Source organism: Planktothrix mougeotii LEGE 06226 (genome assembly GCF_015207485.1).
Classification (GTDB): Bacteria; Cyanobacteriota; Cyanobacteriia; order Cyanobacteriales; family Microcoleaceae; genus Planktothrix.
In genome coordinates this window covers 1-98,265 of the sequence record NZ_JADEWU010000011.1, presented here as the reverse complement: position 1 = coordinate 98,265, position 98,265 = coordinate 1, and the positions used below count along the sequence as shown (strand labels likewise).

Annotated in this window: 88 protein-coding genes and 3 riboswitches; of the genes, 41 read left to right on the top strand and 47 right to left on the bottom strand. The window is 39.7% G+C overall.

Annotated elements, in window-relative coordinates:
- The first annotated feature begins 163 nt into the window (after window positions 1-163).
- On the top strand, window positions 164-1,894 hold the full coding sequence (gene ltrA, locus IQ236_RS07580) for a group II intron reverse transcriptase/maturase (RefSeq protein WP_193868695.1): 1,731 nt from the start codon (window positions 164-166) through the stop codon (window positions 1,892-1,894).
- A gap of 399 nt (window positions 1,895-2,293) precedes the next feature.
- Window positions 2,294-3,406: a hypothetical protein gene (locus IQ236_RS07575; RefSeq protein ID WP_193868694.1), complete on the top strand. Its 1,113-nt coding sequence runs from the start codon at window positions 2,294-2,296 to the stop codon at window positions 3,404-3,406.
- Window positions 3,407-3,478: 72 nt separating this feature from the next.
- Here IQ236_RS07575 and IQ236_RS07570 read toward each other — a convergent pair whose 3' ends face one another.
- The 7 genes from IQ236_RS07570 to IQ236_RS07540 form a co-directional block, all read right to left on the bottom strand.
- On the bottom strand, window positions 3,479-4,471 hold the full coding sequence (locus IQ236_RS07570; RefSeq protein WP_193868693.1) for a permease: 993 nt from the start codon (window positions 4,469-4,471) through the stop codon (window positions 3,479-3,481).
- A 17-nt stretch (window positions 4,472-4,488) separates the two neighbouring features.
- A complete protein-coding gene (locus tag IQ236_RS07565) occupies window positions 4,489-4,731 on the bottom strand; it encodes a thioredoxin family protein (RefSeq protein WP_193868692.1) in 243 nt (80 codons plus the stop codon).
- Window positions 4,732-4,825: 94 nt separating this feature from the next.
- On the bottom strand, window positions 4,826-5,224 hold the full coding sequence (locus IQ236_RS07560; RefSeq protein WP_193868691.1) for a heavy metal-responsive transcriptional regulator: 399 nt from the start codon (window positions 5,222-5,224) through the stop codon (window positions 4,826-4,828).
- An 18-nt stretch (window positions 5,225-5,242) separates the two neighbouring features.
- Window positions 5,243-6,340 carry a patatin-like phospholipase family protein gene (locus IQ236_RS07555; RefSeq protein WP_193868690.1) on the bottom strand — a complete coding sequence of 366 codons (1,098 nt, stop codon included), beginning with the start codon at window positions 6,338-6,340 and terminating at the stop codon, window positions 5,243-5,245.
- 653 nt (window positions 6,341-6,993) lie between these two features.
- Window positions 6,994-8,169, bottom strand: coding sequence for a homocysteine biosynthesis protein (locus IQ236_RS07550; protein WP_193868689.1), 1,176 nt, complete (start codon window positions 8,167-8,169; stop codon window positions 6,994-6,996).
- Between the two features lie 60 nt (window positions 8,170-8,229).
- Window positions 8,230-9,276, bottom strand: coding sequence for an AI-2E family transporter (locus tag IQ236_RS07545; RefSeq protein ID WP_193868688.1), 1,047 nt, complete (start codon window positions 9,274-9,276; stop codon window positions 8,230-8,232).
- Between the two features lie 188 nt (window positions 9,277-9,464).
- Window positions 9,465-9,602, bottom strand: coding sequence for a hypothetical protein (locus IQ236_RS07540; RefSeq protein WP_228041475.1), 138 nt, complete (start codon window positions 9,600-9,602; stop codon window positions 9,465-9,467).
- Window positions 9,603-9,739: 137 nt separating this feature from the next.
- On the opposite strand from IQ236_RS07540, the gene IQ236_RS07535 reads away from it, so the two are divergent.
- From IQ236_RS07535 to IQ236_RS07525, 3 genes are all read left to right on the top strand, one after another.
- Entirely contained in the window at window positions 9,740-11,068 is a 1,329-nt protein-coding gene (locus IQ236_RS07535) for a class I SAM-dependent methyltransferase (RefSeq protein ID WP_193868687.1), read from the top strand.
- A 99-nt stretch (window positions 11,069-11,167) separates the two neighbouring features.
- A complete protein-coding gene (locus IQ236_RS07530) occupies window positions 11,168-11,668 on the top strand; it encodes a type IV pilin-like G/H family protein (protein ID WP_193868686.1) in 501 nt (166 codons plus the stop codon).
- Between the two features lie 132 nt (window positions 11,669-11,800).
- Window positions 11,801-14,029 carry an O-linked N-acetylglucosamine transferase, SPINDLY family protein gene (locus IQ236_RS07525; RefSeq protein WP_193868685.1) on the top strand — a complete coding sequence of 743 codons (2,229 nt, stop codon included), beginning with the start codon at window positions 11,801-11,803 and terminating at the stop codon, window positions 14,027-14,029.
- Between the two features lie 40 nt (window positions 14,030-14,069).
- Here the strand turns inward: IQ236_RS07525 and IQ236_RS07520 are convergent, their stop codons facing one another.
- The 7 genes from IQ236_RS07520 to IQ236_RS07490 form a co-directional block, all read right to left on the bottom strand.
- Window positions 14,070-15,644: a hypothetical protein gene (locus IQ236_RS07520; RefSeq protein ID WP_193868684.1), complete on the bottom strand. Its 1,575-nt coding sequence runs from the start codon at window positions 15,642-15,644 to the stop codon at window positions 14,070-14,072.
- Window positions 15,645-15,682: 38 nt separating this feature from the next.
- Window positions 15,683-19,489, bottom strand: coding sequence for an FkbM family methyltransferase (locus IQ236_RS07515; RefSeq protein WP_193868683.1), 3,807 nt, complete (start codon window positions 19,487-19,489; stop codon window positions 15,683-15,685).
- A 305-nt stretch (window positions 19,490-19,794) separates the two neighbouring features.
- Window positions 19,795-20,220, bottom strand: a complete 426-nt coding sequence (locus tag IQ236_RS07510) for a tetratricopeptide repeat protein (RefSeq protein ID WP_190520451.1) — start codon at window positions 20,218-20,220, stop codon at window positions 19,795-19,797.
- 72 nt (window positions 20,221-20,292) lie between these two features.
- Window positions 20,293-21,048, bottom strand: a complete 756-nt coding sequence (locus IQ236_RS07505) for a Uma2 family endonuclease (protein WP_193868682.1) — start codon at window positions 21,046-21,048, stop codon at window positions 20,293-20,295.
- A 99-nt stretch (window positions 21,049-21,147) separates the two neighbouring features.
- Window positions 21,148-21,561 (bottom strand): acyl-CoA dehydrogenase family protein, encoded by a 414-nt coding sequence (locus IQ236_RS07500; protein ID WP_322744100.1) that lies wholly within the window; start codon window positions 21,559-21,561, stop codon window positions 21,148-21,150.
- A gap of 444 nt (window positions 21,562-22,005) precedes the next feature.
- Window positions 22,006-23,124 carry an AbrB family transcriptional regulator gene (locus IQ236_RS07495; protein WP_193868681.1) on the bottom strand — a complete coding sequence of 373 codons (1,119 nt, stop codon included), beginning with the start codon at window positions 23,122-23,124 and terminating at the stop codon, window positions 22,006-22,008.
- 34 nt (window positions 23,125-23,158) lie between these two features.
- Window positions 23,159-23,620 carry a peroxiredoxin gene (locus IQ236_RS07490; RefSeq protein WP_190520458.1) on the bottom strand — a complete coding sequence of 154 codons (462 nt, stop codon included), beginning with the start codon at window positions 23,618-23,620 and terminating at the stop codon, window positions 23,159-23,161.
- A 154-nt stretch (window positions 23,621-23,774) separates the two neighbouring features.
- Between IQ236_RS07490 and IQ236_RS07485 the strand changes: the two genes are divergently transcribed.
- Complete coding sequence (locus IQ236_RS07485; RefSeq protein WP_193868680.1) at window positions 23,775-25,337, top strand: B12-binding domain-containing radical SAM protein; 1,563 nt, start codon at window positions 23,775-23,777, stop codon at window positions 25,335-25,337.
- A 272-nt stretch (window positions 25,338-25,609) separates the two neighbouring features.
- Window positions 25,610-26,356 (top strand): aquaporin Z, encoded by a 747-nt coding sequence (gene aqpZ, locus IQ236_RS07480; protein WP_193868679.1) that lies wholly within the window; start codon window positions 25,610-25,612, stop codon window positions 26,354-26,356.
- Between the two features lie 182 nt (window positions 26,357-26,538).
- Here the strand turns inward: aqpZ and IQ236_RS07475 are convergent, their stop codons facing one another.
- On the bottom strand, window positions 26,539-28,176 hold the full coding sequence (locus tag IQ236_RS07475; RefSeq protein WP_193868678.1) for a peptide chain release factor 3: 1,638 nt from the start codon (window positions 28,174-28,176) through the stop codon (window positions 26,539-26,541).
- A gap of 185 nt (window positions 28,177-28,361) precedes the next feature.
- Between IQ236_RS07475 and IQ236_RS07470 the strand changes: the two genes are divergently transcribed.
- Entirely contained in the window at window positions 28,362-31,094 is a 2,733-nt protein-coding gene (locus IQ236_RS07470; protein WP_193868677.1) for a PAS domain S-box protein, read from the top strand.
- Here the strand turns inward: IQ236_RS07470 and IQ236_RS07465 are convergent.
- The 5 genes from IQ236_RS07465 to IQ236_RS07445 form a co-directional block, all read right to left on the bottom strand.
- Window positions 31,075-31,650 (bottom strand): Uma2 family endonuclease, encoded by a 576-nt coding sequence (locus IQ236_RS07465; RefSeq protein WP_193868676.1) that lies wholly within the window; start codon window positions 31,648-31,650, stop codon window positions 31,075-31,077. The genes IQ236_RS07470 and IQ236_RS07465 overlap by 20 nt on opposite strands.
- A gap of 106 nt (window positions 31,651-31,756) precedes the next feature.
- Entirely contained in the window at window positions 31,757-32,473 is a 717-nt protein-coding gene (locus IQ236_RS07460) for a 4'-phosphopantetheinyl transferase family protein (protein WP_193868675.1), read from the bottom strand.
- The gene (locus tag IQ236_RS07455; protein WP_193868674.1) at window positions 32,466-34,835 is read right to left on the bottom strand and encodes a response regulator; all 2,370 of its coding nucleotides are present in this window, start codon (window positions 34,833-34,835) and stop codon (window positions 32,466-32,468) included. Before IQ236_RS07455 ends, IQ236_RS07460 begins: the two co-directional genes overlap by 8 nt.
- A gap of 209 nt (window positions 34,836-35,044) precedes the next feature.
- Entirely contained in the window at window positions 35,045-35,821 is a 777-nt protein-coding gene (locus IQ236_RS07450) for a CorA family divalent cation transporter (protein WP_193868673.1), read from the bottom strand.
- A gap of 170 nt (window positions 35,822-35,991) precedes the next feature.
- Entirely contained in the window at window positions 35,992-36,513 is a 522-nt protein-coding gene (locus IQ236_RS07445; protein ID WP_193868672.1) for a hypothetical protein, read from the bottom strand.
- A 161-nt stretch (window positions 36,514-36,674) separates the two neighbouring features.
- Here IQ236_RS07445 and IQ236_RS07440 point away from each other — a divergent pair, with 161 nt between their 5' ends.
- Window positions 36,675-36,932, top strand: coding sequence for a hypothetical protein (locus tag IQ236_RS07440; RefSeq protein ID WP_072719321.1), 258 nt, complete (start codon window positions 36,675-36,677; stop codon window positions 36,930-36,932).
- 229 nt (window positions 36,933-37,161) lie between these two features.
- Here the strand turns inward: IQ236_RS07440 and gatB are convergent, their stop codons facing one another.
- On the bottom strand, window positions 37,162-38,646 hold the full coding sequence (gatB, locus tag IQ236_RS07435) for an Asp-tRNA(Asn)/Glu-tRNA(Gln) amidotransferase subunit GatB (RefSeq protein WP_193868671.1): 1,485 nt from the start codon (window positions 38,644-38,646) through the stop codon (window positions 37,162-37,164).
- Between the two features lie 164 nt (window positions 38,647-38,810).
- Here gatB and egtD point away from each other — a divergent pair, with 164 nt between their 5' ends.
- Complete coding sequence (egtD, locus tag IQ236_RS07430) at window positions 38,811-39,833, top strand: L-histidine N(alpha)-methyltransferase (protein WP_193868670.1); 1,023 nt, start codon at window positions 38,811-38,813, stop codon at window positions 39,831-39,833.
- Window positions 39,834-39,964: 131 nt separating this feature from the next.
- Here egtD and IQ236_RS07425 read toward each other — a convergent pair whose 3' ends face one another.
- The 3 genes from IQ236_RS07425 to IQ236_RS07415 form a co-directional block, all read right to left on the bottom strand.
- Window positions 39,965-41,275 (bottom strand): LCP family protein, encoded by a 1,311-nt coding sequence (locus IQ236_RS07425; RefSeq protein ID WP_193868669.1) that lies wholly within the window; start codon window positions 41,273-41,275, stop codon window positions 39,965-39,967.
- Between the two features lie 234 nt (window positions 41,276-41,509).
- Window positions 41,510-42,193 (bottom strand): HEAT repeat domain-containing protein, encoded by a 684-nt coding sequence (locus IQ236_RS07420; RefSeq protein ID WP_193868668.1) that lies wholly within the window; start codon window positions 42,191-42,193, stop codon window positions 41,510-41,512.
- 153 nt (window positions 42,194-42,346) lie between these two features.
- Window positions 42,347-42,997, bottom strand: a complete 651-nt coding sequence (locus IQ236_RS07415; protein WP_193868667.1) for a methyltransferase domain-containing protein — start codon at window positions 42,995-42,997, stop codon at window positions 42,347-42,349.
- Window positions 42,998-43,128: 131 nt separating this feature from the next.
- Here IQ236_RS07415 and IQ236_RS07410 point away from each other — a divergent pair, with 131 nt between their 5' ends.
- The gene (locus IQ236_RS07410) at window positions 43,129-45,537 is read left to right on the top strand and encodes a CBS domain-containing protein (protein ID WP_193868666.1); all 2,409 of its coding nucleotides are present in this window, start codon (window positions 43,129-43,131) and stop codon (window positions 45,535-45,537) included.
- Window positions 45,538-45,576: 39 nt separating this feature from the next.
- Here IQ236_RS07410 and IQ236_RS07405 read toward each other — a convergent pair whose 3' ends face one another.
- The gene (locus tag IQ236_RS07405) at window positions 45,577-46,344 is read right to left on the bottom strand and encodes a class I SAM-dependent methyltransferase (protein WP_193868665.1); all 768 of its coding nucleotides are present in this window, start codon (window positions 46,342-46,344) and stop codon (window positions 45,577-45,579) included.
- A gap of 87 nt (window positions 46,345-46,431) precedes the next feature.
- On the opposite strand from IQ236_RS07405, the gene IQ236_RS07400 reads away from it, so the two are divergent.
- From IQ236_RS07400 to IQ236_RS07390, 3 genes are all read left to right on the top strand, one after another.
- Window positions 46,432-47,229: a cobalt-precorrin-6A reductase gene (locus tag IQ236_RS07400; protein ID WP_407676144.1), complete on the top strand. Its 798-nt coding sequence runs from the start codon at window positions 46,432-46,434 to the stop codon at window positions 47,227-47,229.
- Window positions 47,230-47,407: 178 nt separating this feature from the next.
- Window positions 47,408-47,683 (top strand): BrnT family toxin, encoded by a 276-nt coding sequence (locus IQ236_RS07395; protein ID WP_193868664.1) that lies wholly within the window; start codon window positions 47,408-47,410, stop codon window positions 47,681-47,683.
- On the top strand, window positions 47,667-47,912 hold the full coding sequence (locus IQ236_RS07390; RefSeq protein WP_193868663.1) for a hypothetical protein: 246 nt from the start codon (window positions 47,667-47,669) through the stop codon (window positions 47,910-47,912). Before IQ236_RS07395 ends, IQ236_RS07390 begins: the two co-directional genes overlap by 17 nt.
- A 239-nt stretch (window positions 47,913-48,151) precedes the next feature.
- On the opposite strand, the gene cbiE is transcribed toward IQ236_RS07390, so the two are convergent.
- The gene (cbiE, locus tag IQ236_RS07385; protein ID WP_193868662.1) at window positions 48,152-49,375 is read right to left on the bottom strand and encodes a precorrin-6y C5,15-methyltransferase (decarboxylating) subunit CbiE; all 1,224 of its coding nucleotides are present in this window, start codon (window positions 49,373-49,375) and stop codon (window positions 48,152-48,154) included.
- A 1-nt stretch (window position 49,376) separates the two neighbouring features.
- Window positions 49,377-49,549, top strand: a riboswitch (cobalamin riboswitch).
- A gap of 56 nt (window positions 49,550-49,605) precedes the next feature.
- Between cbiE and cobG the strand changes: the two genes are divergently transcribed.
- Genes cobG through cobJ form a run of 5 tightly spaced genes read left to right on the top strand, consistent with a single transcriptional unit; the run spans window position 49,606 to window position 54,566 of the window.
- Window positions 49,606-51,006: a precorrin-3B synthase gene (gene cobG / locus IQ236_RS07380; RefSeq protein WP_193868661.1), complete on the top strand. Its 1,401-nt coding sequence runs from the start codon at window positions 49,606-49,608 to the stop codon at window positions 51,004-51,006.
- On the top strand, window positions 51,003-51,638 hold the full coding sequence (locus IQ236_RS07375) for a precorrin-8X methylmutase (protein ID WP_193868660.1): 636 nt from the start codon (window positions 51,003-51,005) through the stop codon (window positions 51,636-51,638). Before cobG ends, IQ236_RS07375 begins: the two co-directional genes overlap by 4 nt.
- On the top strand, window positions 51,635-52,339 hold the full coding sequence (gene cobI / locus IQ236_RS07370) for a precorrin-2 C(20)-methyltransferase (protein ID WP_193868659.1): 705 nt from the start codon (window positions 51,635-51,637) through the stop codon (window positions 52,337-52,339). Before IQ236_RS07375 ends, cobI begins: the two co-directional genes overlap by 4 nt.
- 56 nt (window positions 52,340-52,395) lie before the next feature.
- Window positions 52,396-53,124, top strand: coding sequence for a Uma2 family endonuclease (locus tag IQ236_RS07365; protein ID WP_193868701.1), 729 nt, complete (start codon window positions 52,396-52,398; stop codon window positions 53,122-53,124).
- Window positions 53,121-54,566: a precorrin-3B C(17)-methyltransferase gene (gene cobJ / locus IQ236_RS07360; protein ID WP_193868658.1), complete on the top strand. Its 1,446-nt coding sequence runs from the start codon at window positions 53,121-53,123 to the stop codon at window positions 54,564-54,566. The genes IQ236_RS07365 and cobJ overlap by 4 nt, the downstream gene beginning before the upstream one ends.
- 128 nt (window positions 54,567-54,694) lie before the next feature.
- Here cobJ and IQ236_RS07355 read toward each other — a convergent pair whose 3' ends face one another.
- The gene (locus IQ236_RS07355; RefSeq protein WP_228041474.1) at window positions 54,695-55,483 is read right to left on the bottom strand and encodes an Rpn family recombination-promoting nuclease/putative transposase; all 789 of its coding nucleotides are present in this window, start codon (window positions 55,481-55,483) and stop codon (window positions 54,695-54,697) included.
- 49 nt (window positions 55,484-55,532) lie between these two features.
- Window positions 55,533-56,606 (bottom strand): cobalt-precorrin-5B (C(1))-methyltransferase CbiD, encoded by a 1,074-nt coding sequence (gene cbiD, locus IQ236_RS07350; RefSeq protein WP_193868657.1) that lies wholly within the window; start codon window positions 56,604-56,606, stop codon window positions 55,533-55,535.
- A gap of 123 nt (window positions 56,607-56,729) precedes the next feature.
- Window positions 56,730-56,874: riboswitch (cobalamin riboswitch) on the top strand.
- A 333-nt stretch (window positions 56,875-57,207) separates the two neighbouring features.
- On the opposite strand from cbiD, the gene IQ236_RS07345 reads away from it, so the two are divergent.
- From IQ236_RS07345 to IQ236_RS07325, 5 genes are all read left to right on the top strand, one after another.
- A complete protein-coding gene (locus tag IQ236_RS07345; protein ID WP_228041478.1) occupies window positions 57,208-57,930 on the top strand; it encodes an energy-coupling factor ABC transporter permease in 723 nt (240 codons plus the stop codon).
- 3 nt (window positions 57,931-57,933) lie between these two features.
- The gene (locus IQ236_RS07340; RefSeq protein ID WP_193868656.1) at window positions 57,934-58,248 is read left to right on the top strand and encodes an energy-coupling factor ABC transporter substrate-binding protein; all 315 of its coding nucleotides are present in this window, start codon (window positions 57,934-57,936) and stop codon (window positions 58,246-58,248) included.
- Between the two features lie 46 nt (window positions 58,249-58,294).
- Window positions 58,295-59,110 carry a cobalt ECF transporter T component CbiQ gene (gene cbiQ / locus IQ236_RS07335; RefSeq protein WP_193868655.1) on the top strand — a complete coding sequence of 272 codons (816 nt, stop codon included), beginning with the start codon at window positions 58,295-58,297 and terminating at the stop codon, window positions 59,108-59,110.
- Entirely contained in the window at window positions 59,107-59,967 is an 861-nt protein-coding gene (locus IQ236_RS07330) for an energy-coupling factor ABC transporter ATP-binding protein (RefSeq protein WP_322744099.1), read from the top strand. Before cbiQ ends, IQ236_RS07330 begins: the two co-directional genes overlap by 4 nt.
- Before the next feature lie 283 nt (window positions 59,968-60,250).
- Entirely contained in the window at window positions 60,251-60,586 is a 336-nt protein-coding gene (locus IQ236_RS07325; RefSeq protein WP_228041473.1) for a DUF5132 domain-containing protein, read from the top strand.
- A 27-nt stretch (window positions 60,587-60,613) separates the two neighbouring features.
- Here IQ236_RS07325 and IQ236_RS07320 read toward each other — a convergent pair whose 3' ends face one another.
- From IQ236_RS07320 to IQ236_RS07265, 12 genes are all read right to left on the bottom strand, one after another.
- The gene (locus IQ236_RS07320) at window positions 60,614-60,907 is read right to left on the bottom strand and encodes a hypothetical protein (RefSeq protein ID WP_193868654.1); all 294 of its coding nucleotides are present in this window, start codon (window positions 60,905-60,907) and stop codon (window positions 60,614-60,616) included.
- A gap of 160 nt (window positions 60,908-61,067) precedes the next feature.
- Window positions 61,068-63,221, bottom strand: a complete 2,154-nt coding sequence (locus IQ236_RS07315) for a heavy metal translocating P-type ATPase (protein ID WP_193868653.1) — start codon at window positions 63,219-63,221, stop codon at window positions 61,068-61,070.
- Complete coding sequence (locus IQ236_RS07310) at window positions 63,221-63,796, bottom strand: HMA2 domain-containing protein (RefSeq protein ID WP_193868652.1); 576 nt, start codon at window positions 63,794-63,796, stop codon at window positions 63,221-63,223. The genes IQ236_RS07315 and IQ236_RS07310 overlap by 1 nt, the downstream gene beginning before the upstream one ends.
- A gap of 50 nt (window positions 63,797-63,846) precedes the next feature.
- Window positions 63,847-64,347, bottom strand: a complete 501-nt coding sequence (locus IQ236_RS07305) for a ferritin-like domain-containing protein (RefSeq protein ID WP_193868651.1) — start codon at window positions 64,345-64,347, stop codon at window positions 63,847-63,849.
- Between the two features lie 24 nt (window positions 64,348-64,371).
- Window positions 64,372-64,911: a non-heme ferritin gene (ftnA, locus tag IQ236_RS07300; RefSeq protein ID WP_193868650.1), complete on the bottom strand. Its 540-nt coding sequence runs from the start codon at window positions 64,909-64,911 to the stop codon at window positions 64,372-64,374.
- A gap of 20 nt (window positions 64,912-64,931) precedes the next feature.
- Entirely contained in the window at window positions 64,932-65,150 is a 219-nt protein-coding gene (locus tag IQ236_RS07295; protein ID WP_193868649.1) for a FeoC-like transcriptional regulator, read from the bottom strand.
- 60 nt (window positions 65,151-65,210) lie between these two features.
- Window positions 65,211-67,595: a Fe(2+) transporter permease subunit FeoB gene (gene feoB, locus IQ236_RS07290; protein ID WP_193868648.1), complete on the bottom strand. Its 2,385-nt coding sequence runs from the start codon at window positions 67,593-67,595 to the stop codon at window positions 65,211-65,213.
- 13 nt (window positions 67,596-67,608) lie between these two features.
- Entirely contained in the window at window positions 67,609-68,136 is a 528-nt protein-coding gene (locus IQ236_RS07285; RefSeq protein ID WP_407676145.1) for a FeoA family protein, read from the bottom strand.
- Window positions 68,137-68,319: 183 nt separating this feature from the next.
- Window positions 68,320-68,898, bottom strand: a complete 579-nt coding sequence (locus IQ236_RS07280; RefSeq protein WP_193868647.1) for a Crp/Fnr family transcriptional regulator — start codon at window positions 68,896-68,898, stop codon at window positions 68,320-68,322.
- Window positions 68,899-68,926: 28 nt separating this feature from the next.
- Entirely contained in the window at window positions 68,927-69,679 is a 753-nt protein-coding gene (locus IQ236_RS07275; protein ID WP_193868646.1) for an alpha/beta fold hydrolase, read from the bottom strand.
- A 96-nt stretch (window positions 69,680-69,775) separates the two neighbouring features.
- Window positions 69,776-70,288 carry a flavodoxin FldA gene (gene fldA / locus IQ236_RS07270; protein WP_193868645.1) on the bottom strand — a complete coding sequence of 171 codons (513 nt, stop codon included), beginning with the start codon at window positions 70,286-70,288 and terminating at the stop codon, window positions 69,776-69,778.
- 365 nt (window positions 70,289-70,653) lie between these two features.
- Window positions 70,654-71,682 (bottom strand): chlorophyll a/b binding light-harvesting protein, encoded by a 1,029-nt coding sequence (locus IQ236_RS07265; RefSeq protein ID WP_193868644.1) that lies wholly within the window; start codon window positions 71,680-71,682, stop codon window positions 70,654-70,656.
- A 519-nt stretch (window positions 71,683-72,201) separates the two neighbouring features.
- Between IQ236_RS07265 and IQ236_RS07260 the strand changes: the two genes are divergently transcribed.
- From IQ236_RS07260 to IQ236_RS07245, 4 genes are all read left to right on the top strand, one after another.
- Window positions 72,202-72,603, top strand: a complete 402-nt coding sequence (locus IQ236_RS07260) for a 6-pyruvoyl trahydropterin synthase family protein (RefSeq protein WP_190520503.1) — start codon at window positions 72,202-72,204, stop codon at window positions 72,601-72,603.
- 78 nt (window positions 72,604-72,681) lie between these two features.
- Entirely contained in the window at window positions 72,682-73,410 is a 729-nt protein-coding gene (locus tag IQ236_RS07255) for an HAD family hydrolase (protein WP_193868643.1), read from the top strand.
- Window positions 73,411-73,501: 91 nt separating this feature from the next.
- Window positions 73,502-74,509, top strand: coding sequence for a S66 peptidase family protein (locus tag IQ236_RS07250; RefSeq protein ID WP_193868642.1), 1,008 nt, complete (start codon window positions 73,502-73,504; stop codon window positions 74,507-74,509).
- A gap of 483 nt (window positions 74,510-74,992) precedes the next feature.
- The gene (locus IQ236_RS07245; RefSeq protein ID WP_193868641.1) at window positions 74,993-76,033 is read left to right on the top strand and encodes a hypothetical protein; all 1,041 of its coding nucleotides are present in this window, start codon (window positions 74,993-74,995) and stop codon (window positions 76,031-76,033) included.
- 61 nt (window positions 76,034-76,094) lie between these two features.
- Here the strand turns inward: IQ236_RS07245 and IQ236_RS07240 are convergent, their stop codons facing one another.
- Both IQ236_RS07240 and pheA read right to left on the bottom strand, forming a co-directional pair.
- The gene (locus IQ236_RS07240) at window positions 76,095-77,483 is read right to left on the bottom strand and encodes a hypothetical protein (protein WP_193868640.1); all 1,389 of its coding nucleotides are present in this window, start codon (window positions 77,481-77,483) and stop codon (window positions 76,095-76,097) included.
- A 110-nt stretch (window positions 77,484-77,593) separates the two neighbouring features.
- Window positions 77,594-78,436: a prephenate dehydratase gene (gene pheA / locus IQ236_RS07235; RefSeq protein ID WP_193868639.1), complete on the bottom strand. Its 843-nt coding sequence runs from the start codon at window positions 78,434-78,436 to the stop codon at window positions 77,594-77,596.
- A gap of 332 nt (window positions 78,437-78,768) precedes the next feature.
- On the opposite strand from pheA, the gene IQ236_RS07230 reads away from it, so the two are divergent.
- The 3 genes from IQ236_RS07230 to IQ236_RS07220 all read left to right on the top strand — a co-directional run bounded on the left by IQ236_RS07230 (window position 78,769) and on the right by IQ236_RS07220 (window position 80,715).
- Window positions 78,769-79,353 carry a DUF1997 domain-containing protein gene (locus IQ236_RS07230; protein WP_193868638.1) on the top strand — a complete coding sequence of 195 codons (585 nt, stop codon included), beginning with the start codon at window positions 78,769-78,771 and terminating at the stop codon, window positions 79,351-79,353.
- A 176-nt stretch (window positions 79,354-79,529) separates the two neighbouring features.
- Window positions 79,530-79,742 carry a hypothetical protein gene (locus IQ236_RS07225; protein WP_193868637.1) on the top strand — a complete coding sequence of 71 codons (213 nt, stop codon included), beginning with the start codon at window positions 79,530-79,532 and terminating at the stop codon, window positions 79,740-79,742.
- Between the two features lie 538 nt (window positions 79,743-80,280).
- Window positions 80,281-80,715 carry a hypothetical protein gene (locus IQ236_RS07220; protein ID WP_193868636.1) on the top strand — a complete coding sequence of 145 codons (435 nt, stop codon included), beginning with the start codon at window positions 80,281-80,283 and terminating at the stop codon, window positions 80,713-80,715.
- A 17-nt stretch (window positions 80,716-80,732) separates the two neighbouring features.
- Here IQ236_RS07220 and IQ236_RS07215 read toward each other — a convergent pair whose 3' ends face one another.
- Window positions 80,733-81,536: a DUF928 domain-containing protein gene (locus IQ236_RS07215; protein ID WP_193868635.1), complete on the bottom strand. Its 804-nt coding sequence runs from the start codon at window positions 81,534-81,536 to the stop codon at window positions 80,733-80,735.
- A gap of 175 nt (window positions 81,537-81,711) precedes the next feature.
- On the opposite strand from IQ236_RS07215, the gene IQ236_RS07210 reads away from it, so the two are divergent.
- From IQ236_RS07210 to IQ236_RS07200, 3 genes are all read left to right on the top strand, one after another.
- A complete protein-coding gene (locus IQ236_RS07210) occupies window positions 81,712-83,586 on the top strand; it encodes a sensor domain-containing protein (RefSeq protein ID WP_193868634.1) in 1,875 nt (624 codons plus the stop codon).
- Between the two features lie 80 nt (window positions 83,587-83,666).
- Window positions 83,667-84,191, top strand: a complete 525-nt coding sequence (locus tag IQ236_RS07205) for a DUF937 domain-containing protein (RefSeq protein ID WP_193868633.1) — start codon at window positions 83,667-83,669, stop codon at window positions 84,189-84,191.
- A gap of 54 nt (window positions 84,192-84,245) precedes the next feature.
- Complete coding sequence (locus IQ236_RS07200; protein WP_193868632.1) at window positions 84,246-84,539, top strand: TIGR03792 family protein; 294 nt, start codon at window positions 84,246-84,248, stop codon at window positions 84,537-84,539.
- 7 nt (window positions 84,540-84,546) lie between these two features.
- Here the strand turns inward: IQ236_RS07200 and IQ236_RS07195 are convergent, their stop codons facing one another.
- Window positions 84,547-84,690, bottom strand: coding sequence for a hypothetical protein (locus IQ236_RS07195; protein WP_193868631.1), 144 nt, complete (start codon window positions 84,688-84,690; stop codon window positions 84,547-84,549).
- A gap of 288 nt (window positions 84,691-84,978) precedes the next feature.
- Between IQ236_RS07195 and IQ236_RS07190 the strand changes: the two genes are divergently transcribed.
- From IQ236_RS07190 to IQ236_RS07165, 6 genes are all read left to right on the top strand, one after another.
- Complete coding sequence (locus tag IQ236_RS07190) at window positions 84,979-85,881, top strand: hypothetical protein (protein WP_193868630.1); 903 nt, start codon at window positions 84,979-84,981, stop codon at window positions 85,879-85,881.
- A gap of 107 nt (window positions 85,882-85,988) precedes the next feature.
- A complete protein-coding gene (gene cynS / locus IQ236_RS07185) occupies window positions 85,989-86,432 on the top strand; it encodes a cyanase (RefSeq protein ID WP_193868629.1) in 444 nt (147 codons plus the stop codon).
- A 77-nt stretch (window positions 86,433-86,509) separates the two neighbouring features.
- Window positions 86,510-86,651: riboswitch (cobalamin riboswitch) on the top strand.
- Window positions 86,609-86,875: a hypothetical protein gene (locus IQ236_RS07180; protein ID WP_193868628.1), complete on the top strand. Its 267-nt coding sequence runs from the start codon at window positions 86,609-86,611 to the stop codon at window positions 86,873-86,875. It overlaps the preceding riboswitch by 43 nt.
- Window positions 86,876-86,963: 88 nt before the next feature.
- Window positions 86,964-88,001 carry a cobalamin biosynthesis protein CobW gene (gene cobW, locus IQ236_RS07175; protein WP_193868627.1) on the top strand — a complete coding sequence of 346 codons (1,038 nt, stop codon included), beginning with the start codon at window positions 86,964-86,966 and terminating at the stop codon, window positions 87,999-88,001.
- 169 nt (window positions 88,002-88,170) lie between these two features.
- Window positions 88,171-90,198 (top strand): molecular chaperone DnaK, encoded by a 2,028-nt coding sequence (gene dnaK, locus IQ236_RS07170; RefSeq protein WP_193868626.1) that lies wholly within the window; start codon window positions 88,171-88,173, stop codon window positions 90,196-90,198.
- A gap of 76 nt (window positions 90,199-90,274) precedes the next feature.
- Window positions 90,275-91,267, top strand: coding sequence for a DnaJ C-terminal domain-containing protein (locus tag IQ236_RS07165; RefSeq protein ID WP_193868625.1), 993 nt, complete (start codon window positions 90,275-90,277; stop codon window positions 91,265-91,267).
- A 795-nt stretch (window positions 91,268-92,062) separates the two neighbouring features.
- Here IQ236_RS07165 and IQ236_RS07160 read toward each other — a convergent pair.
- From IQ236_RS07160 to polA, 3 genes are all read right to left on the bottom strand, one after another.
- Entirely contained in the window at window positions 92,063-94,441 is a 2,379-nt protein-coding gene (locus tag IQ236_RS07160) for a GH116 family glycosyl hydrolase (RefSeq protein WP_193868624.1), read from the bottom strand.
- 95 nt (window positions 94,442-94,536) lie between these two features.
- A complete protein-coding gene (locus tag IQ236_RS07155; protein WP_193868623.1) occupies window positions 94,537-94,935 on the bottom strand; it encodes a hypothetical protein in 399 nt (132 codons plus the stop codon).
- 102 nt (window positions 94,936-95,037) lie between these two features.
- The gene (gene polA, locus IQ236_RS07150) at window positions 95,038-97,923 is read right to left on the bottom strand and encodes a DNA polymerase I (RefSeq protein WP_322744098.1); all 2,886 of its coding nucleotides are present in this window, start codon (window positions 97,921-97,923) and stop codon (window positions 95,038-95,040) included.
- Between the two features lie 92 nt (window positions 97,924-98,015).
- Between polA and IQ236_RS07145 the strand changes: the two genes are divergently transcribed.
- Window positions 98,016-98,265, top strand: a 250-nt coding sequence (locus IQ236_RS07145; protein ID WP_193868621.1) for a J domain-containing protein, incomplete at its 3' end; no start/stop codon positions are given.

Below are 98,265 nucleotides of genomic sequence, written 5' to 3'. Positions count from 1 at the left end.
TGACAATGAACCGTTTTGAATCGTACCTATAACAAAGGTGGAATTATCAAGGAGCCGTGTGAAGCGAAAGTTTCATGCACGGTTTTGAAGGAGAGGTAGGAGTGGTAACGCTCCTATCGACTCTAACGGTTGTTAGGTAAGGTTGTTATTAGCAGTACAAACGGTGAAAACGAGTTTTAAGACTACGGAAGCATGGAATACTGTAAATTGGGCGAAAGTCCAAATAAAAGTATTTAAGCTGCAAAAGCGAATTTACCAGGCATCATTATCGGGACAAAATGCGAAAGCTCGGAAGCTCCAAAAACTTCTAGTTAAGTCATACTACGCCAAACTCTTAGCAGTTAGAAGGGTAACTCAAGACAATCAAGGCAAGAAAACAGCCGGGGTAGATGGGGTTAAATCCATCACACCCAAACAACGACTAGAACTTGCCCAAAACCTGAGTAAATACCAAAAGGCAAAACCACTCCGTAGGAAATGGATACCCAAACCCAACGGTGAGGAAAGACCTTTAGGAATCCCAACTATAAACGATAGGGTTAGGCAAGCCTTGGTTAAATCTGCATTAGAACCCCAATGGGAAGCCAGATTCGAGGGTGAAAGCTACGGGTTTAGACCCGGACGGTCAGCCCATGACGCAATGTCACGAATTTTCCATAGCATCAAACAAGGTGAATATTACATCCTAGATGCTGACATCTCGAAATGCTTTGACCAGATTAACCATGAATACCTACTGTCCAAAATTGATTGTCCATCAACTATAAAAGCACAAATCAGACAATGGTTAAAAGCTGGAGTGATGGATAACGGCATATTTGAAGCAACAGAGGCAGGCACTCCGCAACGAGGAGTCATCAGTCCTTTACTTGCAAACATCACACTGGATGGAATGATTAGGTCTGTTGAACAGAAATTCCCTAAAAAGAAAAGCACTGTTCAAGCCAAAGTTATTAGATATGCCGATGATTTCATTGTGGTAAGCCCACAATTAGAAGTCATTCAACAATGCCAAATTGCCATAGAAGAATGGCTAAAACCCATCGGGTTAGAACTGAAACCAGCTAAAACTCGGATATGTCATACATTAAGAGAAATCGAAATAAATGATGAAAAGGTAAAACCAGGATTCGACTTTCTGGGTTGGAACTTTCGACAATATCCAGTTGGCAAACACCATTCTGGTAAATCAAGTGGAGGAAGAAAATTATTAGGATTCAAAACCTTAATAAAACCCAGCAAGAAGGCAATCAAAGCTCACGCGGACAAGGTGAAGGAAGTGATTAAAACACACAAAACTGCACCTCAATACGCACTAATCAAAAACCTAAATCCTGTTATAAGAGGATGGTGTAATTATCACTCCAAAGTTGTTTCCAAAGAAACATTCTCCTCTTTAGACCACATCACATGGCAAAGATTAAGAGCATGGACAGTCAGCAGATGCGGTAAAGCAAGTTACGGGAAACTGAAAAATTACTTCAGAAATAATGGTAAGAAAACATGGAGTTTTGAAACCAAAGATGGTTTTAAATTATTAACCCATGCAGAAACACCTATTACCCGTCATGTAACCGTAAAACCTGAAGCATCACCTTATGACGGAAACTGGACTTACTGGAGTACAAGAAAAGGAACCTCTTACGATGTTCCCAAACGAGTAGCAACTTTGCTCAAAAAGCAAAAAGGTAAATGTAACTTCTGTGGACAATATTTCACTTTAGAAGATATTGCAGAAATCGACCATATTCTTCCCACAAGTTTAGGTGGGAAAGACGAATATAAGAACCTGCAATTATTACATCGCCATTGTCACGATATTAAAACGGCAACAGATGGGTCTTATAACCCAAAAGAAACCGGATGCTCTGATGATAACAGTCAACTAGACTAGGAGCCGTGTGCGGTGAAAGTCGCACGCACGGTTCTGAATGGGAGTCGGGGGTTGTAAAGCCCCCCTCGACCCCTAATACTCAAGATCAATTGTGATGGCAGCCTTCAAGCACTTAACTTGAGATGACAACATTTTCTGACAGGATAAACAATAGGCTACGGCTTTAGGGTAGGCACAAATCAACCTCGGTTGTTTGTTAACAACAACGATCTAGGTCAAAGTATCTTTACTGCTTCCTATTCCTCAAGAAGGGGTGCAAATGTTGAAATGTCCTGATAGTGTTGATCCGTGACTTAAGTTTAGTGTCAAACTTTTACCTTTCCTCAAATCATTAGGGAAGATAGGTTGGTTTGCCATGTCCTCGATCCCACAAGGGATGTGTCTCCGCTAAGAGGTTTTATGAGTCCTTCTCCCAATCGCTCCTCTCAATCTAAACGTTCTTCCCGCTCAAGTCCAGTTAATGAGCCAGCCGTGAATATGTCTAAAGATATCCATTTGGATGCACCTCATGAGAGTGAACGTGTCATCCCCGAACCGTTAAAAGAAACACCACCAGAACCAGAAAGTGCTGATCCAACACCCCAAGAGGGTGCATTGGATCAGCCTGAAATGATGGAATCCGAAGAAGAAACAGAGGAGGAATCTTCTGAATTTTCTGAGTCTTCTGAATCTGTAGAACGTCTCTGGCAACATCCAATTCCACCACCTAGCGAAGCTCGCCAGTATCGGGCTATTGGATTAGTTCATGGCCGATATATTGCTTCTGCGGATCAGTTTACCCAAGGAACTTTACTCACCAGTGAAGGAAAACTTCTGGATGCGGTGTTATTAGGTCGAGTTATGAGTTTAGTGAAAAAACATATTGACTTAGATCAAGATCATCTTTGGGTGGTTTATCCTCGGACACGTCAACAAGAAGGAAATTTACACGTTCAAATTATGGGGGTTTGGGAACCTGAAACCCTCCGATCTGATGAATCTGAAATTTCCGATGAATCTTCACCTGAAATCAAAGATTCTGCACCGATTTCTGAGGGATCAAAATTAGCAGAATCCGATCACAAAACTGAAACCTTACCAGAAGTAGAACAGGGCTATTTTTCCATTCGAGGTGAGGTTGTTTATCAATCTCAAGAAGTCGAGAAATATGTCATTGTTAAAATTCGCCAAGCTCCTCGTAAAGATAATGATAAACCCAAGTTTTTTAAACTGAAACTGATGGGAATTGCAGGAATGAGAGCCGTTGGTCATTTCTGGGATTTACACGTTCAGTTACAGGAAGATTATTTGGTGATCCAAGAAAGTCATGATATCGGCTTTCTTCCCACTAAAAAGCGCAAACCTCCCTTTCAAAAAGGTGGCCCCAGAAGACAACCAGGTCAGGGTTACTCTAGTGCGGGATCTCGTCCTCCCTATAAGCCTAAATTTCAATCGGATGCGCCTCCGCCTCCTCCCCGTCGAGAACCCCTGGCTAAACCGTTAAAACGGAAAGCGTCATCAGACGAAAGTTAAAGCTATTAGTCGTTTTTTTAACAATTAATATTAATTGAAATTCCCCAAAACCAAAAGCTAGGGGAATTTCAATTAAACCAACAGAGCATTGAATAAATAACCGATACTGATAATTCCAAACGTCACCAAACTAATAAAAACTGTTAAAAGTTGAGGACGAAGAACTTTTCTGAGAATGACAATTTCAGGAAGGGAAAGGGCGGTTACAGCCATTGTAAACGCTAATACTGTTCCCAGAGGCATTCCTTTATTCACTAGCGCTTCTGTAATGGGCATTACCCCTGCAATATTCGCATAGAGGGGAACACCCAAAATCACAGCAACGGGAACCGCTAAGGGATTCTCAACCCCTGCTATTTGCGTGATTAAAGTTGTGGGAAGATAGCCATGAATCATCGCACCAATCGCAATTCCTACGATAACATAAAGCCAAACGGATTGGACAATTTGGCTCGACTGAAACCATCCCTGTTGAAAGCGTTGTTTCCAGGTTAAATATTCTGACTCAATATTATCTTCTGAATATAATCCTTGTCGAGATTTCTGAAGTTCCCAAACAAAAGATTCAACCCATTTTTCTAATTTGAGTTCTCCGATAATATATCCGGCTGCGATCGCTAATCCCACACCAAAACCAATATACAATAGTGTCACCTTCAACCCAAATAATCCCCACAGCAACACTACAGCGACTTCATTAACCATCGGTGCGGAAATTAGATAGGAAAATGTCACCCCCAGGGGAACACCCGCTTCTAAAAACCCAATAAATAAAGGAACCGCAGAACAGGAACAAAAAGGCGTAATAATCCCGACTGTAGCCGCTAATATATTTCCCCCTAATGTCCGTTTTCCTTCTAAAATTCGCCGCACTTTCTCTGGTTCTAAAAAGCTTTGAAATGTCCCAACGATAAAGCTAATAACTATTAGCAACGTTAATATTTTAGGGACATCATAGAGGAAGAAATGTAAGCTGGCTCCGAGATGAGATTCTATTGATAAACCTAACAGTCGCGTTACGATCTGGGTAGCCAACCAGTCAAAAAGATAAAAGGGATCGAACATAATTTATCCTTCTATTTTTAAACTGATAGTAGCGGTTGAATTTCTGCGGGTGTGAGCACTTTTCCTTTACTGACAACTTTGCCATTAACAACTAATGCAGGGGTAGACATTACCCCACGTTTCGCAATTTCGATGGGGTCAGTAATATGGATCACTTCTGCATTGAGGTTGAGGGAGGCGAGTGCTTCCTGAGTATTGGCTTCTAACTGCTGACATTTTTTACAACCTGTTCCTAAAACTTCAATCTTGATAATAGTCATGACTTAACTCCTTTTCTTTATAGAGGGTTAGGTGGTTAAGTCCTAGAATAATCCTTATACTTATGTATAAGGTCAAGGGTTTTTAGAAATTTTTTCAATCTTTTTCCAAAACGATACATTGATGAGTCGGATCAGGATGGTCAAAATTTTGATGACATTGTTCTAATAAGGGTAATAATTCATCGTGTAAGGTCTGCAATTTTTGAATATTTTCTTGAATATCTTGAATTTTTTGGCTGAGTCGGTCATAAACGGCTTGACAGGTGAGTTCTCCCCCATCTTTTAACACTAAAATATCTTTAATTTCATCTAAACTTAACCCCAAAGATTTAGCGCGAGTAATAAAAGCAATCCGCTCTATATCTTCCTGACTGTAAAGCCGATACCCTGCAACCGTGCGTTGGGGAGAGGGAATTAATCTAATCCGCTCGTAAAAATATAGGGTTTGGGGATTAAGTCCTAAACGACGAGATACTTCACCGACTTGGAACATTGCATTTGCTCCCGATTGTCACTTCAAACCCATCTGTTTTAATCGAGTTTCAATAAACTTTTTCCCTTGTTTTTCCCCATCTTGAATCAAGCGATTAATCATTTCTGGAGAGCGATCTAATTTACTTTCATAATTCAATAGTTTGGCTAAATCTTCAGACATTTCAATCATCGGAATATGGTAATCTTGGTCAGGATCATCAGGAAAAGATTTAGGAATTTTCATCGGTTCTTTAACATCTATTTTAGCCAGAAATTCCTCATTAAATGCTCCCCTTAAAAAGAGATTATTCAGGTTTTCGATTTCACCAAGGCTTTGAAATAAAGACAGGTTTCCCTCTAATTCATTACGACGATCAGCAATATCATCGGCCTCCGTAGGAATCTTATCCCTAGTTGTGGGATTGATTTTAATCACCCAAATTTCTTGGGGAAGATTAGCAATTCCCACAAAATTGCTTTTAATCAAAGAATCAATCGGTGGATTATCAGAAAAAAGTCCGTCCCAATAAGCCATTTCTTCAATAGAAACAGCCGGGAAAAGGTTCGGTATGCAAGCAGAAGCCAAGATATGTTCGAGTTTAATCGCTTCGCGATAGGAGTTGAATTTATGTAATCTCCCTGTGAGGATATTACAAGCGCCGATCAGTAAAATTGGAGGTTCGGGTTGCATACCCCAAGTCGCTAATTCTGAGAAATCAATATGAGATCCTAGTAATTCTTCAAAATCAGTAAATCGACGGCGTAAACCTTGGGTCGCAAAGGAAAACCAAGCTTTAACAATCGGTGAATAAGGACTTAAATTGTACTGAGGAATTTTCCCTTTGCTGACCCATTCCAGAGTTTTAATTGCAGAATCGTTAAAAAACTTTTCTTGAGCGGTTTGGGCTGTATTATCTTCCCAAAAGTCAATCAGTCTTTTCCAAACAATATCATCTCCTTTTTTCAGGGCGTACCAGATGAGAAAAGCACAGATCGCGCCTCCAGAAGTTCCACTTAAGCTGACAATATTAAAATAATCTTGAATCTTATTTTCAAATAGGGCTTTAAAGACACCCGCCGTGAAAGCGGTTTGGCTTCCTCCTCCCTGACAAGCGATCGCAATTTTGGGCTTCATAATAGAATTTATTCTAAAGGTTTTCGGACTAATGGGTGCAAGGCTGGATCAGTTTAACTGGATCAAAACAAGTATATCTTATTCACTACAATTAAAACGTTTTGTCAACACGGATGATCTACTTGTCCTATCCCATAAACCTATTTGATCCTTGCTCAACCATTTCTTTAATTTATACAAGATTAGCGATCGCAATTTAACAAAAACTTAACTTAAAATCGGGTTAAATGCTGAATGGCTTAACTTGTTAAACCTTAATTTAATTCATCTTGGGATTATTGTTAAGATATTCTAATCATTTTTCTCAAATTCTTTTATTTTTTAAAAGATTGTCAGGGAATCTTGATATTTTATTAAAAATGATTCTCAAATAGTTGACGGCAGCATGGGGGTTCTGGTATATTTAGAAAATACCGCTCAAGGGGTTAGTGTGTCTATTTGCGAAAACAGAGGCTAAAACCCTTATTCTTTCGTAAAATATCTGGATTTCCTGACTCAATTTCTGCTTTACGATCCATCAATTTTGGGGATAAATCCTTCAGCGACTGAGAGGGGGATTGACAAAATTACCAATTTATGCAATTAGACGGGAAGAGAAGAGGTGATTTTAAAATAACTGGGTGTTTTCGTCTCTAACTCTAATTAAGTCTGACTTAATCTAAACTAATTTGAGAACCCCAAATATTTTGAGGAAGAAATGCTCGATCTAGGGGAATAGAAGCAACGGGTTCTGTGAGGGTAAAGGTTCCTGATTCAATCCATTTTTTTAACTCTTGGGCAATTTCACGAGAACGGGAAATACTGGCTACAGGTGCAGTTCTGACCATTTTTCCATCAATAGAAATTTTGCCTTTTTTCAGTTGACTATAGGAAACTAAACCAAAGGTGGGACGAACCCGTCGAGGAATGGCAAAATCTACTACAGGTGCAACAATATTTTGATCAGAAACTGCACAACGAGCAATCACATCTTCATTCAAAACGGGTAAAGGTATCCCCACCCCCAACATTAATGAAGGGCCATAATTTTTAAAATAGCAACCTCTGACCCAATAAGGATTCATTTGTTTTGCATCTCCAATTAACGCTAACGTTGCAGCAGGGCCGATGGGGGTGCGATTGTCTAGGCGTTTTTGCAGGGGAAAATGTTGAGTTCCTTCCCAAGTAATATAGCCAATTCCGCCTCCTAAAAAAATCCGAGTCCCAATTCCAATCAGTTGTAAATCAGGATCATTAATTAAGGGAGAAATTGCACCCGGATTAGAATAAACCGCATTTCCTAAATAGGGTTGCAGGGGGCCTAAATAAGTATAAAGCGGGCGATCGCCACCATTAACTCCGACAATAAAATTTTGATAGAGATTGCGAGGATTGAATAAATAAAATTGGTTAATCGTATCACGGGTAATTGTAGTTTCAAAAGAACTGCGGGGATAACAATCAGAAACCACTCCTGATGCTTTGAGATGCACCGATTTTCCCGCAATTAAATCTTCAATCACATGACCCCCCCCTTGTTCATTTCCCTCTTCCCCATCTTCCATCATTTGACTCGCGCCCAGGTATAAATCAACGGAGCCAAAGCCACTATAGGCAAGAACCCCATTTAACCAACAGGTTTTAATATTAATCGGGGGATCGGTATGACCTAAATTAATCACCGCCCCAGAGGCTTCCATCGGTTCAAAAGTTCCTGTGGTAATGACATCCACCTCTTGAGCAATTTGGGGAATAGTATCGGGGGTAACTTTGGCTTTGAGTTCTTCCACAGTCCAAACAACGGCACGATTCTGAAGAATTTTATCGTTAATTTCAGCAATAGTTTTCATTAAATTTTGACACCCCTATAATCTCATTGTCGGTATTTCATATTTTCAAATTGTCGGAAATTATTGTTTCCACTGATCCAGAATATCTCGAATTAGGATTTCTTTGACTAAAACTTGTCCGACAACGGTTAACGGTAAGGCTAAAAGTAAACCCAGAAAGCCAAAAAACGTGAGAAAAAAGCCTTGGGAGAGTAAGGTAATTGCAGGTAAGAGGGAAACTTGTTGCGCCATGAGATAGGGCATTAAAAAATTGCTTTCCGCTTGTTGAATCAGAAAATATAAAATAAAAACAAACCCAGCCTTCCAAGGATCTTCTAATAAAGCAATCGCCATCGGAGGAATCACACTCAAAGTTGGCCCAATATTGGGAATTAAGTTGAGTAATCCTGCTAATATAGCATTGGCAAAGGCTAACGGAACTTGTAAGACTAAAAGCCCTGCTAAACTACAAACCGCCACAACACTCATATCAATTAAAGCTCCAACAACCCATAGTCCTAACGCTATTTCACATTGATCTAAAATCCCATTCATTCGTTGACGGTAAAAGGAAGGGATGAGTTGAATAAATGCTCGGCGATAAGCTATAGGATCAGCTAATAGCATGATTGTTAAAACTAGAATTAATAAAAAGCCGAGAAGTCCTCCTAATGTATTTCCTACAAAAGCCCCAACCCCACCAATTAAAGGATTTCCGATGCGTTGTAACTGTTGAATTAGGGCATTAATTTGTAAATCTACCTGAAATAAATTTTGCCAAAAATCGCCAGGGAGTTGCGTTTTTAAGTAATTAATCCAAAGATTTAGCCGTTGTAATCCTCGTTCTAACCCTCTCGGAACTCGTGTAGCGAGTTCTTGTAATTGGTCAAATAAAGGCGGAACAACTAACAAGAATATCGTTACAAATCCTAAAATCAGTAAACTAATGGAGAACAATACCGCCCAAGAGCGTTTAATTCCAAAGCGTTGTATCCATCGAGCTAATTTATTCAGGGCGGTTGCTAAAACAATCGCAGCAAAAACAAGTAATAAAGCTTGTCGAACTTGCCAAAGGATATAGATGGCACAGAGAATTGCGCTAAAACCGAACCATTGCCCTAGTGTCACAGGATAAACACCGATGAGATGAAATTCTGATCTATTATGATCGATTTCAGTCTTAAGAATATCAATTATCTGTTAAACTTAAGCGATCGCATCCTTTAAAATTAAAGATGCGATTGCTCATTCTGAAGCGAACAGTCAGTAAATTTTCAATCCGTTTCCCGACGTTCCCTTTTGCGATTCTTTACCTTCTATTCCGGTTGTTGAGAATGTTGTCTCATTCGCCAACTGAAGAGAAGGGCTAGAATAACCGAAGGTAAGCAAACCGCAATAGCGGCAAGAATTGAGGATTCAGGAATCGAAAGCAAGGGGCCAACGAACTTGATCACAACCGATAGTCCTAGGGACAAAAGTAGAACTTTGAGTAGAAATGTAATTTTGTTATCCATAAAGGGCATTTTATAAAAGGTGATGGTGCGATCGCCATTTAATAGTTTACCATTTATCGATCCATTTAAACACAATCATGCAAAACCAAAACCCTGAATTATTAGAAAAAATTCGTCAACAGTTTGACTCAGCCCCCTATCCTAGAATTCCCTTAGAACAATCACCTAAAACCGAATATGAATTGCTATTTATCCATAATTTAGTCACTTCCTATTATTTAAGATATCAGAAAGTTATTAATACAGAAGGTAAAATAATTTTAGATGCAGGTTGTGGAACTGGATATAAATCCTTAGTATTAGCAGAAGCGAATCCAGGGGCTAAAATTGTGGGGATTGATATTTCTGAACAATCGATTGAACTAGCCAAGCAGCGTTTAAAATATCAGGGTTTTGACAATGCCGAATTTTATGTATTGTCGATAGAAGATTTACCTCAACTGGGGTATGAGTTTGATTATATTAATGCAGATGAGGTGCTTTATCTATGCCCAAATTTATTTAATGCGATGCAAGGCATAAAACAAGTTTTAAAACCCCAGGGTATTATTCGAGCCAATTTGCATAGTTTATATCAAAGGATCGGTTATTTTAGGGCCCAATCTCTGTTTAAACTTATGGGAGTTATGGATGAATCTTCTCAGGAATTGAAGGCAGAAATAGCTAGAGCAACAATAGAATCCATCAAAGATGAAGTGGTACTTAAGACACAAACTTGGAATAGTCCAGATTATAAAAATGACGAATGGTTGCTAGTTAATTATTTACTTCAAGGGGATAAAGGCTATACAATCCCAGAGGTTTTTGCAGTTTTGAAGGCAACTGATTTACAATTGATCAGTATGGTGAAATGGCGACAATGGCAGCTACTCGATTTATTTAAAGAACCTGATAACTTACCTGCCTTTCTAGCCTTCAGTTTATCCGAAATCTCTATCGAGGAACAGCTACATTTATTTGAGTTGATTAACCCTGTCCATCGGTTATTAGATTTTTGGTGTGGTCATTCTGATCAGACGTGCATTCTTCCGGTGTCTGAATGGACTGAAGCTGATTGGCAAACGGCACGGGTTCATTTACATCCCCAACTGAGAACAAATCAAGCTAAAGCCGACTTAATTCAATGTATTCAGACCCATAGACCTTATGAAATTAGCCAATATGTGAAGTTACCCACTCGCATACCGATCACCCTTGAGAGTGGTCGGGCAGCCGGTTTACTGCCGTTATGGGATGGAGAACAAACGGTGATCTCTCTGGCAGAACGGTGGCAACACATCTATCCTATTGATCCCATTACCCTAGAACCCCTGACTGTCCAGAGGGCACTGCAACAGATCCAAGAACTCCTCGTCACCCTGGATGCCTTTCTGTATGTGCTTCTGGAGCGTTCAGGAGAAAATTGAAAAAAATTTTTTGCAGGGGTGATATGAAGCTGTCAGAAGATGGGTAAGTTAGAACTACCAGATAAAAAGTTAAACATCCCCCCAAGAGGAGAAAAACCTATGAAGACCGAATTTAAAGCGAAATTCCTGCAATACGTTGCTAATAGAAAAAAAGAAGAAGGTTTCACCTTAATTGAATTGTTAGTCGTTATTATCATTATCGGTATTTTGGCTGCGATCGCCTTACCTTCTTTCCTCAGCCAAGCCAACAAAGCTAAACAATCTGAAGGAAAACAATACATTTCTTCGATTAACAAAGGCCAGCAAGCTGTTTATGCAGAGAATAGCCAGTTTGGAACCAGTGTTGATCAATTAGGTTTAGGTTTAAAAACTGCAACTAATAATTACACTTACACTGTTAGTAACTCTACTGCTGCCCCTGCAACGGCTCAAGCCACTCCTGTTAGCGGTCTTAAAGCCTATGCTGGTTCAGTATTCTTGATTTCTGCTGGTGAAGCGAATACAACTAGCACGGTCTTGTGTGAAAGTAAAACAACCACTATTACTGCCTTTGGTGCTGCATCAGTTTGTGATGGTACGAACTGGACATTTGTTAAGTAGTTAAAAACTCTAACATGGTTTGAAAATTGGTGTCTAGTACCATTATATTCGTGAACTCAGATTAGGTAGCGTCAAAAACGCTACCTATTTTGTTCCTCAATCTTTTTGAAATTTTCGCATTACAATGGGCTTATGTTAGAAGACTACAACGTGGAAAGTTTCAGGGTTAAAAATTTAGGCTATGAATCTCTGCTCAAGGGAGATTATAGTAAAGCTGCTAATTTTTATGAACAGAAGATTACTACAGAACCTCACATTAAAACTAACTATTGGTATCTAGGTTTAATTTTTCTGTTACAGGGACAAGAAACCGAAGCTCAAACCACTTGGTTGATCGGGATGGGAGATGGAGAAGCAGAAGATATAGAAATTTGGACAGTTGAATTAAATCAAGTTTTAGAGAATGAAGCGCAACGAAGAGAAACCTTAGAAGACTATTCTGTAGCTTGGGCAATTCGGCAACATATTCGAGAGCTTAACCCTTGCGATATTATCAATCTCTTTCATCTGATTGAACTTTCGATCCATTTGAAGATGGATGTTGGGGAAGAACTAACTTCTTTAGGGTTGATTGATCTTTTAAATGAAGAACCACCCAGTGAAGTAGATACTAAGCAGTTACTCGAACTATTGCCTAAAATTCTCGATTATATTCCTCTACATCCTGCAACATTAACATTTACTGAGGCTTGTTTAGCCCATATCCCCAACCCTAATGATTTAATTCCGATTTTGCTCAAATTTGTTTATGATACAGCCTATCTTAGGGGTCAACAAAGATGGGCAATTAAATTTATTGAGTTAGGATTACGCATTGCTCCCTTAGAACCTGAACTTTTACGAGCTATTTCTTCATTCTATGCAGAGATTAGTGAACATACTAAAGCAATTGAATCCGCTAAATTAGCTTATTCCTTAGTTACACATTTGCCCGAAAAAATCTTTGATAATCACATGATTTTACGGGGCTTGATGAGTGCAGGTGGCTATTGGGAGGAAGCAGCCTTAAGAATTAAAGAGCATAAACATCTCATTGAAAAGTTACTCGAAGAATATCCAACTAATCTGGGTTCAGGAGCTCACATTCTTCGTTTATATAATGCAACATTCTTTTTCAATTATATTCAGGATAAGCCCAAAGAAAATGCCCAGCTTCGTAACCGTTTGTCACGATTCTGCCAAACTAATATTGAAATTGATTGTGCGGAAGAAGTGGAGCGATATCGCCAGCGAGCCAGATCAACTTCTCGACAACACTCATCTAAAAAGCTAAAAATTGGATATATTTCCCATTGCCTCAGAAAACATTCTGTTGGCTGGTTAGCACGAGGATTATTTCAATATCATAATCGAGAAAATTTTGAGCTTTATGCTTATATTATTGGGCCAAAAGAAACATCTGATTCCTTAGAAGGTTGGTACATTAATCAGGTTTCAAAGGCTTATAAAGTAGGACTAGGAGGTTTAGAAGTTGCAGAACAAATCTATAAAGATGAGATTGATATTTTAGTTGATCTTGATAGTATCACCTTGAATAGCACTTGTGGATTTATGTCTCTCAAGCCGGCTCCCATTCAAGTCACTTGGCTGGGTTGGGACGCATCAGGAATACCTGCTATAGATTATTTTATTGCTGATCCTTATGTTTTACCAGAGTCTGCACAGGAATACTATCAAGAAACAATTTGGCGTCTTCCTCAAACCTATATTGCTATTGATGGATTTGATGTGGGAGTTCCTACTCTGAGACGGGATCAATTAAATATTCCAACGGATGCAGTAGTCTTTTATAGTGGTCAACGGGGTTTTAAGCATAATCCTCAAACCGCACATTTACACATGAAAATTATTAAGGAAGTACCCAATAGCTACTTTATTATTAAAGGTTGGGGTTCTGAGGAATCCTTAAACAGATTCTTCATTGATATTGCAGAACAAGAAGGAGTGAATCCAGATCGCTTGCGATTTTTACCCGGAGTGGCAACAGAAGAAATCCATCGTGCTAATTTAGGCATTGTCGATGTTGTCTTGGATACTTATCCTTATAATGGTGCAACAACAACAATGGAAACCTTGTGGATGGGAATTCCTTTGGTTGCACGGGTGGGTGAACAGTTTTCGAGTCGCAATAGCTACGGAATGATGATCAATGCCGGGATTACCGAAGGGATTGCCTGGACAGATGAAGAATATTTAGATTGGGGTATTAAGTTAGGAACTGATGAACATTTGCGGCAAAACATTTCCTGGAAATTGAAAAAAAATCGGCAAACCGCACCTCTGTGGAATGCTAAACAATTTACACTGGAAATGGAAAAAGCTTATGAACAAATGTGGCAACGATATTTAGACAGCCATTAGTGGATCAAAAACCCTGCTATGCTTAGATGTATTCATTCATCTAAAATTGCCAGTTTAAACAATCCAAGGAATAGCAGGGGAGTTGGTCAGCTTTACTTTCTGCGATCGCTGCTTTGTCTTCATTTTCTAATTGAATCCGACCCAAAAGTCTAGGCAGTAAAACTGACCATTGGTTAGAATTTTCTTGACCAATTAACGTAATTTCTAAGTGTTCATATCCAAGAGCAACTTCCCCCTCGATTAGAAGATCCATCACTACACCAGATAAAATTAAATTAGCTTCTTCATCAGTTTTATTTCGATTATCCAGTAATAATGTGATGTCCAGAGCATCCGGGTGATTTGCAAGGTTTTGAAGTATCTGTTTTAGCTCTAAACTTAAAGAGAGTTCAGGTTGAGACCAATCAGGGAAAATAACAAGATTAATTTTCCTTAAGGGTAAATTAATTGTTTGATCTAAGGACTGCTGAGAAGTTTCAAAAAAACCATTTTTGGCGTTTTGATATGCAGAAATCGTTTCTAAAAATCGTAATGCTGTCGGAACTGGACTATAATGATTGATAGCCCACTGGCGTCCCTCAGTAGAAATTTGCTCTAAAATATTGGGTTCACTGATAATTCGATCAATCGTGTCTTGTGGATGTTCTAAATCAAGCCCAATATAATGTCGCCAATTTTCGGGCATAACAGGCAGATCAATACCATATTTATCAAAGTCTACATGGAAAGTAACACATCCAGCAGCTAAAGATTCCCAAAATCTCCAACTATCCCACCATTCTACTAAGAATTCTCCTGAGTTATTATAGGGAATTACACAGCCTGCAAAACCAGCACAAGCAACTGATTCTTTTAATCGCTTGTAATATTGAGGATGATGCCTTTTTCCGGTTTGTTCCCACTGCAAGGCATGGTAGATATCAGAAGGCGGTTGATCAAATTGATCAATCCGATCATCAATATTAAGAACTCCTTGAAAGAGAGGAAGAATCTGTTGTTTTGAGATCCGTCGAACAGGATTTTCAAAGGCCAATAATCCGCTATTTAAAAATGAAAACCCAGCTTCAAATTTGAACCAACTTCTCGTTACTATTATCTGATCTTGCTCTACTCTAAAGTTAAAGATGATAGAAGATTGTCGATCTTTAAATTTAGGGCAGTCTTGAGTTTGCTCTAGGATACGATTCGACAAACCAAAAACCCAAGAAACGCAGTTGTCAGGATGTTTAGCTTTTTTATTATAGTGAGTTCTAAATCGTAGGTCAAACTGTTCTAATGGTGGATTCCAAATGGTTAAACCATCCATCTCATCCAGGTAAACTGTGATGTATTGTCTATTAGGATGGAAAAAGTTTTCAGGAAAATCACCTTTATGATTTAACCATTTTGTATCTAAGACAACAATAGAGCAGTCATCAGGAGTGATCTCAGGGTTATGCTCAAACAAATATTCATCAGGATGCTCAGAAAGCTTCCAATAATTAATATTGGAATAAAAATGTACCCCTAGTTCTTTAAAACCTTCTGCCAAACAAATACTTAAATGGGAAAAACTGTCTTCATAAAGGTAAAAAAATACAGGCTGCTTTACAATCAAGTGTTGATTGATGTTCATCAGAAAACTCCTCATTGATGAATAAATTTTAAGGCTGATTATGATAAATCATCAGTTTTCAATGGCAAGGATAAATTTCTGACTTGGGTTAAAGAATAAGAACTGAGCTTTTCTCCCTGAACTTGGAGCAAGACATCTTGATTTTCATGCTCTAAGATAATTCTACCTTGCAGACGAGAATGTAAAGCTGACCACTGGACTGAACTAATGTTCCCGATGAAAGCAATGGTTAAACTTTCATCAAGCTCTACATTTTCTTCCATCAGTAGATTCATAATCACACTAGATAAAGTTAAATCCGCCTCTTCATCTGTTAGAGGGTGATGAGCAATCAGTAATGTAATCTGATGCTTGTTTGGATGAGACGCAATTTCTCGAATCACATCTGCTAATTCAGCATATAGTATTTCTTCGGGCTGATTCCAATCTGGAAAAATAATGAGATTTGTTGTTTTTAAGGGTAAACGCAGCAACGTTGCATTAATTAACGCCTGACTGACAACATTCCCCATATTTGACCAGGAAAACTTTTTCGATTGTTGTAGCCCAGCCTGAATTAATTTCTGACGAACTTGGGGTTTTTGCACCTCACAAAGCGCATTAGCGAGTCCATTAACATCATCGTCATTGACGTAAATTGCAGCTTCTCCAGCGACTTCTGGAAGTGACGCATTGGGACAAGTAATAACTGGACAACCGCAAGCTAAAGCTTCTGCTACAGGCATTCCAAACCCTTCGTATTGGGAGGGGTAAACCAGTGCCGTTGCTCCTGAATACGCGAGTCTGAGTTCATCATCGGAGAGTTGTAGGGGATGAACAACACAACCTGAAGTAAAAGCTCGGTACTGTTCAGCTAGTAGATAGCCACTGCCTGTCGTTACAATTTCAAAGCCGTGTTTACTTTGGAGTTGGGAAAAAGCCTGAAAAAATAAAATGGCGTTTTTATAGTTACTGCCTGCTCCCACTAGGAGAAAGTAAGGTTTTTGAATTCCATACTTAATTTTAAATTGATGAATTTCTTCGGCCGTTGCTGGAGAAAAAATACTTGAAATACCGCAGTGAGCAACAGTTACAGGTGCATTAATTTCTGGAAAATATTTGACTAAATCAGTTGCTGTATTTTCTGAAATGGCTATATAAGCTGACCCATGACGAATGCCATAATGTTTTTCTCGCCACATCGGTTCGTTCAGATTCCCACCCAAAACTTCAGGAATCATGTCATAAGCCATAAATACTGAGGGGGTTGAAATAGGAGTCGTGTAGTAAGTTGAAATAAATAAATCTGCTCCTTCTTCATCACAAACCTGCTGAAGAATTTGCCGATCATGAGCGGTGTTTGCATAGTCATAAGCCGGGATTGTTCGATACCAAAGCCCAGGTATTTTGGGGATAGTTCCGTTGCGATCTAAAATCACGAGATGACGACCAAAACCGTTATTGGCCCATTCCTCAAATAAGGATCGCCAAACCCGGGCAATCCCGGTATTATACATTTGGAAAAACACACCATCAATCAAGATTTTAGGTGATAATTGTTTGGAATGTGAAGGCAAAGTTTTTGAATCTTCAAGCTCCCGAAATTTCCAAGTTTCTGTCTGACTGTCTCGATAAACAATCGGAGTTATACCATAGGCTGTTGCAGTATTGACTTGAGTTTGATCTTGTACCCAAGCAAAATACTCCCGCAGAAATACAGGAAATTGAGTGGCGGACTGTAAATGCTGCCATTGTGCGAGTGCATTTTGATAGCCATAATATTCTTCTTTAAATTGCAATTGTTCTGGCATAATATAGGCAAAATGTTGAAAGACTAAGCCTTTCTCTTCAGTTTCATGATGTAAAAAGGGATTAATACCTGCTACATTTTGCTGTTGACCATCGGGTAAGGTTTCTACTAAAATCGGCGGTTCATGGGCTGCCCAAACCATGCCCGGTTTAAATCGCCAAGTTCTTAACCAATCTTGTCGAGGATTTTGTGTATAGCAGTTACGAGTGCTGATCAGTAAATTTTCTCCCACAAAATACCAACACCAGTAAAACGCTGCGGTTTTTTCAGGATGATTAACAAAGGTTTGACGAGCGGTATGGATTTGTTCTACTGTCCAGAGTTCATCAACATCAATTTGCCATAACAAACATTCTTCTTGGATATTAGGGAGAGGAGCATTTACCATTTCTTTTTTCCCATCCCAAAAAATACCTTCTGGTTTGCGGTAAATTGTAATATTGTCTGGATATTGTTGAGCCAGTTGATCTAAATACTCTGACGTTCCATCTTTACTTCGTCCCTGTTTATGAAACTGATCCGTTAGTTTCCCTCCCAGTTGTAAGCTCCAAGAAGTATCATGTTTTAAGTCAGCAACTCCTTCAACAATATGCCAGTGCCATTTAAAACTTAACTTGTTAAAAACATCAATATGGTAGTGAATAAACGGTTCGCCATTTAAAACAATGGTAAAGAAATGAATCGGTAGTTGTGGAAAAGCAATATAATTTTCATAGAAAGAGTTAGAACCCGTAACCTGTTCACCGATTTCTCCGTTTCCTTGAATACGATGACACTCATAGGCGTTTTGAATTAACAGATCAAACACAGTTTGAGCATTACGGTTTAATCCTTCTAGCATTTTTTGAGAAATTTCAAATTGGATAAATCGAATAGATTGATTTCTCAATAAATCAGTAGCACCTAGCAGAACATCACTTTCTGCACCTTCTACATCAACTTTTAAATAATCTATGAATTGGATATTATTTTCTTGGCAAAATGAGTCAAGAGTAATGGATTCTAAAATTTCTGTTCTTACAATAGGAACATATTCTGTACTGTTATTCGGGTCAGGCATTCGAGGAATACCAATGCTATTCCACACAGAATATTCATCAGAAAATTCATTAAATTCAATCGATTGATTGGCGGAAAAGACTACTTTTTGATAAGCATAAACATTATGACATTTATTTTCTTCTAATCGGCTTACTAAATTTTGAAAGGTGTTAGAAGTTGGTTCAAAGGAATATACTTTTCCTGAATTGCCTACCTGTTGACTGAATAATATAGAATAATCTCCAATATTAGCTCCGACATCAAAAACAGTCATTCCTGAATTGACGATTTTTTGAATCAGTAATTGTTCGGATTTTTCAGTCTCAAAAGAAAACATTTTTTTTCTAAAAATAGCATATCCATTGCGAAGATCATGATTTTTTGCAACAAGTGTATATTGAGGATCGTCTATGAGTTGATGATAGTTATTATAATTTTTAAAAGTGTTAATATCATCTAATAAAATAATTTTTGCACCGTATACTTCTCTTAATTCACTGGTTCCTGTAAATTCCGAACCATCGATCAAAACAATATCAAAATAATCTATCTTATATTCTTGTTTGATTTTTTCTATCCCATTAGTTTCAACCTGAGACGCTTTGACATATTCAATATCTTGTTTAAGCCAGTCCAAAACTTGGACTAGAGGATAATAATTTAATCCAGTTTCTTGTTGATTATAAAAATTAATAACCTCGGTTTCATCGGGAAATTTTTCTAAAGAAACAGAGGAGACATTATAACATTTAACAAACTCGTCTTTTTCATATCTCTTTTTTAATTGCTCAAACCGTATTTGAGAAACTTCCATACAAAATAAATTGGGTCGGTTCGGATTATTCCGAATTCCGGTGACAAAAGCTTCTGTACTACCTTCCCCTGATGATGAACCGATCTCTAAAATAAATTTTATATTTTCTTCCTGAGCAATTCTTTGAATATAATCATAAAAATCATCATTTTTAATTTCAGGAGAAATTATAGAGTTTAAACTTGAATTTTGATCAGACATTATTTAATCCTCCAAATCAATATGTCAGCTATATTTTCCATTTTCAATATCCGTCACCTGTTCCTGCACTTGGCTGGCTGATAGTTGCTTCATAAACACATTCTCCTGTTGCTAAAACCCGTTGTTTAAAGTGAGACTCTAAATCTTTTAACGGTTTAAAATCAACCCAGTGAGATGTTACAGGTTAACTAATATCTGAATAATCGCTTGAATTTCATTTTGGGCTTGTTTTTTGCTAATTTGCTCTTCCAACTGTTGCAGTTTTTGCTTGCTTTTCCAGTATTCTAAATGTTTCATAACTGGATTTATTTTTGATTTCCTTGTTTTAATTGAGTTAATAACTGTTGATAATCTTGTCGATCAGGATATAATTTTATTAAATTATTTAAGGGTTCAATTGCTCCTTGAATGTTATTTTGTTCTAGTCTAACCTTTACTAAACCTTCCAAAGCTGTTGGGTTATTGGGTTCCCGTTTTAATACCGTTTCATAACCTTTTTCTTGCTTCTGTAATAAAGCGGTTGCAGATTGTTCTTCTGTGGGTTGAGTCGTTTGGGGTTCAGGTTCAAATACCCCTTTAAACACTTTTCCTAATCCAAATATGGTAGAACCAAAAAAAGCAAGCATTGATAAGATCATAATGACTTTTTGTACCTGCTTAGAGCGTTCCATTCGGCGCATACGATCTGCCCCATATTGCCTTTCTAAGGATTCCTTCTCAACGGGATTCATGGCTAATACCTTCCTCAGATTCTTGATTAGTTGGCTTGAATAGCACCTATTTTGAGAATACCCTGTTTGTTCTCAAAAGTGATCAGAACTAGATTCGGGTAATTCGCCGAACTGTTGACGGTAACGGTTTAGCAACGTTTCTAACTCTTGGGAACGCTGTTGAGCTTCTTCGGTTTGGCGTTGAGCTTCTTCGGCTTTTTGTGCAGATAATTCATCAACGGTGGGTAGAATTTCACCCTCTGAAGTTGCCCATCTTAACCAGATCGTTTCAACGGTTTTATAACTTCCTGACCATCGCACTAATGATAAGCCTAATTGTTGACTGACTAATCGATTAAATTGATCAGGAAAAATCGGTTCATAACTGCCATTAATTAAGGTAAATCCTGCCCAATCATTAGGGTTAAAGGGATCATACCAAAAATATTCAGGAACCCGAACTTGATTTTGATAGATGAGTTTTTTGTTGGTTTTATCTTCTGATGCCGTACTTTGTGATAATAATTCAATAATCACATCAGGGGCTTTTCCTTCTTCCCAAACGACCCAACTTTTTCGTTCTTTTTTGGGAACGCCTAATACGGCAAAAAAATCAGGGCCTTTGAAGTCTTGGTTCCGCACTTGGGCTAAACTAAAATAGAGGAACATATTCCCCCCAACATAACCCTCTTCTCGTTGTTCCAACCAAGGAATTAACTGATCAATCAGTAAATCCATTTGCAGTTTATGGCGTTGAGTTTCCATCGGGACTCCATCGTCACAAGGTAGTTCATCTTGCGTGGGCGGTAATATTATCCCATTTAGGAGTGTTTCTTGGGGTGGTGACATAGCTCTCAATTAATCAATAGATTAATGATTTTAGAGATATTCTATCATAGCAATCTACCATAATGGTAAGTGGACTAACCATTCAAGTTACAACACAGATTATAAAACCCTACAATGCTTAATTTTTTCTAGGGTGGCTTTCATTAATTCTGTTGTTTGACCGGATACCGTAAAAACTAACGCTTCTCGATAGATTCTTTGGGCAGAATTGCTGTTTAAATTTGCCGCACCACTGGAAACTGTTATCGCAGCGTGGGCGCAACGCACGGCTAATTCTATCGCCCAGGCGCGGAGTTTATATTTTTCTGAAGTATTCAGAGTTTGAGGATGATTTTGAGCCGAAAATATTTGAGAGCGACATTGATTGAGTTCTTGATTTAAAGAATTAAAGGCATCTTCTCCTAATTCCTTAAAGGCTTGATTCAGGGCTTTTGAACATTCATCTATTTGATTAGCCTGGGGGTAAATCTTTTGTTTTAAATAGGATTCTGTTTGTTGTAGCAGTTCAGACACAATATATTGAGTTTAGGGTAAAATTATAACGGTTTTTAATAAGAGTGAACTGTTCGAGGTGGAAACCGGGTTTTTGGGAAAAAGCCCATGCCTTGTTCCTCAATGCACAAATTTTGCTTTTTGTCAATCCCCCTGTTTCTCAGGCAATCATTTTTGTCCAAAATTCGCGCATCGCAGGGTAGCAATTGGCAGCGAAACTCAAAAGATTTTACGAAAGAATCGGGGTTTCGGACTTAGTTTTGGGCAATAGACACAATAAACCCTTGGGGGGTGTTTTTCACACTATACCAGAACCCCGATCATCTCGTCAACTTTTTGAGAAATATTTTTAATAAAATATCAGGATTTCCTGACAAACTTTTAAAAAACAAAACCATTTTTAGAAAACTATTAGATAAACTTAACACAAAAAACCCAAAACCCGGTTTTTTCCAGGGAGTGAAGTTAGATAAGCTTTGAATTTTTAATTAATAGATTTCCAAACCAAGGACTAATTAATAAGATCAATAACATTCGGGTCATTTGCATCGCTAAGACTATTCCAGAGTCTCCCCCCAGTTGAATTACGGTTGCAATCATAGCTGTAATTCCTCCCGGTGTGGAACCTAATATAGCCGTCATGGTATCGACTTGGGTAATTTCATGGAAGATATAACCCGCGCCTAAACAAAATAAAATTAATATTAGAACTAAAACGATTTCAATTAAAACCGCTTTCCAAAGAGTTTTAGCATTGTTCCAGTCAAACTTTAACCCTATAGAAAACCCCACAAACAATAGCCCAACGGTAAATAGTAAGGAGGGCATTTTAATCGAGTGGGGGATTGTCCAAAAGACAATTAAACTAACGATAAACGGCCCAAAAAATAAGGATGACGGTAAATGAAATTTTTCCCCTAATACAATTCCTAACAGGCCACAACCTCCCAGAATTGCTAGGTTGAAAACCGGAGGTAAAGAAGGTAAAGTTTGAAGGGGAATCGAGATCACAGAAGGGATAGTCGTATCCCCTGCAAACCAGTAACCGACGAGGGTAGGAACAATAACAGCAACTAATAAAATTCGGAGATATTGTAACAGGGCAACGGCGATCGCATCGGCCCCCATTGCCTCACTCATAGCAATTAAACTGTAACTCGCCCCAGGAACACAACTGAGGAACCCCGTCGCCCGATCAAGATTACCCCAACGTCCTAATAAATAGCCATTTAAGACACTCATTCCCCCAGTGATCACAATACAGATCATCAAGGGTAAAGCGTAAGTTTTCATTAATCCTAGGGTATGCAAGGAAAACCCTGTAGCCGTAGCGATCGCAACAATCGCTTGACCCACGATAAAAAAGATTGGGGGTAGGGGCTGGGGTTTTCCTCGAAACACCGCATAAAGAATGCCCGCCACCATCGGGCCAATCAGCCATCCCACAGGAACGTGCAACCCGTTGAATAAATAGCCGACCCCCACAGCCAGCATCAACTGAGGTAAAAGCTGGACAAATTGGGGCAAAGTTCGAGAGAATTCTTGCCTCAAGTGCGTCAGGGTATTTTGATAGTCTATATTCATCGACGAGAACCGATCACTCGGATTGGGATTTAGGCTAAGAAACCGCAATAGTCTTGAGAGTCGTTAAGGCTTCCTCAACGTGACGCTGAAACTCTAGCATCGAATCAAACAGATGTCGCACCACACCGTCTTTATCAATAATGTAGGTCACACGGCCGGGGAGAATCCACAGTGCAGCTGGAACACCATAGAGTTGACGAACTTTATTGCCAGTATCACTTAACAAAATAAACGGAAGATTGTATTTTTTGACAAACTGTTGATGGGATTGGGTGCTGTCCGAACTAATCCCAATCACTTCTGCACCCGCATCTTTAAAGACTTGATAGCTATCTCGAAAGCCACAGGCTTCAGCCGTACAGCCCGGAGTATCATCTTTGGGATAAAAGTAGAGGACAACGGATTTTTTTCCTTGGAAGTCCTTAAGACTAACTGATTCGCCCGTTTGCGAAGTTAAGGTGAAATCAGGAGCCATATCTCCGACTTTAACGGCCATAGTGGTGATAACCCTGTATGATTTGATGAAATGTTAACCTTTGTTATGATAGCGCGGACAGGCTAACTCGGCTACCCAAGGAGGATTTTTCAGGGAGAATTTAACAAATTGAGATTCTACGTTAACATTTTAGCTCACAATTACCCGTTTTTCCATGAAAACATTATTAATTTATCCCGAATTTCCTCCTACTTTTTGGTCCTATGAAAAAATCCTGGAATTAGTCAATCGCAAAGTCTTATTACCGCCTTTAGGATTAATTACAGTGGCGGCAATTTTGCCCCAAACTTGGGAATTTAAACTGGTTGATCGCAATATTACCTCTGTGAGTGAAGCGGATTGGGATTGGGCAGAATTAGTCATTCTTTCAGGAATGATTGTGCAGAAATCCGATTTTATCGCCCAAATTCAAGAAGCGAAAAGACGAGGAAAATTAGTGGCTGTTGGTGGCCCCTACCCCACGTCTGTTCCCCATGAAATTGAAACCGCCGGAGCAGATTTTTTGATTTTAGATGAAGGGGAAATCACCCTTCCGATGTTTGTTGAAGCGATTGAACGGGGGGAAACATCCGGGGTATTTCGTACCCCAGAAAAACCCGATGTGACCTCAACTCCAATTCCCCGTTACGACTTATTAGAATTGGATGCTTATGATTCCATGTCGGTACAGTTTTCACGGGGATGTCCGTTTCAATGTGAATTTTGTGACATTATTGTGCTTTATGGCCGTAAACCCCGCACCAAAACCCCCGAACAATTATTAAAGGAATTAGATTATCTCTATAAACTGGGATGGCGACGGGGCGTGTTCATGGTGGATGATAATTTTATTGGCAATAAACGCAATGTCAAATTATTGTTAAAAGCCTTAAAAATTTGGCAAGCCGAACATCAATATCCTTTCCGGTTTAATACAGAAGCTTCCGTAGACTTAGCGGATGATGCAGAATTAATGGATTTGATGGTGGAGTGTAATTTTGATGCGGTATTTTTAGGGATTGAAACCCCCGATACCAGTAGCTTAGAACTGACTAAAAAATATCAAAATAACCGCAGTCCCCTCTTAGAAGCCGTTGATAAAATTATCCGGGCTGGTTTACGACCAATGGCGGGATTTATTCTAGGGTTTGATGGCGAAAAACCCGGTGCGGGTTCTCGAATTATTGACTTTGTGGAACAAGCTGCCATTCCAGCGGCTTTATTTAGTATGTTACAAGCCTTACCGAATACGGCGCTATGGACTCGTTTAGAAAAAGAAGGACGGTTAATTAATCCCAAAAAGTTTGATATTAACCAAACCACTTTAATTAACTTTATTCCCACTCGTCCCGTTGAAGAAATTGCTGAAGAATATATTGAAACCTTTTGGCAACTTTATGATCCTGAACGGTATTTAGAACGCACCTATCGCTGTTTCTTAAAGTTAGGTGCACCGAAATGTCATCCTCCGGGTAAAATACCGAGTTTTATTGATTTAAAAGCCTTAGCCACTGTAATTTGGCGACAAGGATTTAAACGCAAAACCCGGTGGAAATTTTGGCAATATTTGTTCAGTATTATCAAACATAATCCCGCCGTTTGGGATCATTATTTAACCTTATGCGCCCATAATGAGCATTTCTTAGAATATCGGCAAATTGTCAAAACAGAAATTGAACAACAGTTAGCTGAATATAAAGCTCAAAAAGCCCAACTGCAAACTCAAGTTCCAGCGTAGGAGATTCGGGAAAATTTAGCTCTAATTTTATTAGGGGTGTGTAAGCTAGACTTATGCACTCCTTCAAAGATAAAACGGATAATAATAACCGCTTTTTTGAAAAATAAGAATTTTTTTATATTTTCTTTAAAATTTATTTATTGTTTTATTAATTTTTTCTGAATTTGCTACATATAGCACCCAAATTTTTCAATCTTATGGTAGGTTGCAGGGGAAAGTTATCTGCCTTTAGACAGAACTTTTAACTAGGTTGTATTCTAAGAGGTTTAATAATGCCGATCACTAAGCGATGTCTTGCCGAGTTTATGGGAACATTTTGGCTCGTTTTTGGAGGATGTGGATCTGCTGTTTTTGCGGCTCAATTTCCAGACGTCAATAATCCGCTTGGTATTGGATTTACTGGGGTTGCATTTGCCTTTGGGTTAACCGTTTTAACGATGGCCTATGCCATTGGTCATATTTCCGGTTGCCATCTCAACCCTGCGGTTTCCTTTGGATTATGGGCGGGTAAACGCTTCTCTGGAGGCAAAGATTTAGCACTTTATATTGGATCTCAAGTTGCAGGAGCAATTGTCGCTTCTTTAGTGCTTTATCTAATCGTCAGTGGCAAAGCGGGATTTGATGCAGCCGCCTTTAAGAGTGGCTCTAACCCCTTTGCCACCAATGGATATGGAGACCATTCTCCCGGCGGTTACGGGTTATTTTCAGCCCTGCTCCATGAATTTGTGTTGACATTTATGTTCTTGATGGTGATTATGGGATCAACGGATCGTCGTGCACCTCAAGGCTTTGCCCCCATTGCCATTGGTTTAGGATTAACCTTAATTCACCTAATCGGAATTCCCGTTACCAATGTATCTGTAAATCCTGCCCGTAGCACCGGCCCTGCATTGTTTATTGGCGGTTGGGCAATCCAACAATTATGGTTATTTTGGGTTGCTCCTATTTTAGGAGGAATTGCCGCAGCGTTTACCTATAATAGTTTATTTGGTGAATCGCCCTCTGAACCCAATTCTTAATCAATCAAAGTTTTACGTTTATCCTCGTTTTGTGTTTAATAACTGAGTTATAATAACCAGATCTTCAGGGATTAAAATCAAGAGTAAATTGGCTTATACCCAGTCGGTTTGGTTTTTTTCCCTCTATCCCTAACGCCCTCTCCTGTCCAGAAGAGGGCGTTATGACTTGAATTTTAATGCTTTTATTCCTCCTCCCCAGATGAAGAATTTTGAACCGAAACAACCGGAGCAATCGAACTGAGTTTTAACTCAGGATGATCCCCTTCCGCTTGACGACAATTCCAGTCATTTTTAAACAGTAAAACGGGACGATTCCAACTATCTTTAACTACGGCTGCATTAAAAATTCGTCCGACTTGATTTAACGCATCCCAACCCCCTGTTACCCAACGAGCTACACTATAAGGTAAGGGATCTAATAAAGTTTCAGCGCCATATTCATTTTGTAATCGAAACTGAACCACTTCAAATTGCAGTTGACCTACGGCGGCTAAAATCGGGTCACGTTTCGATTCATCGGCGGAAAACATAATTTGTACCGCTCCTTCTTCTCGCAATTCTAAAACCCCTTTATGGAATTGTTTAAACTTAGAAGGATTCGGATTTTTTAAATAGGCAAATAATTCCGGGCTGAAACAGGGAATTCCCTCATATTCTAATTTTCTGCCCATATAAATTGTATCTCCAATGGCAAAAACCCCTGGATTATTTAATCCAATCACATCCCCCGGATAAGCAATTTCAATCGATTGTCGTTCTTGAGCAAATAATTTTTGGGGGCGAGAAAGCCGGATCACTTTTCCCGTGCGAGCATGATTAACCGTCATATCTTTTTCAAATTTTCCGGTACAAACGCGCACAAAAGCCACCCGATCTCGGTGCTTGGCATCCATATTCGCTTGGAGTTTAAACACAAAGCCTGTAAACTCAGGATATTCCGGTGGCATATCCCCCAAGGTACTCAGGTGAGAACCGGGTTTTAAGGCATAGTCTAAGAAGGAATCTAAGAATAATTTAACCCCAAAATTCGTCATAGCACTTCCGAAGAAAACCGGGGTCATTTTACCCGAATGAATTTCATCAAAATTCAATTCTGACCCGACTTCTTCCAAGAGTTCTAACTCTTCTTTCAACTGATAATATAGATCCTGATCTAAGTAATTCTCAATCCGGGGATCACCTAAATCTAAAACCGTATCCAACGCTTCTCGACTTCCGTGGGCACTGCGTTCAAATAAATGAATTTGTTGTTTACGTCGATCATACACTCCTTTAAAGCGATCGCCCATGCCAATCGGCCAATTAACCGGATAGGTTTTTAACCCTAATTCTTTTTCAATTTCATCCAGTAATTCTAAGGGTTCTCGACCCGGACGATCCATTTTATTAATAAATGTAAAAATTGGCAGACTTCGCATTTTACAAACTTCAAAAAGTTTGCGAGTTTGCGGTTCTAATCCCTTGGCGGCATCTTCTAACATAACCGCATTATCGGCGGCTGCTAAAGTCCGATAGGTATCTTCACTAAAATCTTGGTGTCCGGGTGTATCTAGCAGATTAATCTGACAATTGTTATACTCGAACTGCAAAACTGTTGAGGTAATCGAAATTCCCCGTTGTTGCTCCATTGCCATCCAGTCTGATGTTGCATGACGTTGAGCCTTCCGTACTTTAACAGCACCTGCTTCATGAATTGCACCTCCGTAGAGGAGTAATTTTTCAGTCAGGGTCGTTTTTCCAGCATCAGGGTGAGAAATAATCGCAAAGTTACGACGTCGCTCAACCTCCGCTTGAATTTCAGTTTGGAGTTCTGTAGTCATACTCAAGCCTAAATCGGGGTTTTCTATCAAACTTATAATTATAGAGGCTAAAGAGGATTTTTGCTCTGTGCAGTATAATCTGCGTGTACTGTTGAGGTTATTATCAATTATTAAGGGACGTTTTTTTGAGGTTATTATCGCTATTTTATTGTGTCTTTCTCCTTAAATAAATTTTTAAAACCGTCATGAACTTGACCTGGATGATTTCACAAAAACTGGTGGCAATGGCTTCAGGGATGTCTCAGGGTTCCTGCTACCTTTGGCAATCTCAATTAATGAAGCTTCATCTTGTTTCCGATTTGTTCATTGCCTTGGCTTATTTTTCGATCCCCATTGCATTAATTTATTTTGTTCGTCAGCGTCAAGATTTACCCTACCCTGAAGTTTTTATCCTATTTAGTGCCTTTATTTTTGCTTGTGGACTCAACCATTTAATGGCGATTTTTACCCTTTGGTATCCTCTATATTGGTTCTCAGGAGGATTAAAGGCAATCACGGCTTTAATTTCAATTTTTACATCTTATACAATTATTCCTTTAGTTCCCAAATTATTACAACTTCGCACACCTAAAGAACTTGAAGCCATCAACCAAGCGTTAACGACAACCCAACAGCGTTATCAATCTTTAATGCAAGCTTGTCCAGTGGGTTTATTTGAAACGGATGTAACGGGACGCTGTTTATATGTGAATGAATATGGATGTCGAATTACCGGACAGCAACCTTCAGATGCGTTAAATAGAGGTTGGGTTGATGGCATTTATCCTGATGATCGAGAACGGTTAATTGAGGAATGGTTAAATGCGATTCAAAATCAACAATCCTTTTCTTCAGAATATCGTTTAAAATCAGTAGATCAAAGCGGGGTTTGGGTCTTAGGTCAAGCGGTTCCCATCAAAGATCCGTTTGGAAAAGTAACGGGATATATTGGCACAATTACTGATATTAATGATCGCAAAAAAGTAGAGGAAGCACTACAACAATCCCAACAAATGCTCCAGTTAATTATGAATACGATCCCGCAACGGATTTTTTGGAAAGATCGAAATTCAGTTTACCAAGGATGTAATTTACAGGTTGCTTTAGATGCAGGATTTAAGTCTCCTGAAGAGTTAATTGGAAAAACGGATTATGATTTACCTTGGACTTTAGCTGAAGTTGAATATTATCGCAAAATTGATCAAGAAGTCATGGCAGCCGATACCCCCCGTTATCGGATTGTAGAAACTTTATTGAATGCCGAGGGCAAACAATTTTGGATAGAAACGAATAAAATTCCTTTGCATGATCCAGAGGGAAATGTGGTGGGAATTTTAGGAACTTATGAAGATATTACAGAACGAAAAGTTGCGGAAGAATTATTAGCACAATCGGAAGTTCGGTTCCGACAATTGGCTCAACAGGAAAAATTAATTAATCATTTAGCCAACCAAATTCGGAATTCTTTAGATTTGAAAACAATTTTAGAAACAACCGTTTTACAAGTTTGGGAGTTAATGAAGGTTGATCGCTGCTATTTCTGTTGGTATCGCCGGGAAGAAATGAATTTTAATTCTGTTTATTCTAATCCGTCTCAACCGTATTTTACTCCGGCTTATTGGGAAATAGTCACAGAAGCTAAAGATCCGGCTTTTGCCAATATTGTTGGTCGCTATTCTTTAGAAGAAGTTGGGGTTTGGTCACAGCAATATTTAGATTTAAACATAGGACGAATTAATCATGTTGTTAATCTTCCTGATTCTCAAGAAAAATCCTGTTTACTTCAGTTTGGATTTGTGTCTGTTCTGTCTCTTCCTATTCAAACCCAAATGGGAGAAATTGGGGTTTTAGTTTGTGCTAATCATCAGGAACCTCGATGCTGGACTGATTCAGAAGTGGAATTATTACAGGCGGTGACGGCGCAAGTGGCGATCGCAATTAATCAAGCCCAACTTTATAGCCAAACCCGTGAAGCAGCGGCGTTAGCAAAAGCTCAAACCTTAGAATTAGAAACAACGTTAAAGAAATTACAACAAACTCAAGCCCATTTAATTCAAACGGAAAAGATGTCTTCTTTGGGTCAGTTGGTGGCGGGTGTCGCCCATGAAATTAATAATCCGATTAATTTTATTTACGGAAATGTGGATTATGCCACCCAATATATGGAGGATTTATTAAGTTTAATTGAACTGTATCAACAGCATTATTCTGAACCTGTTTCTGTTATTCAAGAGGAAATAGAAACGGTTGATTTAGAATTTTTAAAACGGGATTTACCTAAACTCTTAAGTTCGATGAAAGCGGGAGCAAGTCGCATTCAACAAATTGTTTTATCCTTACGCAATTTTTCTCGTTTAGATGAATCTTCTGTGAAAAAGGTGAATTTACATGAAGGTTTAGAAAATACCTTATTAATTCTCCAAAATCGCTTGTCAGAAGCTGGGGGACAAGAAGTGATTCAGGTGATTAAAAATTATGGTAATTTACCCTTGATTGAATGTTATGCTGGTCAAATCAATCAAGTTTTTATGAATTTACTAACGAATGCGATTGATGCGGTTCAGGAGCGAAGATTGGAACGGGATGAGGCTCTTTTTTCTCAATCTTCTGAGGAAGAGATTGATTTTAATTCATTAAATTCTTGGCAACCTAGGATTACTATTACCACTGAAATTAGTCAAAATGAACAGGTTATTATCCGTATTACTGATAATGGGATGGGAATGACGGAAGCCGTTAAAACTAAATTATTTGATCCCTTCTTTACAACAAAACCTGTCGGAAAAGGGACGGGTTTAGGATTAGCTATTAGCTATCAAATTGTTGTGGAAAGACATCAGGGTCAATTGAAGTGTTCGTCTCAAGTCAGAGAAGGCTCAGAGTTTATGATTGAGATTCCAATTCGACAATACAAAAATTTTATGCTTGATCAAAATTAATTCCTTCATATAGAAGTTCCATTGGACACTCAAACTCTATGCTTTTTAATGCGATTACATCCCCATTTTCATACCCATAATAATACCACATTTTCCCTTCTGCTCGATGATAAACTTCAACAGAAATGGATTCTGAATCAATTAACATATATTCTTGTAAACTCGAAATTTGGCGATAATATTTGAGTTTTTTTGTACAATCATAACTAGCGGTACTAGGAGAAAGAACTTCAACAATAACTTTAGGGTTTTGAATAAACTTACGAGATTTTAAGTCTTCAGGATCACAAGTTATAACTAAATCTGGATAAAAATAGCGACTGTTTTGATGAGTCTGAACTTTCACATCTGAGACATTAACTCGACAGCCTCTTTGACGCAAATGAGGTCTAAGGGCAGTATATAAGTTGAGAGCAATGTCATTATGAGGAATACTACCCCCTGTCATCGCTAAAATTTCGCCATCAACATATTCATGACGAAGTTGCTGTGTGGCTTCCCATTCTAGGTATGCTTCCGCCGTCATTTTTTGGGGATATTGGGGTTCAGAAATCATAATTTTTTACTCTCTCAATCTAGGCTATTGAATGACTATATCCTGATCATATTAACATGGCTTAATTCAATTTTAATCAATATTTTGGTATCGTATTATTAAGTCATTATTCCTCTATCCAATGCCAAAATTTAAACTGATAATTGATGCCTTCAATGGCTAAAGTTGCTCTATAATTTTCTGCGGTTTCAATGGTTTTTAATGTCCAATTTTTGGCAATTTCTGAATTTTGGGAAATCTTCAAAATTTGTAAGCATGAACTTAAAGGCGTTTTAATTTCAATATCCTGTAACCCCACTAAGCCTTCTCCCGTTGCTTTTAAATAAGCTTCTTTACACGTCCAAAGTTGAAAAAATGCAGCATCTTGTTCTTCTAACTGTAAAGAATTTAACCATTGATATTCCGAATTACAAAAAAAGCGTTTAGCTAAAGATAAGATTTCAATTTTACGAATATATTCAATATCTACACCGATATTTTTTTCCAAGGCGATCGCATAAATAGCTTTTCCATAAGAATGAGATAAATTAAAGTGTAGCGGTAAGGAATTTTGATCTAAACAGGGTTTTCCTTTGGAACTATACTTAAATTTAATCTCTGCTGGTGATAAAGTTAAATACTGACTTAGAATCCTTCTTAGGGTTCCCCGTGCGATGATAAATGCTTGTTGATCTTTTTCAAACTTAAAGCGTTCAGCCCGTTTTTTTTCATCAGCCGAAAGAATCGTTTGGTAAAATTGAAGAGATGAAAGCGATCGCTTCAGGTTTGTTTGCCAAACATGAATACTTTGAGAAGATAACTGAAAATGTAAATGACTATCCATTACGATGATGAACCTGTTGATATAACTGTTGTAATGTTTGTCCCTGGGTAGGAAATTCTGTAATTTTTACCTCACAAACAACCTGAAATCGTTGTCCTTCCAAGGTGGTAAACACCTGCTGTCGGAGAGAAATCAAGACATCAGATAGGTGTTCCTGAGCTTCTGCTTGAGTTAACCCCGGCATTCCAACGACAAATTCCCCATTTCCCCAATATCCAATGGTTTCAACTCCAACCGTAGTCATTCCTTGAAATAAACGCCCCCACCGTTGCAAAACTTGATAGCCAATCAAATGCCCATATTCAAGATTAATATCATGGAGTTGACTAAAACTTAATACTCCCAAAGAAAACGGTTGTTCTAATTGTTGACATTTCTGGATTTGTTGTTGTAATTCTTGACTAGACTGGAGATAATTTGCTAACCCTGTGATCGGATCTTTTGTAGACAATGTTTGTAATAATCGAGTCCGTTCTAAACGGTTAGTAATGCGAGTTAAAAGTTCTGGCCCCATAACCGGTTTGCTCACATAATCATCCGCCCCCGCCGCAAATACCTGTTGAATGGTTTTACTATCACAATGGGCCGTGAGAAACACAATTGGTAATCCTTGCCAATGGGGATCAGCCCGAACCGTTTGGCACAGTTCTATTCCACTAACCGGAGACATTTCCACATCTAAAATTAATAAATCCGGTGAAACAGAGTTCAAAACCTCCCAAAACCGCAGGGGGTCACTGAGTCCCGTCATTCTTATCCTCCAAGGCTCTAAAACGGGCCGCAAGGTGGCTAAAAATAACGGGTCATCATCGACGACCAAAACGTTGACTTTGGAGTGCGGAGAGGCTTGTAACAGTTGGCTGGTGGCTTCCCAGATTTGGGTTGGGGTCACAGGTTTAACGAAGATTCTGCGACCGCCTGCACGAGCGACCGTGACTCGATCCATTAAACCTTCTGTGGAGGTTAGGACTAAGACGGGAATGGGAGGAGTACGTTTGGCTAAATCTATAATCAGTTGGGATCGGTCTTCGGCTTTAATATTGGGATAGTCATTGAAGACAACAACCTCTGGAGTATTGATATTTAACCAAGTTTTTGCCTCTACTAAGGTGGGAATTTGTTGCCAAGCTAACCCCATAGAATCTGCTAAAGATTGCAAAGCTTTTCCGAATTCAAGATCGGAATCAATTAATAATAGGCGAGGGGAAATCTCGGAAACTGAATATTCAGGTAAGGAACTCACATTGGGGGAGAGATTGATTTCTAAATTCGCGGGGGTTGAGGTCGGGAAAGACAGAGGAGATTGATCGGTTTCAGACATTGAGTGAGGCAGTAACTTTTCTAATTCGTGAATGTAGGAGTGTAAGAGTTGGATTTGCTCAAAGGTTAGGGGCTGATCTCCTTCTAAATTCTGTTCAATTTTTTGAGCAATTTCTGTCCCTTGTTCTAGGTCAAACATTCCTAGGACTCCGGCTAATTTATGGGCGGCTTGTTCGGCGGCGTTACGGAGGGAAGAAAGCAGGGTGTTTGTGGTTAAGGCGATCGCTAAATGTTGCAAAATCGCTAACCGTTCTATTAATAAATCTTGATATTGATTCCAGAGTTTTTCTTTGGCTTGGTTAAACTGTTGTTCTAGGGAAATCTCAATTGCAGGCTGAGGAGAATCAACAGAAACAGAGGGCGTTGTTTGGAGTTTTGCACTGAGACGATAACCCAACCCATAAACATTTTCAATCCACTCCGCCGCACCAACCGCTTTTAATTTTTGTCTCAGTCCTTTAATATGAGCTTTAACGCTTTCTTCTTGGGGCGGATCATCAAAACTCCATAAATATTCTATCAGTTCAGCCCGACTAAAAACCCGTGCGGGGTTTCGCATTAATAATTCTAATAAACTATATTCTTTGGGGGTCAAGGTAATGGGTTGATGGGCATAATGAACTTGACAAGTTACCGGATTCAGTTGTAAATTTCCAATTTCTAAGATGGAAGAATGGGAAACTTCACCCCGTCGTAATAAAGCCCGAACTCTTGCTTGAAATTCGGCAATATCAATCGGTTTAATCAAATAATCATCAGCACCCGCATCTAAACCTCGGATGCGCTCGCTTGTTCCGTCTTTAGCAGTTATTAATAAAATCGGGATGGTACTGCCTTGATAACGTAATTTTTGACACAGCGTAATGCCGTCTAATTTCGGTAATCCTACATCAATGACAATTAAGTTATAAGTGGTACTTTGAGCATATTCCCACCCCATTTGACCATCTTCAGCTTGATCGACAATATAACGCTGGTTGGTTAAAGATTGTACCAACATGGATGCAAAAATTGGATCATCTTCGATCAACAAAATTTTCATGGTGAGTTTAATCTTTCCCTTGAAATGCGATACCTTCCCGACTTTTTCCCGATCCTACCTTAACTTTAGATTTGAGAATTCCTTCTGACTCCAACTCAAACGGTTTTTCTCGGTTTATTCTCCAGTGTAACGTACCTGTAGATAGGCGTTATCTTGGGTTCTACATTGAGAAGAAGCAAGGAAATTAATTCCTCACTTCTTCTCAATTCCTATCTTATCTTAACGGAATCTTCCTCTAACCCTTGTTTTAAATCCATTGCTAATTTATTAAAGTTTAATTGGGAAAAGGTTCCTGTAAAAACCCATTGTCTAACGACTAATCCTAACCAAATTCCGGCTAAAAACATCAGCCAAAACATCAGGGGAGATTGAAGTTCTAAACCGCTTTTTAAGTTCATCCCAAATACACAGGAAATAGCCGTAAGCGGAAAGAAAATCGCAGCTAAAGTATTGAGTCGATTTCCAGCTTTAGCAGCGGCTTCTGTTTCAGTTGCAATTTTAAAATCCAGGGCATTTTTTGTGTTAATATAAAGAATATCTAACGTGCGTTCAATTTCATAAGCCCAATCTCTTAAATCCACAATATCTCGATCTTGAGGAATGGCTTCTCTGGCTGTTTGTAACGTGGCGTGTAAGTTTTCTGTCGCTAACTGTAGAGGGGTAATAGCCTCTAAAAGGTTAAAATAATCCTCTGCGGTTTTAGCAATATTATAAAATTGATTTAAGTCTGCTTCGGCGGAATGATATTCTTTAATATGATTGGTTAATTGTTGAAACGGGACACCCCCTTTACTGCATTCCCAACGACCATCCGGTCTACGCCAAAATAAGACCCCTTCTCGATGACGCTCGCCCGGTTTGGGTGCTTTATGTAATACTAATAACAGATGTTCATCGGCTATCATCGCCCGTTGTTTACCAAAACTTTTTTGACCAAAGCGATCGCAAATCGCTGACGGAAGATTCCAAGTTGGGGGTAATTTCATAGGATAGCAGGAAACAGGGAACGGCGAACAGGGAACAGGGAATAGGGAATAGGGAATAGAAAAAAAGTTTACCTTGTATTTACAGAACTGCTTAACTTCAGGGTTATCTATTGACAGTTGAAGGTTAAAAACCCATATTCAACTGTCAACAGATAATAGCCTCCTAAAACCTATTTTTTATCTTTTTTTCCGGGAGCATTTTCGGGTTTGGCTTCAGGATCAGAAGACTTTAAAGCTTCATCTAAAATCGCTTTCGCTTCTTCAGCTTTTGCTCTCGCTTCTCGATATCGAAGATTAGAAACCGCGAAATTTTTTAACACCTTAAACCCATCTTTTAATTCGGTTACTTCTTCTACCGTTACAGGTTGATCTGTAAACAAAATATCAATGGCTTCTCGCACTTTTAGAGCTTCTTCCCGTGATTCCATTACTTTCAATTTCAACGAAGCCAAATTACTCAAAATCTGCACAGCTTCAGAAATGGCATCTTCTTCTTCAACGGGGGTATCATCGGGCTCTTTGACTTCGATAAACTGTTGAGGACTAAAGCCTTCATCTAATTCCGTTGGCAGTTTACCTGCATCCATCAATTCCATGAGTTTGTCCATCGCTTTCTCACGGGCTTGGGATGAATCTTTGCCTCGGACGGTGAGAACGATTTCTGGACTTTGAGCAAGGGTGTAGCGAACCATATTGACACAGACTGCCTATGATAACTCTTGACTTCTATTGTAGCAAAGGTTCGGTTCAGATTAGGTTAAGCTTATCTACAATTTGGGTTTTAACCGTTAGGAGCGACTGATAAAGGTTTAAGATTAAATCAGTTAATCTAATTTTGAGTTGAGTTGGGACGATGAAAGAACAATTGATCAAATGGTTAAATCGAATTTTAGTGGCGGATGTCTTTTTAGTATTATTCAGTTTTTTTTGGTTAGTGATTGCGGTTTTAGGACATTCTTTTAAAGTCAATCTCGGCTTAGATTTATGGTACAAACTTTGGGAACCTGTGTTTACTCCCGCCATTGGCATTTTAATGGGAGGGGCGATTCTTAGTTGGGCGATTAGTAAAGTTAACCAATTATTTTTTAGCCCCAAATCCGATGAATTCTGAAGAATAGGTTGGGTTTAGCAATTGTGAAACCCAACCTATTAAACAATTTCTGATTTCTTGAAGATTAAGGAATAATCAAGAAAATTCCCCAAGCGAGAAGAGACAAAATAAACAAAAAACTAACTCGCCAGTACAATCGATCCCGTTCATAGTTTGACATGGGTTGAAATCTCCTTAAAATCTAAGGGAAGTTAGGGGATTTGACCTCAACCTAACTGCCCAAAATTTCTTATTTTTTCAACTTTTCTCCTAAGAGTTGATTGGTCAGTTTAGGGTCAGCCCGTCCGCCCGTTTTCTTCATAATTTGCCCCACAAAAAACCCTTGAAGTTTGGTTTTGCCAGCATGATATTGTTCGAGTTCTTTGGGATTTTCGGCTAACACTTGATCGATAATTTCTTCTAAAGCTTTGGGATCGGATAATTGAATTAATCCTTTTGCTTCAACTAAAGCTTTAGGAGAACCTCCTTTTGCCAATAATTCTGGTAATAAATCTTTGGCAATTTTACCACTAATCGTTCCCGCTTCAATTAAAGCAATTAACTCTGCTAATTCTTGGGGTTTGAGGGCAATTTCAGTGATACTGCATTTTTCGTTTTTCAGATAGGCGGTAATATCCCCCATAATCCAGTTTACCGCTTGTTTAATATTAGCACCTGCGGCAATAGTTGCTTCAAAATATTCAGAAACCGGACGATCATCCGTTAAAACACGAGTATCATAGGGGGATAATCCTAATTCTGTTTCATAGCGATGACGTTTGGCAGCCGGAAGTTCAGGTAATTGGGATTGCCAAGTTTTTAATTGTTCAACAGACACTTCAATCGGGGGAAGATCGGGCTCAGGAAAATAGCGATAATCGCTTGATCCTTCCTTCGTTCGCATACTAATCGTTCGTTGACTTCCTTCTTCCCATAAGCGAGTTTCTTGAATAATTTTTTCTCCCGCTTCTATGGCGGCAATTTGCCGTTCTATTTCATGATCAATCGCCCGTTGAATGGCACTAAAAGAGTTCATATTTTTAATTTCAACTTTGGTTCCAAACTCTTTTTGACCCACAGGACGCACGGAAATATTAACATCACAACGCAGAGAACCTTCCTGCATATTCCCATCACTCACGCCTAAATACCGCATAATTCGACGCAATTCTTGGGCGTATTCCGCCGCTTCTTGTCCAGAACGGATATCCGGTTCAGACACAATTTCTACTAAAGCAATTCCCGCCCGATTATAATCAACCATAGAATAGGTTGAACCGGAAAGGCGATCGCTTCCACCATGAACTAATTTCCCCGCATCTTCCTCCATGTGTAAGCGAGTAATGCCGATGATTTTGCGCCTTGAACTGCCATCTTCCTCAACAATTTCAATTTCTAATTGACCCTTTGCGGCAATCGGTAAATCATATTGAGAAATTTGATAATTTTTAGGCAAATCAGGATAAAAATATTGTTTGCGATCAAATTTACTGTAAGCAGCAATTTCACAATTAAGGGCTAACCCAGCTTTTACGGCATATTCTAAGACTTTTTCATTTAAGACCGGGAGGACACCGGGTAATCCCATACAAATGGGATCAATATTCATATTGGGATCAGCCCCAAATTTCGTGGAAGAATTGGAGAAAATCTTAGTTTCCGTACTCAGTTGACAATGGGTTTCTAACCCAATAATCGCTTCATACTTCGTTGTAACAGGTGCAGTAGCGGTCATAGACATTCATCAGACTTTTGTTAACAGCTATTCCCTATTGTATATTTTTTTTGTTGCTCTGAGTCTCTCAGACGATGGATCATGGCTTAATTTTATCTAAAAATAGGTTTTAATCAACAAAACAGGGTAAAATCTTATTCTTAAGCTGAGTTTTATCTTTTATAATGCCAATTTCAAATTCTTCCCTTGTATCATCAGAGGAGTACATCCGGGTTAACCCTCGCTTAACAATTGAAACTTTTCGGGAAAAATGCCCGGTTACGGCTGGAGAGGACGTGATCAAAGGGCTAACTCAAACCCCGAAAACCTTACCGCCTAAATATTTTTATGATGATCAGGGATCATTATTGTTTGAAAAAATTTGTGAGTTACCTGAATATTATTTAACGCGGACAGAAACTAAAATTTTACAAGATTATGCCTCGGAAATTGCCCATTTAACAGGCTCTTGTGAAGTTGTAGAATTAGGAAGTGGGAGTTCTACAAAAACTCGGATTCTATTAGACGCTTATCAAGAGTTAGGTCATCCCTTACATTATTTACCCATTGATATTAGTGGGGGAATTTTAGAACAAAGTGCCTATTCTCTCCTGGAAGATTATCCCACGCTGCATATTCATGGAATTGTTAGTACCTATGAAACAGCCTTAAAACATCTCAATTCTTCTCCTTTACCATCACGAATGATCGGTTTTATTGGGAGTACATTAGGCAATTTAAAACCCGAAGAATGCCATGTTTTTTTTGCCCATGTTGTTGAAGCGTTGCAGCCCGGAGATTATTTTTTATTAGGGGTAGATTTACATAAATCTAAGTCGATTTTAGAACCTGCTTATGATGATAGTCAAGGCGTGACGGCTGCTTTTAACTTAAATATGTTGCGACATTTAAACCGTTTGTTTGAAGGAAATTTTAAGATTGATCAATTTGAACATTTAGCCTTTTACAATGACACGAAGCATCAAATTGAAATGCACTTAAAAAGTTTGCGATCGCAAATCGTTGAACTGAAAACCCTAAATTTAACGATTGAATTTGCAGAAGGCGAAACGATTCATACTGAAATTTCTCGTAAGTTTCAATTTGAACAAATTCAAGAGGAATTACAAACCCTAGGATTAGTTTCATTAAAGCATTGGACAGATGAAAATCAATATTTGGGTTTAATCTTGTATCAATTGCAATAGACAGTTATCAGTAGAGACGTGCCATGGCACGTCTGTACCAGTTATCAGTAGAGACGTGCCATGGCACGTCTCTACCAGTTATCAGTTCATGGTCAATTGTTATTTGCTAAAGTTTTAAAATAAGTTGCTGATCACTTGTTTTTGATCCAATCTTCGCCGACTCGAATGGTTAAATCTGAACCCAATTCTCCTGTGGCAGAGGCTTTAATTTCCCCTAATCCAAGGGCTTTTTGCATCAATTTTGCCGCCCCTAAATCTCCGCCTTGAACAATAATTTGGGTTTGCAATTGTGGAGTTGATTCTATTGGGGCTAAATAAACTTGATTAAATCCTTGATTGGATAAAAAGTTAAGCATTTTTTCAGACCCAATCGGATGACCAGAGGCATTTTGAATCGCAATTTTTAAATCTTTGGATAAACTTTCATAAGCCGAAGGTTCATAGGAACTTTTTAAAGTGTATCCTGTTGAATCTAAACGGAAATATTGATACATCACTCGATCCCGTCCCTGTTCATCCAGGAACCAATAACTACTATTAGAATCTTCCTGAGAACTAGAACGACCGGGTAACATCACCATTTTAAAATTCTGGGGGTCAAGATTCAAACCAAAATTAACTAAGGTTAAAATTTCTTCAAAACTCAAATTAGTATCAATATATTTTTGCATAATCCGAATAATTTCAGGAACACGCGGTAAAACTGTCGGATCTTTGAGTCGAACTAAAATCGCTTCCATTAACGCTTGTTGACGCTGAACACGACCTAAATCTCCATAACCATCACCCCGAAAGCGCACAAATTGATCCGCTTGTTCTCCATTAATGGTTTGCCAACCGGGTGCTAAATCAATTTTTAATTGCTGAGTTTTATCTTGATAGGACATCGGTTGAGGAATATAAACTTCTACTCCTCCTAAAAAATCCACTAATTCTCGAAATGCACCGCTACTTACACGAACATAACGGTTAACTTCAATTTTATTTAAAGTATTTTCAATTACCTGTTGCGCTAATTGAGCACCCCCCCAATAATTCGCCTCATTAATTTTTCCAGTTCCATAACCCGGAATTTCAACTTGAGTATCACGGGGAATAGATAATAAACTCACGGATTTATCTTGGGGTTCAAAACCCACTACTAACACCGTATCACTGCGACCTTTAAAAACATCAGGGGACGCTGAATCTTGATTATGATTACCATCAATTCCCAACACCAAAATATTAACCGAACGAGATAAATTATATTTAAACCGATGTCGCCATAGCCCATCTAAAATATTTAATTCGGGTTCATTAAAATCAAATTTTTCAGGAGCAAGTAAAGCTGTCATTGCTCCTAAAATAGCTGAAATACTAGCCAGCAATAAGACAATAAAACTAAAAAATATTAATTGGAGAATTTTAGGTTTTTGACGGTAAGGGAACGGAGAAGTCATAAGCTGATTTAAGGATAGCTTTTCAGGGAAATTAGGACTTACGCAAAAACCCGGTTTCTGAAGCCAAAATTAAGTTTATAGCTCTTAGCCTTCAGGAGAAACCGGGTTTTTTATCCCCTTGTGCGTAAGTTCTGGAAATATAAAAACTGAAAATCTATCGTCTAATAGTCAGGTTCATTTGTCAAGATAGATTAAATCATCCTTTGTGTTCTCCATTCCCCTGTGATCAAATTCTTAAGATTTTAATCCGGCTTCTTGTAGGCGTTCTAGGGAAATTTTAGCAGCTTCAGCCACTTGAGGATGACTATCTTTGACTAAATAGTTCAACGCCGAAAGACTTTTGGGCGTCATCAAATGACCTAATGCTTCAGCTAATCGTTGCCGAACTAACCAATCTTCAGCTTGAGCAAAGCGAAGAATATGCTCAACAGATTCAACATCTTTAATTTCTCCGATCGCCGCGATCGCAGCTTGATGTAAAATCACTTCATTACTGTTTAATGCGGCTAATAAAACATCACGGGCGCGAATATCTTTTAGGTTGCCTAAAGAAACTGCTGCACTAAATCGAACCAGCCAATCTGTATCTTCATAAAAAGCTCTAACTAAAGGTTCAAATGCTCGAATATCTTCTAAATAACCCAAAGCCCCTGCTGCATCAGCCCTGACTCCATAATCAGGATCAGTTTCTAATAGATTCACCAACAGGGGATAGCATTCTGCTGTGGGTTTAATTCCTAGGGCAAAAACCGCCATTGATCGCACTTGTAAACTGGGATCATTGAGAACTTTTTTAATTAAAGGAACAGCATCTTCTGGGGGAACTTCCCGCAAAGAAACTAACGCCAATAACCGATCGCGTAAGTTGGCACTCTCTAACTGATTTGAAATATTTTCTAAGTTCAACGGTTGACTCATTCGTAAATCAGGTTCAATTTAATCTTTATGTATTATAGTAAAAAAAACTCAAATTTGTAGAACACAAAGTTGCCTAAACGTAACTAAATTCTGCATTTCCCGATCAGGGGGAGTTAGGCGGATCAACTTCAGCCTAACTCCCCTAAATTTCTCTTATTTTTTTTTGACCCTAAACTGTCCCCAATGTTCTTCACCTTGACGCTTAGAGGTTGAGTTTGTCACCGGATGGAGATCAAGAATATGAAATTTATCTTGAAAATATGCTTGAATTTCCCCAGGTGTAATCCCAAACGGTGGCCCTCCAGGACGGGAATGGGTAAAAAACAACCCCAACAATTGCCCCTTGGGTTTCAGAATAGACTCAACTAACTGGACATAATTTCCTCGTTTTTCTGGGGGAATGGCACAAAAACAAGTATGTTCAATCACATAATCAAATTGTCCTGAAAACTCTTCCGATAATTCAAAAATATCCCGTTGTAAGAATATTGCTGAGGTGGGTAAATCTTGTCCTGAACCTTTTAAAAGAGACGGTTGAGCTATCAACTTCTGTTGCCAGTTTAAGGCTTCTTCAATTGCAGAAGTCGCGAAATCAATCCCAACAACATCAAATCCATAACTGGCAAACAACAGCGCCTCATAACCCCTTCCACAGCCTAAAACCGCAGTTTTTCCCGGTGGTAGGGTGTGAGAAGATTGCAAAAAATCAACAAAGGGGGGTGCTGGTTCTCCTAAGTCCCATCCTGGGGTTCCCTGTTGATAGTGTTCTTCCCAAAAATTGGGTTCATTAACTGATAAAATCATAACTATTTATTGTGAAATTACATTAAGCTCATCAGCGATCAGTCTCCGATCAACGCTCAGTGAGTTTGTGTTGACATTCCAGGATTAAAAACCTTGTGCCTTTTACCACGAACTTTTTTTAGAGCATCACTATGGAATTTTATCAGTCTGTGCGGTATTCATCAGCTTTAGAACAAGCCATTGATCGAAATCCATTTATCGTTACCCCCGAAACTTCTTTAGCCGATGTGATCAAGGTATTGGGGTTCTCTCAAAATCATTGTCTGTTAAACCCTAGCCATTCTTCAGTAGAAGATTCTAGGGCAAATTGTGTGTTCGTGATTCATCAAGATCCAGAAGAATTTGTTCATGTTCTTCTCGATGAACACCCTCAACCTTCCTCTCTTTTAGGCATTGTAACGGAACGAGATATTGTTCAGTTAATTGCGGCTGGAATTTTAGATAATTTAAAGGAAGCACCGCTTCATAAAATTCGGGTCGCTGAAATTATGTCTCCGGTTACGGTTAGTTTAACTGAATCCGATGATCAAGATATTTTTACCGCTTTATCCTTATTTCGACAACATCAAATTCTCCATTTACCCGTTTTAGATAGTCGAGGGCAATTGGTGGGAGTGATTACTCCAGAACGAATTCGTCGGGTTTTACAACCGTCTAATATTTTAAGATTGCGACGAGTTGGAGATGAAATGTTAACCCAAGTTGTGACGGCTCCGGTAACAACATCCGTATTAAGTTTAGCTCAAATGATGGCGGCACATCAAGCCAGTTGTGTTGTGATTTTTCAAACCGGAACTCGAAAAAAATTAACCCCCGTTGGATTAGTTACAGAACAGGATATTGTGGAGGCGCAATTTTTAGAATTAGATTTAACCTTAACACCCGCAACAACGGTAATGGGAACTTTATCCTTTTCTTTAAAACCCAATGATTCTTTATGGCTGGCCCATCAAGAAATGCAAAAGCAACAGGCACAATGGTTAGTCGTTTGTGGGGATGAAGGAGAATTATTAGGAATAATTACACAAGTTAGTTTATTAAGAATGCTTGACCCGACGGAAATGTATCGGGTGGTTAAACAATTACAGCAATCAGTAAATCAGTTACAAACGGAAAAATTAGAACTGTTAAAAAGCCGCAATGCGGAACTGGAAAAACAAGTTCAAGAACGCACCTCTAAAATTCATGAACAGTTACAACGGGAACGACTGTTAGCCAAAATTTCCATGAGAATTCATCAATCCTTAAATTTAGATGAAATTCTCAATGCAACAGTGGCGGAAGTTCGACAATTTTTACAAGCTGATCGGGTGTTTATTTATCATATTGAATCCGACCAAACCGGAAAATTAGTGGCTGAATCCGTTGCTATTGGATGTAAATCCCTGGCTAATGATCAGCTTTTTAAAGAATCAGTTCAATGTTACTTAACGGTATTTGAACAGGATAATATTTATGCGGTTTCTGATATTCAAAAATCATCCTTAAGTCCAGAAGAAATTAATCAATTAAATCAACAGGAAGTGACGGCTTATCTCGTGGTTCCCATTTTGCAAGATGGGCAATTGTGGGGAATTATTACCGCCCATCAGTGTTCAGGTTCTCGCCATTGGCAACCCTCAGAAACCCTATTATTACAACAGCTTGCCACTCAATTAGCGATCGCGATTCAACAAGCTCAATTATATCAACAAGTTCAAGCGTTAAATACAGATTTAGAACGTCAAGTTCAAGATCGAACCGCCGAACTCCAGCAAAAAGTTCAAGAATTGCAACAGTTAAATATTCTCAAAGATGATTTTTTGAGTACCGTTTCCCATGAACTGCGGACTCCTTTAGCGAATATGAAAATGGCAATTCATATGTTAAAAATTGCCCCCAATTCTGAGCGCGGTCAAAAGTATTTAGAGATCCTAGAATCCGAATGTCTGCGAGAAACCAATTTAATTAATGATTTATTGGATTTACAACGGTTGGAATCCTCCTCTACCCCCATTGCTCTCGAAAGTTTAGATTTATTGGAATGGTTGCCCAATATTATAAATCCTTTTTATTCCCGCACTCAGGAACGCCAGCAGGTGCTAACTGTATCCTCTTATCCCCATTTACAACCCATTAGAACAAACGCCAATAGTTTAGAGCGGATTTTGGCAGAACTGTTAAATAATGCCTGTAAATATAGTCCAAATGGGGGAGAAATTTTTCTAGGAATTCATTATCGTTCTTTATCAAATTGGTTGGAATTAATATCAACCCCTAAAACCAAACGCAAAGGTAAAAAACAAGATAAATCTCTCCTTTCTCCCTCAATTTCCGACTCCTTACAAATTGTCATTCGTAACCCAGCAGAAATTCCGGCTAAAGAACTCCCCCGGATTTTTGAGAAGTTTTATCGGGTTCCCAATGCAGACCCCTGGAAGCAAGGAGGAACCGGGTTAGGATTAGCATTAGTCCAAAAATTAGTTGAACAATTAGGCGGAACAATTCAAGTTAAAAGTGACCAAAATTTAACAACTTTTACCATTGAGTTTCCCTATTAAGTTCAGTTTTGATTGACGGAGTTGGGACAAGTTACACCATCATTTTTCAGCAATAACAAGCATCTCAAAATCGACCGTTGTTAATTTGTCATTTCTGGAAAATGCCCCCAACTTTGCCCCATAAATATCTATGCTGCTGTAACCGAGAGATTTAAGTAGCCAGGTAATTTCGCTCGGCACATAACACCTTTCATTACAGACAAGAGATTTCTTGTTTCCCAGGTCATCTTCAAATTCCGTTATGTTATGCTCTCGGAAGGTCATCAAGTCAAAACTATTGCTTTTGCAGGTAGCATTTCCGGCTTCCGTTTTTGATTCATAGAATTGCTCAACCGAATGATATAAGGGGAACAATCCATTTAAAGTTGTGAATATAAGTTTAGCATTTGTCTTTAACGAGCGGGTGACATTTTTTAGGATTTCAAAGTTCATTTCATCAGTTTCCATGAGGGCAAATCCTCCCTCGCAAAGCATGATCGCTACATCAAATTCAGAATTAAATGTCAAATTTCTGGCATCCTGCTGCTGAAAATCAATGATCAAATTTTCAATTTTTGCTTTATCCCTTGCCCTTTTAAGCTGAGATTCGGATAAATCAATTCCCGTAACAGAATATCCCCGCTTTGTTAGTTCAATTGTATGTCTTCCTGTACCACAGCCGACATCTAATATTTTTAAGAATTTATTAAATCCTAATTCTTTTTCTATGAAATCACATTCACCCATTGTCCCTTGGGTAAAATTTTCAGAATCATATTTTTCTCCATAATTCTCGAACAGGGATTCGTACCATTGTTTTTGAGTCATATTATTGAAAATCTGATTGCTTTGGAGTTAATAAACTTTATAGCAGATTCGTTTTTAATTATAATCCTCTGAGAGGGGATAAGGGGAATGAAATCGAAGTTGACGGGATTTGGCGTTTGTAATTACCCTGGCTATATGACTAATAATAAAAGAGTGTTGATTTTAGGTGGAACGGGAGAAGCGGCGGCATTAGCTGCTAAAATTGGGGAAATTCCGGGTGTAGATGCGATCGCTTCTTTTGCAGGTCGGACTAAAGAACATATTACTCTCACAACCCCTTCCCGTACAGGTGGTTTTGGCGGTGCAACTGGGTTAGCAAATTATCTGCGCCAAGAAGGAATTGATTTTTTAATTGATGCTACCCATCCCTTTGCCGCACAAATTTCTTTTAATGCTGCTAAAGCTGCCTTGGATTGTGATATTCCTCGATTAATGTTAAGTCGTCCAGCTTGGGAAAAAGTACCGGGAGATCATTGGATTGAAGTCGAAAGTAATCAAGCAGCGGCGAATATTTTACCGGGGTTAGCTGAACGGATTTTTCTTACTATTGGTCGGCAAGAACTCGCAAGTTATGCCCATTTAAAAGATATCTGGTTTTTGATGCGGATGATTGACTCACCGGAAGCGGATACACCAACACCAACCGGAAAATTATTGTTGGAACGGGGGCCTTTTTCTTTGGAGTCTGATCGATCGCTTTTACAAGACTATCAAATTGGAGCGATCGTCAGTAAAAATAGCGGGGGTGATGCTACATATCCTAAAATTATCGCCGCCAGAGAGTTAGGAATTACAGTAGTAATGGTGCAACGTCCACCTGTGCCTGAAGGGGAAAAAGTGGCGGATATTAAAAGTGTCGTAGCCTGGTTAGAAAAAAGATTTTGACCGAAAATAATGGGATACAAGAGGCTGTAGGGTGCGTCAGATAGCAGAATTTTGGGTAAGATAGCTAACTTTATCGGTCTGACGCACCCTACTCAACCGTAACTAGCAACTTACGTTATTACTAAATGTATATGCTGGTATAATCTAAAAGGGCTGTCGTTGCAAGCAAGTTGAAGCCATGTTGTTTGATTGGGACGAGGAGAAAGCCAAAATCAACTTTGCCAAGCACGGTGTTACTTTCGATGAAGCCACTTCTGTGTTTGATGATCCGTTGTTTTTAACCTTTGCAGATCCAGAACACTCTATTCAAGAGCAGCGATTCATTATAATGGGAGAATCTGCCAAAGGACGATTGCTAGTTGTCTCTTACACTGACCGTGCAGAAACCACGCGCCTAATCAGTGCCCGACCAGTTACCCGAAAAGAACGTAAAGCTTATGAGTCAGACCTTTGAAATGGATGATGATTTACGCCCTGAATACGATTTTACTCAACTCACTGTTGTAGCTCGTGGACAAGGGCGTAAACGATCGACTATAACCGTTCAACTAGATCCTGATGTTGCAACAATTTTCCCAGACTCTGGAGCCGTTAATGAAGCACTACGTTTATTGATAAGACTGATTAAACAAGCCCCTTCTCAGCCAAGTGAGCAATCTTTAACTGGATCGAAAAGCTCATAATTATCAAAAAGCTCTGCCAGAAATTAACCAATACTGAAAATTAATGCCCTAACTCATACATTTGTATAGGTAAATCTTGGAGGGCGATCGCATCATTCAGCGCATCAGAATAAGAAAGTAAGGAGCAAGTCTTGACTTTCAGTCTAACTATTATTAATGAAGCTTTGCTTAAACTTTCATACAAGATGTAATTGTCAGATTTTTAAGGTAATTATCCAATCAATAATTTGATAATCTGACTATTTCACTACAACCCACTGCGTTACAGGTGCCATTGCTTTCCAACCTAAAAATTTGCCGATCGGTTCGGCTTTTTGAATGCCAATCCGAGTTAGTTCTCCCCCTAGTTTACTATGCCATTGAAGTAGGATTAATTCGCTTTCGATTGTCACAGTATTGCTAACAAGACGACCGCCTGGGCGCAGTGCTGACCAACAGGTTTCAAATAATTCTGGTTCTGTAATTCCACCACCGATAAAAATAGCGTCGGGTTGAGGTAAATCTTGGAGGGCGATCGGGGCTGTTCCGGCTACAATTTTCAGATGGGGAGTTCCCAAGGCGATCGCATTATCGGCAATATATTGTAATCTGGTGGGATGATGTTCGATCGCAATACTCTGACAACGGCGATCGCTCCGCATCCACTCAATCCCAATTGAACCACAACCCGCCCCTACATCCCACAGCAATTGTCCGGGTAAGGGAACCAATGCAGTTAGAGTTATAGCACGAACTTCTCTTTTTGTCAACTGTCCGTCGTGATGGTAGGCAATATCGGGAAGTCCGGGGAGGCGAGGCGCGAGGGTGAGAGGTTTGGAGGAGATGCAGGTAATGGCGATGACGTTCAAATCGGCGATATCTGTAAATTCCCAACGGTTGGCGATGCCTTCAATTTGGCGTTCTCGCGTTCCCCCTAGATGTTCTAAAACGATGATGGGACTTTCGCCAAAACCTTTCTCGGTGAGAATTTGGGATGCGATCGCCGGAGTCTGGGCATCGGCACTCAGCACTAACAGTTTAGCACCCGGATAAAGCACCGCATTCAACAAAGCCGGAGGGCGACCGCACAAACTCAAAGTTTCTACCTCACTTAGCGACCAACCCAAACGACTACAGGCGAGACTGAAGGTAGAAGGAGAGGGAATAATCGTGATTTCGCTAACGGGAATGGGTTGGGTGAGGGTAACGCCAATTCCGTAGCACATCGGATCGCCACTCGCCAAAATGCAGACAGATTGACCGCGACGGCGGATAATCTCATTAACGGAGTCTTGTAAGGGAGAAGTCCAGAGAAGTTTTTCCCGTCGATCTTCTGGGGGTAACATCGCCAGATGACGTTCACCGCCGACAATAACTGATGCCAGAGATAGGAGACTTCGCCCCGCCGAACTTAACCCCTCTAACCCATCTTCGCCAATTCCGACGATCGATAACCATTTCGCCTTGCAATTCCGATCCGCCATGTCTAAAAAAATGAACTGTGGTATAATCTTCGAGCTTGTCTTTGGGAAAGTCCGGTGCGATTCCGGTACTGTGCCGCAACTGTAATCAAGTCAAAAGTAAAAAGAGAATACTCAACAGTATATTTTACCTTTTTCCTTGCGAGTCAGAACACCAATTACAAGCTTTTTAACAGTAGATAGAAACCTAATTTTCTAACTACTTCTCTGCGTCGCATGGAGAAAAAACAACTGTGAATTGGTTAGTTGAAGCAAATGTTTGTCCGGGTTTGTTTTATGGAACTCCTGCCCAAGATGGGTTTTTAATTCGCATCCGCACTCCGGGTGGATGGCTAAATTCTCAACAGGGAAAGGCGATCGCTACTTTGCTCGAACAATGGCAGAGTACAATACAAGTTACCAATCGGGCAAATCTGCAAATTCGCGGCGTGCAAAAATCCCCCACTTTAGAAGACTTTCAAACCTTACAAAAATTAGGGTTAGCTGCCCATAATCCCACTATCGATCACTTGCGTAACATTATGTGCAGTCCCACTGCTGGAATTGACTGCCAAGAATTAATTGATACTCGTCAATTCGTCCAAAAATTAGATAGTTTTATCCAAAATTATCCATCAATTGCCGAACTGAGTCCTAAATTTAGCATCGGTATTGATGGCGGTGGTACAGTCGGAATTGGCACTCGTTCAACTCTAGCCTGGGAACACCGATATAACGAGATTCAGCTATCAGCAATTGCCCTTAATAATGGGGGTGTTGCTTTTCAATTAGCACTGGGAGGTGATAAACAATTATGTTATACCGATATATTAATTGAACCAGAAAACTGTCTATCTGTGGTGACAGCATTAGTAACAGTTTATCTCGATTATGTTAAACAAACCCCATCCATAAAGGGGAAAAAACCTCGGATGAAACACTTGCTAAAAGATTGGGGAGTGGAAAAATATCTCGAACAAGTTAACTGTCAATTAAATCATCCTTTAGAGCGGAATGTTACTGGAATAATATACAGGCAAGATGCCTGTTCCACTTTTCATTTAGGAATTCACAATCAAAAGCAAGCCGGATTATCTTATATTGGCTTATCATTAAGATTAGGACAATTGACGGCTACTCAACTAATAGGATTAGTAGAATTGTCGGAAACTTTTGGGAGTAGTCAGTTACGATTAACTCCTTGGCAGACTATTATATTACCCGATATTCCGAATCAAAAAGTGTCAGAATTGTTGCCAAAACTGACATCATTAGGATTATCTGCTTCTATGGGATGGGATGCTGCGATCGTTGCTTGTGGCGGAAAACCAGGTTGTGCGGCGGCGGCAACTGCAACTCAAATTCATGCGACCATGCTAGCAGATTATTTGAACGAACGCTTAACCTGCAATTCTCCTGTTAATATTCATTTGACAGGTTGTGCTAAATCCTGCGCTCAACCCAGTCCAGCAGAAATTACGCTTTTGGGAACTACAATTGAGCAAAATGGCGAAATAATAGAAGGCTATAAAGTCTATATTGGCGATGATAAAAAATCGTTAAAAATTCCCATATTTGAGGGAGAAGTTGCTAGTGTTTTCCCAAAAATAGAACAATTTTTAATCTCCCAAAAATCGCAGAGTTCACAACAATGAATAAGATTGAATACATTCGGAATGGTGATGAAATTTACCGAAAATCTTTTGCCATTATTCGCGCTGAAACTAACTTAGAAAATCTACCTGATGATTTAGCTCATGTTGCGGTTCGTCTAATTCATTCCTGTGGGATGACAGATATAACACAAGATTTAGAAGCGTCATCGGATGCGGTGAAAATCGGACGAAATGCCCTTGCTCAAGGTGCATCAATTCTCTGTGATTCTCAAATGGTAGCGAATGGAATTACCAAAGCGCGTTTACCTCAAAATAATCAGATTATTTGTACGCTTAATCATCCAGACGTGAGCGAGTTAGCACGGCAAATTAATAATACTCGATCGGCTGCCGCTTTAGAGTTTTGGCGATCGAATTTAGCCGGATCGGTGGTAGCAATTGGTAATGCACCAACTGCACTTTTTCGCTTACTAGAATTGCTGGATGAAAGTGTCGCAAAACCTGCTTTAATTTTAGGTTTTCCGGTTGGATTTGTGGGAGCGGCAGAATCGAAAATGGAATTAGCAGCAAATAGTCGCGGTGTGCCTTTTATTACCCTGCACGGACGTAGGGGAGGAAGTGCGATCGCGGCAGCAGCAGTAAATGCCTTAGCAAAAGAGAACGAATTATGACTAAATTAGGGAAACTTTATGGATTAGGAATTGGCCCTGGCGATCCCGAATTGTTGACGCTAAAAGCACACCGAATATTAACAACTGTTCCGGTCATTGCTTATCCTACTTTAGAAAGTGGTAAAGTTTTAGCACGCTCAATTGTGGAGGATTTTATCCGTCGGGATCAGATAGAAATTCCGATGCCATTACCGTTTAGTGTCGAGCGAAGTTCTCAACCCCATTATGATATTGCTGCCGAAAACATTGCCGAACATTTAAACTTAGGTCGAGATGTGGCGGTGCTATGTGTAGGCGATCCGATGTTGTATGGCACATTTATGTACATCTTTAATCGCTTATCTGAGCGGTTTTCAATTGAAGTCGTACCGGGAATTTCTTCAGTGATGGCAAGTGCGGCAATGTTGGGCGTACCTATCACTTATCGGAATGATGTATTCAGCATCATGCCTGCTACTTTGGAGGCGGAAATATTGCGCGATCGCCTATCATTTATCGATGCAGCAGCAATTATTAAATTAGGCAGACATTTCGCTAAAGTTCGTGATATTCTTAATGAATTAGGATTATTAGAACGCGCCCTCTACATCGAACGAGCAACCTTACCCAATCAGCAAATTATTCCGATTACCGAAATCGATCCAATTGCTGTTACCTACTGGTCATTAATTCTAATTCCTAGTAAAACTAAACCCAAATGAAGCAATCTATAATGGAATTTAATGGAATTTTGCGATCATTCATAGAGGCTGCTAACATGACTTCTTCACTGGCTAAATCCTTGAATTCTCAAGCTGCACTCGCGCAACATTTGCCTCCTTTAGAAAATGGCGATCGCTTAATTCGCCCTGAATTCGAGCGCCGTTATCAGGCTATGCCGGGATTAAAAAAAGCTGAACTTATCGAAGGAGTTGTGTACATGGCATCCCCATTGCGGTTTAAATTTCATGCCGAGCCCCACGGACGTTTAATCACTTGGTTGGGAGTTTATCAAGCTGCTACACCCCAAGTGCAAATGGGTATTGAGCCAACAGTTCGCTTGGATATCGACAACGAACCGCAGCCGGATGGAGTGTTATTAATTAGCCAAGAAAGCGGCGGAAAATCAACTCTGAGTGCAGATGGATACCTAGAAGGATCGCCGGAATTGGTAATAGAAATTGCCGCTAGTAGTGCTGCCATAGATTTAGGCGATAAAAAACGTGCTTATCGGCGCAGTGGTATTCAAGAATATCTTGTTTGGCAGATATTTGACCAAAAAATTGATTGGTTTAGTTTGCAAGATGGTGATTATATTTCTTTGCAACCCAACCCAGAAGGGGTGATTTGCTCTCTGGTGTTTCCGGGTTTGTGGTTAAATGTTGAATTCATGCTAAACGGAAATATGCCACAAGTGTTAAGTACCTTACAAGCTGGTATTAATTCGGCGGAGCATCAAGAATTTGTCGATAAGTTAATCGCACCACAGTCAGGAGAAGGAAAATGAAATCTCCGGCTATTATCATTTTAGGAGAAACCAGTATTCCCGTTGCTCGTAAAATGCAAATTGCTCTACCAGAAGCGGTGGTTTATGGGTTAATAGATCGCACCCATTCGGCTGATTTTAGTTATGCTAATTTTGGCGAAACGGTGCGAGAATTTTTCCAGACTGGAACGCCAATTATTGGGATTTGTGCGGCGGGTATTTTGATTCGCACTTTAGCACCTTTATTAACAAATAAGTGGCAAGAACCGCCTGTATTAGCGATCGCAGAAGATGGAAGTGCAGTAGTACCTTTGTTGGGGGGTTTACAAGGGGTTAACGATCTCGCTCGTCAAATTGCCTCGGTTTTGCAAATTTCCCCCGCAATTACCACGACTGGTGATATTAGATTTAAAACAACTTTATTATCGCCACCACTGGGTTATCAGTTAGTTAATCCTGATGATGCGAAAAAGTTTCTTTCCGATTTGTTGGCGGGTGAAAAGGTAAAGTTAATCGGGGAAGCAGACTGGTTACAAAATAGTAATTTACCGATTTCATCAGAGGGAAAACTGACGATCGAGATTAGAGGCAAAAATAACTTGGAATTGGCAAAACCTAGCGCAGATTGTTTAGTTTATCGAGTTGAGGAGAAAGACAAAACTGAGGAGAAATTGGGTTTTTCTCAAAGGGTTTTTGCATCTCAGAGTCAAGGTCAGTTAGCGATAGTGGGAACGGGGCCAGGGGCTATTAATTGGATGTCTCCAGAAGTTAGAGAGGTATTAGAAAAAGCAACGGATTGGGTGGGATATAAAACTTATTTGGATTTGGTAGAATCGCTACGAAAACCGGAGATTGTTCGCCATGAATCTGATAATCGGGTGGAACTCGATCGCGCAGAAATGGCGTTAGATTTAGCTGCTAAGGGGCGATCGGTTGTGTTAGTTTCTTCCGGCGATCCGGGAATTTATGCAATGGCATCGGCGGTGTTTGAGGTATTAGAAAAAAAGGTAAAATCAGAATGGGATGCGATCGCCATTCAGGTATGTCCGGGAATTTCGGCAATGCAAGCGGCGGCGGCGAGTGTTGGCGCACCTTTAGGACATGATTTTTGTGCGATTTCCCTATCAGATATTCTGAAATCTTGGGAGGTGATTTCTCGGCGCATTGAGTTGGCGGCGCAAGCAGATTTAGCGATCGCATTTTATAATCCTGTTTCTAAAGAGCGAACTTGGCAATTGGAGAAAGCAAAAGAGATTTTGTTAAAATGGCGATCGCCCCAAACACCTGTTGTATTAGCGCGTAATTTAGGGCGAAAAGGGCAAACTGTTACCGTGAAATTGCTAGAACAATTAACAATTGAAGATGCGGATATGCGAACCGTAATTTTGATTGGATCGAGTAAAACTCGGATTATTCAACAAGGTAAAACAAAGCAATGGGTTTATACTCCACGTCACTATTAGAAACTGGGTTTTTTCAGATGTGCGATCGACTAATATTATGTCCATGAAAACCAAGGAGAAGTAGGGGGCGTCAGACAAAAAATTTATGACTTTAATCGTTACCTTAAAACTCTGGCGCACCCTACAGATTAATTCAAATTAGCAATAGCTTGTTGCACTTGCTCGATATCGAGTTGTAAAATATCCGCAATTTCCTCAACAGAAAAACCTTTTCCTAATAAGCGAGGAATTGTTTGCAATTTACCTTCAACAATTCCTTCCAGCTTTAATTCTTGAGCAAACCGAGTTTTTCTCAAATCATCAACACCAAACATAGCTTCTAACTCCTGACGACTCATTTGGGGTAACTTTGCTAAAACAATCGTTTCCAACAAGTTTAACAGTTGTAACCGATAAGGTTCATCGGAAAATTGTTGTTTTACTTGTGCAATTAACCGAGTTACTTTCTCTAAGAGTTCTTTCTTTTTGGCGACAACTAATTGAATGATTTGTACGCCTAAAGGAGTGGTTTCACTGACTTCTATTTCATTCAAATAGATGCGCTTAACTAGGGGAGAATCTAATAACGGTTGTACAGATTCTCTTTGTCTAGCTTTCGGTTCAATGCTACGACTCCTGAAAATAATCATAGCACGCCACCGTAAATCCGGCTCATTATCTCTGAGATAGGTAAAAATCTCGGAGAATAAACGCAGATAAATTTTCGGGTCTTTTTGAAATTGTACCTCGGTGAAATAAATTGGATTTTCGGAATTTTCGGGTAAAAATACTCCATCAATTCTAAAAGCAGTTTGTTTCAATTCAACTGAATCAAAACGGTAATCTTGTACCAGTTCTGGTGATTCTCCCCATAACTCAAAAAAGGTTTCGGGTAAGTCTTTGAAAATGCGATAAAAGATGTGATCTGTTTTCATCATATTCCACCCTCCTTTTAAACCGGGTTTCTAACTCTAGTCAAAGGGAAATTTATTTTGCCAATTTTAATTGCGCGATCGCAGTTTGGGCAATAATTTTCCCTTGGCGATCGAACAAAATCACACCGATTTTTAGAGAAACATTGCCATATTTCTGCACATACTTTTGTGCCTTTTCACTAATAGTTTCTGCTAAAATTTCAAAAACTGGCGCTGCTAATCCGATTTCAACTAATAGTTTATAAGCTTCATCAGCCGTTTTTGTATCTAATACGGCTTTTACTGTTTCCAGATTTCCACCCGCTTTCACCACCGCAGCACTAATAATTTCTAACTTCGCATCTGCGAGATGACTTGATGTATTGAAAATCCCGCCAGCTAGTTTAATTAACTTCCCTTGATAGCCCAATAATAACACCGAATTTGCACCCCGCAATCCCGCTTCTACTAACAAGGGGCCAACCCAGTTTCCCGTTTGCGCGATCGCATTTTCTGGAATACCCAAACTTTGAGCAATATGGATTCCATGACTGCCAATACAAAAAACTAAATCCTTTTTCTTTTCAACTATAACTTGCAAATTATGACTCAATTCTGACCGATGTTCCTCAGTCGAAAGAGGTTGGGAAATTCCACTTGTTCCTAACAGCGATAACCCTTGCAAAATACCAAACGCCTCATTCGATGTTCGTTGAGCTAACTGGCGACCTTCGGGTAAAATAATTGATACCGTAATCGTTTTATTTTCGGGAATCAAAGGTAACAGATTAGCCTCAAATAAGCGGCGGGCATATCTGTAAATTGCCGGTTCTCCCGATGCAGTTTTTCCTAATCCTTCTCCCCCTTCTAAAATCAGAGGTTCGGTTTGACGTTCTTGCCATTTCACATAAGCCCAAATTGGGGTATTGCGCGTTAAATCTAAATTATCTCCGGGGTCACTAAGAGTAATTGCTAAAGCACTATTGGCATCAATATTAGCAACTTGTTGTACCGGAATTGTGGCGCGATCCGGTAGCAAATTAAGAGATACTTCTGAGATCATCTCAAGGGGTTTTTGTAAGTGTAAAAATGCCGCTTTAGCAGAAGCAACGGCAAAAACCGGAAGGGTATAACCTGTGTTAGCCATTTGCAAAAAAGGATTAGGGAGTAAAAAAGAAGAAGAATTAAATTATACAGAGATGAGTGATGTTTTTGGCTTGAGAAGCAAGATTTTTTGCGCTTGAGACTTTTCAAAAGTCTCTCAGCGTGTTAGTATCTAAAAGCGATCGGTTCCAACGGGGAGCAGCCGTTGGAGGAAAGGGGGAAAGTTCGGTGCAAATCCGGCGCTGTCCCGCAACTGTGAAGAGATTTTGCTGTCTCTGAGTCAGGATGCCCGCCGATTAGTGTTTATTTATATCAACATCTGCGAGGTACAGATCGTGTCTAAAACAAGCTTTTTTCGATTCAAAATACATCATTGGTTGTCAAGCTATTGCCTTGATTCAGTTTTGATACTTTGGCTTAATTGCGATCGGGGATCGTTATATTAAATTCGGACTCTTGTTTGGTAGTTGCCGAAATTAACGCGCCCGTAAATAGTCTGGATAGATTTGAACCTTGTTTCATCACCTCAGATAACAAGATAACAGATCATGTTGCCTGTTCCACTGCCAAATGAAAGATGATTTAGATTTATTTGATTGACTGAACAAAAAATGAAACAGCTTAAATGGTTGCGCCTGATAATGATGGCAGGACTGAGTTTTTATCTAGTAATTGCTTCGCCTACTCCTGCGGTGGCAATGCACATTATGGAAGGATTTTTACCCGTACAGTGGGCAATATTCTGGTGGGTAGTATTTATTCCTTTCTTTGTTTGGGGTTTGCGATCGATTACGCGCATCACCCGTCAGCATCCCGAAACTAAGTTACTTCTAGCACTAGCAGGCGCTTTTACTTTCGTCCTATCTGCATTGAAAATTCCCTCTGTCACCGGGAGTTGTTCCCATCCTACGGGGACTGGATTGGGTGCGGTGCTATTTGGGCCAGCCGTAATGTCCGTTTTGGGCGCTTTGGTATTGTTATTTCAGGCGTTACTATTAGCTCATGGCGGCTTAACAACTTTGGGCGCAAACGCGGTTTCAATGGCAGTAGTTGGCCCATTTGTCGCCTACGGCATCTATCAACTGGTGATGAAAGCAAGCGGTAGACAAACTCTAGCTATTTTTCTGGCTGCTTCGGTAGCAGATTTGCTCACTTACGTGATGACTTCGGCGCAACTGGCGCTGGCATTTCCGGCAGAAGTAGGAGGAATAGGGGCAGCATTTGTTAAATTTGCGGGTATTTTTGCTCTGACTCAGGTGCCTTTAGCTCTTAGTGAAGGTTTGCTGACGGTGCTGGTTTGGAACTGGCTTGTTACCTATAATCACCAAGAGTTGCAAGCGTTAAATGTGATTAAAGAAGGAGTCTAAAAAATGCAAGTTTCTCGCAAAAGTTGGAATAATGGGTTACTGGTATTGGGCGTGATGGCTTTAGCGATCGCTCCCTTAATTCTAGTTCGCGGAGCCGAGTTTGGGGGAGCCGATGGTGTAGCAGAGGCGGCGATTCAAGAGGTAAATCCTAACTATAAACCTTGGGCAACTCCCATTTTTGAGCCTGCTAGTGGTGAAATTGAATCGCTTTTATTTGCTTTGCAAGCGGGACTGGGAGCAGGAGTAATTGGCTATGCGATCGGATTATATCGTGGTCGGCAAGAACAACAAGAACCCAAGGAAAATCAACCAAAATAAGCTAATTTTTCCTAACCTACAAACAAAAACCAATGACCAATAACCAATGCACCATCATCTCGATGCTTATGCCTATACCAATCACCTCAAGCAATTACCCCCTTTACAAAAGCTGCTATTTGCGTTAACTACTTTAGCGATCGCATTACTCGCTCATCCTCTCACCCAAGCGGCTATTTTTGTTTGGTTGAATCTGTGGACGATCGGCTATGCTCGCATTCCAATTAAAGTATATGGGCGGGTTTTGGCTGTTGTAAGTATCTTTCTGCTGACTAGCTTACCAGCTTTGTTAATAAATGCGATGCCGCAAGGCGGCGGCTACGCCATCGCTCTCGATGAAATTACAGCTATTGGGCATAATTCTTTAGGTGGATTGGTAATTGGTAATTGGTATTTGTTTGTGAGTTATTCTGGATTGATGCAAGCGATGGAAATTGTCATGCGATCGCTGGCTTGTTTTTCTTGTTTGCTGTTTATTTTATTCACGATTCCTTTTGCTGAGTTATTATCTATTTTGCGTCAATGTCGTTTTCCTCCCGTATTGCTCGATCTATTACTTTTAATGTATCGATTTGTCTTTTTATTTCTCGATGTAGCAACTCAACTTCATCTGGCACAACAGGCACGAGGCGGTTATCGTACTCGCCAACGCTGGATGCAAAGTGTAGCATTGTTGGCAGGACAGTTAGTAGTGCGATCGCTACAACGCTATCAACAATTTTCTCTGGGATTGACGGCCCGTGGTTTTAACGGTCAGTTTCAAGTTTATTCTACTCAATCTTATCACTATTCCCAACGCTATGCAATAGAATCTTTGCTAGGTTGTATTGGGTTAGTCATTTTCGAGTTAAAATTTCGGTGATTATCTTGGATAATACCCCATCTCTACTGCAATTTGAAAGTGTATTTTACACCTATCCAGGTGCAAATAAACCTGCTATTGAAAACTTAACTCTGTCTATTCCGGCGGGGAAAAGGACGGCTATTTTGGGGCATAATGGTTGTGGTAAATCGACGTTATTATTATTAGCAGATGGGTTATATAGATGTAGTGCGGGAGTGATTTCTTGGCAAGGTAAACCGATGCAATATCAGGCGCGATCGCTCAACGAATGGCGACAAAGAATTGGCTTGGCATTTCAAGATCCCGAACAACAATTAGTAGCGGCAACTGTAGCGGAAGATATTTCTTACGGACTTTGTAATTTGCCACTATCGCAGGCAGAAATAGCGGCAAGATTGCATCAAACTTTGATTGATTTTAACTTACAAGAGTTAGCCGATCGACCGTTGCATTATCTTAGTTTGGGACAAAAAAGAAGGGTCGCTTTAGCTGGGGTAATGGCATTACAACCGCAATTATTATTACTTGATGAACCGACAGCTTATTTAGATCGGTTGCAAACTCGCCATTTAATGCAGGAATTAGACCGAATTCATGGTAATGGAACTACAATTGTGATGGCAACTCACGATCTGGATCTAGCTTATGGTTGGGCAGATTGGGCGATCGTACTGCATGAAGGGCGTGCGCTGGTATCCGATCGGGCCGATCAAGTGTTTAGTAATGTTACGTTGTTGGAACAGTTAGAATTGGGAATGCCTACTTTATGGGAAATTTGGAATGCACTGCCGATCGCATTACGATCGAGCGAATCTCCCCCAAAAACGATTGCAGAATTGCGATCGCGTTTGATGCAATATCAACATTTTCGATAAAAGCGATCAGCAGGTAATTTTCTATCAAACAGTTTAGGATTCTGTTCTGCCAAACACTGATACCAAAGAACAAGTTACTCAATTATTTTTCAGCAATAACAAGCATTTCAAAATCTGACGGTTTCAAATTCCATTAGGTTATGATCATAGAAGCACAGAGAAACAATTCGGACAACCTTCACTTTACCAATAAACTGACACAATAAGTGCAAATATAACTGCGAAAGCGCTATAATAAGGAAATAGTTAAGCATCATATTTAGGTTTTGAAAAGGGACGAATTATGCTAGAGATGAATCAGCAAAATATGGGCTTGAGAGCACGAGTTGCTCAACTAGCAGCCCATCAAAACGCTAAGGCGATCGCAGTTGGAGTCGCAGCCATAGCTGTTGCTCCCGTGATTCTACCCTTGGTTAGACCCGTTCTGAAAGCAACAATTAAATCAGGTATCACTCTGTTTGAAAAAACAAAAAGTGCGCTGGCGGAAACGGGAGAAGTTCTAGCAGATATCGCCGCCGAAGCTAGAGCCGAAGCATTAGCTGAAGCCAAACAAATAGAACTCCCCCAATCTGCATTACCGATCGCGAAAAGTAATCTTGACCGAGAGTTAATCGGATAATCAAGAGTGGAAAGGGGAAAAGATAATTTACATTTCTTGACCCCTCGATCCTTTTTGCTTATGAGCTTCTAATTCTCGCTTTCTGGCGACCGCAATCCATTGGGATAGGGAAATTTGGGTGTACCCCGATGTGGATTTTGTCTGGTTAACCAATTTTGGGTTAACAGGCTGAGATCCTTTAACAAAAGTCGGTAGTAACTTGGGCCCGAAAATCAGCACACCCAGCCCCAGCCAGGTTAGGGGGTGGTTGACCTGTCCATCTTCCAATATCTCTTTGAGATGGAAGGAGAGAATTGATTTTTCCAGATGAATCAGAGACATTATGTAATTGGGAGAGGATAAAACTATTTGAGATTTAGTCTATCAAATTTTTCAGCTTAATAGGAACTATTTGCAATAATTACCCCATTAAGGGGAGCGGTGGTCGTGGAAGTGACTAAGGTAGTAAGAGGACTATGACAAACCTTAACGTTTTCCCCCTTCACCCACCCTGTTGTTCAATCTGATGTTGGAGGAGGGGGCGCAAACTGTTCACGCCAGCAACGATCGCGGAGCCATTATGAATCGCGGTTGCTACCAAAGGATTAAGTCCAACCGTAGAAGCCAGCCCTAGAGCAATCAGGTTAGGAACAACGACAAGGGTGGTATTTTGTTCGATTAAATCACGGGTTTGACGGGAGATCGAGATCACCTCAAGCAAATCCAGCAGGTTGTTGTTCATCAACACCACGTCTGCCGTCTCCCGCGCAATCTCCGACCCCTGCTCAAAGGACACAGAGACATCTGCGTAGGCTAGGGCTACCGAATCATTCAAGCCATCGCCCACAAAAGCAACGGTACGTCCTGCCCGATGCAAGTCACGCACAATCATAGCTTTCTGTTCAGGGAAGGCTTCCGCGTAGACTCTGGTGGCAGGAATGCCAAGGTCTTGGGCCACTTGTTCAGCCCGTTGGGTTTGGTCGCCCGTGAGTAAATGCAACTCAATCCCATAATCCCGTTGAAGGGTTTGAACCAGGTGGCGACTTTCGGGACGGAGGGGATCGGTATATTGGATCACCCCCAGAAAGCGGTGATCGCAAGCCACATAAATTAAAGATTGTAATCGCTCCACATCCGTCGGCATCCAATTACCCCAGTCCACCTCTTCTTGTTGCAGGAACCGCTCACTCCCCACGATCGCATTGTGTCCGTTGATTTGTGCGCGTATCCCCAAACCTACCTCATAAGACCATTCCCCCCGGGCGGGAATCTCCAAATTTTGCTGCTGGGCATACTGGACGATGGCTTCAGCTAGGGGATGGTTCAGTCGTTGTTCAGCCGCCGCCGCCAGTTGCAGCACCGTTTCGGGGGGCAAACCCTCCTCAACCGTTCTCACCCCCGTAATGGCGATCGCACCCTGCGTCAGCGTTCCCGTTTTGTCAAACACAATCGTATCCACCTCCGCGAGTTGTTCCAGGGTGCGTCCACTACGAACCAAAACCCCATGACGGGTGGTATGGTTGAGGGCACTCAAAAAAGCGGTGGGAATAGAAACGCGAACACCCGTCACAAAATCCAGCGTGAGAATGGAGGCGGCTCTGGCCGGGTCACGGGTGGTCAGCAACACGATCGCAGCCAGTAATAGGGCTGGCAGAATCAGGCGATCGGCGACTTTTTCGGCATAGTTAGCCATGCGTGTATCATGCACCGGAGCCTTTTGCAATAACTCAATGCTGGCTGCGGCGCGGGTCTGCTTACCCACGCGATCGGCTCGCAGATAGAGTTGCCCAGAACGGAGGAGGGTGGAGGCCCACACCGATTGTCCCACTTGTCGGACAACAGGCATGGCTTCCCCTGTCAAGCTTTGCTGATCAACGATCGCCTCTCCTAGTAGCACCGTTCCATCTACGGGAATTTGTTCCCCCGGATAGACAACGACGGTATCTCCGACCTGAACGCGATCGCTGGGTATCTGTTGCGGAGCGCGATCGCCATATTTCACCCAAGCAAAATGTCCGATCGCATCCATTAAATTCGTCGTTCGGACTTCCGTTGAGCGAGCCGTTTGCTCCCGAATCACATCCCCAAACTCGTGTAAAACAATCACCATAGCTGGTGTTAATAATTTGCCTTGCCAACCACTCAAACTCAATGCCAGCAAATCCAGGCAATCAATATTTAATCGGCGTTGTCCCATTAAGCTGTGAAAGGCTCGTTGAGCTACCGGAAAGGCCGCAGCCAAGAGCGTCAAAACCGCCAAAGGACGCAGAATGGCGAATCGGGGAAACCGACATAAAAATGCCAGCAATGCTGCTGTTACAGGTAGTTGCAAACTCGACCACTCCCCTTCCTCGGAGTTTTGAAGTTTAGATGTTAGAGTGGTCGGATGGGTGGTCGATGACGTTGCCTGATCGGATAAGCACTTAGATAACAGGTGCGATAGCTGGGCGACCATCGAGTACCCAGGTTGATAGTGAATAATCAGCGATCGCGCTGTTCGATTAATGCGAACATGGGTAATATAATCCGTATTTTCGAGAATCCCTTGTAGTTTTTTAGCATTGTCAGGATGCTGTCCCAGCCAAGGAATCCCCAACCGGACTCGCCCTTGGGTTTGGTGAATGATGCGATAGGCGGGTGGTGTCAAATTTGCCATTATGTCGCTTCTGTATCTTTGTCGGTGGGCTGAGGTTGAAAATGGCGTTCTGCGCGATCGAGAATTTGCAGCAAGCGCATTCCCAACTCTAATTCTGAAACCCCGGCTCCGTCATACTGAATTACCAATGAGGCGGCGGCCCGATTCAGTCGAACTCTAATCACCCCTTCATCGGCTATCAACAATTTTTCCAACTGTTTAGCATAGAGGACATCATTCACTAATCGAGGAATTCGTAACCGCAATCGCCCCGGTGTGGAATGAATGATTGTATAGTCTTCCGTAGTATGGTCATCTGCACTAGCCGACTGTTGATTCACCCCAGCAGCCACAGAGGTTGTTGGGTGAGCTTGTTTTTTCAGTTGCACTACTACCTGACGAGTCAAAGCTGCCAGGGTCAAATTTACTAGCAAAGCCGTAGCTCCCCTAATTTGCAGGCGACTGGTGACAAATAAACCCACCAAAACAGGTAAGATGGTGGAAATCTCTCCATATTCTTCGAGCCAAGTCCCCAAGCGTGGAGCTAAATCTAAGGCTCCTGAATCTTTAATTTCTGGTAATGTCGCATTTGTCATGGTAGATAATTCTCTTTTATAGTCCAGTTACAATTCTTGTTTTTATGAGTTTATCGCCCTCTTTTGTGTCCACAACCTCGCCCCTGTCCGTGTCCTCCTCCTCTTCTCCGATCAGATTGCCCCCCCAAACTCACCGGGAACGGGGAGCTTAAACGGCGCTCTGCACCGCGTTGAAAGGCAGGCAGATGATTATTTTGAGATGCGGATTGCAAGTTCAAAAAAACTCGTTGTACGTCAGGGTAGCCTTCAGTTAAATCCAGCAATCTCTGATACATTTGTGCGTTCTCAATCTCGGCTTGCACACCCGCTTGACAAGCTTCTTGAACAGAGGCAGGAACCTCAACTCGTCCTTGCCAGTTGTCTTCGGGAAGGACAATTCCGTACTTGGAGAATAAGGGCATTAGCGCCTGAATGTGACGCTCCTCGGACTCAACAATGTTGACAAAGGGGCGAATTGCTCCAAATTTATTCAGGATTAAACGATAGGTTGCCCGCGCTTTATATTCATCTTCAATGGCTTCAGTTAAAGCAATTTTAAGGTTTTCTAACATTTAGATCTGGGGTTAACTTAATTGTCAAACATTAGCAGAGGTTGTGGCATTGGCAGTGTTTTTTGTTCCCCTGGTTGTCGCAATAGTGCTAATTTCTCGATCGATAAAGAAAAGCCCCTGACCTTCTACACCAATCAGTTTAATTTTGTCAAGAATACTCTTAAACAAAAATTCTTCTTCATGCTGTTCTGCTACATACCATTGCAGAAATTGCAAGGTTGAATAATCGGGTTCTGTATTGGCTAAATGCACTAAATTATTAATCTTACCCGTGATGAATTGTTCGTGGGAATAGATTTTTTCAAACATCTCTTTGAGAGAATTATATTCGGTGGGAGGTGCTTCCATACCCCGCAAAATAACTAATGCACCTGTTTCCTGTAGGTAGTTAATTAAACGGCGCTGATGCTGCATTTCTTCATCGGCGTGTTGACTGAGAAATGTGGCACAACCATCTAATGCTTTATAAGCGCACCAAGAACTCATTTGCAAATAAAGATGGGAGGAAAACATTTCTAAGTTAATTTGTTCGTTTAACCGCTCAATCATAGCTGTTGATAACATGACAGTATCTCCTTAATTAATTAGGAATTTACCCATTCGTAAATTTCCAGGGTTTCCGAGGCGCAACTTTGACATCCGCCACATTTTTTTGTTTCTAACTTGCGAACTCGCCCTTTTTTTTCCAGTCGATCTAGCATTAAGCGCAAAGCATCTGGATCGCTGTGAAAGCGTTGGGAAAGTTCAGCTAGAGAACTAACAGGATGCTCTCGTAAATATTGCTGAATTTCCTGCAAAATCATAAGAAGGGAACAGGGAATAGGGAACAGGGTCGTAATTAACTGTAAGAATTACAAAGTCGGTTATCTCCTAGCAATTTCTACCGAAGGTTCCGACATCCTTGTTGTTAGTTTAAGGTAACGGCGGTGATCGCTAAATTGTTTCATTCCAATTATAACACCTCCCATGACAAAAGCTAAACTAATTAACCAAGCGATCGCACTTCCTGGGTGCTGATTAATCGTCATAAATTGGTAATAGAATACCGCTACCCAATAGGCTAATCCAGTTGTCCAGCAAGCCACAAAAATCGTCCAACCTAAGTTAGTTTCTCGATAAACAGCGGCAGTAGCAGAAACACAAGGAAAGTACAATAAAACAAATAGCAGAAATGCGATCGCTGCCGTCGTACTCCCAAACAGAGTTGCCATTTTTCCAAAGGTTGTATAACTCACTTCTTGAGTTTCTGCGGCTGCTTTCAAATCCCCCGTATCGTTCATAATACCCATTCCCAGAGGATCGAGAATCTGATTAGTTAAATCGGCTAAATTTTGAGGGATACTCGCAAATGCCTTACCAATCTCACCCCAAAAATCAAAAGGTTCTTCTGTTTGATTACTGCCACTTTCTTGTTCTCCCAAAGCAGTATAAAGGGAATCCATTGTTCCCACCATTACTTCTTTAGCAAACACTCCTGTAAATAAACCGACTGTAGCTGGCCAATTTTCTGGGCTGATTCCCATCGGTGAAAAAACCGGGGTAATCGTGCGACTGACAGCACTCAAAATTGAATCTTGGCTGTTTTGTTTGCCAAAGGAACCATCAACTCCTACGGAGTTAATTAATCCCAAAATTAACACCATAACCACGATCATTTTACCCGCTTTAGTGATGAAAGCTTTTAGTCTTTCCCAAGCTCGAATCCCTATTCCTTTAAAAGTCGGAATGTGATAAGGTGGTAGTTCCATCACAAAGGGAGCCGCTTCACCTCGAAACAGGGTATGTTTCATCACTAATCCCGTAAAAATAGCAGCGAAAATGCCAATAATATACAGCAGAAATACGATATTTTGTCCATTAGTCGGAAAGAAAGCTGCACAAAATAAAGCATAAACGGGTAAACGTGCGCCGCAGGACATGAAGGGATTCATCAAAATTGTCATTAAGCGATCGCGTCGATTTTCTAATGTTCTCGTCGCCATAATTCCGGGGATATTGCAACCGAAACCCACCATCATTGGCACGAAAGATTTACCCGGTAATCCCATAAATCGCATTAAGCGATCCATCACAAATGCTGCCCGTGCGAGATAGCCAGAGTCCTCTAAAATAGCTAGAAAAATAAACAGCATTCCAATTTGAGGGATAAAGGTTGCTGTGGTTTGAATTCCTCCGCCCACACCATCAGCAAGCAAACCAATTAACCAACCGGGCGCATTAATTTGTTCTAACAAATGGGCAGTTCCACCGACAAAAATAGCACCCACACCGATATCGAAGAAATCAATAAATGCACCGCCGACATTAATGGAAATCAGAAACATTAAGTACATGACAACCAAAAAGATCGGAATTCCCAACCAACGATTGAGAACGACTCGATCGATGCGATCGCTAACTGTTTGTTGGACGATATTCGGGCGTTCTAAGACTCCTTGCATAATTTGATGAATCCAGCTATACCGACTATCGGCAATCAATAAATCGGTATCTTCTGCTAAGGTTTGATGGATGCGATGGCGATGTTCGGCAATGCGTCTTAACAGATCTTGTCCGAATTCCGGTAGATGGCGATCGTCATACTGTAACAGATTTAGGGCAAACCATCTTTGATTATTTAGTTGAATAGATTGGGATGACAAAATAGAAATCAAATCTGCCAAAGCTTCCTCAATGATGGGTGGATAAGGACAATAGGCATTTGGGATGTTTTTGCTTTCTGAATCTAATAACGCTAAAGCGATCGCATCGCACAACTGAGTCACGCCTTTACCCTTACTCGCACACAAAGGAATTACGGCACAGTCTAATCTTTCTGAGAGTTTTTCTGGATCGATATTAATCTCCCGATTTTGCGCTAAATCCATCATATTCAGGGCAATTACCATCGGTACGCCCATTTCAAGAATCTGAGTCGTCAGGTAAAGATTGCGTTCTAAGTTGGACGCATCAACAATATTAACAATTAGATCCGCTTCACCACTCAGGAGATAGTCTCGCGCCACTAATTCATCAAGTCCCGTTGTGTTATCGCTCGTATCCAGAGAATAAACACCCGGTAAATCAACAACTGTAATAGTATGGGTTTCTTGAATATTTTTACCTTGATAGCGATAGCTACCTTCTTTGCGTTCAACAGTAACACCCGGCCAATTTCCAACGTGCTGATTTGCCCCCGTTAGAGCGTTAAATAAGGTGGTTTTCCCACAATTGGGATTGCCAACTAATCCGATAGTTTTATTTAGCATTTTGAATCATTCCCTACACGGGTTCGACGATGAGGGCATCCGCTTCCCCTTTGCGTAAACTCAGACGAAAACCGCGAACTTCGATTTCCGTCGGATCGCCTAGAGGAGCATGGCGCGTTACTCTAAACTCCGTACTGGGGGTGAGTCCCATTGCTAATAATTTGCGTTTGTAGTCACGGGATGTTGCTTCGTAACCGATCACTTTCAGGATGGAACCGATCGCCGCATCTCGCAGTTTAACAGTGGAATTTTGATTGGCTGTCATCTGATTAAATGCCCCCACAGAACTCGGTATTTTTGTGATGGAAATATTTTGTGCCATGTCTGCGCCTAACCCTAATCGCTGGCCGTTAAATGCCACGATCGCAGACCCCGTTCCCGTGCAGCTAATCACCTCTAAGATCGCTCCCGGCATCAATCCCATTGCCATTAAGCGGTTGTTACCTTCCCCAGAGTTTAGGGAGACAATTCGCACGCGATCGCCTACTTTTGTCTCTGCTAAGGAAATAGTTGATAACTCACTTTCAGAACTGTTTGCCATTTCGGATCTATCTTCTCCACTCATCTTTTGATTGGGTGACTCGCTTAAGTAAACAAATGATCGCTCTTGCTTTAGGTCTTGCCACCAACGATCCATGAAGTTTCTTCCCTTGGGCATTTTTTTCCTTGAGGTTTGCTAAATTAATAAGATTAATTCTCAATAAATACCATTAAACTCTAACACTCAGAGCAGATTTAAACAAATCTTAAACAACCTGCCCTTCCGTGCAATCTTTCCTTCGTGCTCAAATTGATTGATTAAGCGTGTGACAGTAACACGGCTAGTGCCTATCGTATCGGCAAAGTCTTGATGTGTCAGGCGAAGGTTAAGCAAAATCCCGCCCGGTGTTGACTCTCCGAATTGATTCCCTAGCCATTCCAGCAAACCCAAAAATCGATCACTAATCAAAGGTCGATGAATGATGCTGAAAAATTCTTCCATTTTCCAGACATGAACTAGCAATGCTTCTAGTAAATAACTGCTTTCTGGTAACAATTCTGTCACCTGTACATTAGTTAAGCATTCAACCTGATAGGGCTTGATCCGAGAGAGAGGAGTTCCCACAATATCCCCCTCACCCCAAAAGCCCAAAGTCATCATTCTCCCTTCTTCATCCCAAGTTTGAGAACGCACAATACCTGCTTCAATTTTCCAGAAAGTATCTGGTTTTAGACGCAATAAGTCACCTTTTAAAGCCTGTTGTGGGGGCAAAATGCGAAGATGAGATGAACGATGATAAGGAATGAAAGCGATCCGAGACATAGTTAATTCCTCAAATAGGTAACGGATTTTAAAAACTAACTGTGATGTTTTCGTTACTTTCCAAAAACTTAGAAAATAGGGGCTGCAAACGCCAAAAATTAGTAATTTGTTCAGTTACTTCTTGTGAATGGAAGTAGTGAAAAAAATAACGTCCTTTAGGACATTGCCAGATCCGATCGCCTTGTTTTAACCAAGGTTGCCATCCCTGCAATAAATTGGAATTAATAATGGGATCATCCTGACTTCCACAAACTAAAAGAGGAACAGGTACTCCCCCAGGAAAAAAACTTACTTTTTGATATAAAGTATGAGGAGATAAAGAGCTACTGAGATCTCGTTCTAATATTCGCAGGATCTCTCGGATCAGGGGACGAGATTGATGTCCAAACAAGTTACAGACCATCCGAGTTAAAATCATTTCACGGGAACAGGAAAAGTGTTCGAGTTGTGCGTAATAATGGGCTTGCCAATCAACAGCCGGATGCACTCCCACAGAGAGAAGTGTGAGCGATCGCACTTTTTTTGGATAGCGACGGGCATACAGTAATCCTAATAGTCCACTTGTACCATGTCCGATCAAATGTATCGGACGATCATGATGTTTTAAATAATCATGCAGTAACCCCAAGGCAATTTCTAAAGACATCGGTTCATCGAGAGTTTGGGAATATTCCCAATGAGCGATCGCAATCTTTTGAGATAACTTGTTTAACAAGGGGCGATCAAATTGCTGCAACGCAGGACTTACATTTAGCAGCATAGCATCAGGCAATGAAGACATGAAAAATTTCCTTTTGATTTACAATTTTTGTGATGAGTGAAGAACTAGAAAAAATAGAAATCGGGTTTCTTTATTTTTTACAGAAACCCGACTTTCTTATAACCCAAACTCCCGCTTCAGTTGAGATACCCAAGATTTCACACGGCTATCTGTCAATTCTGACTGATTATCTTCATCGATTGCCAACCCAACAAACTTATCTTCTCTAACTGCTTTCGACTCACTAAAATCATATCCATCTGTCGGCCAATAACCAACCGTTTTACCGCCAAGAGATGCAATCTTTTCTTCTAAAATACCCATCGCATCCTGAAAATTATCGGCATAACCCACTTGGTCGCCAGCACCAAAATAAGCAACTTTCTTGCCATTAAAATCAACAGCATCTAATTCATCATAGAGACCTTCCCAATCTGCCTGAAGTTCTCCCATATTCCAGGTTGGACAACCGATAATAATGCACTCGTAGTTATCGAAATCCCTGACATCAGCATCAGAAACATCTTGTAAATCGACAACGACCGCACCCCCTAATTCTTTTTGAATTAATTCCGCGATCGTTTGGGTATTTCCCGTTTGAGTTCCATAAAATAAACCAATTTTTGCCATTGTTCTCCTAGTTTAATTCATTGAATGATTTATGTTTCCGATTTGCTCAACCGTGCTAGAAACTATCCGGCAGTTTTCAAGCGATTTCGCGTAGCTGTAGTTTCGGCTTCATCGGAATGTATAGCCAAAGTTGAGGATTGGGTTTTAACGAAAGTTCGGCCTGCAATAACAGCCGATTAACAGCTTCTGAAACGGGCATAGTTTGGTAACAATTTGGGCAATACCAGTACAAACCCTTTCGATCAATATGCCGCAATAGTTTTCCAGAACAGCAAGGACAGTTCATAACGAAAAAGGGTGTGAGGAGGAGGAGTGAAAGAGTAGAGGGGTGAATCAATAACCGATCTACTCCCTCACAAAAGCGATTAAACTTCTACAGAATTCAAGGCTTTTTCAACTCGCTTGAAATCAAATCCCATGGCTCTGAGGGCGTGCCACAAATGTCCTTGCAAGAAGAAGAATGCTAAGAAAAAGTGAGCGTTTGCTAACCAGGCACGGGAGGTATGAGCACCCAATGGTAAATTCACCGTATCGGCAAAGTAAGGGGTGATTCCCATTTTCACTTCTAAGGTCGGGCCGTAAAATTCAACGGGATAGGCCAGGGTATTTACTGCACAGAAATAAGCTGCCACAAACCCGGCTAGGGCAATGCCACCTAATGAGTAAGAAAGTATCGCTTCGCCAGAGAAGATTAACACTTTCTTTGCCCATTTCATCGGGGGTACTAAAATATGCCAAATTCCCCCACCAATGAGCATCAGGCCAACGTAAATATGACCACCAACGAGGTCTTCTAAGTTATCAACGCTGGCAAAGTGGGTTTGATAACCGTAAATCACAAATGGATCGAGTGTAGGTTGGGTGACGATACGAACGGTTTGACTGGCTGCATCATAGAGTCCACCCCAGTACATGGCTTTGGCAACTAGCAATAGGGCTCCTACTCCTAGAAATAGGAGGTGATGTCCCAAAATCAGCCCCAATTTTTTAGAATCACTCCAATCAAAATCAAATTTCTGGGCTTGACCGGAGGCTGTTTTTAGGTCTTCTGGCGCTTTGAGAACGTGGAATAATGCCCCCGCACCCAATACGGCTGAGGAAATCAGGTGAACTGCACCGACGACAAAGAAGGGGTAAGTGTCAACCACTTTTCCACCATCGCCCACACCTAGGCCCAGAGTGGCTAAGTGGGGTAAGAGAATCAGTCCTTGTTCGCCCATGGCACGGGTAGGGTCAAACCAGGAAATTTCAAACAGGGTGAATGCACCTGCCCAGAAGGTAATCAGAGCGGCTTGTGCAACGTGCGCGGCAATGAATAAGCCACTGAGGTTGGCGAACCGGGCATTACCCGCCCACCAGTCATAATTGACAGTTGGATTGTCGTAGGTTTGCATAATGTCGATGAATTGATCGAGACAACGGCTTATTGAATATCTTTATCAATAAGCTAAAGCTAGTTTATAATCTTTCGCAAAAAGATAGTATTAAGTTTTGTTAAGAAAACTCCCGATCAGGTTTAGGTTAAGGGTCGGTTGGGGGAGAGCGGGCAACTATAGCACTACGCACTATTGTTAGGACATAATGTAGAGACGCGCCATGGCGCGTCTCTACACGGTCATTATAAAAACGTCCTAAAGTTAGCGCGTAGCACTATATTCGGCTTCAGAAGGAATCGCGCTAATCTTTTTAACAGAAGCCTCTTTGCTACTCCCAGATACCCTACACCCCAAGGGGGGTCACAGCGATCTGCCTCCAGGCTTCAATCCCCAGTCAGGTCTGATGCTGAGGGACAATAATTATAAAGATTTGCAATAAGATTGTATAAACTTAGTTGATCTTGAGTCGTGAACAGATATAGAACGTTGAAGGTGGCGTCAAAATAAGATCAGATATCAAGTTGAGGCTCTGTACCTATGCCGAAATGGAAATTAACCACAGAATTTACCTTTGATAGTGCCCATTATATTAAAGATTATGATGGGCCTTGTGGACGAATGCACGGTCATACCTATCGCGTGCAAGTGGAAGCAACATCTGACAAATTACATCCCTCAGAACGTTGTCCTCATCCCGTGATGGTTGCTGATTTTAAAAGTTTACGATGGGCAAAACAAGATGTTACAAAAGGAGGCTTAGATCATGGGGTATTAAATGAAATTTTTCCCCCGGAATATGAAACAACTGCCGAAATGATTGCCAAATACATTTATGATTTTACCAAAAAAAGAATCAATGAAGGCATCAAGTTAAAAGTTAGGGTTTCAGAAACCCCTAATTCTTGGGTCGAGTATGAAGATGATGAATCAGAGATTTAGGCGTTAATTTAACGGATGAGTGGTAGAATTAATTTAATCTAAATCTACCCCTTCCTCAACAATTTTTTTCAGATCAGCATGAACTATTTAGCTTTAGCAACGGATTTTGATGGAACCTTAGCGACAGATGGAATGGTGGAGGAATCTACTTTAAAAGCTTTAGAACGGTGGCAACAGTCAGGGCGGCAGTTAATTCTGATTACGGGCAGACAACTGGATAATTTAATTGCTCATATTCCGGTTATTAATGTGTTTGATTGGGTGATTGCAGAAAATGGAGCCGTATTATATCAACCCACTACCCAGGTCGAAAAATTATTAGCAGAGCGCCCTTCAGAAGCCTTTATAACCTTATTACGCGATCGCATTGATCAAAAACAACAATCTTTAAAAAATCAGGCGATTCCAGAGGAATTTTCTAAGATTGCTCAAGCTCAAACTTTGGAGGTTATGAGGGTGGGTCGAGTGATTATTGCCACTTGGGAACCCTATTTAGAAATTACCCAGAAAACGATTCAAGAGTTAGGCGTTAATCTGCAAATTATTTGTAATAAAGGAGCAGTTATGGTATTACCTGAAGGCATTAATAAAGCCTTTGGATTAAACGCTCTTTCCCAATTAATCAACCTGCCTCTACAACAAATTGTTGGTGTTGGGGATGCAGAAAACGATTGTGATTTTTTAGAACAATGTGGTTATTCCGTCGCCGTTGCCAATGCCTTACCCCAAGTCAAAGAAAAAGTTAATTGGGTCACACAAAATAGTCGAGGAGCAGGGGTAATAGAATTAATTAATCACCTTCTATAGCTAGTAAAACCTTAACGGGAAACACACAGAAAAACAGTTCAATATCTTACTGATAACTGATAACTGATAACTGATAACTGATAACTGATTCATGAATCGTCGTAAATTTTTAGCGGGATTAACCTTAACGGGAATTGCGACTCAGTTGCCCGTTTTAGCTCAGTCTGTATCTGTTCCTCGGTTACTCAAACCGTCCCGTTTAAACCCAGGAGATACAGTGGGGTTAGTAACTCCAGCCAGCCCCATTTTAAAAGAACATTTAAAGTGGATTCAACTGCAATTAGGACAACAGGAATTAACCGTTAAAGTTGCCCCTCATGTGCTGAGTGAATACGGCTATTTGGCGGGAACCGATCAACAACGGGCGGCTGATATTAATCAAATGTTTGCTGACCCAATGGTTAAGGGAATTATTGCCACAGGAGGGGGTTGGGGAAGTAGTCGAATTTTATCGTTATTAGATTATGATTTAATTCGCCAATATCCTAAAATTTTTCTCGGTTATAGTGATATCACAGCCTTGCTATTAGGATTATATAGCCAAACGGGATTAGTTACCTTTCATGGATTATTAGGCACTTCATTATGGACTCCTTACTCCGTCAGTTGGTTACAAAAACTCTTATTTGATGCCCAAATTATTACCTTTCAAAATCCTGCCAATATTCGAGTTGAAACCCTTTATCCCGGTCAAGCCCAAGGACAGTTAATAGGAGGCAATTTATCTGTTTTATCTGCTTTAGTCGGTTCAGACTATTTACCGAATTGGCAGGGCAAAATCTTATTTGTGGAAGATGTAGGTGAGGATATATACCGAATTGATCGAATGTTAACCCATTTAAAATTAGCTGGAATTTTAGATCAGATTTCAGGGTTTATTTTTAGCCAATGTACATCCTGCACTCCGGGGGAGGGAAATGAACCCTCTTTAACCTTATGGCAAGTCTTAACGGATTTAATTCAACCCTTAGAGATTCCCGCCTGGTATGGTTCGATGATGGGTCATATTCGAGATCAATTTACGGTTCCTTTAGGAATAGAGGTAGAAATTGATACTAAACAAGGCACAATTGCAATGTTAGAAAATGCTGTGATTTAAGAATAATATTCCTGTTTTAATGTATTCAGTTTTACTAAAATTAGGAGAACACAGACAACCCAGGAAACTGAGTGTCTGCGTTACTGCCGATGATCACTGGAAATATATCACTCTGATATCGATTGTTCCCTCTTTTTTATTGTTTGTTCCCTCTTTTTTATTGTTTGTTCCCTCTTTTGGAGGAAAACCTTTACAATTCCCATAAAAAAACTACATTTATATTAAATTTTGGTTAAAGTTTATTTATACTATTATTGATTTTTGTATCCCAAACTACAAGTATTGTAATAAAAAGTTGACACAGTTAAAAATTTCCAAAAAGTATAGAATATCTTTAGAAAAATTGGCTAAAATTATCAATTAATTCGACTAGACTTGAAGCAGACTGTATAATTTTAGGAACAAACGGTTTTCTGAATTCTACTTTTGCCGATATATTGCTAAATCCTCCAATGAACCTGACGGCTAAGGACGCAAGCTTTTATGATGTTCTCCCAATCTCCAGAACAACTGAACCCTCTATCTAATTCCGTAGATAGAACTGAAATGACATTGACGGCTGTTCGATGGGCGCAGAAATATTATGCAAAAGCTGCTGCTCATAGCCATCGCAGTTCAACTCATCTTTTTTTAGACGATCAGGAAGTTGATGTTACTGAATTTGATGAGAATCGTTCTCGCATCGTGGCAGATCTCATGAAAAACTTGAGCCTTTTAGGAACATTAGCATGGAATAAAGTTGGAGCCATTTTAGGGATTGACTGGAATCGCTATCCGGTCAATAAACTAGGATTAAAACAGGCGGCTACCCTGATTCAAGATGTCTCTAAACTGTATCATCAAGCCTTGGAAGTTTTTGCTCAATATGAGTACCCCTTCCGCCTATCGGTATCCCTAGGGCGAGAGACGATCAAACTCCGTCGCAAATACTCTCAACCAGAACCCTTGATGTTAGTTTTACTCCAATTGCAGTTTCATTATATGGGGCGAATGTTGTTGGAGTGGATGTCAATGAAGGAAAGAACGGTTTTCTTTCTCTACTTTAAAACCTTGGAGGATTATTTATATTCTCCGTTAGGGGAAGTGAATGATTTAGCCGGCCAACATCAACCCGATTCTCCCGCTTTAATTGCGGTTCAACAGTTACTTTCCATCTTCACAACCGTTGCTCATCATACTTATCATAAAGTGTATGATTTGAATCTAGGGTATCGCAGTATTAGCGGGGATCTGAAAAATCATCTGCTTCAATACTCTACTACGCGCGATATTGAGTTATTCCAAATTTATTTATGCTGGTGCACCCTACAGAATAGTTTGCATCCAATTCAACAAGAATTATTTCCCATGTGTGTGATTTTATATCCTCGACTCCATATTAGTTGGAAGTTAATTCAGGATATGTTGAGTGAGCTATCCGAGGAATTAGAAAAACGCTTGCTTCCTCAAAATTTCGCCGTCTTTTCTCCCTATCTTCAGGTATTAGCAGAAATCTTTTCTGATCGAGTCGTGCAACCGATCTAATCCTAGAAACCGGGTTTCTCAGCGAGAGATAATAGCAAGAAACCCGGTTTCTGAGTAACTGTTAAGATTTCCCTGGCCCTAACTTATACCAATGTTGTACCGCTAACCAAATTCCTGATAATAATCCCGCTAGACTTAACGTTATTCCACTGTAGGGAACTAATAACCCTAATACAGGTAAGATTGCACCAGAAATTGTACAAATTATCGCAACTAAAGAAGCTTGACGGTTGTTTCCGAGTCCCCAAACTGTGAAAAGTAATAAGGGAGATATTAACATCCAAGCTAGTTTCGCATCAATGAAGCGACTGCTATAGGTTAAAGTTAATAAACAGGCAAAAAACAAGCCTGCAATTATCATAATATCTCGCAGGGTTAAAGGTAAAGAGAGATACAGTAAAATAATCCACCCTAAAAATATTCCCGGTGCGAGTAATAATAATCGTGGGATCACGCCTGTATTCCGAACTGGGGAAGTTGCTGTAAATACCCCTAATGGATTTTTAACAGAAATATTGCCTTCATAAACCCAAGAAAGTTGTCGATTTTCTCCTGCTTCTTTTGTAACAGTTGGGACTGCCCCTGCAAATTCAGCATTCGCAAACTGGGTTAAAACATTTAAGTGAAAATTCGATAATAATTGATCACCCGGTTGATAAACCCATCGGGGAGCACCTTGCGCTTGATAGCTAACTTTAAAGTTTGTAGTTTCTCCTGGTGCTAATTTAAACGGAAATCCATAATCTCCAGGGTTGACTTGAACTAAGGGTTTGCCATTTTGTTCAACTTGAAAATCCTGTAATAATAAATAACCATAGGGAGGCGGAACTTCAAAGAAAAATTCTGAGATGCCTTTAAGTTGATTTTTAACTTGATAGTCCCCGACAAAATCCACACTATAAATCCATTGTTTAGTATCGGGACTGGTGGTTTGATTGATTTTAACGTCGATTTTTGATCCCGCTAAGGTCATCCAACGAGATACAATCCGGGTACTTTTAACTTCAATGGTTTTACCCTCAACATATCGATAATCGGTGAAGGGTTCTTCAATTTCATAGCGAATGCGAGGTGCGGTTTGTTCTAAACGTTCTCCCGCAACGGTAGTAGCAATTTGCGTAATGCGTTGTTGTTCCCAATTATGATAACGATTGGCTAAGGTAGAACAAAGAAAAAAACCAGTAATGATCACCAGAACAATTAAAATAAAATGGGGTAACATTTGCAGCCATTTCACATATTGTTCTAAGGCGGTTCTCAGAAGAGGAATAGAAATCCCCTCTCCTCGTTTCTTAACTGACCAATTCATTAGGGATAAAATCACACCCATGGCCGTTAAAAAAATAGCCAACTGGGTTAATCCTTTGATCATTCCTGATGCCAATTCAATTAATTCATTCGGATGGGTCAAATCAGGAATACTGGGAATACTACTCAAAAAAATATCCATAGAACCTTAAAAACTTAGTAGGGTGGCGGAGAACAGGGGAAATTTTTTTTCCCCTCAACCTTAATTCTTACCCATCCTACAAGAGAAATTGACCCGTTTCCGAATCGAGATTAATTCAGATTTAATAAGGTATAACTTCCAAAAATTTTGAGGGTTTCTGTGAAGGATCGTAATTCTGCTAAAGCGGATTGTACGGATTGATCATGGCTATCCGCTTCTAAATCCATAAAAAATAGATAATCTCCCAGGGAACGCTTACTAGGACGGGATTCAATTCGGCTTAAATTAATCCCTCGCTCTGCAAAAATAGTTAAGGGTTTCGCTAATGCACCCGGAACATTCGCCGGAACACTAAAGCCTAAAGACGTATATTTTCCCGGCCCTGAAGGTTGTAGACTGACGACCCAAAAACGGGTACAATTATCGGGATAATCATTAATGGGATAAGCCAGAACAGGTAATTGATATAATTCTGCTGCTCGTAAAGACGAGATCACGGCGGTATGAGTTTCATCTCTGACGTGATCTAAAGCTTCTGTGGTTGAATTCTTGGCAATTAATGGCACATCTGGGAGATATTTTTCTAACCATCCCTGACACTGTGCTAAACCTTGGGGATGAGAATAAACCACTTGAATATCAGCAAAGTTTTGGGCTGGGGAAATCAAGGCATGGTTAATGGGAAGAATTAACGCTTGTTGAATTTGTAGGGAACCAATTTGCCACAGTGTATCCAGGGTTACAGTAACACTGCCTTCAATGGAATTTTCAACAGGAACTACCCCAATATTGGCATCTCCCTTAGAAACTGTCCATAGGGTTTGACTAATACTCGAACAGGGACATAACATTGTGTCTTCCCCGGTGTTTTGGGTCAGAGATTGGGCATAAGCTAAGGCGGCGGCTTCAGCATAAGTCCCCGATGGGCCGAGATGAGCAATGGAAACGGTCATAATTTCACTTCCGTAGATAATAAATTAATCGCAAAGGATGGAATTAACCCCAAGATAGAAATTGTTGTGAGGGTTCCTCCCGTTCAGTTACATTTTGCTAGATTACGTTACAATTATTTACATTAATCTCATCAATCTTACCCTTATCATGAAAAGATTACGAATTATCGGGATTTCACGGATTGCATGAAGTTTACCGATTTCATGGCTTTCGTGAATCATCAGCGACCCGGTTTGATCCTGACTTGCGATGGATGAAAATTGTTTGAAAATTTCTTAAATTTTATTAAGATAAGTTTCAAAATTTGTAGACTTTAATAATTAATTTTTTTATGTATACTCACTTTCAAGCCTCCCAAACTGTTGAAATGGCAGTACCCAAGCCCAATTTGATTCACCATTATCTCCGTCAACCGAAACGTTTAGTTAAAGCGTTGGTTGATCCGACTCGGTTGGAATACTTGGGAGAGGAGATTTACCGCTTAAAAATGCGTCCTTTGCAGTTCATGATGTTTAGTTTACAACCAACCGTAGATTTAAAAGTCTGGATACACGATGGAATTCTTAACTTAAAATCCGTTGGCTGTGAAATTCGAGGAATTGAGTATATTAATCAACGGTTTTCCCTGAATTTAGTCGGGAAACTCTATCCAGTTCAATTACAAGGAATTACCCATTTAAAAGGCCAAGCGGATTTAGAAGTAAAAGTTGAACTTCCTCCCCCCTTATGGTTAACACCCCAACCTATTTTAGAAACAACCGGAAATGGATTATTAAAAAGCGTGCTGATGACCGTTAGGCACCGATTAGTTCATAATTTATTATCGGATTATTCCCATTGGTCTGAAGAACAATTAGGAGTTGGGGAACGCCAACCTCAGTCTAACAATGCGGTATCGAGTATGGAGTGGCTATAGCGTTAAGTTGTGAGAGATCACATCCCTCAATGATGTAGATCACGATTAACCTTTGTTCCTCATCACCCTATTGTTTCCGTAGAAATCAGTACAGTAAAGGTATCAGGATCACCCCAGGTTTTGTGGAAATCCCTGATACTAAATATTGTGATGGCTTTTACCAGGAGAATATTGCAATGACTTGTATTCGTGATGTTGTTCAAGAAGTGATGTCTACCGGCTATCTTAGCCTTCATACTGAAAACAAATTGAGACAAATGCTACAAACAACCCATTATGGTACGGATGATATTAATGCCTTTGCCAATTTGCAGTTAGCAGCCATGTCAGGACAGGTTAAGCAGGAGTCGCGGGAATTATATCAATTGGCGATTATGCAACAGTTTTAAACTTAAATTTGCTCATGGGAAGCACTGAAGAACTCATTTTTTAACTTTTATTATTTTCCTGGGATATTATTATCATTTTTTTATTAAGATTAATTAATTTTTCTATATTTTTAAACCTAGAGGTGATTATTTTTGATCACATTTAGCAATAATGAACAACCAAAGCCGGGATAAACAGGAAAAAACGATATAAAATTAACGATAAATTAACATAAACTCAAAAACATCTTTATTATTTTTTAATATTATTCTGGTTTTCCTACCCTATAGGGAATTACGAATTACGAATGGGGAACAGTCGGTTACGACCCTTGTTATAAGGTTTAGTCTTGTCAAACCCCTGCTCTTCTGACCGGGCTAGTTGTGATCCATATCACTTTTGAGATGTTAATTCAGTCAAACGCCATCGTGCGTATTCTCACGGAGATGACGATAAGAGCATCACGGGGAAACCCTAGTGGTATCACTGACAGTTGGGGACAATACCGCGATTATTAACAATACAAATCAGGATAGTCCCTTAGAGAGAAACACAAGAATGATCGTGGTTGTCAAATCTAGTCAAACCTTTGTGAGCGCGACGGGTTCACTCAAACCGATTCCCTTATCCACTAAATTTGGTGAGATTGAGTTGGAACAACTTTGTAGAATTGCTCAACAAAATCAATGGAAAACCGAAGATCTCGAACATCGGATTGCTCAAGCTCGGTTGATGGTTGATGCGAATTGGGCGACTCCCAAGGATTATGCACTTTTAGAGTTAGAGAAACGGGGAAAATTACATCTGCTGGATGGGGTAGAGTATTGGATGGTGGAATTAGATCAAAACCGTGCGGCTGGAGTTTACTTAAATCCAGATGCTTATACTCTTGATGTCATGATTGTTAATTTAGAATGGTTTGCACCCATTCATCGGGAGACGGTAACCACTCTTCAACGATTAATCGAGTTAACAGAGTCTCCTTATTTTTAAATATCTAAAGTCAGGGTTTAAGGATTTTGGGGTTGAGTTGACATTGAATTGATTTCAACCTTAATCCAAGGAACTCCAATTAACCTTTCTAGTCCGTTTGCTTTTAAAAAATTGTCCCAAGTGGCTGTTAAAGTGGCATCATTAGGATTTTGATGACGCAATTCATCTAATAAAATCAGGGCATCATATTCTAATCCCAGGGATTGATATAGTTTAAAACGATCATAAGCAGTCATCTGTTGTAGAAGTTTTGTTTCTATTTCTCGATTAGTGGAAAGCCGTTGGATTTTTCCTTTAATCAGAGTGCTTCCACTAAAATCTCCTGTCGTGTCACAGGTGATTTGAAAAGACCAAGAATAAGGATTACCCGTTTCTACAAATAACTTAGCAACGGATTTGGGTAAGCTTATACGCAATAAACCAGATTGAGCTTCTAAATTCAATTTCCCTTCATAGATTATTGTTTTATTTTGATCTGTAATGACGAATTCTCCTAGGAGGGGGGATTGTTCAGGAACAGATAAAATTTGATCGGATTTCAAAGGGGGAATATAAAATAAAAAAGTGGGAGTATCTGCTAGGGTCGTTGGTGTCCCCTGTTTGGGTTTAATGACGATTAATGGAATATCAAAACAATATCCTCGCGTGATATTCGGGTCTGTGGCGGGTTTGTCGGTATCAGGTGGGGGTGTTACATCTTCACTGACTTGAATGGGAGAGGTTTGAGGTTGTGGAGATTGTTGGAATATAGAAAAGTTAAAACCTAGCCCCGTGGCTAAGGTCATACTGAGGAAAGCGCAATGGAATGGATGACGTGACATTTATGTTTTTCCTCGTCTATAAAATACGTTAACCTGACCTGTAACCTCCTAATTATTGCATCAGTGTAGCATTCAGATTCATTCTAGTTTTCTGCTGGCTCATTGGAATGACTCAGGAAATATTCAGGGAGACTCGGTTAAACTATAAACAACCTCTTTAGGCATCGTTTTTTATATGAAATTCTGGAAAAAATTACTGATTGATCCATGCTATCAAATTACTTTAATTTATGCAATAACGGGTGGTCTTTGGATTGCTTTTTCTGATCATCTATTGGCTCTATTAGCCCATTATCCCTATTCTATTACGGTTTTTCAAACGATTAAAGGCTGGTTTTTTATCCTAATTACCAGTCTCCTCCTCTATTATTTAATTCGTCAAGAAACCCAGCGTTTGCAACTTTCCGAAAAACGGTATCGAGATTTATTTTTGAGTCATCCTCAACCCATTGGGGTTTATGATCTAAAAACGTTAAAATTTTTGGCTGTTAATGAAGCTGCGATCGCTCATTATGGTTATTCAGAATCAGAATTTCTGAAGATGACGATTTTAGATCTGTGTTCTCCTGAAGAGTCTGAATCGTTTAAACTTTTGATGACATCAAATTCTAAAAGTAGTGATCAAAAAAATCTGTATAAACATCGCAAGAAAGATGGAATATTAATTGATGTTGAAATTCTTTCTCATCAATTACAGTGGAATCATCAACCGGCTGAGGTGATTTTAGCCCAAGATGTCACGGCTCGTCTGCAAGCCGAACGCCAATTAAAACGGTATGCGTTTCAAGATTTTCTGACCGGTTTAGCCAACCGAAGTCAATTAGTTTATTGCTTAAATTATTGTTTAGAAAGCCCGCTTAAATCTCAAAATTTTGCTTTGATTTATATTAATATATATCCGCTAAAAACCTTAAAATATAGCTGGGGGTATATTTTGGCTGAACAATTATTAATTGAGGTAAGCAACCGTTTAAAACGTTGTGTGAGTGAGCAAGATATTGTTGCTAGAGTAGATAGTGAAGATTTTGCGATTTTAATCCCGGATTTTATCACAGTTGAACGTTTAAATCATCAAATTGATCAAATTAGAAATCAGTTTTTAATTCCATTTGATTTAAACGGAATCCATTTATCTTCAGCCATTAGTATTGGGGTGGTTTGTAGTGAATTTAATTTGCATAATGCTGAACAGTATTTACAAGCCGCAGATATTGCCCTGCACTATGCTAAAAAACAAGGAAAAAGTGCCACCCTATTCTATCATCCTCAAATGCTAGAAACTATTATCCAACGGGGAGTTTTAGAAACCGATCTACAACAGGCGATAACCCATGATCAATTGCTGTTAAATTATCAACCGATTATTCATTTAACGACGGGGAACCTGATGGGTTTTGAAGCATTAGTTCGTTGGCAACATCCCACTAAAGGCTGGATTTCTCCGACTGAATTTATTCCCATTGCAGAAGAAACCGAGTTAATTATTCCCCTTGGACGGTGGGTTTTAGAACAAGCTTGTCAAGATTTATCCAGGTTACAACAACACTTCCCTGATTTGAGTATGAGTATTAATTTGTCAGAAGTGCAACTTCGTCATCCTGATTTATTAGAGGAAATTGATGCCATTATTCAAGCTCTAAAATTAGATTTCAAACATTTAAAATTAGAAATTACTGAAACCAGTTTAATGCAAAGTTCGGCAAATTGTATTACAATATTAACTCAATTAAAGCGCCGAGGCATTAAAATTTTAATTGATGATTTTGGGACAGGATATTCTTCTTTAAGTTATTTACAGAATTTACCCATTGATACCCTAAAAATTGATAGGAGTTTTGTCAAAAATTTAGAATCTCCAGGGAAAGATTTGGAAATCACGAAAACGATTGTTAATTTAGCCAAATGCCTGAATTTAGATATTATTGCTGAAGGGATAGAAACCCCAGTTCAAAAAGAAATTTTACAATCCTTGGGTTGCGAAGCCGGACAAGGATATTGGTTTTCACCGCCCTTAAATTGGACAGGAATAACAAATTTTTTATCGATTTAATTCAAGCAGTTGACGAAAGATCAGTTAAAATAGAGTTAAACTTTAAGATAGTTTATTTGTATTAGGACTTTAGGAACACTATGGGACTATTCGATCAAATTATAACGGCTCTCAATGACCCAAACCAAGCCGGAAACAGCACTCAGATGAGTAATATTCTTAATACGGCTCAACAACTTGGGAACCAATTAGGTATTTCTCCTCAAACCAGTCAAATGGTGATGTCAATGGTGGGGAGTTCTGTTCGGTCTTCTTTACAAGAAAAACGAACCCAACTTGGAAATGAGGCGACTCAAAATATCGTCAATGAATTTGGAGGAACAACACCGAGTACCCAGGCGGTTCAAATGTTATTTTCTCCCACTCAACAACAACAATTAATTCAAACTATTTCTCAACATACGGGTGTTAGTTCCCAAACCCTGCAATCTCTTTTACCAATAGTTGTTCCTTTAGTTTTAAACCTTCTAAAAACTGGAACAAATCAACAACAACCGCAAGGGGGTTCTAATCAAGTTTTGAATAGTTTTTTAGATGCGGATGGCGATGGAGATGTTGATGTTGCAGATGCGATGCGTTTAGCAGGACAATATTTTCAAAGTTAAAGGAAATAGGGAGAAGGAGAGGGAATACAAAATCAGAAATTAGCACCAAAAATTATGGTTATTGAGTGGTTAAAATTTCAAGTTCCCCCTGAAAAATGGGAAGCCTTTATTCAACGGGATGAAGAAGTTTGGACAGCCGGACTTCAAGAGTGTCCTGGGTTTTTAGGAAAAGAAGTTTGGGTTAATCCTGAACAACAGGAAATTGTTTTAGTGATTCGTTGGGAATCTCAGACCCAATGGGATAGTGTTCCCGAATCTAAAATCCAACAACTCGACGAAGCAATGGGCGAATTACAAATGCCTATTGTAGAAAGTCGAGCTTATCAAATGTCAAAATTGATGCCCTAAAAATCCGTTAAATTATTGATGATAATTTGTGAATTAAAGCCAGAATAAAATTCACACTCAGAAACCCAACCCCAATCACTAAAATCACAAAAGTTGTAAGACTCAATATTGAGCGCAACCTATCGGATTTTAAGGGTTCATTAGGTTTCATGGTCATTCATCTCCTAGGAATTATCGTTTTTTGAGTCTTTTGTTACAGGGTAACAAACCCCATTTTCTACGGATGAGGATTGAGAACAACGGTTAAAGGTGTTAAAATCCAGACCAGTCAAGACAATCACGGCAGAAGTTAAGCTGATTCTGTCCGACCCCAACATCTTAACAGTTAAGCACTCAGGAAGCGAGTATCACTTAGTAAATTTTGCGTGCGTTGATCGATTAATTTCTGTATTCTGGAGTTAGCCACTCTGTCCTACTCTAGCCAGTAAAATAGATTATTATGTTTCCTCCAGCCTCTTCCGCCCATCCTGCTCGACCCCATGCTATAACTCCTAGCACTATGCCAATGCCTAACTCTGTCTTTCCTAGAACGGTTTTTTCAACGTTGAAACAACGGCATTGGTTAGAGTGGTTAGAGTATCTCTCCCTAGCAAGTTCCGCCATCGGTTCTGGGGTTGTTGCCCTTTCCGGTCAAGCCTTTTATGGCGTTGCCCCCTTAACCTTAGCAGTTTCATTAAATGTTGCCAACCGCTATCGTTTAGAACAACAAACCTATCAAAGTCAAATTGAAATTGTTCAGGTTCAAAATTCCGTTGAAAAGTTAGAAAAAAATACGGTTAAAGTGGTCATGGGGTTGAGACAACAACTCCTGAATGAAATTGAATCCCTCCAGCAAAAATTAGAAGAATATCCAAACACAGAAGCTTTAGAATCAGTTTATCGGGCTAAACAAGTTGTCGCTTTAGGACAGTCAGTAACATCCATGCAGGAACATATTGCTGGAGCTTTAGAAGAAGTTCGGGAGCAGTTTCGTCAAGAATTACAGACTTTTTCCTCAACAGAATTTGTCCATTTAGAATCGTTACAAGAAAATTTGAAACAATTACAGGATATTACCTACGAATTAAGAAATAATGCTGTAACTCAACAGGATTTTCAAGGACGATTTGTAGAAATTCAAGATGTCATTCATCAATTACAACAAGAAAAATCTGTACAACCTTCTTCCTCGGTCGATTTATCCCAAATTCAAACGAGATTGGATGCACTAACCCAAGAACATAAAGAGGTGATTAAACCCCATCTAAGACGTTTATTGTCCGTTGTTAAACAATTACAAACCACTCAGACTCGACCCTTACCCGTTCCTCCTAAACCCCTGCCCAAACATCCCCCCCAATAAGGATAACCTACCTTTTCTAAAAATTAAAAACTTTTGTTAATATTGACCTAAACTATTTTATAATCTGAAATGATTCTACACGCTATAAATTCTACGAGGAAGATGACATGGCTGTTTCAGAAATCACTGAAAAATTGTTAGCTGCAAAAAAACATAAAGGAGTCACCTTTTCCGATTTAGAACAAATCTTGGGACGGGATGAAGTTTGGATTGCTGCTGTTATCTATCGACAAGCTAGTGCTTCTTATGAAGAAGCCAAAAAACTGATTGAAGCATTAGGTTTAAGTTCAGAATATATTGAAGCCTTGACCGATTATCCGGTAAAAGGATCACTGGAGCCTGTGATTCCAACTGATCCCTTAATTTATCGTTTTTATGAAATTATGCAAGTCTATGGAATGCCCCTCAAAAGTGTTATTCATGAAAAATTTGGAGATGGTATTATGAGCGCTATTGATTTTACCTTAGATGTGGATAAAATTGAAGATCCAAATGGTGATCGGGTTAAAGTCACGATGAATGGAAAATTCTTACCGTATAAAAAATGGTAATTTTTTAATGGATCTCTGAGATTTCTCCTAGTGGAATACTGGGAGAAATTTTTGACTAGAACGTAATTCTATGATACAGTCAAGGATCTGAGTCGGTTCTAGCGGGGAACAGTCGCTAGAAGTAAGGGGAAAGTTTGGCGCAAATCCAACACTGTCCCGCAACTGTGATGAGAGTTTTGATCTCTAAGTCAGAATACCCACCGAAATCAGATTATTCTTTCACACATCTGCGCGGTACAGATGATGTTTATTATGTTCAAATCATTTCAGCGTTTTTGTCAGGATTTACTTTAATTCAATTGGGAATAGCGGGAGCTACGATGAAACTCGCTCAATCCTTCCAACACACCTTAGAAAATAGCAAATTTTCCCTGATCAAATATTCAGGTTTTGCTGTAGTTGCTATTGGTGTAATTGCTTTATCGAGTGCGATTACAGGCTAATTTCCCTTAATTACATTTCAGTTTGACTGTTGTAGAGATGTTAAATATAACGTCTCTACTTTTTACCTTTAATCTTTAACTTAATTCTATGTCTGCAAAAATTCCTGTTACAGTGATTACTGGATTTTTAGGAAGTGGAAAAACCACCACCATTCGTCATTTATTACAAAATAATCATGGTCGGCGAATAGCGGTTTTAGTCAATGAATTTGGAGAAGTCGGTATTGATGGAGAATTGATCCGATCTTGTCAAGTTTGTGACGATGAAACTCCAGAAGTCAACTTAGTAGAACTCACCAATGGTTGTTTATGTTGTACGGTGCAGGAAGAATTTTTTCCGGCTATGCAAGAGCTTCTAAAACGAAGAGATAAAATTGATCATATTGTGATTGAAACCTCTGGGTTAGCATTACCAAAACCCCTAGTTCAAGCCTTCCGATGGCCGGAAATTCGCACGGGTGCAACGGTTGATGGTGTTATAACCGTAGTAGACTGTGAAGCCGTTGCTAAGGGGACGTTAGTAGGGGATATTGAGGCTGTAGAAGCTCAACGTCAAGCTGATCCTAATTTAGATCATGAAACCCCCATTGAAGAATTATTTGAAGATCAACTCGCCTGTGCAGATTTAATTTTATTAACAAAAACCGATCATGTTAATCCCGAAACTCAACAGAAAGTTGAAACTTGGTTAAAACAAGAATTACGAGAAGGCGTTAAAATTGTTCATTGTCAACAAGGAAATATTCATTCTGATGTGATTTTAGGGTTTAATTCAGCCGTTGAGGATAATTTAGAAGCCCGTCCCAGCCATCATGACACTGAAGAAGAACACGAACATGATGATAATATTAATTCTGTTCCCGTGATTTTAACCCAAGACTTTGAACCCCAAGACTTAATTGAACGGTTAAAAACAATGGTTAAACAACAGGAAATTTACCGCATTAAAGGGTTTGTTTCTGTTCCCAATAAACCGATGCGATTAGTTTTACAGGGAGTTGGCGATCGCATAGAAACCTTTTATGATCGTCTCTGGAAACCAACAGAATCTCGTCAAACCCAATTAGTATTTATTGGTGAAAATTTACAAGCTTCTGAAATTAAAAACGCCGTTTTAGGGAATTAAAACCTGTTTTTAAGTTGGATAGGGGCGGGATACAAACTGGGTTTTGGTTATCTTCTGCACAGTCCTATATTATAGGTTAGAAAACCAGTAGACGTTACACGGCGTTACAACACGATAGAATATAAGGTGATCTAGCCAGAAACCATATTGACAAGGAGATAACCAACGCATGGGCAAAGTAGTCGGCATTGACTTGGGGACAACAAACTCTGTGGTTGCGGTCATGGAGGGCGGAAAACCCGTTGTGATTGCTAACTCTGAAGGGATGCGAACCACCCCCTCCGTCGTTGGCTTTACCAAGGAAGGAGAACGCATCGTGGGACAGATGGCTAGACGACAGGCGGTTTTGAACCCCCAAAACACCTTTTATGGGGTCAAACGGCTGATGGGTTGTCGCTATTCTGACCTGTCTCCCGCCTCAAAACGGGTTCCCTACACGATGCGACGGGATGAAACTGATAATATTAGAATCAAATGTCCCAGAGTTAATAAAGATTTTGCGCCGGAAGAAATTTCGGCAATGATATTAAAAAAATTAGTTGAAGAAGCTACTCGGTATTTAGGAGAAGAAATTACCGGGGCTGTGATTACAGTTCCAGCCTATTTTAATGATTCTCAAAGACAAGCCACCAGAGACGCCGGACGCATTGCAGGATTAGAGGTTAAACGTATTTTAAATGAACCGACTGCGGCTTCTTTAGCGTATGGTTTAGAACGCAGAGATTATGGCACAATTTTAGTTTTTGATTTAGGCGGTGGAACCTTTGATGTCTCAATTTTAGAGGTGGGAGAAGGAGTATTTGAAGTTAAGTCTACCAGTGGAGATACCCAACTGGGAGGAACGGATTTTGATCAGAAAATTGTGGATTGGTTGGCGGAACAATTTCTATCAGAAGAAGGGGTGGATTTAAGACGCGATCGCCAATCATTACAACGCTTAACAGAAGCCGCTGAAAAAGCAAAAATAGAGCTTTCTGGGGTGGGGGTTACGGATATTAATTTACCCTTTATTGCCGCAACAGAAGACGGCCCGAAACACTTAGAAACCCGCTTAACCAGAGGGGAATTTGAGGGGTTATGTGGAGATTTAATTCAACGGTTACGTCGTCCCGTTAAACAAGCCTTAGCCGATGCAGGATTAACTTCTAATGATATTGATGATGTGATTTTAGTCGGGGGTTCAACTCGAATGCCAATGGTGCAACAATTAGTTAGAACCTTAATTGATTTAGAACCAAATCAAGGGGTGAATCCTGATGAAGTGGTGGCGGTTGGTGCGGCAATTCAAGCGGGAATTTTAGCCGGAGATGTGCGAGATGTATTATTATTAGATGTGACTCCGTTATCGTTAGGATTAGAAACCATTGGGGGAGTGATGAAAAAATTAATTCCCCGAAATACTACCATCCCAGTCCGTCGTTCTGATATTTTTTCAACTTCAGAAAATAACCAAACTTTGGTAGAAGTTCATATCTTACAAGGAGAACGAGAATTAGCCGTTGATAATAAATCTTTGGGTCGGTTTAAGTTAACAGGAATTCCGCCAGCACCGCGAGGCGTTCCCCAAATTCAAGTGGCGCTTGATATTGATGCGAATGGTATTTTACAAGTTACGGCGTTAGATAAAACGACTGGACGGGAACAAAGTGTTGTGATTCAAGGTGCTTCTACTTTATCTCAAGATGAAGTTAATCGCATGATTCGAGATGCGGAAAAATATGCAGAAGTTGACCGTTTACAACGAGAACGAGTCGAAAAACGGAATCGAGCCCAAGCGTTAACCTATCAAGCCGAACGACAATTAAGAGAAGTTGCTTTAGATTATGGAATGCAATTTGCTCAACGTCAACGGTCAAGAATTGAAACGTTAATTCGGTCTTTAAGAGATAGTTTAGAACGAGATGATGACCGAGGAATTGATCAAATTAGTGTGGATTTACAGGATGCTTTATATGAGTTGAGTCGGGAAGTTTCGATTTTTGCAACGGAGGACGATGAGGATGATTTATTTGGTTCTATTCGTCGAACTTTTTCCGGTGAAAAACGTCGAGTTGATCCCTATGAACCTCCGACTCGCAGTTATTCTCGATATGAACCCCGCACCAGCAGTGGCGGTAGTTTAGGTGGAGGTGTATCACGTTCTCGTCGCTATTCTCAAAATGATAATTGGGATGATGACGATGATGATTGGCTGTAACCCTAGAAACCCGGTTTCTCAAAGAAACCGGGTTTCTGATAACTTAATTATGAACTCGTTAACTTAAATTTAACCTATGCAAAATTTTCGGAATTATTATCAAATTTTAGGGGTTTCCCGTGAAGCATCTGTCGATGAAATTAAGAAAGTCTATCGAAGATTAGCTAGACAATATCACCCCGACTTAAATCCAGGGGATAAGGAAGCAGAAGAAAAATTTAAAGATATTGGAGAAGCTTATAATATTTTATCCGATCCTGAAAAACGATCAGAATATGATAATTATAGTCAATTTTGGAAACAAAAAGGGTTTCAAGATTGGCAAAAAAATGCGTTTTCAGGAATCAAAAATTGGGGAAGTCGTCGGACAATTTCTCAAACTGAAGATTTAGATTATGGGGATTATTCCGATTTTGATACTTTCATTGATCAATTATTAGGACGGCGACGAGAAGTGCGAACGGTTGACCCGAAAAAAGCTCCTCAAATGGCGGCGGCTGACCCCTATAATTCTCCTCGAACAAAAGCCGTTTATAAAGCCACTCCCCGCGAAACGAAACGGGATATTGAGGCGCGATTAACGTTACCTTTAGAAAAAGCTTATAGCGGAGGAACAGAACGCATCCGTTTAGAAGATGGACGGTCTTTAGAAGTGGATTTACCCCCAGGAATGGTGAAGGGTCAACAAATTCGTTTGAGGAATCAAGGAATTAATGGTGGCGATTTATTCTTAAAAATTAATATTACTCCCCATCCTTTTTTTAGAATAGAAAAATCAGAAATTTATTGTCAAATTCCTGTCACTCCCACAGAAGCAGTATTAGGGGGAGAAATTGATATTCCCACGTTAGATGGTTTAGTTAAAATGCGTTTACCTGCGGGGGTTGTATCGGGTCAACGGTTACGATTAGCAAACAAAGGTTATCCGAATATTGAAGGAGAACGAGGCGATCAATTAATTGAGATTCAAGTCGTTATTCCTAAAAATATTACTCCTCAAGAACGAGAATTATATGAAAAATTACGTCAAATTGAAACCTTTAAACCCCGTCAAAACTTAAGAATATAACCCGTAGGGTGCGTGCGCGGTGCTTACGCACCCTAAAATTTTTAACAATAAAATAATAATCGTTGTGACTTATAAGCAAATAGATAATTTTAGAAAAAACGAAGAAGATAAGCTCATTAAAATATTAAAAATTACAGCTAAAAATTTGCCATCTTATAGTACGATTAGACGAGTAATGATCGGGATAAATCTAATAGAGATTCAGTTAATTTTTCAGTCAACAGTTGAGGAATATTAGTGGCAAAAAGAAGGCGTTGATTGGATTGCGATCGATGGAAAATCTTTAAAAAACACCCTGAATAGCTATGAAAATCAAAAACAAAATATGTTGATAATGGTATCTGGGTTTAGTCAAGAAACAAAGTTAGTAATTAAGAATGAGACCTTATATTATATTAAAAGAGGGACAATCATCGTTGGGAAATAATTGGGAAAAGATTTTAGCGATCGCCTGAATTAATTGAGCTTTAAAAACTATTTTTCTTAAAAAACATCAAAAATATTTAATAACAAATAGCCATAAAGTCTTGTTAAGTCAGACAATGGCTGTTTTTTGCTATTAATAAATATTGAAATTGTTCATTCTTAGTATTTCCCACTTGTCTGATAAAAATTAGAGATAATTTGACCGTAAAAATTGATAATTTTTTTTGAAGATAGCGATGGCGTAGCCGCCGCCTTGCGGCATCGCCTTTTTGAAAATGAAAACCCCCTGGACTCCCATTAAGTGCTGACTTCAATATTTGATCACAATTTTGAGTATAGGAAATGGTGCGTGCGCGGGGCTTACGCACCCTACGTTAATTGATAATAAATTGCCCAAATTGCCATCGCTCTTAAATAATGACTGGCGCGAAATGTGCCAACGGCGGTAATGGCTTCGGGTGTGCGAAATTGTAAACCATTTTCATAGATTTGTTTAACAACAACTTCCGTTAATTCTAACGCTTCAGCTTTCATTCCCATTTGTAAGAAAAACGCAGCCAACCCAAAATTAATTCCTGTCCAAACTTCTAAGGGATGGGTATCTTGAGGATTAACTGCTTCTCCCGTCGGTCTAACACCATTGGCGGCACCAAATTGTCCATTATGAAACTTTTTAAAACAGGAATCATAAACCATTTTTAAAGCCGAAATTGTACAATCAGTAGGAACAATATCTGGTAATTCTAATAATCTAGCATAAAATTGACCACACAATTGATCTGCCATGACCACATCAGAACCACTTCCACTATCCAAACGATAATATTGACCATTCCAAAGGGTTTTTTGATACAAAGGTTTAGCCGTTTCTAACCAAGCTTGATAGGTCGGAAGAACGCTTTTAGGAGACGGGGTAAGGGTTTCCTTTTCTAACGCTTTTCCCATGGCAATCATCGCTTCTAAAGCTGCTAACCATAACCCCCCACAATAGGCACTAATTCCCTGTAATCTCCAATCATCAAACGTTTGATCCGGTGCGCCACTATTTTCGGGAATTGAATCTTGATCTAAATCAAAAGTTTTCAGATAATCCAGGGTTTCAACCATGGCTGACCAACAATCTTTTAAAAACTCGTAATCTGTTCCCCCCGTTAATAGAAAATCTCGATAAACTTGCAACACAAAATCACAGGGTAAATCTTTCCAGAGGTTACAATCTTGATAACTGGTGTAATTGGTTTTTTCCCAAGGATGTTCATTCGGCGCACCTAAATCATGGGGGGTTGCACCGACAGCTTTCCGAATGGCAGAGGCTTGATTATAACCAATAATTCGTGGGGTATTATCGCCTTGAGAAATTGCACGGGAATAGGCAATTAATATCGATTTTTCTAACTCCGGCCATAACATTAATAAAGAAAATGACCCATATAATCGCACATCTAAACTTTCATACCAGCGATAATCTAAACATTCTAAAACTGCAAATTGACCCACCGGGTCACGTTCATCTGCTGCTGTCCATAATGCACCTCCATCGGTTAGTAAATATAACTCATTAAAGAGTGCCATTTTAAACCAATTGGGTAAATCTTGACGTTGTAAAATTGGGTTTTGCCACAGTTCAATCTGTTCTCGCCAAGTATCAGAATGCTTCATCGCCGTGCGAATCATTGACCAAGCATTGTGACCATTGCGACCAAAAAAATCAGTATAACGCCGATAATAATTAATTCCTGATGCAAATTCAGTAATGGGTAAATCCCACGCTAAATAAAAGGGAATTTTACGGGTTTTTCCCGGTCGAATTGTAAATTTAACCGCTAAAGCAACCGCAATTCGTTCATTTTTTTTAGCCGGATGTTCACTTTCTTGATCTAATAATGTGCCATCTTCTGCAAAATATTGCCAAATATCTTCCCCATTTCCTATAGGGTTCCAACGGGTTTGATAATACACTTCAACCGCAGGATTTATAATGGTGGCAATTGCTATTTGTCCTTCCCCTTCCTGCACCTCTTCATTAGTGCTTAGACGAGTCATTAAACACCCAATGCGATGAAAATCTTCAACTAATCGATTAACACTTCCGGCACTGTTTCCCCATCGAGGTTGATATTCATAAACCGGACTGCCATCATCTCTGACTTTGACTTCAGGACTCGCTAAACTATTGGTAAACCATCCAATTGTATTTTCCCAAGTTAATAATATACTTAAGGTAATCGGTTCATCCGTTGGGTTGTGAGCTATCCATTCAAAAATTGCAATCGGATAACTACTTTCTTGATAGTTTTTTGCCCAAACCGGAGAAAATTGTTCACAACTTAATTGGGCTGAAAATACATTTTCATAAACAAACCAACTGCGGGGATATAACGCATGATAGGTTCCATTTTTTTCTGGATTAGGATACCAATTCCACGCTGATAAACTTCCATCTTCTGGCGGCTCTGTTGATAAAGCATAAGCTTTTTTCTGACCGTTTGTTTCTTCAAAAATACTAAATTGACAAGCGGGAAGATTTCTAAAAATATGTTCTCCCCCGTCCAAATGCCAAAGGTTAAAATCTCCCCGTGAAGACCGTCCAATACAACCTGCACCCAACCCCCCCAAGGGCATTCCGTGCCAAGGGCCATCATCTAAATTACTGGCGTAGCGAACGGTATAAGGTTTTTCCCACCCTAAACCAATGGGACGACTCCAAGTAGACTCAGGAATATTAGAAATGGGGCTAGAATGGGTCATGCGGTTAAGGGATAATGCTATTTTAACAAAACTCAATTCCCCGTTTGGGATGTTTTGAATTTTCTCATAATTGAGTTAAATAAGCAAGGGTAATTTTATTCCCTCAGTTTTGTTTTATGATAAAAAATCCATAATTCTGCTAAATAATAAAATAGAATAATCCCAATTAAACTTGAGCTTAAATCGAGTAAACTAAAGGTACGACTGGGAAAAAGAGTTTGCATCATTTCTTCTGCGATAGTGACTAGGGTAAAAACAAATGGCCCTAGGGGAAAAAATAGGGGATAAATGATAATCTTTTTTCCTCCCCAGGCTAAATGAGTTAAAAAAGAGGCAATTCCATATAAAATAAAGTGTCCATAAACATCATAATTGGGAATTTTTTCTAATAATTGATAGGGTAAATTCCCCATATCTGCTGTAATTACAATTAATAATAACAACAAAAAATAGAGAAAACAAGCAATTTGCCAAGGTTTTTGAGATCGTTTCATTGTCAACTGATTGATTCAGGGTTTAGAATGAACCTACAACTTCCTGATTGATCATTTCGGTTAAAAACACTAGAGACAAATATCTTGTATTTTTACCCTGACTTATTTAGCTTCCATCCAATTTTGTCCAGCGTGAATATCTACAACTAAAGGAACACTTAAAGGCAGCACTTGTTCCATAATGGTCTTGATTTTGGGTTGAAGTTCTTCCCATTCCGTTTCAGGGATTTCAAAGACTAATTCATCATGAACTTGTAATACTAATCGAGATTGATATTGGGTTAATAGTTGATGCACTTGTACCATTGCCATTTTAATAATATCAGCACTGGAACCTTGAATGGGGGCGTTAGCAGCGGCTCTTAATAGTTGAGCGTCATTTTGACCCATTTTTTTTCCTAATTGGCTTAAATCAATCGAATTAATATCAACTCCTTTTAAGGTTTTAAGGCTACTTCCTTGGAAATCAAAATAGCGTCTTCTTCCTAATATGGTTTCGACATACCCTTGAGCAATAGCTTGTTTTTTAACCGTTTCTAAATAAGCAAAAACTTGAGAATAGCGTTGGTTAAATCGTTCAATAAATTGCTTACCTTCTGCACTACTTACCTTGGCTTCCCGTGCAAATCGTTGCGCTCCCATCCCATAAATTACCCCAAAATTAATCGTTTTTCCTAACCGTCTTTCTTCTGAGGTTACGGCTTCTGTTTCAAATAATAACTTAGCGGTGACGGTATGAACATCTTGATTATTTTGATAAGCTTCTAATAAAATCGGTTCTTGGCTTAAATGAGCTAAAATTCTGAGTTCAATTTGAGAATAGTCGGCTGAAACTAATAGCCAATTTGCTTCTGTTGTAAAAGCTTTTCTGATTTTACGAGAAAATTCTGTTTTAATGGGAATATTCTGTAAATTAGGATTAGAAGAAGATAACCGTCCTGTTGCGGTAACGGTTTGATTAAAATTGGTATGAATGCGTTGCTTTGAATCAACCATTGTCGGTAAAGCATCCACATAAGTTGACTTTAGTTTCGCTAGAGTTCGATATTCTAATATTATATCAATAATGGGGTGATCTCCTTGTAATTTTTCTAAAACATTGACATCCGTTGAATATCCGGTTTTGATTTGTCGGGTTTTTTTTGTATTTAATCCCAATTTTTCAAATAAGAGTTGGCTGAGTTGTTTGGGTGAGCCTAAATTAAATTTTTCTCCGGCTAGTTCATAAGCTTGATTTTCAATAATTTCTAACTGTTTATCTAATTGCTCTGCCAAAGTTTGTAAATATTCAATATCCAGATGCACCCCACAATATTCCATATCCGCTAAAACACATTCTAAAGGCTGTTCAACATCGGTTAAAAGTTTCATTAAGTGAGGTTTATCTATCAATTTTGCTTTAATTTTTTCTACTAATTGAAAGGTGACATAAACCTGCATTCCGCAATATTCAGCGACTTGATTAATATTAATATCAGCAATGGTTTTCCCCTTGGGAACTAATTCATCATAACTAGGAGCAATTAAGGCTGACTCTAAATGTCTGAGACTTAAATCAATTAAATTATGATTTGCTTCCGGGTTTAAAATATAATCTGCTAACATCGGATCAAAGACAACACCTCTTAAATTAATACCATGAGTCCGAAAAATCAACCGATCATATTTAGCATTTTGGAAGGTTTTCGGATAGCGATCGCTTTCTAAAATTGAACGTAAAAGATCTAACGTTTGAACTTTATCTAAATTTGTTCCTTGGGTATGATTTAAGGGAATATAAGCCACATCCGTTGGCTCTGTTCCCCAACAACAGCCAATTCCGACTAATTCCGCTTTTAAGAAGTCTAAAGAGGTGGTTTCCGTATCCCAAGCAACGGGATAATTAACATCAGTATGCTGTTGTAAAATATTAATTAACTCTTCTAAAGCTTCTGGGGTTTGAATTAAACGCAGTTGAAGTTTAGACCTTGGACTATTTAACTGTTTCTGTTGTTGGTAAGCTGTAGTTTCTTCCGGTGTCCAAAAATCGATATCTTCCCCAACAGTAACCGGATTTTCTGTAACTTCCGTTTGAATTATTCCTTTAAATTGCTGTTGAATTTGATTAATTTTTCCTAAAAAGGTTTGAAAAGCTAATTTCTCTAAAATCGGTTGAATTTTAGCAACATCAAAGCCTTGTAATTTAAAATTGTCTAAACTAACTTCTAAGGACACATCCTGAATAATTCGCGCTAAGGTTTGAGAATGATCTGCATCCGCCTTTCCTTCCTCTAGTTTTGTCCGAGTCGCCCCTTTAATTTCCTCAATATGAGCATAGATATTTTCTAACGAGCCATATTCTCCTAATAATTTAACGGCGGTTGTTTTGCCAATCCCTTTCACCCCTGGAATATTATCGGATTTATCGCCACATAATGCCTTATAATCAATTACCTGATGGGGATAAATCTGCAATTTCTCATAAACCTGTTGAGCTAAAAACTCTGTAGGAACACTACCTTTGCCCGGTTCTAAATGTAAAATACTAATCTGTTTTTCACTATCAATTAATTGAAATAAATCTTGATCCCCCGATAAAACTTTAACTCGATATCCTTCCCGACTTCCCCGGTTGGCTAAGGTTCCTAAAACATCATCCGCTTCATAACCTGGGGCTGTAACAATGCTTAAATCAAACGCTTGTAATAATTCTTGTAAATTCTGCACATCTTCAATAAAATCTTGAGGCGTTTCGGAGCGATCCGCTTTGTAATTTTCATCCGCTTCATGGCGAAAAGTAGGAACTCCTAAATCAAAAGCGATCGCTAAATAATCTGGCTTTTGAGTTGCCATCACATCTAATAATGACTTCAAAAACCCAAAACAAACACTCGTCGGAATACCCGTTGACGTGCGTAACCCTCCTTGGCGACTTTTTCCAAAGGCAAAATAGGAACGAAATGCCAACGAATGACCATCAACCAAAAGGAATAGAGGATGTTCCAACACTGTTTTAATCCAAGCGCAATACAATTTTTATTGTAGCGATCTGTCTTCTGCCTTTGTAGGGGAAAATAAAATCAAGTTAATAGATTTCAAACGTGGAAATCGAAGAATGCTATAAAATTTTAGAGATAAAACCGGGGGCGTCCTTAGAGGAGGTCAGACAAGCCTATCGCCATCAGGCCTTGATTTGGCATCCCGATCGCTATCCCCAGAATTCTATCTTACAAGCGGAAGCGGAAGCCAAATTTAAAGAAATTAGCCACGCTTACGAAACCTTAAAAACCGATTTAAGCAGCCCCTACCCTACCCTCCCGACTCCCCCTGTCTCCCCTGTCTCCCCTGTTC

Bases quoted from the DNA above. Each gene is read 5' to 3' on its own strand.
- IQ236_RS07575 (WP_193868694.1), top strand. From the start codon at position 2,294: ATGAGTCCTTCTCCCAATCGCTCCTCTCAATCTAAACGTTCTTCCCGC.
- IQ236_RS07570 (WP_193868693.1), bottom strand. From the start codon at position 4,471: ATGTTCGATCCCTTTTATCTTTTTGACTGGTTGGCTACCCAGATCGTA.
- IQ236_RS07565 (WP_193868692.1), bottom strand. From the start codon at position 4,731: ATGACTATTATCAAGATTGAAGTTTTAGGAACAGGTTGTAAAAAATGT.
- IQ236_RS07560 (WP_193868691.1), bottom strand. From the start codon at position 5,224: ATGTTCCAAGTCGGTGAAGTATCTCGTCGTTTAGGACTTAATCCCCAA.
- IQ236_RS07555 (WP_193868690.1), bottom strand. From the start codon at position 6,340: ATGAAGCCCAAAATTGCGATCGCTTGTCAGGGAGGAGGAAGCCAAACC.
- IQ236_RS07550 (WP_193868689.1), bottom strand. From the start codon at position 8,169: ATGAAAACTATTGCTGAAATTAACGATAAAATTCTTCAGAATCGTGCC.
- IQ236_RS07535 (WP_193868687.1), top strand. From the start codon at position 9,740: ATGCAAAACCAAAACCCTGAATTATTAGAAAAAATTCGTCAACAGTTT.
- IQ236_RS07530 (WP_193868686.1), top strand. From the start codon at position 11,168: ATGAAGACCGAATTTAAAGCGAAATTCCTGCAATACGTTGCTAATAGA.
- IQ236_RS07525 (WP_193868685.1), top strand. From the start codon at position 11,801: ATGTTAGAAGACTACAACGTGGAAAGTTTCAGGGTTAAAAATTTAGGC.
- IQ236_RS07520 (WP_193868684.1), bottom strand. From the start codon at position 15,644: ATGAACATCAATCAACACTTGATTGTAAAGCAGCCTGTATTTTTTTAC.
- IQ236_RS07515 (WP_193868683.1), bottom strand. From the start codon at position 19,489: ATGTCTGATCAAAATTCAAGTTTAAACTCTATAATTTCTCCTGAAATT.
- IQ236_RS07510 (WP_190520451.1), bottom strand. From the start codon at position 20,220: ATGAATCCCGTTGAGAAGGAATCCTTAGAAAGGCAATATGGGGCAGAT.
- IQ236_RS07505 (WP_193868682.1), bottom strand. From the start codon at position 21,048: ATGTCACCACCCCAAGAAACACTCCTAAATGGGATAATATTACCGCCC.
- IQ236_RS07495 (WP_193868681.1), bottom strand. From the start codon at position 23,124: ATGAATATAGACTATCAAAATACCCTGACGCACTTGAGGCAAGAATTC.
- IQ236_RS07490 (WP_190520458.1), bottom strand. From the start codon at position 23,620: ATGGCCGTTAAAGTCGGAGATATGGCTCCTGATTTCACCTTAACTTCG.
- IQ236_RS07485 (WP_193868680.1), top strand. From the start codon at position 23,775: ATGAAAACATTATTAATTTATCCCGAATTTCCTCCTACTTTTTGGTCC.
- aqpZ (WP_193868679.1), top strand. From the start codon at position 25,610: ATGCCGATCACTAAGCGATGTCTTGCCGAGTTTATGGGAACATTTTGG.
- IQ236_RS07475 (WP_193868678.1), bottom strand. From the start codon at position 28,176: ATGACTACAGAACTCCAAACTGAAATTCAAGCGGAGGTTGAGCGACGT.
- IQ236_RS07470 (WP_193868677.1), top strand. From the start codon at position 28,362: ATGAACTTGACCTGGATGATTTCACAAAAACTGGTGGCAATGGCTTCA.
- IQ236_RS07465 (WP_193868676.1), bottom strand. From the start codon at position 31,650: ATGATTTCTGAACCCCAATATCCCCAAAAAATGACGGCGGAAGCATAC.
- IQ236_RS07460 (WP_193868675.1), bottom strand. From the start codon at position 32,473: ATGGATAGTCATTTACATTTTCAGTTATCTTCTCAAAGTATTCATGTT.
- IQ236_RS07455 (WP_193868674.1), bottom strand. From the start codon at position 34,835: ATGAAAATTTTGTTGATCGAAGATGATCCAATTTTTGCATCCATGTTG.
- IQ236_RS07450 (WP_193868673.1), bottom strand. From the start codon at position 35,821: ATGAAATTACCCCCAACTTGGAATCTTCCGTCAGCGATTTGCGATCGC.
- IQ236_RS07445 (WP_193868672.1), bottom strand. From the start codon at position 36,513: ATGGTTCGCTACACCCTTGCTCAAAGTCCAGAAATCGTTCTCACCGTC.
- IQ236_RS07440 (WP_072719321.1), top strand. From the start codon at position 36,675: ATGAAAGAACAATTGATCAAATGGTTAAATCGAATTTTAGTGGCGGAT.
- gatB (WP_193868671.1), bottom strand. From the start codon at position 38,646: ATGACCGCTACTGCACCTGTTACAACGAAGTATGAAGCGATTATTGGG.
- egtD (WP_193868670.1), top strand. From the start codon at position 38,811: ATGCCAATTTCAAATTCTTCCCTTGTATCATCAGAGGAGTACATCCGG.
- IQ236_RS07425 (WP_193868669.1), bottom strand. From the start codon at position 41,275: ATGACTTCTCCGTTCCCTTACCGTCAAAAACCTAAAATTCTCCAATTA.
- IQ236_RS07420 (WP_193868668.1), bottom strand. From the start codon at position 42,193: ATGAGTCAACCGTTGAACTTAGAAAATATTTCAAATCAGTTAGAGAGT.
- IQ236_RS07415 (WP_193868667.1), bottom strand. From the start codon at position 42,997: ATGATTTTATCAGTTAATGAACCCAATTTTTGGGAAGAACACTATCAA.
- IQ236_RS07410 (WP_193868666.1), top strand. From the start codon at position 43,129: ATGGAATTTTATCAGTCTGTGCGGTATTCATCAGCTTTAGAACAAGCC.
- IQ236_RS07405 (WP_193868665.1), bottom strand. From the start codon at position 46,344: ATGACTCAAAAACAATGGTACGAATCCCTGTTCGAGAATTATGGAGAA.
- IQ236_RS07400 (WP_407676144.1), top strand. From the start codon at position 46,432: ATGAAATCGAAGTTGACGGGATTTGGCGTTTGTAATTACCCTGGCTAT.
- IQ236_RS07395 (WP_193868664.1), top strand. From the start codon at position 47,408: ATGTTGTTTGATTGGGACGAGGAGAAAGCCAAAATCAACTTTGCCAAG.
- IQ236_RS07390 (WP_193868663.1), top strand. From the start codon at position 47,667: ATGAGTCAGACCTTTGAAATGGATGATGATTTACGCCCTGAATACGAT.
- cbiE (WP_193868662.1), bottom strand. From the start codon at position 49,375: ATGGCGGATCGGAATTGCAAGGCGAAATGGTTATCGATCGTCGGAATT.
- IQ236_RS07375 (WP_193868660.1), top strand. From the start codon at position 51,003: ATGAATAAGATTGAATACATTCGGAATGGTGATGAAATTTACCGAAAA.
- cobI (WP_193868659.1), top strand. From the start codon at position 51,635: ATGACTAAATTAGGGAAACTTTATGGATTAGGAATTGGCCCTGGCGAT.
- IQ236_RS07365 (WP_193868701.1), top strand. From the start codon at position 52,396: ATGACTTCTTCACTGGCTAAATCCTTGAATTCTCAAGCTGCACTCGCG.
- cobJ (WP_193868658.1), top strand. From the start codon at position 53,121: ATGAAATCTCCGGCTATTATCATTTTAGGAGAAACCAGTATTCCCGTT.
- IQ236_RS07355 (WP_228041474.1), bottom strand. From the start codon at position 55,483: ATGATGAAAACAGATCACATCTTTTATCGCATTTTCAAAGACTTACCC.
- cbiD (WP_193868657.1), bottom strand. From the start codon at position 56,606: ATGGCTAACACAGGTTATACCCTTCCGGTTTTTGCCGTTGCTTCTGCT.
- IQ236_RS07345 (WP_228041478.1), top strand. From the start codon at position 57,208: ATGGCAGGACTGAGTTTTTATCTAGTAATTGCTTCGCCTACTCCTGCG.
- IQ236_RS07340 (WP_193868656.1), top strand. From the start codon at position 57,934: ATGCAAGTTTCTCGCAAAAGTTGGAATAATGGGTTACTGGTATTGGGC.
- cbiQ (WP_193868655.1), top strand. From the start codon at position 58,295: ATGCACCATCATCTCGATGCTTATGCCTATACCAATCACCTCAAGCAA.
- IQ236_RS07325 (WP_228041473.1), top strand. From the start codon at position 60,251: ATGCTAGAGATGAATCAGCAAAATATGGGCTTGAGAGCACGAGTTGCT.
- IQ236_RS07320 (WP_193868654.1), bottom strand. From the start codon at position 60,907: ATGTCTCTGATTCATCTGGAAAAATCAATTCTCTCCTTCCATCTCAAA.
- IQ236_RS07315 (WP_193868653.1), bottom strand. From the start codon at position 63,221: ATGGCAAATTTGACACCACCCGCCTATCGCATCATTCACCAAACCCAA.
- IQ236_RS07310 (WP_193868652.1), bottom strand. From the start codon at position 63,796: ATGACAAATGCGACATTACCAGAAATTAAAGATTCAGGAGCCTTAGAT.
- IQ236_RS07305 (WP_193868651.1), bottom strand. From the start codon at position 64,347: ATGTTAGAAAACCTTAAAATTGCTTTAACTGAAGCCATTGAAGATGAA.
- ftnA (WP_193868650.1), bottom strand. From the start codon at position 64,911: ATGTTATCAACAGCTATGATTGAGCGGTTAAACGAACAAATTAACTTA.
- IQ236_RS07295 (WP_193868649.1), bottom strand. From the start codon at position 65,150: ATGATTTTGCAGGAAATTCAGCAATATTTACGAGAGCATCCTGTTAGT.
- feoB (WP_193868648.1), bottom strand. From the start codon at position 67,595: ATGCTAAATAAAACTATCGGATTAGTTGGCAATCCCAATTGTGGGAAA.
- IQ236_RS07285 (WP_407676145.1), bottom strand. From the start codon at position 68,136: ATGGCAAACAGTTCTGAAAGTGAGTTATCAACTATTTCCTTAGCAGAG.
- IQ236_RS07280 (WP_193868647.1), bottom strand. From the start codon at position 68,898: ATGTCTCGGATCGCTTTCATTCCTTATCATCGTTCATCTCATCTTCGC.
- IQ236_RS07275 (WP_193868646.1), bottom strand. From the start codon at position 69,679: ATGTCTTCATTGCCTGATGCTATGCTGCTAAATGTAAGTCCTGCGTTG.
- fldA (WP_193868645.1), bottom strand. From the start codon at position 70,288: ATGGCAAAAATTGGTTTATTTTATGGAACTCAAACGGGAAATACCCAA.
- IQ236_RS07265 (WP_193868644.1), bottom strand. From the start codon at position 71,682: ATGCAAACCTACGACAATCCAACTGTCAATTATGACTGGTGGGCGGGT.
- IQ236_RS07260 (WP_190520503.1), top strand. From the start codon at position 72,202: ATGCCGAAATGGAAATTAACCACAGAATTTACCTTTGATAGTGCCCAT.
- IQ236_RS07255 (WP_193868643.1), top strand. From the start codon at position 72,682: ATGAACTATTTAGCTTTAGCAACGGATTTTGATGGAACCTTAGCGACA.
- IQ236_RS07250 (WP_193868642.1), top strand. From the start codon at position 73,502: ATGAATCGTCGTAAATTTTTAGCGGGATTAACCTTAACGGGAATTGCG.
- IQ236_RS07245 (WP_193868641.1), top strand. From the start codon at position 74,993: ATGATGTTCTCCCAATCTCCAGAACAACTGAACCCTCTATCTAATTCC.
- IQ236_RS07240 (WP_193868640.1), bottom strand. From the start codon at position 77,483: ATGGATATTTTTTTGAGTAGTATTCCCAGTATTCCTGATTTGACCCAT.
- pheA (WP_193868639.1), bottom strand. From the start codon at position 78,436: ATGACCGTTTCCATTGCTCATCTCGGCCCATCGGGGACTTATGCTGAA.
- IQ236_RS07230 (WP_193868638.1), top strand. From the start codon at position 78,769: ATGTATACTCACTTTCAAGCCTCCCAAACTGTTGAAATGGCAGTACCC.
- IQ236_RS07225 (WP_193868637.1), top strand. From the start codon at position 79,530: ATGACTTGTATTCGTGATGTTGTTCAAGAAGTGATGTCTACCGGCTAT.
- IQ236_RS07220 (WP_193868636.1), top strand. From the start codon at position 80,281: ATGATCGTGGTTGTCAAATCTAGTCAAACCTTTGTGAGCGCGACGGGT.
- IQ236_RS07215 (WP_193868635.1), bottom strand. From the start codon at position 81,536: ATGTCACGTCATCCATTCCATTGCGCTTTCCTCAGTATGACCTTAGCC.
- IQ236_RS07210 (WP_193868634.1), top strand. From the start codon at position 81,712: ATGAAATTCTGGAAAAAATTACTGATTGATCCATGCTATCAAATTACT.
- IQ236_RS07205 (WP_193868633.1), top strand. From the start codon at position 83,667: ATGGGACTATTCGATCAAATTATAACGGCTCTCAATGACCCAAACCAA.
- IQ236_RS07200 (WP_193868632.1), top strand. From the start codon at position 84,246: ATGGTTATTGAGTGGTTAAAATTTCAAGTTCCCCCTGAAAAATGGGAA.
- IQ236_RS07195 (WP_193868631.1), bottom strand. From the start codon at position 84,690: ATGAAACCTAATGAACCCTTAAAATCCGATAGGTTGCGCTCAATATTG.
- IQ236_RS07190 (WP_193868630.1), top strand. From the start codon at position 84,979: ATGTTTCCTCCAGCCTCTTCCGCCCATCCTGCTCGACCCCATGCTATA.
- cynS (WP_193868629.1), top strand. From the start codon at position 85,989: ATGGCTGTTTCAGAAATCACTGAAAAATTGTTAGCTGCAAAAAAACAT.
- cobW (WP_193868627.1), top strand. From the start codon at position 86,964: ATGTCTGCAAAAATTCCTGTTACAGTGATTACTGGATTTTTAGGAAGT.
- dnaK (WP_193868626.1), top strand. From the start codon at position 88,171: ATGGGCAAAGTAGTCGGCATTGACTTGGGGACAACAAACTCTGTGGTT.
- IQ236_RS07165 (WP_193868625.1), top strand. From the start codon at position 90,275: ATGCAAAATTTTCGGAATTATTATCAAATTTTAGGGGTTTCCCGTGAA.
- IQ236_RS07160 (WP_193868624.1), bottom strand. From the start codon at position 94,441: ATGACCCATTCTAGCCCCATTTCTAATATTCCTGAGTCTACTTGGAGT.
- IQ236_RS07155 (WP_193868623.1), bottom strand. From the start codon at position 94,935: ATGAAACGATCTCAAAAACCTTGGCAAATTGCTTGTTTTCTCTATTTT.